Source organism: Cyclobacterium sp. 1_MG-2023 (assembly GCF_030546805.1).
In the GTDB taxonomy this organism is placed as follows: Bacteria; Bacteroidota; Bacteroidia; order Cytophagales; family Cyclobacteriaceae; genus Cyclobacterium.
Genome location: NZ_JAUOPC010000001.1, coordinates 519,045 through 634,387, shown reverse-complemented (window position 1 = coordinate 634,387; position 115,343 = coordinate 519,045). Strand labels below are relative to the sequence as shown.

The window sequence follows — 115,343 nt, the reverse complement described above, 5'->3', positions numbered from 1 at the left end:
CCCACTTAAAATCCCCGAAAATCCAATTAAACTTGCTCGGTTTGGCTTGAATGCCTTGCAACCGGCAACAATGCTTGCCAAAAAATTTAAAGAGACCAAAACCAAGGCCCTATGGGCCGGTATGGCTGCTCATGGGATACAACCCTTGACCAATATCACTACCTCAGCGATTGGAATGGTACTTATGGCTGCAGGTCATCATGCCGGATGGCCCATGCTTAAGGGCGGCTCACAATCTCTTGCCAATGCTTTGGCCGACTATTTTGAGTCCTTAGGTGGTAAAATTGAAAAGGGGAAAATGATTACTGATTTTGGGCAAATCCCCAATGCCAAAATGGTAATGTTTGACCTAAGCCCCAAAAACCTGTTGAAAATAGCCGGAGGGAAATTTTCAAGTCTATACCGCTGGCAGCTGAATCGTTATCGGTACGGGATGGGCGTATTTAAAATGGACTTTGCCCTATCTCAGCCCATACCCTGGAAGTCAAAAGCGCTAAGTGACGCAGGTACGGTTCATCTGGGAGGGACAATTGAAGATATTTCAAATTCAGAAAGATTGACTTGGGGAGGGAAGTATACAGATAACCCATACGTACTTTTAGCCCAACAAAGCCTATTTGATACAACACGCTCTCCGGAGGGATTTCATACCGGATGGGCTTATTGCCATGTACCATCAGGTTCTGAAGTTGATATGTCAGCGGTGATTGAGAATCAAATTGAGAAATATGCACCGGGCTTTAAGGAAACCATTATAGGCAAGCATACTTTCAACACCAAAGAGATAGAAGATTATAATCCCAATTATATTGGAGGAGACATCAATGCGGGTGTTCAGGATTGGTCTCAGTTGTTTACCAGACCGGCCGTAAGGATATCTCCATACAGAACTTCAAGCAAAAACATTTACATTTGCTCTGCCTCAACCCCTCCCGGAGGAGGAGTGCATGGAATGGGAGGTTATTATGCGGCCAAAAGAGCCATTAAAGATTTATTTTAAGTATTATTGAGCCTTTAAATTTTTTGTTAGGATAAATTATGTACGAATTTATAAAGAAATATAAAATTACATTGGCGTTTTACCTAATGGTAATTTTGCTTTTTGTATCAATGGCTTTTGCTAAATTGGTACGTGAACCCTACCCAAGTCTCAATATGCCTGCTTTTTCCGGAAGTGCGATAAAGGGTGGAACTTTGTCAGTGAGTCACTTTGAAATTATCTATTTGAATGAGGATGAAGAAGTATGGAAAGGAGATTTAATAGAGGTTTTTAACCCGGATAATTTAATCAGATTTAAAGCCAATATGAAATTTATTTTTTTCAACCAGGCAAGCGTAAATCTTGATCAACAAAAAAAAGAGAAAGGAAGAATAATATCTAAAATTCCTGGCGGATATGCCATCCGAAAAGTTATAAAAAAATGGACGACCAATGATGTGGTTGGAGGAGCAGATAAAGTAATACCCAAACTTATGTTTGAAAAAAAGCCATTTCAATCCGATAAGTTAACAGGATTTATTATTAAGGAATACAAGGATTTCTACGACATGGTAGAAGGTTTTCAAAAGAGAGAATTAGTAAGACAAAAAGAATTTAAATTTGATAATGATACTATCAATTAACGAGAAAATTACCAATTGGCTTAATAATACCTGGGCTCCCAATTTTTTTCAATTGGGTTTATCCCGAATAATATTTTGCTTGGGTTACCTTATTTTTGGCTTGCCTGAATTCAAAGAGATAGCAAATTTTGAATTGGTGTTTTTTGATCCTCCTGTAGGATTATCTTTAATTCTTGGCCCCATAATTTCCAGTGATTTTTGGTGGGCCTTTGATTTGATTGTAAGGATTAGCTTCGTCTGCCTATTTGTTGGTTTTCGAACGAAATGGGTGTCGATTCTTTTCAGTTTTCTATTACTTTTTGGTTTTTCTTACCTCTACAGTTACGGAAAGATCAATCATAATATTTTCACTGTAATTTTCCCCTTGTTTATGGCTTTTACCAATTGGGGAGGAGCTCTGTCCATCGATTCCTTGAGGAAAAGCAGTACCAATATAAAACCCAAAGGATGGCCCTTGGCCTTCTTTTCATTTTTATTGGGTTGGGGCTATTTTACTGCAGGTTGGCCCAAATTGATAGGAGGGTGGTTAGACCCTTCGTATTCAACAACAGCAGGTTATATTTTGAGAAGATTTCACTCCGTTGAGGACCCTTGGTACTTAAATGAATTGTTTGTTCAAATAAACAATTTGTTTATTTATAAAATGTTGGATTACAGTACCTTGGTTTTTGAACTCGGTTTTATAATTACAATTTTCTGGTCGGTTGTATTTTTAAGGTCTATTGGTGTTGCGGCTTTATTTCATTTGGGAGTCTTATTGACTTTAAACATCGCTTTTACGACGCATGTTTTAGTCTTTATGCCTTATATCATGTATTATTATTTCAATAATAGCTCTGAGCTTTCAGAAAAATATCAACAAATATTTATCAAAAACAAAAACGTTTTTCTTGTCATTTTTGCAATTTTTTCCGTGTTTATCGTAATTGATTATTACCCTTTACCATTTGAAATACATTCCCATATAGTTTTATTTACAATATGTATTTTATCTATCCTTATGTTATTACCTAAGCCTTTTCATAGGTATTTCATTAGGAAAAAAGAAATAAGATAAATTTAGTAGTTAGTATTTAACATGGTATTATTCTATCGTGATCCATTGATAAAGGGGATGAGGGTTTTGAAGAGTTTTAGCCATTAAGTATTATTTAGCAGATAGTTAATTTAATATTTACGGAGTTAGTTAGAACCGCTAAAAATAAGGTGATGTAGCCTACCTTTTTGGATGGAGTATGTGTCACGGTGGTATGATTCAAAACGGAACAGCCTGCAAGCAAGGTATAGGTTTTATGTTCTTGACAAGCCATTTCCTGCTTCCATTGCACTTAGACAAAAAATTCAATAAATACAGTACTGATATCTGACACAATGGCCATTGATTCAATTTTACCTTACTGGTATTACTTGGCTAAAGACTGTTGGCTTTCATTTCCTGCAATTCATTTGCTTACCTAAACAATATTAAAACTTTATAATGCTTCGTTGGGAATAATTTAAACACGGATTGTTAAAAAGCACCTAATTGGAGGTCAATTGTAAACCGACCAAGCCCTCTTAATGAATTTTCAAGCGATCAAACAGTTGTCTTTTATAGGTGATGCCAATTGGTAATTTTTCTTCCTCTATCTCCACAAAATCTTTGTCAATATTTTTTATTTTATCGATGGCTACTATATAAGATTTGTGGATGCGAATAAAACTTTCCTCAGGTAATAATTTTTCAAATTCAGTTGTGGAAATGGATCCCAAACATACCTTCTGGTTTTTGTGGATTTTCACATAGTTTCCAAAGCTTTGGATATAGTTTAACTTTTGTAATTTTATGTCTTTAAATTCCCCGTCTACTTTTACTGTAATGGATTGTGGCCAATTTTTTTCTAGAATAGGTACTGGGCTTTCCAAAGCAAAAAAACGTTCGGTAGCTTTTAAAAATCTAGGTAAATCAATTGGTTTTAAAAGGTAATCCAGAACTCCATACTCGTAACTTTCCAATGCAAATTCTGAATAGGCTGTAGTGAGGATGGTTTGGGGAGGGGAGGAAAGAATTTTTAACATATCAATGCCTGAAATCTCGGGCATATTAATATCCAAAAACATTAAATCAATACTGTTTTCACGGATATAATTCATCGCTTCAATTGCATTGAAGGCTTGAAAAACCAGATTTAACCTGGGGTTTTGATTGATATAATTTATTAATACGTAGTGGGCAGCAGGTTCATCGTCGACAATGATACATGTTTTAATTCCCTTCATTTTTACCCATTTTTAGCTGTATTTTTAGATCAACATTATAGGTTTTTGGGTCATTGGTAATGTTCAACGAGTAATCCTCTCCATAAGTTAACTTAAGCCTAGCTATGGTGTTCTTTAATCCAATATTGGTAGAAACAACCTTTGATTCTTTTGGAACGGAATTCACTACAATTAGGTGCAATAAACCATTTTTTACCGAGATATTAATGTGTACATAGCATTTTTCGATGGCACAAGTTCCATGTTTGAAGGCATTTTCAATAAACGTGATCAAAAGCATGGGTGAAATTTTATAAGTGCTCTCCTTATCAATTTCGGAAAAATAAGAAATGTCACAGCGGTTTGCTACCCTTTCCTTTTCCAGCTGTACATAGCTATTGATGAAATCAAGTTCATTTTCTAAACATACAAACTCCTTGTGGGTGCTTTCCGTCTGGTAACGCATCAACTGTGAAACTTTCATGATTAAATCTGAAGTTCTTTGCGGAAATTGAAGGCTTATACCATAGAGGGTGTTGAAGGTGTTGAATAAGAAGTGTGGGTTCAACTGGGTGCGCAAGGAGTTAACCTGCATCTGGTTGTAAAGGATGATCTTATCTGTTTGCTGCTTGTAAATTCTATAAAACTTAAAAACAATTATAGGACTTAATATGCACACCAATGTTCCCGATACACTGGCAAATTGAAAGGAAAAACTTCTTTGATGGGAATTTTGATACAACTGGCATTGACTAAACATGCTCAAGGTCATAAGCTTGTTTAGTAAAACCGAGAAAATAAATATCCCAATGATTGTTAGGAGGATATAAATGATTGGTTTGTGTTTTTTAAAAAGAATGGGCAGGAAAATAAAACGATTAAATTGGGCGTGAACATACAGAATAACATAAAACAATACGCCCAACATGATGGAGCCCAAAGAGCTGATAAACATCCAATCATTTTTGAGAGTATAGATGGTAAATGAAAAAGCAACGACAGCAAACTCTTGCCACCACTTATTGTCCATGAGATCATTGATGATTTTATTCATAGGCTTGGGTTTAACGGGGCACAAAGAACAAAAAAAATAAACTCACTTTTTTGATTAAATGACGAATTGAATTAGTCATTTATGATTTTACTACAGCACTTTAACAGCGGATCATATATGGAATAGGTATAGTTTTGATACAGAATTTCATATTTGAATTTTATGTGTATTAAAAAATTTACCTCATTAATTCTATTCAGCCTTGGTGCTATTGGTTGTTTTGCCCAAGATCTTTCTTTGGTAGATGCCATTGATATAGGCATACAGAATTATGGCGCAATTAAATCAAAAGGGAAGATTGTTAGTGCTTCAGAAGAGTCTTTGAAACAAGCCAAACTAGATTACCTACCTGATGTCAATATTTCAGCACAGCATAGTTTTGGTACAATCAATGGACAGTACGGATCTTTTTACGGGATGATCGGTAATGCAGCATCATCGGGCCCCACTTTACCGGAGCAAAACTGGAATGCAGCATTTGGAGCTCAGTACTTGAGTAATGTTAATTGGGATTTTTTCACCTTCGGAAAAGTAAAGCAAAAGATCAATCTTGAAAAAATTAATGTTGGGCTTCAAGTACATGATCTAGAACAAGAGAAATTTGAATTAAAAATTAAAATTGCTTCTGCCTATTTAAACCTTTTGGCGAGTCAACGGATGTTGATTTCGCAGCAGAAAAACCTTGAGCGTGCGGAAGTATTTCTAAAAACGGCTATTGTACGGGTGAAAAATGGATTGCAGGCAGGGGTAGACTCTACAATGGCAACGGCAGAAGTATCCAAGGCCAAAATAGCTATAAACCAAGCAAGGATTCAGGTGAAGGAATTTAACAATCGGCTTATTGATTTAATGGGAGTGAGCTCCTTGGATTTTATCGCGGACACCTTATTTGTAAGCAAAATTCCAAAGCAACTATTAATCAATATAGCAGGTAAAGAAGCCTTGCACCCATCGTTAAAGTTTTTGCAAACCAAGGTAGATTTCAATCAACAGCAGGTGAAGTTATCGAAGCGGTTTTATTATCCTAGCATGAACGTTTTTGGTGTTTTTCAATCCCGTGCTTCAGGTTTTTATTCCAATTATTCCCTTGACCAAGATGCTTTTACAAGAAACTATTGGGATGGTATTAAGCCCTACAGAAGTAATTATTTAATTGGAGCAAGCATTTCCTGGAATTTGACGAGCCCATTTAGAATAAAGAAACAAGTAAAAGCACAAGAGTTAATTGTTGAAAGCGTGAAGGAGGAATACAAGCAACTGGATAGAGAAATACAATCACAATTAAAACTGGCTAATGAGCAAATTCAAATTGCCATGGAAAATTATGCTGAAGCTCCTATTCAAGTGAAAGCAGCAGCTCAAGCTTATAGGCAAAAAATGACCTTGTACCAAAATGGATTGACCACTTTGACAGATTTGACGCAGGCTTTGTACTTACTAAATCGTGCCGAAATCGATCGCGATATTGTCAATACTAGTGTATGGCAATCTTACTTGGTTAAAGTTGCCGCAATTGGTGATTTCGAATTATTTATAAACGAATTTTAATTAAATCACATGAATTTAATACGTTTTGCTCTCCGCAAACCCATTTCAATTTTGGTACTGGTAGCCGGGGTGTTTTTCTTTGGTATTGGTGCAGTAAAGGATATCAAGATTGATATTTTACCTAAAATGAATTTACCGGTAATTTATATTGCCCATCCTTTTGGAGGGTATACTCCGGACCAAATGGAATCTTATTTTGCCAAGGGCTATATTAATATTTTATCTTTTGCCAATGGAGTAAAATCTATTGAAACGAAAAATATTCAAGGCCTGATGATCATGAAGTTGACCTATTATGAAAACACGAATATGGCACAAGCAGCGGCTGAGCTTACAGCCCTTGCCAATAGGATTCAGGTAATATTCCCTCCAGGGACTCAGCCCCCTTTTATTATACGGTTTGATGCATCATCATTGCCTGTAGGCCAATTGGTTTTGGGAAGTAAGATTAGGTCTAATAATGAACTGCAAGATTTTGCCAATTATTATGTGAGGGCAAATTTCACCTCCATTCCTGGACTTCTTTCCCCGGCTCCTTTTGGTGGCAGTCCCAGAACCATTGAGGTAAATGTCAATCCTGACCTTTTAAGGTCTCACAATATGACACCGGATCAAATTGTAGAGGCCATTCGATTGAACAACCAAACCGCTCCATCAGGAAATGTGAGGATTGGAAACTTAAATTATATAACACCTACCAATACCAGTATTAAGGATATTAAAGACTTTGAAAAGATTCCCTTGTTCAAAGGTTCTGTCCAAAACCTGACCTTAGGGGATGTTGCCACCGTCAAAGATGGCGCAGATGTTACAAGTGGTTATGTTTTGGTCAATGGAAAAAGGTCTGTGTATATCAATATTGCGAAAGCAGCTGATGCTTCCACATGGGAGGTAGTAAATAAATTAAAAGCAGAATTGCCCAAGATTCAGAGCACTTTACCGGAAGACATTACATTGTCTTATGAATTTGACCAATCAGTTTACGTGATTAATTCAGTAAAAAGTTTAGTGACAGAAGGGGTCATTGGTGCTGTGCTTACCGGTTTGATGGTGCTTTTATTTTTAGGTGATAAAAGGGCAGCATTTATAGTGATCATGACCATACCTATTTCGATTATAGCCGGGGTGTTGTTTTTAAAATTATTTGGTCAGACCATTAATTTGATGACTTTAAGTGGGCTAGCCTTGGCCATAGGAATTCTGGTGGATGAAAGTACAGTGACCATTGAGAATATTCATCAACACCTAGATATGGGTAAACCTAAAGCCCTTGCCATTTGGGATGCTTGTAAAGAAATTGCATTGCCCAAATTGCTTATTCTTTTAAGTATTCTGGCCGTTTTCGCCCCGGCCTTTACGATGGCAGGAATACCAGGAGCCTTATTTCTACCTTTGGCAATGGCCATAGGATTTTCTATGATTGTTTCCTTTTTACTGTCTCAGACTTTTGTGCCTGTGTTGGCCAACTGGTTAATGAAAGAGCATCCCAAAGTCGCTCATTCTGCAGGTTTTTCAGAGGATGAGGCAATATTTAACGCCACCGGATTAAGCCCTGAGTCTGAAAGAAATGTTATCGATCAGAAAAAAGAAATGGTTGCTCGGGAAGATTTAAACAGAGATGGGAAAATAAGTTTTTTTGAACGTTTTCGCATTCGGTTTATGCATTTTCTAGATGGCCTGTTTCCTTATAAGAAAGTTACTACTTTGATATATCTTTTAGGAATTTCCTTGCTTGCCGGAGTATTGCTAATTACCATAGGTAAAGATGTTTTTCCAAAAGTAAACTCAAGCCAATTTCAACTTAGAATGCGCGCCCCAGATGGCACACGTATCGAGAGAACAGAAGAAATGGCTATTCTTTTATTGGATGAACTGAATGAAATGGTTGGTAAAGAACATATTGGGATCTCTTCAGTTTATGTAGGACAGCACCCATCCCAATTTTCAATCAACCCAATTTACCTTTTTACTGCCGGATCCCATGAAGCTGTTTTTCAAGTTAGTTTAAAAGACTATGAGGTTGATATGGATGATTTCAAAGATGACTTACGGGCGAGAGCACAATCCATTCTTCCTGAAGTAAAGTTGTCTTTCGAACCCATAGAGCTGACAGATAAAGTTTTAAGTCAAGGATCTCCAACACCTATAGAGGTGAGAGTTGCCGGAAAAGACAAGAAACGTAATGAAGTCTATGCCAAAAAGCTGATTGAAAGGCTTGAAAAAATTCCATATTTGAGGGATATACAAATTGGTCAGCCCATTCATTATCCTGCCATGGACATTGAAATCGATCGTACCAGAGCAGCGGAATTGGGCGTGGATATGGATGATGTTTCTCGCTCACTGATAGCATCCACTTCTTCATCCAGGTATACGGAAAAAAACAGTTGGATTGATGAAAAGTCCGGTATTTCTGTTTCTGTGCAAGTGCAGGTACCTTTAAACCAAATGAAAAGCAAGTCGGATATTGGAGAAATTCCGCTATCAAAAAATTCATTGCGTCCGGTTTTAAGTGATGTAGCAACGATCACTCCCACGACTGTTCACGGAGAAAATGACAATGTTGGAGCCATGCCTTATATTACGGTAACTGCTAATATCCATCAAACAGATTTAGGGACAGCATCCAATGATGTTTCTGCTGCAATTGGTTCCATTGGGGAATTGCCCAGAGGCTTATTTATGGAAACGATAGGTATGAGTAAAGTTTTGACAGAAACTCTGAGTAGCCTGCAGGTAGGTTTGTTTGTAGCTATTGTCTTAATATTCTTAATGCTTGCCGCAAATTTTCAGTCTTTTAGAATTTCCTTTGTGGTTTTGACTACTGTTCCTGCAGTAGTATTAGGAGCTTTACTATTGTTGACCCTTACGGGATCAACACTTAATCTTCAATCCTATATGGGGATAATTATGTCAGTAGGTGTTTCTATTGCCAATGCTATTCTTTTGGTTACCAATGCAGAACAGCTTAGGCTTGTCAATGGGAATGCCTTGGATTCAGCCAAAGAAGCTGCTGCTTTAAGGCTTCGTCCTATCATTATGACGAGTGTGGCAATGATTGCAGGGATGCTGCCTATGGCCATAGGACATGGTGAAGGAGGAGATCAGGTCTCACCTTTGGGTAGGGCAGTCATCGGAGGACTACTGTTTTCAACCTTTACGGTTTTACTTATCCTACCTTTAATATTTGCTTGGGCACAAGAAAAAGCAAGTACAAACTCCGTATCCCTAGACCCAGAAGACCAAGAGAGCATACATTATATACCGGTATTAAAAACAAAAGATGAAAACTAAAACAACTCAATCACTTATTTCGCTTTTTGTAGCCTTGCTTATTACTGGCAGCTGTACTTCAAACAAGGCTGAGGTTTTTGTTGAGGAATCACCTAGCGTAGAAACCTTTTCTCTGGGAAAGGGGAAGTTAACAACTGCCTTACGATTGCCGGCAGAATTAAGCGGTTTTCAACAGGTAGATATTTATGCTAAAGTAAGCAGTTATGTTAAAGATTTAAAAGTAGACATTGGGACGAAGGTAATCAAAGGATCCTCTCTAGTGGTACTTGAGGCTCCTGAGATCAACTCCCAATTGGCGGCTGCTGAATCTAAATTAAAAGCCATGGAAGCCATTTATAAGACTAGTGAAAGTACTTATAACCGTCTTTTTGAAACCAGCAAAGTAGAAGGGACTGTCTCTACCAATGACCTAGAAATGGCAAAGGGAAAAAAAGAGTCAGATTTCGCTCAATATCAAGCTGCAGTGGCTGCCCATAAGGAAGTAAAGGTTATGCAGAGCTACTTGCACATCGTTGCTCCTTTTGATGGAGTGGTGGCTTCGAGGAATGTTAATCTAGGTGCTTATGTAGGCCCTGCCGGGAAAGGATCAGACATGCCTTTGCTTACGATACAACAACAAGACAAATTGCGGTTAGCGGTGGCTATTCCGGAACTATTTACCGGGTATTTAAAGAAAGGGGATGAAGTGAGTTTTAATGTCAAGTCACTACCGGACACTTTTCAAGGTACAGTAGCAAGAATGTCAGGAGCATTGGATCTTAAACTGCGTTCAGAGCGAGTAGAAATGGATATTGACAATTTGGATGGGAAATTACTTCCGGGTATGGTAGCTGAAGTGAACCTATCCTTGAATGCCAGAGACAGTACCTTTGTTGTTCCCGGATCTGCTTTAATGGATTCTGCTGAAGGTCAATTTGTAATAAAAGTTGAAAAAAATCAAAAAGCTTTGCGTGTCCCGGTAAATTTAGGAAGAGAATCAGATGGTTTCTTTGAAGTTTTTGGAGATTTAAAAATGAACGACAAGCTGATATTGGAAGCAAGTGAAGAGATAAAGGATGGAGACTTTATCAATGAATAAGAATTATTGACCAACTATATTAATTACCTGTGAAAGGACATAGCTATAAAAAGTTATGTCCTTTTTTGTTAGGGGTAATATGTGGTAACTAAGTATAACTCGGATTATGAAGTAGGATTCTTGATGAGGGTAAGGGTTGAGACCGTAAGAATATCAGGTTGTTTGGATATTTTAGTATCGCCCTCCTGTATTAGGAGGTTTATTGCTAAAATACCTGAAATCAGTTGTTTTAATTTAAACCGGTAATTGAAAGGTTGAAGTAGGTAAATTTAAATGTTTTTATTGACTACAAGTTCATAGAAAAAATCTCTGTAATTACCTCCAATGGTTATGTGTAGGTCTTTATCAATTAATTTCACTTTGTTTCTGCTTATGACCTCTATTTGATTCACTGAAACAATATAGGATTTATGAATTCTTATAAAGCCTTTAGAAAAAAGGCTCATCTCATAATGCTTAATTGAATTGAGGGTAAGTATTGGCTGCTCTTTACCTATGAGATATATTTTCACATAATCTTTGTACCCTTGCAAGTAGGCAATGTCTTTAAGTTCCACTTTTATGGTGAAATGCTCTACTTTAACAAAAATAAACTTAGATGAATCATCATTTTGAGCTTCCTGAAAACTTGGTTGGGGGCTAAGGTTTGGTTGAACTTCAGGAATATTAATTACCTTACTCACTGCCTGAAAAAAACGACTGAAACTAATTGGTTTTAATAAATAATCAATGGCGTTGATTTCAAACCCTTTTACCGCATATTCACTATAAGCAGTAGTGAATATTACCTTGGGTTTGTTGGATAGGCTTTCATAAAATTTAATGCCGTTGATATCAGGCATATTGATGTCCAAAAACATTAACTTGATGTCATCATGGACGATACAATCCAATGCCTTTAAAGGTGAGTCAAATCTACCTTTTAGCTCCAACATCGGCATCCTAGAGATATAATCCTCCAAAATATCCAATGCCAATACCTCATCGTCAATGATTATACAATTGATTTTCATTTCTTTATTTTTAGAAAAGACTTGAAAGTACTGTTTTCATAAATCTGCTTAAAGCTATGCTTACCGGGGTACAACAATTCCAATCTTTTCTTTAAATTCTCTAGACCTACACCGGTTTTGTTGGTGTTGATATTTTCATCATCCCTTTTACCCACACTATTGATAACGGAAAGCAATATTTCATCGTTGTTTTCGGTAAATGAAATTAAGATAAAGGATGGGGTAACGTAACTGATACCATGCTTGAATGCATTTTCAATCAATGTAATGAATAGCAGTGGTTCTACGGCATAATCTTCATTCAATAAGGAAAAGTAACATTTAATTTGCGGGGCATTACTATCCGAAAATTTAAGTTTTTCAAGGTTAATGTAATTTTTAATAAAATCTATTTCTTGGTGAATGGGTACTTTTTCTTTTCCGGACTCATACAATACATACCTCAGCATGTTTGACAGTAGCATGATGGAAGGAGTGGTGTTTTCGGATTTCTTACTGGCCAGTGAATAAATATTATTTAGCGCATTGAATAGGAAATGTGGGTTAAATTGATTCTTTAAAAAACTGAGCTCCTTGATGATTTTTTGCCGTTCTAATTCATCATATCTTTTGTGCTCCTGTTCAAACTTGGCAATCAGTTCAATGGCCGTTCCCAAAGCCATAATCAAAACAAACCTAAAAATGGAAGGAATCAAATTAAACATTTGATTTCTTCTTGCCTCAAACCTAGGAGGCGGTCGGTCACCTTGTATAGAGATAAAATCCAAAAAGGTATATTGGAAAGTTAAGTACAAGGCTAAAAAAAGGAGGATAAATAGCGTGTATTTCAAATATTTTCTTTCAAAAATTAATTTTGGGATCAACCAAAAAATATTTATTAAATAGAAAATAACAATGCTGCTATTTGGAATGTTAAGGTGAAAGTTTGGCCTGATAACTTCGCTTTTATTGGAAATAATAAAAAATACTGGGAATAATATTATTCCCAGTATTAAGACATGAACCAATGTCTTTAGAATTACTTTTTTTTCAATTTGAAGCATTTATATGGCTTTGATCAATTTAATCCTCTTCATCATAATAAACAAAAGGCTGAAACTCATAGATATCATCAAACCTAAGACTAGAACTTCTACCTAATAAAACATAAGCCCTACTATTGACAGAGAAAGCAGAAGCACCGGCTCTATAGACAGCTTCAATCGGTGTTTTTTCTTCCCAGGTGTCGTCGCTAGGATGATACTCCCAAGTACTACCCATTACAGAACCAATAGATCCGGCTACAATATAACCATAAGAATCAATAGAAAATGCACTGGCTTCACTTCTTACGATCGCATAGTCATCACTATAGTCCAGGTCATTTTTTCTTGTCCATTCTAAAGTGTTGCCATCCAAAGCCCAGAAATCATATTCATAAGATCCGTTATTAATTCCTGTTCCTATATAAGCGATATCATCGATTACAAAAACAGATGCGCCTTGGCGTTTGGCACCTCCCATAGAAATTATTTGCGTCCAAGAATCAGTAACAGGGTCATATTGCCAAAAGTCTTTCTGTTCGCTTCCATCATATCCGGTCCCTATATAACCTTTGTCAACAAGTGAAAATCCAATGGCATTGTATCTGGCAGTTCCTCCAAAAGATGCCACTTCTTTCCAAGTGTCCGATTCCGGGTCGTATTCCCAAAAATCATTGAGCTTATTTGTGCCGTCATAGCCGGTACCTACATAGCCTTTTCCATCAATAGAAAAAGCTACGGCATTGCTACGTGCTTCTCCTGGGAAATCTGCTTTCTTGATCCAATAATCTCCTGTTGCATTGTATTCCCAGAAATCATTTAAATATTCATCTCCGGTATAACCTCCCATAACAAAGGCTCTGGTATCAATTGAGAAAGAGGCAGCATTGGAGCGGTTGCTACCTTCAAAATAGGATCTCTGGACCCAATTACCCTCCGAAGTTGATTCATCATCGCTGATACAACCTCCTAGGAAAAAAACTCCAACAATAGCTCCTATTAACAAACGTGTTTTATTCATAATAATTTAATTTAAAGGAAGAAATACAATATCTAGTTTTATTTTTTGTGTTGTAGAATGGGAAGAAAAAGCCAAATAATTCGTGGTAAATGAAGTGCTCTGTGGGATGGTTATCCATAGCGCATTTCCATTGTCGTAATTTGTACTTAATTGGCTGTCAATAAAGTCCTTTACAGGAATTTCAAAGTAGGTGTTTTCGTGAAATTGATCATCAAAAGCAGTCATGCCTACAGTACCTAAAGAACCAATGATATCGTTGTCTTTATCCACGACATATACACTGATTGAAAAGGATGGCGTATTGAAATAATTATTATAAGTTCCCGGCTTCACAGGTAAGTGAAGTATGGCCGAAGAAATAAAGAAACTCTCGGAAATCTCTTTAAGACTTTGGGTTTCCGGGAACTCGATTCTGATTCCTGAATCATAAAGTGGATCCACCATTAAAGTCCCTGAAGTTGCTTCGGAACTTATATTTGTATAGGCTTCAAAACCTTGAAAAATCCCATAGGATTTATCTATTGTCAGGTTTGTAAATTGCTCTGTGCCACTTTGCACTGTAATTTTAAAGAAGGAATTGGTTTGAGAAATGTCCGTTGAGGATTTATAATAAAAACCGATATAGGACGTCTCAGCAAATGTTAGTAAAGGTCCCGTACCTACTGACTCAATTCTAAAACCTTTAAAATATTCTTCCAAATCATCGTTTGAAAAAAAGATAGAACTACTGGATTTTGATTGTTCAAAAAGCTCAAGTCCAAATTGGTATGGTAATTTGATTGTAAGGGAGTCCTTGTGGGGTAAAGCTTGAATTGCTTTGCTAACCAATGGAGTAGACTCGTAGCCAAATGTTTGAAAATTATAGATATCTCCATCATCATCAGGTTCCGGGCTTTCTAATAATTCATAAATATTGAGATCAAAAACAGGGATAGTGTCATAGTGAAAGCTTTCGTAGAAAAGTACAAGTACTACGGAATCCATTTGTGCCTCATCGTTCATCTGTATACTGCTTTCAGCACCAAATTGTACATAAGGTACGGCATCAATCTTTCCCCTAATGGTGTCTTCATAAGAGCCCAATAAAAAACTACTTCTATCATTGGTTACTAAACTGTCTTTAAAATAACTATATAATAGAATGTCTGTGCTTTCGATCAAACTGACATCCAGCTGATCATCGTCCTTAATAACCTCAGGTTGGACAAGGATGTCATTTTCAAAACACCCTGTCATTAGTAAAGCCAAAGCAGACATGCAGAAGTATTTGATTGATCTGAAGATTGATTGCATAGAGTTAATTTTTGCCTCAAACCAAATCAATCTTCCTTGATTAATAAGATAAAATAGACATAAGTGTCAATCTTCTCGACGAAAGGCCTTTTGTAATCTATGATCCTTCAAAAAGCGGTGATAGGGTAGATTTTCCTTGTTGGGCGGTAAAAAGGATAATTTCGTCTATACAAATTGCCTCTAGGGCTATTATAGAAGCATGTTTCATTTTGTAGTCCTAGCTTTCCGAAAAAATCAAAATGACTTTTCCTATTCGATCGCTGTGTTTATGTCTTATGTCCCTACTGCTAACAGGAAATTTGTTGGCACAAAGGGGAGATGGTTCCTTATATTCGTCCTATGGAATAGGCTTAATTAATAATGACAATGTAGGACATGCTGCAAGGCTTGGGGGAACCGGAGTGGCAGTGCAATCTCCTTATTTCCTAAACCTTGTTAACCCCGCTTCAAACGTTGGGATATTCGGTGGGTATAATTTTATGGTTGATGCAGATGTGAAATATCAGATGATGAACATCGCAACTTCTGATGAAAATATTGATGTGAATAGGACGAATCTGTCTCATGTTGCTTTTTGGTTGCGGCTTTCAAAAAAATCTACTATTAATTTTGGTATTACACCTCTTAGTAGTGTTGACAACAGTTTTATGGAAACCACCTATTTTGTGGGCTCTGATGATCCATATTCTAAATTAACTAAAAATTATGGCGACATAAGTAAAGTATATATTAATTACGCTTATGCTTTACATCCTCGGCTTTCTTTGGGTATAAGGCCATATTATGCTTTCGGTATAATTAATAATAATAATTCCTACGCACTAGAAGGTGATGGAGATGGATCAATAGATGATTTTCAGTTGAACATAAAAAATAGCTATAGTGGTGCAGGGGTGGATTTGGGTTTACAATATGTAGCTTATCAAAATAAAGACAAAAAACTATTGATGGGCTTGGTCTATCAGGCTCCTGCATATATGGTGGAAACCATCTCTGAAGAAATTCAACTTTCGGGTTCAGATACCTTATTGTTTGAATCTTCAGGGGATAAGGAAAAAATAGATTTTTATCAGACAATTAAAGCAGGATTATCCTATCAGAATAAAAGTTGGATTTTTGCAGCAGATTATAACTACAAACTATTTCCTGATTCTTGGGAAGATTATGTAGCTGCGCATCAAGTTAACCTAGGGATAGAATATGTACCGATTTCTAGTGGCTATCGATCTCCTCAAAAATTGAGTTACGCTGTAGGTGCGTATTATGATACCGGAAACTATCAATTTCAAAATCAAGCGGTAAATCGTTGGGGACTTACGGCCGGTATTGGGATTCCCATCCAAGGTTTCACAAGGTTGAATTTATCATACCAGTATGAAAAGCAAGGAAGTACTTCTCTTCTTTCCAGAGAGACAACCCATGGTATTGTCTTGAATATTAACCTAGCGGATGTATGGTTTCAAAAGGTTGGGTATAAATAAAATATTGATTTAATAAAAAGTCCTAAAATTCTAATTGATAAAAAATGAAAATTGCCATAATACTCCTTTATACCATCCTACTCTCTTCCTTTACCTTTTATGATTATAATCAAACAACATTGAATTTAAGTAATTTGAATTTAGATCTTGGAGGAGATGTGCGGGTCCAGGTTTTTAAAAAACAACCCATAAATTTAATGATGGAATTGGAGCCTATTGAAAAATTTCAGGTCCCACTTATCGACGCCGCACATATTAAACTTCCTGCCTTGGAACCTGGAGAATACATGATTTCTGTTTTTCATGATAACAATAAGAATGGAAAGATGGATTATAACCTTTTGGGTAAGCCTAAGGAAGGATATGGATTTTCGGGAGAATTTTACTGTGGAAATAAAAATTCCAAACCGGAGTCCTATTATGTTTTTCTTAATTCAGGGAATCAACAACTCTCCATTAACCTCTGTTATTAAGCCATCTTTCATCGAAATAGGCAATTTTAAAACCAATTCCACCAATCTCCGCTCACCCCATCACAGATCACTAAATCACCCACTCACCCCATCACAGATCACCAATCACCCACTCACCCCATCACTCTTCACCATATCCTACCTGAAGACCCTATTTTTTACCTTAAAACCAATTTTTTAAAGTAAAAGGTTTTGTATATGCCCCTAATTATTGAAAACCCTTCTATCTTTACAGAAAAGGCAATTTGCCTTAAGCTTAGGTACAATTAAGGGAATATACCAACAACCATTTCAAAACCACTTAGAAAAACCACCATGAATAATAGGCATAAGCTATGGAGTACATCACTTGTACTGGCAGGAATATCTTTATTAGGAATTATTTTGATGCTTGTAATGGCCAACAAAGAATTGGCCGGTTTACTTGTGTTGTCTTTCTTTGCTTTCCTGCTTATTGGGATGCAAGGATTTTCACGTTTAAAAGGCTTTTCATTTACCGTCTGGGTAATTGCTGCTGTGGCCATAAGCATGATTTATCCAGGTTATATTACTGAAGTAGGAGAGTACGATACAGAGGGGTTTATTGTTCCTTTAATACAACTTATCATGTTTGGTATGGGGACTACCATGGGCATAAGGGATTTTCAAGGGGTTCTGAAAATGCCTAAAGGGGTGATCGTTGGATTGGTTTCTCAGTTTACCATTATGCCTATATTAGCCATTAGTTTGGCTCTTCTTATGGGCTTTCCACCTGAAATAGCCGCAGGAATTGTTCTAATAGGTTCATCACCGAGTGGTGTGTCTTCCAATATTATTACTTTTCTGGCCAAGGGGAATCTTGCCTTATCCATTACCTTAACGGCTTTTACAACCATTTTAGCTCCTTTTTTAACGCCATTGTTAATGAAACTTTTGGCAGGTCAGTTTATCCCTATTGACTCTTTCCAGATGATGGTTAGTATTATCAAAATGATATTTGTTCCGATTGTGGCCGGAATGGTTTTCAACAAGATATTTAAGGACAAGGCTGGTTGGATGCATACCGCCATGCCTTTTGTGGCCATGGCTGCCAATGTAATTATTATTGCTGTGATTGTAGCAGCAGGTCGAGATAGCCTTTTGGAAATTGGTCTACTTTTATTGCTTGCTGCTATTATTCATAATGCTTGTGGTTATGTTTTGGGGTATTGGGGTTGCAGGTTATTCAAGATGAATAAGGTTGACAGCAGAACGATTGCCATTGAAGTAGGGATGCAAAATGGAGGGATGGCTGCAGGAATAGCTTCTGAATTAGGCAAAGCAGCTACTTTAGGGCTTTTCCCTGCAATTTTTGGCACATGGATGGATATATCCGGTTCCTTCCTTGCCAATTGGTGGCGGACAGCACCTACCGATGAAGATGATGCTTCTAAACTTTCTGTAGACCCGCAGCCAGTAAAAGAAATTGAAAAATAAAGTTTGATTTATTAATGGCTGTAAAGGGAAAAATTTTAGGGGAAAATGGCTTAAATGTTTATTGACTGTGGTATTAATCTAAAGGAGTAAATTCACTTTTATTTCATACCGAGAAGGGTTTTAACATTGAGCTTGAAGGCAAGATAGCCAGGTCAAAGTGCTGAGCCTAGTCAATTGGTCTTCTGCGAGTAGGTGGAAGTTTTGTCTTGGCTTTGCCTTAAAAAATAATCCACTCCATTGGTGAAAAATTTATGCCATGAAGCAATTGAACTATTCTACGAAGAGGTAAAAGAACTTCTAACCGGTCACAAGGTGCACTAAAAAGCTGCTAAATGTAAATGCCCTCTCGGCAGCGCCAAGAGGGCATTTATCCATATCTTCAACTGTCAGAAGTTATCATAGTTGTTGATTTCTAATTTATCTCCATCAAGAAGACCAATTAGTAATCTCCCATGCCAAACATTCCTTTACGTGCTCTTTTGAAGGTAAACCAAGTAGGGTTAACAGCGGTTGAACCGGGACTGTCTACTTGTATCAATTTTGAAGCAAATGGTTTATAAGCAGCATGTGGTGCAATGTTACCTTTGGCTACAATAATTTTTTGCCTTTCTACATATACTCCATTTGAAATTAATTGATGCGCACTGTTTGGGCTAGAGGCCAATGTGGTCAACAATACCAAGTTAGGTTCATCCAAAGTGGATCCTTCCAACTGAATTACAGCAGTATGTCCCATGTTCCAGTATCTTCCACCACCATGTCGTACTTCAGTTTCCAAATATCGCCCAACATTGAGAGAACGAACATGGCCTTTGATTCTTACAGGCTTGCCATGCATATCATCAGTTTTACCGCCAACTTCAAAATCAAAATCATTGCCAATACCTGCTTTTTCGGCCACAGCATATGCCTCAGGGTCAGCTATTACCATCACCCAACCTTGAGCTCCTTGTTTGATTAATTCTTCCAATAAAAATGAACTGTCACCGGTGGATCCACCTCCAATATTGTCTCCCATATCTATCAAGACAACAGGTCGTCCATCATGCTCCATGGCCATTTTCACAGCCTCTGCAGGTTGAGGGCTTTTGAGTACAGTTTCATGGCGCGTATCCCACAATTTATCAGAAAGTCTTTGGGCTTCCTTTTGTGCGAGCTCAGCATCATTGTCTGTGACAACAATGACTGATGGACCCATCCAAGGTACATCAGCGTACTGGTAGCCTCCGGCAACGCTCACAGAAAGGATTTTATCATTTTTCTCTAATTCTTTGCTCTCAGTAGTGACAGGAAGCAAGGGGTTAGAAAAAGTACTTTGATAAACGATATTGTATACCATTGGGGCCTTTACGATGGCTTGGGTAGGTTTAACTCCTTCCTTTACCATTTCAGCCATGATTTTTGCCGCTTGTAAGCCACGGTCAAAAGTGTCCAAATGAGGGTTTTCTTTGAAGGTGATTAAAACATCTGAGTACTCAATCATTTCCGGTGTGACATTGGCATGAAAATCATGCGTAACTATGATCGGCATTTTTGGTCCAAATGCTTCTCTAACCCTTTTGACTATTTCTTCATCTCCACTAGGGTAGCTTTCAACAACCATTGCACCATGAAGATTAAGCAAAATGCCGTCTAATTTAGGGCCGGCTTTCAGCTGCTTAATTATCTCAGCCACCATCGTATTGAATGCATTGTCCGTAACTGGCCCCATAGGTCTTGCTCGGGTGACTACGGTTGGGTAAAGTTCTAAACCAAAACGTTTTGAACCTTCTATATAGCCTGAACTTATGGTTTGTGAATTTGCAAATGAGAAGAACTTTTTAGCCAGTTCTTCTTGAGATTCCCCCTTTTTGAAATCAAATAAATCAAGCGTCGTTAATTGACTGCTAAATGAGTTTGATTCGTGGGCAATTCCGGCTACACCTATTATTGGTTTTTTTTGTGCGAAAGCACTTATAAAAGTCAATAAAACTAGAGGGATTACTATTGAGATTTTAAGGATAATGGATTTTTTCATGGTATTTGTTTTTAGCATTTATGCCTAGGTTGTTAAGTTATAAATGGTGGTTTTTTAAAGTAAATCCGCCAATTATACCGTTTATTTTATTATTATTCAAAAAATATCAGGTATATGTTTTTATTTAGGTAGGCAGAACACTTTATATTACAAATTTAATAATGACTGGTTTTTCTAAGCTTAATTCTTCATTAATGTATTCCGACGTGAGACCCAATAAAGGTCTATTCATTTTTTTAAATTATACAGTTTTCCTCTCTTCTTTTAATGGATCAAGATTAGAATTTGAAGTGGTGTTATTTTATTCGACTTTGTTTAAAGTTGGAAATAATAGCTTCAATTCCTCAGAAATTAACCGTGTAAAAAGAAAAAAATATTGCCTATCTGCCCCAATAGGAACTTTATAAATTATAAACCTGATTTTGCATAGGTGTGGGTGATTTTTTTCCGGATTAGCGAGTTTTTATTTTTAGATTGTTTTCTTTCAATAGTTGTTTAGTCTGTTGATTATCAAATTAATATATGATAGTTACCCTTAATCCTTTCAATATATTATCCACAGCGAAGATAAAATATTATATGATAATTTTTTGGTAACGTACACTAAAAATTAATCATGTTTTGACTAAATATTACCAAGCATTTTACGATTAGAATTGAATTTTCTTGAAATAAATCTATGAAATTTTGAGGTAAAATGATTTTTTCATGGCCCTTAACAGAAAGTAATAGCCCATTACTTAATCTCTTGGCGCATGCAGGAGAGTTAACATTTTATTTTAAATCCACTAAAACTATTTAAATGATGATTAAAATATACAGTACATTTTTGTTTCTCCTGCTTTGGATAAATGGCTCTTGGGCGCAAGGGCTAGCTAAGCAGGGAAGCAGTTCTGTTCATGGTGAAAACATTGAAAACACCAAAAAGCTAAATTCGAGTGAAGACCAAACAGGTTTTCCTCTAGAGAAAATTAAATTTAATAATAATCAAACAGCTTCAAATTCAAGGAATACCGTCGAGACCAATACTTTTACACCAATAGCGGTAACGGTAAGCGGGAAAGTTACTGACCTGAATGGTGAGTCTCTTCCTGGTGTTAATGTTTTGTTAAAAGGTTCAAATACAGGTTCAGTAACCAATTTGGATGGAGAGTATAGCCTAAGTGTTCCAAATGAATCTTCAGTAATTGTTTTTTCTTTTATCGGATTTGAAACCCAAGAAATAACGGTGGGGGGAAGAACTGTAATTGATGTGGTGATGGAAGAAATAGGAGGTGACCTTTCCGAAGTGGTGGTTACAGCCATGGGGATTAAAAGAGAGGCCAAATCCCTGACGTATTCTGCTCAGGTTGTTGATGGTTCAAGTTTGGATGAAGCTAGAGAAACCAATGTTATCAATTCCCTTCAAGGCAAAGTAGCCGGGGTAACCATTACGCGTAGTGCTACCGGTCCTGGAGGTAATTCTAAAGTGCTACTTAGAGGAAACCGATCCATTACCGGTAATAATCAACCTTTATATGTTATTGATGGTGTTCCGTTGAATAACAGTACCAGAGAATCCGGAGGAGGTAGTTTTGGTGGTAGAGATGGTGGTGGGGGAATCGGAATGATTAACCCCGACAATATCGAAAGTATGACTGTGTTGAAAGGTGCTTCAGCAGCAGCCGTATATGGAAGTGCCGGACAAAATGGTGCGATCATCATTACTACGAAAAGTGGTAAAGAGGGAAAGATTACCGTAGATTATAATGGAGGGATTACAATGGACCAGGCATTTGCTCTTCCAAAAAGACAATATGAATATGGTCAGGGAGATGGAGGCGTTTACTCTCCCAGCTCAGAGCATAGCTTTGGTCCTAAAGCAGAGGGACAAGAGGTTACCTTATGGAATGGTGATACTGTTCCATTAACTGGGCAACCTGACAACCTAAACAACTTTTTCAGAACGGGTACAACCCTTATGAACTCTATAAGTGCAAGTGGTGGAAGTGAAAAAATGCTTACTTATTTTTCCTATGGCAATGCGAATGCTCAGGGTGTCTTGAGAAATCATGACCTTACAAGGCATAATTTTGACCTGAAAATAGACAACAAAATTTCTTCCAAGCTTTCTTTTACCACCAAGCTGACCTATATACAGGAGGAAGTGAATAACAAGCCCTATACAGGAGAACGTGGCTACCCTGTTTCTTCCATTTATCGGTCTCCAACCTCCATACCACTTAGCGCGATGCAGGAATATGCCTATATCGATGAAACTGGTATTGAAAGACAAAATTACTGGAAACCAGGATCCTCCATTCTATCCAACCCTTATTGGAATTTAAATAGAGATTTGTTTTATGAACAAAAAGATAGATTGATCGGATTGTTTCAGGTAAGGTATGAGTTTGATGACTGGATTAATCTTCAAGTTCGTGGTAGTTTGGACAAGACCATGGAGAAGACAGAGCGGAAAGTATATAATGATACTTACACTACCTATGGTTTAGGTTCTATATATGATGTAGGAGATTATACCAGACAAAATTCCAACATTGACGCCTTATTGACAATCAACAGAAGTTTATCAAGTAAATTGGATCTATCTGTAATCTTAGGAGGAGCGATACAACAAGGAAGTACATCTTCTATGTTTATAGAATCTAATGGACTTTACAAGCAGAATTATTTTTTTCTAAGCAATGCAAAAGCACCATTAACTTCCAATTCGTTATATAAAAGCCCTCAAGTACAGTCTTTATTTGGTACCGCTACACTTGCATATAATGACTACCTATTCTTAGAAGCAACAGGACGAAATGACTGGTCTTCAGCACTTCCTAAAGATAACCAATCCTATTTTTATCCTTCAGTGGGTTTAACAGGTATTATTTCAGATATGGTTTCTATGCCAAACTGGGTGACTTATGGTAAAGTACGTGCTTCTCTAGCCTATTCAGGATCGGGTGGCGCAGCATATCGAGATCGGAATTATTATTCAGTTGGAAGGGGAGGTTTGATAGGAACGCCAACTGTACGTTCTTTGCCTACTTATAAACCTGAAATGACTTCAGCCTTTGAATTAGGAGCCGAATGGAGGTTTTTCGAGGCAAGGTTAGGTTTTGACTTTACCTATTATTATACAGATACTAAAAATCAATTGATTACCATAGCTACCCCTGCAGCATCTCTGTTTAGTAGTCAATATATCAATGCAGGTTTGATCAATAATAATGGTGTTGAGATAGCTATGGATATTGTTCCTGTAGAGACCAAGGATTTTGTATGGGATGCCATGTTTAATTTTTCGAAAAACAACAATAAAATCATTCGCTTAACGGATGAAATTACTTCAGCAGTACTTACAGATGACAGACAGGTATTGGTGCTGGCCCAAGTAGGCGGCAGTTATGGTGACATGTATGCGGTGGGTTGGCAAAGAGATGATTTAGGAAGACCTCTGGTAAATGATGAAGGAAGCCCTATGCTTACCGGTGGAAAATCAGTAGATGTAGGAAATTTTAATCCAAATTACAACCTGGGATTCAACAATAAATTCAATTATAATAACCTTTCTTTAGGTATATTATTGGACTATAGAAATGGAGGAACTGTAATTGGAGGAACCCAAGCATTATTGGATGCTGATGGGCATTCTGAAGCTTCTTTATGGGGGCGTGAAGATGGGGTAATATTGGATGCTTATACTGTTGACGGAGAAAAAAATACTCAGAGTATTACTTCCCAAAGCTATTTTGGGAGCATTGGGGAAAGATATCCCGCAGGTGAATTCTATGCCTATTCAGCGAGTAACCTTCGATTAAGAGAAGTAGTCTTGGGTTATAGTTTTTCTGATGCTTTGGTTAGTAAAACCAAATTTATACAAAAAGCTAAAATATCCTTTACCGGTAGGAATCTATTGTTTTTATACAAAGATGCCCCTTTTGACCCTGAGTTGCTCTTAGGAACAGGAAATGCAGGAGGTACTGAATACAATTCTTTGCCGACAACAAGAAGCATGGGGGTGAATTTAAAGTTGACATTTTAACCATCAACAACTATGAAAACTTCCATTAAAAAACACAAAAAAATGAACTGTAAAACCTTCATTTCAACAAAATTTATAGTTGGATTCTTAGTGATTTCCAGCGTATTGGGTGCTTGTACAGAAAATTTTGAAGAACGCAATACTAGTCCCACAGGTCTTGAGACCCTAAGTCCGGAGGACGTAAAATCATTGTTCCCAAATGCCTTGTATAGAGGATGGAACCAAGGTAGTTATCAGACTGGTCAAAATTTGACAGCAGATACCTATGCACAGTTTTTTGCAGGAACACAGCCTGCCTTTGCTTCGCATAGATATGTTATCAATCAATCATGGATGAGGAGTTTTTGGACAGGAACTTATGTGTCCACATTGCCCTCCTTGTTTACCATTGTCAATGAGACAAATGGTGGAGACCTTCCGACATTGAATGCAATCGCACGAATATGGTGGGTATTTATTATGAACAGGATAACAGATTATTTTGGTCCAATACCTTATTCTGAGATAGGTTCTGATGGATTGGAAATTGCGTATGATTCTCAAAAGGATATTTATTACGATTTCTTTAAGGAATTAGAAGAGGCGACAACAGACCTCAAAAATAATTTGGACATCGTTTCTTATCAGGAAAAGGATCTTATTTATCAAGGTGACAATGAAAAATGGTTGAAATTTGGAAATACTTTGCGTTTGCGCCTTGCATTAAGAATTTCAAAAGTTGAACCGGAGAAAGCCAAAGCGGAAGCGGAAGCTGCCTTGGCAGGTGGTGTAATGGAAGATTATACAGATGATGCCTTCATGGCTCCAACCTCGGCGAATTTTAATGGACTGAACCGCATTACCGGATGGAACGAATTTAGGATGAGTGCGAATATGGAGAGTCTATTAATTGGATACAATGATCCTAGGCTTTCTATCTATTTTGAACCGGCCAAAGCAGATGGTGCATGGAGAGGGGCAAGAAGCGGGATGATCCCTGCCGAACAAACACTTGGGTATAATACTTACGATTATACCTCAAACGTTAGCCCGATATTTCACCCTCAAAATCAAAGTACAAATCCAATGACGGTAATGTATTCTGCAGAAGCCTATTTTCTCCGATCAGAAGGTGCACTCAATGGCTGGAATATGGGTGGATCTGCCGAAGAATTTTATAATAAAGGCATTGAAATGTCATTGCGTACTTGGGGAATAATGGATGATGCTGTTATCAGTGATTATATTAATGGAACGAGCCTACCTATAGCACCGGCTCCTGAAAATGGATGGGATACACCTCCGTTGACAAATATACCTGTGAAATTCTCTACAGATCCTGAAAAGCAAAGAGAACAAATCGGTACCCAAAAGTGGTTGGCATTGTTTCCAAATGGAATGGAAGCTTGGGCAGAAATGAGAAGATCAGGCTATCCTAAAATGTATCCACTTATTCATTCTGACAATGATGATATCGAAGCGGATGAAATGATCCGAAGAATTGTATTTCTGGACTTGGAGAGAACTTCTAATGGTAATGCTGTGGATGCGGCAGTATCTTTATTAGGACCTGGTGGAGACAAAGTAAGTACACGTCTTTGGTGGGATGTAGCTCCTTAAATACCGTAGAAATAATAAAACTTCAAAAAGATGGTTGCTTTGTAGCCATCTTTTTGAAGTTTTACATATATTCAACCATCAATAGCGTATTTGAAAACTAATTTCTCGATTGTAATTCAACTGAAAATGTAACAATATTCGCTGGATATATTTGTTTTCTTACCAATCAACTCAGTAATTGGGGAGTTGGCCTGAGGCCATTTACCAACATCGCACAAACATTTTAAATTTATGAAAGCAATAGTTTTAACTTTATCGTTTCTGTTAACCTTACCGTTCTTAATGAATCATATCAATGAGGTAGGCTTGAAGGAAACAAACCATAATTCAAAACTAATAAAGGAAGAAGCCCAATATATAGTAAAGAAGCTTAAAAAGCGCTCAAACCCAATAGATGCAAATTGGGACAAAGCACAATGGAAGGGCATAGAAGCCGTGACCCTTGATTACCATATGGGTAAAGATCCAAAGTTTCTACCTAAAGTACAGGCCAAATTAATGTACGACGATAAAAATATCTATGGTATATTTAAGGTAGAGGACCGTTATGTTCGTTCTGTTGTTCAGGAATACAATGGCAACGTTTCAGGCGATTCCTGTGTGGAATTCTTTTTTGCTCCCGATTCGGATGTTCCTTTAAGTTATTTCAACTTGGAAATCAATGCAGGAGGGACCCCTTTGATTTTTTATGTGGCCAAACCTTGGGATAATTTTACAAAATTAGGAAAAGAGGATATTGACCAAATTGAGATTGCACATTCATTACCTGAAGTTGTGGATCCTGAAATTACTGAACCTACTACTTGGACTATAGAATATAGAATTCCAATTTCCATGCTGGAGAAGCATTCTAAAGTTACTCATCCTAAAAGGGGGACCATTTGGAAAGCAAACTTTTACAAAACAGGTAGCCGGACAAGCAACCCTAACTTCCTAACATGGTCATTTGTTGACAATCCAAAACCAAATTTTCACTTGCCACAATTCTTTGGAACTTTAAAATTCCAATAAATCAAGGCTTATCTGATCCTTAATACCTACTTTAAAATATTCAAACAGCACACCATTCTGGCACTTAGAATTAAATCAGTAATTTAACCACAACCACAACATGAAACGTCGCGAACTTCTTAGATACTTAGCCATAACACCTCTACTTCCAGGACAACTCTTGTCCATGACCCCGGAAAAAGAGGAAAGTTCTTCTTTCAAAGCTAATCATCCCCAAAAGTTGAATAAGCCAAAAAGAATAGCTGCCATACTTACCGAATACAGACCAAATTCTCATGCAGATGTGATTGTTGGTAAGTACCTTGAGGGGTACAATCAAGATGAAATGGATCCGTATCCTCGTTCAAAGATCGTGTCCATTTTTACCGAGCAGGTTCCGGACAATGACATGAGCCGTGCTATGGCAAAAAAACATGGTGTGCCCATATTTGGTACAGTAGCCGATGCACTTACCCTTGGCGGTGACGAATTAGCTGTTGATGCAGTTTTGCTTATTGGGGAGCATGGTGTGTATCCTTATAATGAGAAGGGGCAAAAACTTTATCCTCGTTTTGAGATGTTTTTGAAAATTACTGATGTCTTTAGAGAAACCAAAACTTCAGTACCTGTCTTCAATGACAAACATCTTTCTTACAGTTGGAGACAGGCCAAACGTATGGTGGATATTTCTAAAGAACTTGACTTTCCTATGTTAGCTGGTTCATCAGTACCGGTAGCTTGGCGGATTCCCGCAGTTGATACACCGTATGGAGAAGCACAAAAATATGCGGTAGGGATTTCTTATAGTGGTTTGGATATCTATGGTTTTCATTTGTTAGATTCCCTTCAGGCAGTGGTAGAGCGTAGAAAAGGCGGGGAAACAGGGGTTAAAGCTGTTCAATGTCTAGAAGGAGATGATTGTTGGGCGTTTTTGGAAAAGAACAAATGGGCGAGTAAGTTGTTTAACGAAGCCATTGCACATAGCCTCACCAAAGTAGAAGGTGACATGAAAGAATTGGTGAAATCTCCAGCGGTATTTGTGGTAGACTACAATGACGGGCTTAAAGTTGCTGCTTTCCTTTTGACAGGTTTGGTTCAGGACTTTACTATAGCAGTTGAATTGGAAGATTCACCAAAGCCATTTTCTACATTGATGCGTTTGCAAGGCAAGCCACATCATCATTTTGGATGTCTTGTGAAAAATATAGAGATTTTGTTTGAAACAGGGGAGCCCCCTTATCCGGTTGAGCGCACCATGCTTAGTAGTGGTATTTTGGACTTTTCTTTGGAGTCGAGAATGCTAGGCCATAAAAAACTAAAAACACCAGCGCTTGCAAAGGTAAAATACACGACTCCGGATGTGTCCCATTTCTGTGCAACAGGTTGGGATGAAAATGGTAAAAGGTTAGATTAAGCAATGTTTTAAGCCAACAGAAAAAGTGTTGGTAAATGGATTGTTTTTGTTTACGTTATTGCTTTAATTTTAAAATCCACGGGTTAGCGCTCGTGGATTTTTTGTTTTATAAGTTACCCACTTTGTAAAACAAAAATAACAACAGGATTTTAATAGTATTGTTGATTTTTTCTTACGACAATGATGACAATAACCCAAGCTAAGTTAACTAGCCTAGTTTACTTTTACACCTGCCTTTCAAGAAAAGTGATTTTCTTACAATTCCTGCGAATATTTTTTTCTAATTCGGTAAGTTTTTTTATTTATCCAATAAGTATGGCTTTGATTTTTATGAATTTCAATGGCTTTTTTCATTGCTGGAAAATATTGAAAATCAATATTTTAAAATTTTTATTCTGAGTTTATGCTCCCCATGTTTTGCTACCTACTTTGTTAGAATTCAGTAATATTGAATAAGGCCTCATTAGTTTGATGACTCACTCTCGATTGAAGCATTTTAAATTTTTTTTGAAAAAAATGACCCAAATCGGTCAGGAAAGATAGAGGCTTACGACTAATCAGGCGAAATCAAAATCAATAACCATGAAAAAATACAAATGGCTTAAGCCTTTACTTATTGTTCTTGCGGTATCAGCAGTCATTGGTGTGGGGATAGTAACCTATCTTCTAAACATGCCACATAGAGATGTTCAATCCTCCCAAACAGATTTTGGTATTTCTTCAAAGGAATTGGTTGATGAGTTTCTTTCTAATGGAGAAAAGGCGTATGACAAATACCTTGATGAATCCGGAGAGTCTAAAATCTTGGAGGTAGAGGGAGAAGTGTCAATAATCAGTAAGGATTTTAATGATCAGACGGTCGTTTTACTTAAGGCCCAGGATGAAGTTGCTGGGGTTAGTTGTACTTTTCTATCTAGTGAAGAGGATATAAGTCAATTAATAATGGTAGGTCAAAAAATTAAAGTAAAGGGTGTCATACGTTCTGGAGCCAACTATGACTCCGACCTGGAAATGTATGAAAATGTCATCATGGAAAAATGTGACTTGGTCACCAATATATAATAAATCAACACAAAATTAACCAAATCAAAATTAACACATTATGAAAATTAGATCAATAGTTTTAGCCCTGCCATTTGTTATGCTAATCACAGCTGCATTTGTTTCTCCTGTAGCAAAGCTTGTTAGCCAAAAAACGCATATCAGCTTTTTTTCTTCTACACCTGTTGAAGACATCACAGCTGATAATTACAAAGCCACCAGTACGCTTGATACTTCCACTGGAGACATTGTGTTCTCGGTGCCCATGCAGAGTTTTGAATTTGAAAAAGCATTAATGCAGAAGCATTACAATAGTAAAAACTTTTTAAACACCAAGTCTTTCCCTAAATCTAAGTTTGTTGGGAAAATCACAAATCTTGACGAGGTGGATTTTACAAAAGATGGCAGCTATGAGGCTTTTGTTAAAGGGACTATGACGATTAAAGGAGAGTCTAAAGATGTCCAAGAAAAAGGAATAATCACTGTAAGTGGAGGGAAAGTTTCTGCAGAAAGCACCTTTGAACTCACGCTCGCTGATTATGGAATTACTTTTGAAAAAGGGAAACCTGCTTCTAATATTGCAAAGACCATTGAAATCACTTTTATAGGTGAATACAGTAAGTAAATTAGATTGATGATTGATTGTTTAAGTGCAGGGTGCAATGGTGTGCCTTGCACTTTTTTTATCATTGATGGATTTGAAAAATTAGAGGTAAGAGCAATCTAAATGGCTTGTTTATTTTAGTCCGCTTCATTTTATTATGTTGGTTTTATTCGTTTATAAAAAAAATGTTTTCATGGGATGGTATTTTACTCTGATTAAAGCTTTTTAAAGGGTAGAAATGATTTAAACAGTGAAATATGAAGGTCCGTAGCTTGCTTCTTTTTTTAAATCATAATAAATCATCGAAGGAGTAAATCTGGAGTTATGAATTTGGGTAATGCTAACCGTTTGCATTCCATTGGGCCTTTGCATTAAAATATCGAAGGTTTTGTCATCACCATGCTGTTTGTTATGAAATCCCATCATGTCAAAATCAGGTTGGCCGGAATTGCTTATTAGCCATTGATAAAACCATTTTTCCCTAACTATTCTTTGTTCCGGTGTATATAGGGTAGGAGATGACCATATTTTCGGTTTGTCTATGTCCAGTTTGTTTAAGAAAGTGGAGTCCCCATTCCATTTTAGTTCATAAAACAATCGACCCTTTAATATCAAAAACGTAAAAGGTTCCACTTGATTCAAATCGAATTTATCAATGAATACGTCAAAGTCATCATATTCAAAAAATTTAATTACCATTTTCCCTCTGCTTATCACCTGTGTTGGTTTTTTTTGGTGCTTTTCAAAAGCTCCATTTAATAAACAAACAACGGTTTCATTATTGGATCCGGCGATCCAAGTTCCACCAGAACGTACATCCTTGGGGTAAGTGATTTTATTATCCGAATGCGAGTAAGTCTGTGGAGGAAGGGTCTCTCTATTAATCAATTCATCCCTGCTCGAAGTCAGTAAATAGCCATCTGCCAGAGGAATATAGGATACGGTACACATTTGTTGAATACGGTTTTACTTATTGCTAATTCTTTGATAAAAATTAGACGGTCTTATATATTGTTCCTGACAAACTGTATTGACTTTTTTTAAAATGTGGAGGTTTTCCTCTAATTAATAGATTAATTGAGGCTATGACTTTGTCTTGAATTGGGAAATAAAGAATAGCTTCCTGATAATAGCGGAAATAGTATTATAAAAGCTCTTTTTCGGCGTATTTCTTAAGTCTTCGAAGGTTGATTTGATTTAAATATCTAAACATAAACGATAGCACAGGTAGTAAAAAAATGTTTGTTGCCCAATACTTTGATTTGAAAAAATGATTTCCAATGCCTATTCGTGTCGTTTCATCATCTATTTTTTCCAAATGGTAAAGGACCAAGAAATCTAGTTGAGGATGCTTCATTCTAGCCCTTTCAAAAAAGTTGATTCCTAGGTCGCTTGTCGTAACATCTTCAATGGAAACTTCAATCTGATTGGAACCTATTAAACATTCGTGTACAGAAAGTATTCGATTGATTTTATGATCCCTTAAGGTGATGTTGGTTAGGCTTTTCATCCATTTAATTCTATGTTGTGGTTCTGCCAACATTAGGAGAAGCTCATTTGGATCAGCATTAATGTCCACCATTTTTCCGGGCTTTATTGTAGGGAATTCTATAGAATTCCTAGCTGGAGGCGCTACTATATTTTCTTTAAAAGTTTGCAATGGACGGTAATAGAAAACTGTAGGCTCCAAGCTTTCAAATTTTTCATCACAAGAGTTTAGTGTCGCAATTTGTTGATCGTTGGGATTGGATGCTTTTATAAAATTTTCACTGAATAAAATGTATTCAGAACGGTCGATGCTATTTTTTAAAAATCTGTGGGCTACAATTATATCTTCTCCCAAAAGTTTATGATGGCCCCCTACATTATACTGAGTAATTGTTCCAGCGTGTAATATGAATTTTAGGGATAAGTTTTCGGTGGAGCTACAGGCCCCACATTGACAAATTCTGTCTCTGCCATAGTACTTTAGGTGCTGGTGAAATTTCTTGAAAATTGAGATGCATAATAAGGTGAGTTTTTCAAAATCCGGATTTGAATCTGAATTGTAGAAAAGTAATGCATCACCTTCAATTTCTGAAAGAGAGAATTCTTTCCCTGTTTCTTTTATGATAAGTTCTAATAATTCAGTTATAATGTGTTGACTATGACTGATTTCAGTTTTTTTAATAAATTGTGTGAAACCGCTTATATCTGGAATGAAAATAACCCCTTTGTTTGAATCCGTAATGGGTGAAATAACATGCATAGGGTTGGTACTTTATTTTCTTTACAAATAAGTTGATACAAAACGCCAATATATCAACAGTATTGTTTAATTTTTTTAACTATAACTATCGAAATTCTCCTGCAAACTTACTCACTTTAGGGATATAGATCGATTCAATTTTACGTAATTTATACGATTATTGTGAAAACTGAAAAGATGTATTATTGCCAAAGTTTTAATTTGAACAGCATTGCTGATAAAACATCAAAAACCATGTGTTTTACTGTCTTTTTAAACCTAGGTTAAAATGCCAAACCAACAGTTAGGCCTACTCTTAAATCTTTCTCGAAATTCTCATTGAGCTCGTGAGGGCTATTTTCAGGATTGGTTGATTCCCTAGTCCAAAGTGCAAGGCCATAACCTAGGAAAGCAGATAGGGCTAATCGCTTATAGTTGTACCTGTATCCGGTATTTAATCCTGCAAACAGCGCTTTGTATTGGTGTTGCATGTCAATACCGGTTCTTGTTTTTTCTTCACCCCATCTATATTTGGAGTATATTCCAACAAAAAGACCATCAGCAGGCTGGTTATTGGCAAAAATATAGTACCTGTATTCCAAGGCAATTGAGTTTACCTGTTGGTCCTTCTTATCGGATAATTGGTTTAGCTTGTGTTCTAGGCCTAACCAAATTCCGTTTTTCAGGAAGCTATATTCATAACTTGCTACAAGGTTCTCGGAAGGCACTCCCAATACATTGATTCCAATTCTGTTTTTATAAGAAGGTTCTTCTTGGGCCAAAGCTGTAAGATTGTAAAATTGAAGCACAAAAAGCAAAATAAGCGGGATCGAAGAATAATATTTCATTAGAGAATTGGTTTAAATGGAAGTCTTATTTTATCGATTAAAATTCCAATCTTGTTAAAGCCTATCTATTAATTTTAATTGGCAAGTTGATTAGTTAATTTCATGTTATACATTGGGATTAAGGATTGAATTTTTCTATTATACTTGTATTTGCTAATTCATTAAATCCCATGACAGAAACCTCCGTTATGTTGGGTTTCCAAAATGTACCTCCATCTATTGATAGATAAATATGGCGAATTTTCATCACACGCTCATTTATCTTAGCAAAGACCATATAGTTTCCTAAACTGTCTTTTTTTAGCAAAAATTTTTTCTTTTCATAAGAGACAAATTTGAAGGTCAATTCCTCTTCTTCATGTGAGAGTACATCAATACCATAACCAAATTTTTTCTTGATCCAGTTTATGGGGACCAGTTCACCTGTTTTTTCATTATCCAGCCACTTTATTTGAATTGGATCTTCCTTTTTAATTTGTCCTTTTTCGTCCAAATGAAGAAAGTATACAATTTGATCTTTATTTAAACTACGTTCTATTGTAAACAGAATTTGCTGAGATTGAGCTGAAAAGTTAATAATAAGTAGTAAACCGAAAATCAATAATGTGCGAAAATACTGCTTCATCAAATTTCAAATTGGACGGTACCTATTAGTAGTCTCAGTTCAATACCTTTCCTGACAAAATTATTGAAGAAACTATGTGAATTTTTTAGTGAATTAGGTAGTTTACCTACAATTGCAATAGTTAAGGAGGATTATTTTTTTAGTGGGAACTACCATATTCATTGACTATAATTAAAGTTTCAGTGAATTAGGGTAATAGCTAGTATCTAATAAGATTTTGTTGAATTAATGAACTTTAAGAACTCATGAGAGATTTATATTTGTACATAGAGTTATTGAATGTTTTAGGTTTAACCGCTAATGTTTATTTTAGCAATTTGTGAAAAAATAATAAGCCCAAATGAAGGATTTAAGTCAGGAAATTAGGAGAAACAGTACCCATGAAGCTTTAGGGAAAGACAATAATAAATTAAATGCCATGCTTCACTGTAAATGCCCGGTTTGTAAAGAAGGGAAAATGTTTAAAACTTCGGCCCTTAACATAAGTAAATTCAATGAGCTGAACAAAAACTGTAAAGAATGTGGCTTTACTTTTATGCCTGAACCAGGTTTTTATCAGATTTCAATGTTTTTTACCTATATGGTAGGAGTAGCCATTTTTGTGGTTTTTGGAATTCTTACTTATTTGGTATTTAATGATCCACCACTTTGGGTGTATTATGTCACCATATTTGTTCCTACCATTTTAAGCACTCCTTGGAATTTAAGGTACTCAAAGGTTGTTATGCTTTATTACTTTGGCGATATAGGAGAAGGTTAATAAAAACTTACGCTTAACAAGCTTGGATATTATTCTTTTTCAAAAGTGAAGAAGTTGTATTCGTTTTTCCAGTTGATGGTTTCTCCGGGTTCCAATTCAAGTCTAATATAGGGTTCAGCGCAGTAAGTTCTTGGGTTGGCCCAATAAACTATTTTCTCCAAGGCTTTGTCGCCTGTAACTTTTACGCCGGCGCCGGTTTTGGTGTTCATTACGGAGAATTGATAATCCTCCGGTGAATCCCTGAAACCCATCAAGCCATTGGTATACACACTTTCTCCCTTTTTGAAATACCTGCTAAAGCTTATGCTTCTATCAGATACTATTCCTAAAGAGTCAAAGTTAACCACCCTTTTGTTACCACCGTTGTCTAGGTAAAGGTCATAAGGAAAGGTAGTTTCAATATTGGGGCCGGTAAGTTCTTGATCAATTACAAAGAAATTATGGTTGTAGACACTTGTTTTGATTGATTTTTTGCCCGTGTTTTTCAAGGTATGCTTCAAAACAAGAATTGGCATATCTTTTACTAACTCCACGATTTTGGTATACAAATAGGCATAGCCATCTGCATCCTTTAGTTCATGACTAAATTCCACCCGGTTTTTAAAGGTCTTTACTTTCCATTCCCCGCCGTTTATCAAATCGTAGGTATGAGAGAAACGGTATTTTTCTTCCTTAATTTTTTCTAATGCCCCTATGCCAATCTTAACAAACAGGCCGCCTTCTTTCGCTTCCTCATATCCTAGTGGGGAAAAATCTTCAACCGGCCCCATAATGGCATCATTTATCATTGGATCGTATTCATCATACCACTGCCCAAAATATTGATGCCCTTGATACTCGAGGCTTGAAATTACTCCTGACCAATCAAACCTAGAAGCACGGTAATAACCATTTTCATGGTCCGGAAGGTAGAGATTTGCAGTAATAATGTCATTGCTAATCACTGCCTGAGGTGGATTTGTTAATCTATTATAGCTAGCAGTAATAATTAAAGTGCTAATCAGAAAGGCAATTAAAAATGATCTACGCATGGAGTTTTTGATCGGGTAGGAAATTAGATGTTTTACCGGAAATATACGATGTCTTTTTTATTCTGCAGTATAAAAACAAGTGAAATTCATTGAGGTGTTTGGAGATAGGTGCTCTGTGATTTGGTGAGCGGGTGATGGGGTGATGTGGTGATCAGTGATGTGGTGAAGGGGAGGTATGTTATTTTTGATTTTAGATATTATATAATGGTAATTATTTTTGATTTTCATCCTGATGGGCAGGAGTAGATATATGAATATTGTATGTTTCAATGATGCATATTTTTTGGATTATATTTACAAAATTAAATTTTATTTATTACTTTGAAAAGGAATGAAAAATTTACCAATAGGTTTTTATTCATAATAATTATACCAACTAACTTGCTAAATTGAAATATACCAAAGGTTTTCGATAAAATACTGTTAAAAATTGTATTAAGGAAAATTCTATTTGTAATTGTTTGATAGTAAACAATTATTCTTCCTTTTAAAGTGGTGTTTTTATTTAGTTCATGAGCAATAATAGTGAAAATAATGTTCCAATCAGAAGTAACTTGTAATATTTCTATGGAAAAAAAACATTCCGGTATTTCCAAAAGGAATATTTATAAATACCTGTATTATTATGGTCTATAATGCAAATCTACATGTTAAGAACCAATTCATACGGTACCGATGGGTTGTTACATGATTAAACATCTATTGGTAATACTATACGATATAATATCATATAGGAATTGGAGTATTAATCGAAAGATAAATTAGTATTTAATGAATAAATTGAGGTTTTATGAAAAATGGATTTGATGTTTTTTTATCTCGGAAAACAGAAGACTTTCACCTATCTGATGAAATTTATCAATTTTTAACTGCTAAAGGGTTTGATGTTTTTGATTCTTCCTATTCTTTAGAACGTATAGGAGAAACAGAGTATGGGAAGGTAATTGATCAAACAATTCCTGTATCAAAAAACTTTATTTTAGTATTTAGTTCCATAAAAAATATTAATTCAGGTTGGGTTCAGCATGAATGGCAATTATTCTTAAACAACAAAAAAGAAAATGATAAGGTAGGAAATATAATTTTGGTGGTTACAGATGATGTTAAAATAGAAGAAATTCCTCCAGTGCTTAGAGTATACGAAGTTATTAAATTTTCCAATTTCAAAAATAGAATTCTCCATTATTTAATAAAAAACAAAAATGAAACCAATATCAAAACCATTGACGAAGAGTTTATTGGAAGGGAAAATAAAATTGATGAACTAAAGAAAATACTTATTAATGAGAAGAATCGATTAGTAACAATTATAGGTACAGGGGGATTTGGAAAAACGAGGCTTGCTTTAGAAATAGGTAAAGAGTTGAATCATAAATATTCAGGTGGTGTATGGTTTGTGAATTTGGTAGATGCAGAAACGGAAACTGGTGTAGCTAAATCAATTTATGATGCATTCAATCAAGAAATGACTAGTTCACAAGTATCCGCAAGAGAGGCAATACTTTTATTATTGGAGAAAAGAGAAAACGTCTTGCTTATCCTTGATAATTTTGAACAAATAGTAGACGAATGTTCTGAGACCATAGACTTTATGTTGTCAAATTTGTCAACCGTACAAATTTTGGTTACCTCAACCAGAGATTTGAAATTATCTTATGCAAATTTAGTTGAAATTGAACCACTTGATACTATTGATACTACTATAGTAGACCTATCGGAACTTAAAAATAATGAAAGTATCCAACTCTTTTTAAATAGATCCTTAAAGAAAAATAGAGAATTTGATAAAAATATTGAGGATCTAATAGTAATTAATAAAATATGTAATGAGCTCCAAGGAATACCATTAGGAATAGAATTAGCAGCAAGTAGAACAGATTTACTGAATATAGAAGAGATTTATGAAGGGATTAAAAGCAATAATTATCAGAATTTAGAAGATTACTCACATGATAGACAAAAGAAGCATCACAGCCTATATTCTGTTGTCAATTGGAGCTATAATTTGCTATCTGAAAATGAAAAGGATTTGTTTATCCAACTTGCCATATTTAAAACCAGTTTTACTGCGGAATTGGCAAAGAAAATTGTTATAATAGAAAATACAACTTATAGTCTAAATTTCACTAAAACTCTTGATACTTTAGTTAAAAGTAGTCTTTTAAAAGCCAATGTTAATAGTAAACCTACTAGGTTTAGTTATCCCATAACCGTATATAATTTTGGGAATAAGGTGCTATATGAATCTAAAAATGCGGTCTATATTTCAGATCTTATTGAACGGTATGGGGATACCTATATTTCATTTTTGATTATTGAAAATCAAAAGTCAAAAAATATATTAACGAGCAAGTCATTAAAAAGAATGCATGCTGAACTTGAAAATATTTTTAGCATTCAAGAACTATTAATTAAAAATAAATCCTTTAAAAAAGCTGCGGAAATAATTTCGTTTTTTGCTGATGTATTGTCCATAAAGGGACCTGAGCTTATAAGAATTGATAAACTTAAATATTCTTATGACAATATAATTGAAAAAAACAATGATTATAGTTGTCGCTTGGCTATTGAGTTGTCTAAGGCTTACCAAAGTAGGGGCCAATATGACGAGGGGGATAGATTTGGCGAAATATCTGTTTCAATAGCACGGATAATTGACGATAAAAGTTTATTGGCCCATGCTCTCTTACAGCTGGGCAAGATGAAGAGTTTGAGGGGTTATAAATACCTAGCTTTAGTTTATATTGAAGAATCATTTTCTTTGTATAAGGATTTAGATGATTCTAAATATATAGCGATTACACTAATAATTATTGGAAGCATTAAAGAAAGACTTGGTTTCTTTGATGAGTCTTTAGAAAGGTTTAAGCTTGCAGAAGAGATTGCAGATGATAATGCTGATACGATCCAAAAGGAAGACATATTTTACAGGAAAAGTTTGGCCTATTGGCATCATGGCAAAGCAAAAGAAGGGCTTGAATTAATGTCTATAGCGCAAGATTTAGCTGAGGAGATAGGGGATGAATTTATGAAACCCGGACATTTAACCACTAAGGGCTTAATTTTATCCGACTTGGGACAATATGACGAAGCTATAGAATCTTTTAAAATTGCAGGTGAAATACACAATAAAAGAGGAACTGTACACTGGGATGCTGTAAATAATGGAGGTTGGGGGAGAACGCTTATGATGATGAAAAATGGAAAGGAGAATATTGTTGAATCCATTCAATTTTTAGAAAAAGCTGAAAAAGTATCTAGGAAAATCTTCTACCCGGAAAATATTGCTTTTCATTCAGGAGACCTCGGAAGGGCCTACTTATTAAATGGAAATATAGAAAAGGCTTTTGCAAAAACAAATGATGCCATTTCTATCGAGCGTGCAATAGGTTCGACCAATGAACACCGACATTTTTGTAATTTGATTGTTATGGCCCAAATCGCTAAAGAGCTATCTAAGGATGACCTACTTTGGGAATCCATTGTTATTGCCCAAAGGTTAACGATTAAATTGGGAATTAACGAAACCTATGAAATTGAGAAGGTTAGAAAGGATTTTGTTTCTTTAATTTTTCTTATTAAGCACTGGGAATCAAAATTCAATACCAAAGCCGAGGTGTTGGACGATCATAGAATAGGTGTGGTTGTTAAGCCTCCTATTTTAATTTCTAAAATAAAATTAAGTTCCCAAACTTGTATTAACTTATTGAATAAAATTCAGTTTTCTTTACGTGAAATGATGTTTGAATACCCATGGGCCTCTATTGAAAACTTTACTGCTGGTAAAGGTCAAACTTCCATTAAACTTTTCAGTTATGGGAGTATTCATAATATGTTTTCAGATATTCCTTCTGATAATGCTAAGTCCATTTATCCATATAAAACAGCCATTGGTTTTGGAATAAGAAGGCTACTAAATTATAATATTCCGGATGAGATATTATATCGACCTATATACCAACCCTTGACTGGTCCTAATGCCAGAGGACTATTCAATGTCAAATTTACAGGTTCTATATCAGATACAGTTAACGGTATTTTGTTTGATATTGATATTTCCGATATCGCCAAATTAAGGAAACGAGAAGTTGGGTATGATTTGATACCGATAATTTGTTTGGATTGGAATGATCATGAAAAAGACCCTGTTTTGGCTTATACTTTAACTTGTCCGGAAAGAATGTATAAAGGAAAAAGCTTAACAGGTTCTGAATTGTCCCCTCATCCAAAATATTATAGAATTTGCAGAGATGGAGCTGCCAAAATTTCTAATGAATTTCTTGATTATTTTCTGGAAAGCTCCTACTTGTCAGATAATAAAACTTTAGTAAAAAATTGGGAGATTTTATAATTCGGCTTCCGAGTCTTGAGGTCTATAAATTAGTTTTATTAATGTTTAAGGACTCAAAAAAAAGTAGTGTTAGGCCTAATTTTTTTATAAATGAGAGGTGTAGGTGGAAAAAAATAAAATATAAATCATTAAATTAATTATAGGAAAGATTTTAGCAAGGATTATAGGTTTTATTCATTCTATAATCAAATAGCTGAAGGCATTGCCCTGTGGATTTAATACTAATAGTTATACGAATTCAATGAAAACTTATTGTCATAACAAATGAATCAAATATCGTCTAGGGAATTCAAACATTTGTTGAAAAGTAAAACTGTTATCGGCCATTCCGGCCATCAAGACCTTTTGATTAAGGACTATAATACGATCCAAGAAAAAGTCCGGAGCAAATTGGAAGAAATTGTAAATGGAAATCCGAAAAAATTTGTTCTTATTACCGGTTTTGCAGAGCGTGCGGATGAGGTGGTTGCCAAAGAAGCCGCCATTTTGGGGATTTTAGTAGTCTTACTGCTTATTGACGAAGATATTTTTCCCACTTTTGGGCAGGGTGATTTAGATCGAGCAAAGGGGTTAAAGAGTAAAGGAGGTTATTATACCTTTAAATTAATGCCCTCCAAATCGCTCGAAGATCAAACCCCTTACGAAATTCTTGAAGAAATATTGGTTAAACACGCCACTCATTTAATGACTTTATGGGATGGGATAGACACCGGTAAGCCAGGAGGTACCTGGCAGGTAGTAGCTAATTTTAGAAATAAACCATCCCCCAGAGGTTATTTTTGGAGAAGAAAAGTGCAATACACCCTTCATCATTTATATACTCCCCGTGAAAAGAATACGATCCCATCTGCCCAATCGTATTTAAACCAGCCCATTTTACCTAGAAGCAAATATGGTTGGGAAACAATTGTAATTACCACCCATTCTAAAAATATTGTCCTAAATAAAATTAGATCCATTTTCAGGTTTATTAAAAATGTAATTCCTGTGTCAACAGGTATATTCTTGCGGTTTTTACTTCCTTTAATATTGGTGAGTTGTGTACTTGTCTTGGGAGTTATAGGACATTACGGGCTTAAAGAAAAAACGTGGTCTGAGCTTTTAAATAGTGTATTTTTTTCGGCAAATTTGATCACCTTAGATGGATCTGTCTTCGATAATCCTTATAACTGGCAAGTTGAAGTTGCTAGGATATTGGGTGGGGGTTTTACAGTTGTTGTTTTTTTTATTGCCCTATATTTTGCCTCAGGGAAAGAGGTTTTTTACCGGTTTTTGTTTTTCAAGTATAGAGCCTGGAACCGGTTTAAAGGGATGATTTCAAACTTCCTTTCATGGGTTTCTTTCAGGAGATTACGTCCCACATGGACTAATAATTTTGCCGCTGTAATAGGTCTCAATGAAATGGCATATGATATTTTAAAAGACCTAAGAAACCCTTCAACGAAAGATAAAAAAGGAGTTAAAGTTGTGGTTTTAAATCCGGACCCTACATCAACCCTTGTGGAGCTAGCCAGAAATGAGGGGGCATGGATAATTAATGGTATACCTACAAGTTCTACATCTCTAAAGAAAACCTATTTTCAAAATGCATCACAAGTATTTGTAGTGACTAATTCCGAGGAAGAAAACGTTCGGTGCGTAATGGAAATGGACCAAATGATTTCAAGTGTCAAAAAACATAAAAATGAGGATTGGTTTGTCCATATTCAAGATAGAAAGCTTAAGCAATTACTGCAACAGTCTATTAGTGGACGTACCAACTATGCACTCACGGTATTCAGTCATGCTGACAATACTGCTCGCCGCATGATGGCAGGGTTTCCTGAGTTAAGAGGAACTCCTCTTAGTTGCTCCATAATCATCGTTGGGTTTGGTTCACTTGGGAGGTCCCTTGTTTTAAAATCAATACAACAATTGGTCTTTTCAAAATTCCCCTTGCCCAGAATCTTGGTTTTTTATCCGGAATCAGATGCCAAGGCTGTTGAGTATTTTAAAAAAGAATATCCATACCTGTTTAATGAAAGCGAAAAAGAAACGGATACAATTTTTAATAGCGTTACAGACTGGACATTTTATGGAAAACAGGATGAGTGTAAGACAAGCGACCGGATACTTTTTTATCCTTTACCATTGATTCCCCAACAAATTACCCATCCCCAAGGCCCTTTGATTCAAAACTTAAATCACTATAAGAAGTTAAAGTTTTTCGCATGCCTTCATTCTGGCTTGGAAAGTGCTTCCATTTTAACCTCGGTATTACCCGGCTTGGAACGAATAAAACTCGAAAACCCAACTTATGATTTACAGGCCTATTGCTTTTATAATTTTCCGGATGCGCAAGAAGAGGTTTATTTAGAACAAAAACTTAATGCGCAGGCCCCGCATATGCCTGTAAAATGCTTTGGTAATTATCTACATGAATTTTCCTGTAAGGCAATCCAAAATAAGGAAGCAGACCATTTGGCCAAACAAATAGCCTTATGGTACTACCTCCTATATGATTTTGGGAAACGATCTGTAAGGACCTCTCTTGAGGTAGAAAAATGGTTTGCAAAATTGATATCAAAAATAAGCGCATTGAAAAGAGGGTATGCTTCCAATAAGGAAGCACTTCCATATGACGATGAATTAAAACTCAAAATTGAGGGATTAAAAGATCTGTGGTTTCAAGCTTTAACTGACAGTTTTGTTTTGGAGGGAATGGGGAATATGATGCGTTACTGTTGGAAAAGCCTGTCTGAAACAGATCGGGAGGGGAACAGACAGGCAGCTGATCACCTTTGGATAAAGGTAACAGCATACGATAAGAAGTGGGTACTATCGGATCAAGTTCCGGAAAAGGAAAATTTTGAAAATTTTTGGACCAAAGGGGAGGTTGAAGTGCTGGGAGTGGTGGAACACCGTAGGTGGAACACCATGAAAATTCTGCATGGCTGGAGACCAATTGTAGGAACAGATTGGAAAACTTACAAGGAGACCTACAAAGCACAGAAGCTTCATAACCTATTGCTTAGCTTTAAGGATTTACCTGAAAATGAACAAATGAAAGATTTTCACCAGATAGAGGGGATTCCTTATTTTATTGCATTGATGAATTTAAATCAGTATGGAAAACAAATCACAATGAAGTAGCCAGTATTTAGGACTAAGGTGTAAGATTTGGATAAAAAGGAGTTTAGGTAAAGTAGATTTATCCGGTATAGGTAGAATAAAGCAAAAAATAGTGGTTTTAGCTTGATAGGATGGAGCTAGTATATGATGCACCTACTTTAATCGATCCACCAACCCTTCCACCGATACAAACTCTAATAACCCTTCCTTAACCCGTTCCGAATCATTTCTTATATGATATTTGATTATGGATTCGATTTTTCCTAATAACTTTTCAGCAGCTTCATTAAGAAGGGATATCCTTAGTTGGCCATCTTGTTGGTTGGGGTCTTGATGTATTCGTTTCCGGAGACTGAGTAACCGTGGAGAACGCTTTAATGGGTAAATGGTACGGGGAATATCGATTACAGTACCATTAATATGATCAAACCAAATTCCACCGTCTTTATCGGAAAGGATAGGGGCTAACTTTTCGAATTCCAATTCAAAACCGGCAGCTTTAAGCTTCTCCTTCATCGTGCTTACATCTTCTTCATAAGTGTTAAAGACGCTTATGGGCCTAACTACAATAAGCCTTTTTATCTTATCAGGGTAATGGGAGATAAAACCACCATCTTTTAGAATTCTCCTTACAAAATTCATATAATACCCGGTAGCCAATCCGACTGCAGCTGAAATGTCTACAACGGGCAAGCCCTCGTAAAAGCGAGAAATAATATTTTCTGTAAAGGAATAAGGAGAATTGTCCGAGAGAAAGTTTTCTAGAGGTTGATGCAGGCTTTTAATAAGTTCTTCCTTCTCAAAAGCTTTGACTACATAGCAACGAATACCTTTTAAATAAAAAGGGATTTCTATTTCATCTTGAACTAAAATCAAGTAAGGTAAACCCAGGGAATGCACAAGTCCAAGCTCATAAAACACATTGGGGGATGGGTTTGTCTCTCCTTCTCGAGGAGTAATATTAAATACGACCAGATCTGCCGTGTCAAGTTTGGAAAAAACATCACGTTCTATGCTGGCCCCCCTCCATTCTTCCGGAAAGGTAATGGATACATTATCCTCCGGCACTCCATATTTATCTAAATATCCCCTGCAATTTTTATCTTGGAGAATTTCTTTTAAAGCATTTCGGATCTGAATACTGCTGTCGTTTTCCTCACCCCTCATTGGACCTAAAATGACAATCTCCAGCCTTTGGTCAGCAAAATAAGCGGTTTTAAACATATTGTCTATTTTTAATGATTCTTCCTATAGGGTATCAATTAATCATTCTTTTTTTTCTTCTTATACTTTTTATCAAATTATATATTATTTTTTATAGAGAAAAGTTTCTACTATTATTTAATTAACATTCTTTCATATAGAAGTTATTTAGTACCTGTATAGACCCTTTATCTTACTGTTATTGAGTGATGGGGTGATGGAGTGAGCGGGTGATGTGGTGATCAGTAATGTGGTGAAGGGGATGGGGCAGAACATTTGGATTCAATAACCTTTGGCTTCGAAGGACTTAGTTGGCATTGTGAGGCTTCGGTAAATTCAAGGACCTTTACCTTTTAGAAGTACATGATTTGCTATGTGATAATTGAAATTTATACGCTCAAATCCACCACCAATTAACCATTCCCGCATTAATAATTATCCATTTCCACATTAACGATTAATAATTAACCTTTCTCACATTAATAATTAACTAATCTATATATTACGGTAATCAAGCAAAATGCACCTGTTTTTCGCATCTTATTGCTATTATTGTAAACAAATCACTAATAGTAATCACCATGAAAAACACTTTCCTGTTAAATACATTTTTATACTTTGGACTTTTCCTATTAATTTTTAGTTGTAAACCGGAAAATGAGGAGGAACCAATACCACCCAATATCATTTTGGTGATGACAGATGATCAAGGGTATGGAGACATTTCGGCCCATGGAAGCCCTGATGTATCTACACCAAATATGGACAAGTTGAAAACTCAGAGTATCAGTTTGGAAGATTTTCAAGTTAGTCCCACCTGTGCACCTACCAGATCTGCTCTTATGAGTGGACGACATCCTTTTAAGAATGGAATTACTCACACCATTTTGGAAAGAGAAAGAATGGCACTGGGTTTAACTACTTTGCCTCAGGTGTTAAAAAGGGGAGGTTATACGAGTGGAATTTTCGGTAAATGGCATTTGGGAGATGAACAGGAGTATCAACCCGACAGTCGTGGATTTGATGAGGTGTTTATTCATGGAGCCGGCGGGATTGGCCAGGCTTATGCAGGATCCTGTGCCGATGTACCAGATAATGGTTATTTTGATCCGGTTGTCAAACATAACGGTACTTTTGTAAAGACAGCGGGTTTTTGCACGGATGTATTCTTTACTCAAGCCTTGTCTTGGATCCAGCAAAAATCTTCTGCCAAGGAACCATTTTTTGCCTATATCACCACAAATGCGCCACATGGGCCTTTTATTGCTCCTGAAAAATACAAGAAAAAATTCATTGATCAAGGCTATCCGGAAGATGCCCAGGGTTTTTATGGAATGATTGAAAACGTAGATGATAATTTAGGGGTATTGATGGATAAGTTGGATGCTTGGGGTATTGCTGAAAATACTATTTTGATATTTATGACAGACAATGGCAAGACTTATGGCGGTTACAATACAGTACATGGAGAGACTTATAATGCTGGAATGAGAGGTTTTAAAGGAAGCGTCTATGAAGGGGGAACAAGGGTGCCTTTTTTTATAAGATGGCCAAATGTATTTAGGCAAGGTAATGAAGTAGATGTGATGCTTAACCACTACGATCTATTGCCTACTTTTGCAGAGATTGCCAATATTGACATCTCTGATATCCCTGACTTGGATGGCAAAAGCTTTTATTCCAATTTAATAAATGACAGTATACCATCTGAAGATAGGTTTCGATTTTTTCATGGAGGTAGATGGCCCTTAAATCCCAACAATATTTCCGGCCAAGATGGAACTGACAGGTGGGTAGGGACTGAAGAAACATCCAATCCGGATAATTCAAAATACAAAAAATTTGCAGTAAGAAACAAACGGTATCGATTTGTAAACAACAATGAACTGTATGACCTATCACAAGACCCGGGAGAAAAAAATAATATAGCCGAGGAGCAGCCTGAACTGATAGCAGAGATGAGAGCTGCCTATGAGGCTTGGTGGTCTGATGTCAGACCGCTGATGGTAAATGAAAATGCCCCATTGGCCAAAGAAAAGCCTTTTTGGGTAGAATATCAGAAGCAAGTGGAAACAACTGGGATTAAAGATTGGGTAAAACCTGATATGGAATGAATTACCATGCAAAAACCTTAAAGCTACAATGGGAGAATTTCCTTCTGTTGTAGCTTATTTACTTAAGTAAGGAATTCTGAGAATAAAATTTTATCTTTATAGGTAGCTTGGAAGTTTTTTATATAGCTACCAAAAATTAATTTTCTTTGACTACTTTTTTATCAAACATTAAACAACTTTTAACCATACAATGAAAATCGGAAAGCAATTCAACCAATTAAGTAAAGAGGAATACCTTCTCTATATTGACAACTACTCAGCTTATTCAGACTTTAATACTTTGGGCTTGTACCGTTCAATTTGTGAAAATGAAGGACTTGAATTAAATGAGCGAATAGAAGTTCGAGATTATGCCAATAGGGTTTTTGAAAAGACTTTTAATTTTTATCAATTAAAAGACCCTAAAACTTATTTTGATCTAATTACGCTAGGGGTAGAACTAACAGTAGCTGATGAAAGACAAATTTGGTCTGATATTCGTTTCAATCAAGAAAAAATACTAACAGATAAAAAAATTAAGCATAGAAATTTTGGAGCTTATTCTAAACACGATTGTGGCTACGACCACTGCCCTTATAACGGTTTGATGATCAAGCAGGGATCAAGTTTATCGGAAGCAAGTATGCATTTTAAATCTGATAAAAATAAAGCTTCGGCTAAAAAGAAATCCCAACGGAATAAGAAACTAAGAAAAAATAAGCATCAAATTTTTAGAGATGAATTCGAAGGATAAGGGGAGGTATTTATAATTGGCCAATTTTTTTTAGTGTTGGGTTCAATACTGATCAATTTCCCCTCGTTTATTGAAAATCTCGCTTGCACATTTACTATGGGCAGTAAAATGGTATTTCCAATAGGTATCATAGAAAAGGGTGTACCTTTGTTTCTTGGAATGAAACAAGCAAAAATGCTACCTATTCCTCTCAAGTATCAAGCGCATTAATGGAAACCAAGAAAGACAATGGTCAGCTAGGCAAAGATCAGATTGATCAATGCATTGCAATTTTAGAAATATTAAATAATGATACGGACCAGATATTCAATATTCCTTTGGATCGTAGAATTGAATTAATTACCCAAGCAGGCCGACTCTCAAGACCTCAAAAAGAGGAGCTGATTAAGCGAAAGAAAAACGCAAAGAAAAAGGTCAAGAAAGAAAGGGCATTCCATGACAAGCTTGCACGTAATCAAACAGGTATCCGTAGTGCCAGAGAATCCCTAGTCTTTGAAGCTCCAAAAATGGTAGCAAACAAAGCAGAAGAAAAAAGGAGCAATAGCACTTCAGTCGCTCCTCGAGAATGTTATGTTTGTAAGGAGGTATTTACCTCCCTTCACCATTTCTATGATACCATGTGCACCGCCTGTGGGGATTTTAATTATGCCAAGCGTTTTCAAACCGCAGATCTCACCGGTCAGGTGGCCTTGGTGACAGGAGCGAGGCTTAAAATTGGTTATCATATATGCCTGATGATGTTGCGTGCCGGTGCCACCGTCATTGCCACGACAAGATTTCCGATAGATGCTGCTACTCGTTTTTCCAAGGAGGATGATTTTTTAATATGGGAATCGCGTCTTAAAATTCACGGGTTGGATTTGAGGCATATTCCAAGTGTAGAACTATTCTGTAATTTCATTATCTCTCAATATTCTAGCCTGGATGTATTGGTCAATAATGCAGCTCAGACAGTGAGACGTCCCGCGGGATTTTATAAACATTTATTGAAAAAAGAAGAATTGGATAATATCCATTTGCCTGCATTAGTAAAAAATATGCTTTCAGATCATAGGGCATGCTTAAAGGAGTTGAACGCTTTTAATAACAATGAAGAAGCGAATAGAAATTTACCGGTTGCTTGGAAAGGAGATCAATTGGGTATTGGCTTAAGCGCTTCGGCTAAATTATCTCAGATCCCTTATACAATAGATCATGCCTTGGAGCCTGATGCTGTTTTTCCTACCGGGAAGATGGATGCTGACCTTCAACAAGTTGACTTAAGGAAAACAAACAGTTGGCGATTAAAACTTGGAGAGATCCCTACCAATGAAATGTTGGAGGTTCAACTTGTCAATTCCATTGCCCCCTTTGTGCTCAATAACCGCTTGATTCATTTGATGAAAAAAGAAAATACCGGTCAAAAACACATCATCAACGTTTCTGCCATGGAAGGTAAATTCCATAAATATCACAAAGAGTCTCGTCATCCGCATACCAATATGGCCAAAGCGGCACTGAATATGATGACCCTAACTTCTGCAGCAGAATTTGCCAAGTTTGGTATCTATACCAATGCCGTAGATACCGGATGGGTTACTGATGAGGATCCGATTGAATTGGCAAGGAAAAAGGAAGAAATTCATGATTTCCAGCCCCCACTGGACATTGTAGATGGCGCAGCCCGGGTTTTAGATCCCTTATTCGATGGAATCAATGTGGGTAAACACTGGTGTGGCAAATTTTTAAAAGATTATCGACCAACTAGCTGGTAATAAATTGAACAAACGTACTAGATTTTTTACATAAGTTGTTTTTTAATAAATATTGGAAGAGAATTATTTTTTATGAAATCCGGCAAGGAAGTCCCTACTGAAAAATAGCTGTTAGGGTTGGTTTATTCCGGATGGTGTACTAGTGTGTCTATTGAATGGTTTGAGTTTAAGAGTCTATAAATCGGTTTATTCATGTTAAATTTTTTGTTCGATTGATGAACTTTGTATTTCAATGGTCGGGGTATCAAAGAATTAGCTTATCGAAACCAATTTGAATTCCAAGAGATTAAGTCTTGGTATTTGACTTTTTTGATGTATTCAATGTTACTCGAGCATCAAATAAAAATAGGTCTAATCATCCCATTAAAGTGAATAAAATACTTTTAAAAATATAATACTCGTATTTAATGGCTACCATATACCAAACCATTATATCGGATTTCTGTCATTATATTTTATTTGAAGGGTGTTTTTTAATTTTGTTAATCTGCCATTCATGTAAAATTAATATTGTAAATAGTATTAATAAATAGGCTAATCAGACAAAAACATTTTAAATATCCGGAAACTAATTTTACACCTTATAAGTGATGCATTTATAAAGAGGGACTAAGACCCCCAAAATTCTATTTTATTTAATAAATTCAAATACTTCATTAGGGTTTCGTAAGTCTTTATTAGATACCATTTATCATAATAAAAATATAAGTTGCTTGCTATTGAGGTAAGTAATTAATAATTTTCATAACTTAATGAATTGAAGTATTAAATATGTTAAATTATGATTAATGAAATTTGTCGTACTAAAACCCTAAAAGATGAATAGACCACTACATGAGACTTTGAACGCAAAAGTTGGGATCTTAATCCTCGCTTTTTCCTTTCATTTGATGTCTTCGGCCTATGGCATAGGAAAAATGCTGGCGCCGGACATGAAGAATGAAACTTCTAAGAAGGTTGAAAATAATCGCTTTTCAACTAATGCAAATGTTTTTGCGGACATTACCGTTAGCGGTACCGTTACGGATGTTACTGGAGAATCCATTCCGGGTGTTACCGTGTTTGTTCCGGGGACAACCACCGGGACAGCAACTGATTTGATGGGGAAATACACCATTACTGTACCGGAGGGATCAACTTTATCTTTTTCCTATATTGGGTACGTTACCCAAAATATTGAAGTAGGAAATATAACGGTATTGGATGTTGTTCTGGAAGAGGATGTGACTTCCATGGATGAGGTCTTGGTCATAGGGTATGGAACGGCAAAGAAGAGTGATTTGACAGGGTCTGTTGCTCGAATTAATATGGAAGATAAATCCAATCAAGCCAACGTAAACTTATTTCAGGCATTAATTGGAGCTTCAGCCGGTGTTAATCTTGAAGGAAGAGGCGGTGCTTCCAGTGAACCGGATATTTCCATTAGAGGTAAGACCTCCCTTTCTGCTTCTGATGGTCCGTTGATCGTTTTAGATGGAGTAATTTACAATGGAAGTATTTCTAACATTAACGTAAATGATGTTGAATCGATAGATATACTCAAGGATGCCAGTGCTGCTGCCGTATATGGTTCAAGGTCTGCAAATGGTGTTTTACTGATCACTACAAAAAAAGGAAAGACTGAAAAACCTATCATTTCTTTTGGGATGTACACTGGTTTTCAGGACATGACAAACAACCCTATGCGGGTAATGAATGCTGATGAATTTGCGAATCGTTTGGTAGACTGGGATCACCAAAGCAAAGTTTATGCCTGGTACAAAACCAACCCTAGCAGTGCAGAAGGTAGACCTCAAAGGCCTGATTTAAGCAACCCGGAAATAGTAGGATCCTATCTAAAAACCTATGAAGAGCAACAAAACTACCTGGCAGGAAATGAAATAAACTGGGTGGACCAAGTCTTGCAAAAGGCCCCCATGCAAAATTACATCCTGAGCCTTCAAGGGATGACGGATCGCTCTACTTATTACGTCTCAGGTTCCTTTACCGATGTGGAAGGTATACAGATCAATGACAAGTTCAAAAGGATTACTCTGCGTAGTAATGTAGAAAGTGAAATTACCGATTGGTTGACTTTTGGATTAAATGCAAGTTACAGTACTAGGGATAATTCAGGGATTCCAACCAGCCTTGGGAATGCAAGGGTAGCGAGTCCTTTGGTAAACAATTACATTGGGGAACCCAATTATGATATTTACTTGGGAGGCGAGTTGTTTCAACCCTATCCGCTAGTCTACCAATACATTGACAATTCAGATATAACCAATGAGTTATTTGCTGTTGGAAGGCTAAAGGTTTCTGTTCCATGGATAGAAGGTCTTAATTATGAATTCAATTATTCCCATGTTTATTCCAATAGAAACAACAATACTTTCCATTCCAGTTCAACCCCTTCCGGAGTTAATAACAGGGGATTAGCGATTAAAAACCCTTCGGAATCGAGAGATTGGAACCTTAATAATATTATCAACTATTCCAGAACCTTTGGAGATCATCAAGTCAATGGAACATTCCTGTTCAGTAGGGAAGGTAGGACAGGCAATGCCTCAACGCTCTCTGCTTCAGGTTTTGAAAATGAAATTCTTGGGTATAATAATATTGGTTTGGCAGAAGTTGTCACAGGTAGCTCTTCAGCTTACGAAGAAAATAGCCTTTCCTATATGGCCCGTGTCAATTATAGTTTTCTATCCAAATACATGTTTACTGGTACTGTCCGACGAGATGGGTTTTCAGGATTTGGTGCAGGAAATAAATGGGCAACTTTCCCTTCAGCCTCTTTGGCTTGGGTGCTTTCAGATGAGTCTTTTCTCAAAGATTCTGATGTATACCTTAAGTTGAGGACATCTTATGGGAAAAATGGTAATCAGGGAATTGGTAGGTATTCAAGTTTGTCCAGAATGGGAACACGTTATTATGTTTATGGACAATCTACTGCTATTGGACTCTACCCAAGTAATCTTGGAAATGTTAACTTGGCTTGGGAAACCACTACCTCTTACAATCTAGGCTTAGACTTTGGCTTTTGGCAAAATAGAATTACCGGTACAGTCAATGCTTATACAGCAAATACTACAGATGTGTTGGTTTTAAGACAACTCCCAAGAGCATCAGGTTATGCCAATATCTGGACAAATATTGGTGGCTTGAAAAACAAAGGAATTGAATTTGATTTGAGGTCGATTAATATGGATGGGCCACTTAGGTGGGAAACCAATTTCACCTTTGCACTCAATAGAGATGAAATCACCAAATTGTATGGGGGAGAAGACGATAATGATATTGGTAATGGTTGGTTTGTAGGTGAATCTCTCAGTGCGATTTATGATTATGAAATGGCAGGAGGAGTCTGGACTGAGGAAGAGTTCTTTAGTGGCAATACCCTGGATGGATGGTACCCTGGCCAGTTTAGGTATGTGGATCAAAATGGCGATGGAGAAATAGAGCCTACGAATGATAGGAAGGTTGTTGGTTATGAATCTCCAAGCTATAGGTTTAGCCTTAACAATAGTTTTACTTATAATAATTTTACCCTTTCCATATTTATCAATTCAATTCAAGGGGGTAAAAATTATTATCAAGCTAACAACGCTGACATCATAAATCCCCTCTTTTATTTTCCTGATAGAAGAAACAATTCAGCGGTAAACCCCTATTGGACCCCGGAAAACCCCACCACCAATACAACAGGTATTTACAATGTGCCGCTACGTCAAAGTGGAATTTATCAAAGCAGAAGTTTTGTAAGGTTACAGGATATCTCACTTGGCTACACCTTCAACAAAAGCTTTTTGGATAAATTAAAACTACAATCTGCTCAGATTTATGTTTCAAGTAAAAATCCATATGTATGGACACAATGGCAAGGTTGGGATCCGGAAACAGGTGTTAGTGATACGCCACTTATGAGGAATTTCATTCTAGGTTTGAACCTAAGCTTATAAGCGTTCAACTTATTTAATTAAGTAAAACCTGATAAATATAAAAACGATGAACATAAATATAAAAATTCTTGCAGTAAAATCTTTGCTGATGGCTGCAGTTGCGCTGTTTATATTTCCGTCTTGTAATGATGATATTCTGGACGAAAAACCACTGGATTTTCTTTCACCGGACAATGCATACTTAACTGAAGCAGGTGCCTTGCAAGGTATAACTGCTATTCACGACCGTGTTCGGGTTGCCTATTATTCATTTGGTGAATTTGGGGTGATGAATTGGGCTACACATGGCTCAGATATTGGTTACAATGGTGAAACCCCCGGCCCTGGAGGTTCTTATTTGAACTCCTATACTGACATGACTCCTGTTTGGAGAAATGTGATTGCAACATGGAATGTTGGTTTTGAAATTATCCAATGGGCAAATGTTTTGATTGATAGGGTGGAAAGCGCCGATCCTGAAGTGTTTGCAGAGGGTGAAGCCGGTAAAAACAAGTACATTGCAGAAGCCCGCTTTTTTAGGGGCTTTGCCTACAGATACTTGGTTTCCACTTATGGAGATATTCCACTTTTGACAGAGCCTATCAATTCTGCTAAAGCGGATTTTATTAGAAACCCGGTAGCAGACATTCATAACTTGATGGTTGAAGATTTTCAATATGCCGCCAATAATTTACCTAAACCGGGTGAAGAAGATGCTCCTGGAAGAATTACCCAAGGACCTGCTTGGCATTATCTGGCAGAAACCTACCTTGAACAGGATGATTTTGAAAATGCCGTAGAAGCAGCTTCAAATGTTATTGAAGATTATGATTACGATTTGATGTTAAGCCGTTTTGGAACAAAGCTTGGCAACGATGTATGGGGCTCCGGAGATGTGTTTTTTGACCTTTTTGGTTTTGGAAATCATAATCTTCCGGAAAATAAGGAAGCCATGTGGGTCATTCAAGTGGAGCCTTTTATAATCGGCGGAGGACAAATAGCAAGTGCCTATATTTTTGGACCACGTTATTTTGATATCGGGCTTACACCTGATGGAAAAAAAGGTTTTCAAGGTGAACTGTATAATGGCTTGTATACGGGGTATTCCGATAGTCTTGGTCGGCCAACTGCAAATGGGAGAGGAACCAGTCTGGTTTATTATGGAGTATGGCAGGACAATTGGGACATTGATATCAGGAATGCTGAACATAATTTAAAACGCAATTTTTATTATGATAATCCTGAGTCAGCTTTCGACAAACAAAAAATCGACTTCAGCCTTTATGATCCACCAAGACCTGACCCAATAGCGGATTCTACTAAAATTATTTTCCCTATCCATACTAAATTTACTGATCCTTTAAATTATTTCTTGCAGCCTAACCGCTCAGGAGGAGGGATTACGCACAAAGATTGGTATGCATTGCGTTTTGCTGAAACCTTGCTAATTCGAGCCGAGGCAAATTTAGAGTTGGGCAATAATGCCTTGGCAGCAGCAGATGTGAACAGAATAAGAGAACGTGCCAATGCAACTCCTGTCTCTGCATCCGATATTGATATGGATTTCTTGTTGGATGAACGTGTAAGAGAATTGTACGGAGAAGAATGGAGGCTATTAATATTGAGACGTACCGGTAAACTTTTAGAAAGGGTTCGTAAATACAACGATAATCCTCTTGTTCCTGGAGCAGCTATTGAGGAACATAATTTCCGTTGGCCGATACCTCAAGAACAAATTGATCTTAATGTGGATGCTGATTTTCCTCAAAACACAGGATATTAAGCAAGAATGAATATATTATTTGATTAGAAAAGGTGAAATGACCATTAATTCATACTTTAATTTTAAAGGAGAAACCTCTAGGTTTCTCCTTTTTTCCATGTAATTTTTACAGGATCTAGCTTGGGTAGTGAAATATTATTTGAAACAATGAATTATTAATTCTTAAAAATATGAAAGATATTAATTTGAATTTTGCAGTCTTACTTGTTGTCTTTTCCCTTATTTTCCATCAAATAACGATAGTGGAAGGAAAAGACAATGCTGAAAGCAGGGAAGAGTTCCAAGAAAGACAAGAAGAAGGGTTGCTTTTATCCACTTTTGATATAGATGTTACGCCACCGGTTGGAAGTCCATTGGCCTATGATGTTTCTATAAACAAATGGGATCTAGGTTTAAGGGCTAAAGGAATAGTGTTACAAGGAGCTGGATTACCTATAGTATTATGTTCCATAGATTGGCTTGCCATTGGTAATGAAGGCATGGATGAATTTAGAAGAGCATTGGCGGCAGCTGTTGGGTCTACTCCGGAGCGGATTTCAGTGAATGTTTTGCATCAGCACGATGCCCCAAGGTTTGATGCAGGAGCAGAGCAAATTCTTTTGGAAGCGGGGATAGATCCAGCATTAATTAACCCTACCTACTATGATGGTACATTTCCTCGTGAAGCGCTTCGACGTTTAACAGTGGCTGTTAAAAGCGCTTTATCGGCTCCACAACCTGTAACACATTTAGGTATTGGTAAAGCAATTGTTGATAGAGTAGCTTCAAATAGAAATATTTATGGGCATGATGGTAAAGTACGTGTTACGAGAATGTCTACTACTAAAGATCCTGATATACGTGCCGAACCTGAAGGGCTGATTGACCCTGAACTATCGCTTATTAGTTTTTGGAATGAAAACAATCCGGTCGCAATTTTAAGTTATTATGCTACCCACCCACAGAGTTATTACCGTACAGGTATTCCTAATCCTGATTTTGTTGGCGTAGCCAGATTTTTTCGTCAATTGGCTGTTCCTGATGCGCTACATGTACATTTTAATGGGGCAGGAGGAAATATTGCTGCAGGTAAATACAATGATGGATCCCATGAAAACAGACTTGTTTTTGCGCAACGTTTGGCAAATGGAATGGAAAAAGCTTGGGAGACTACAAAAAAAGAACCTATAACTGCTGCCAATATTTCGTGGTCAGTAGAAAAGGTGGCTTTGCCTCCGGCACTCTACTTGTTTAAAATACAAGAGGAGTTAAAATTAAGCAATGAGCTATTAAAGAAAAATAGTGGAATCGCCCGAAAAATGGCATGGTTGCGTAGGACACAGGCGGGTAAAACCATTGATATCAGTTGCCTAAGTCTTAATGATGCAAGAATTTTACATATGCCCGGAGAACTTTTTGTAGAATACCAACTTGCAGCCAAAGCAGCCCGCCCGGATTTATTTGTAACCATGGCCGCTTATGGAGATCTTGGTATGGGGTATATTGGAACCACATTGGCTTATGAAAAAGGAGGGTATGAGGTCAGTGAGCGGGCATCGAATGTTGCTCCTGAGGTAGAAGGGGTATTGATGAAGGCCATAAATGATTTATTAAAAGAATAATACGAAGCTCCTCTCTACTTCTCAATTTGAAGTTTATTAATGAACCTCTTTTAAGGATGGTATAGCAGCCTCTTTTGAGTAATAATTGCCAATGGTATTTTGCTTCTGGGGAACAGGCAATTTTAACCTTGGCAATTTTTTTTAGAATATTTTGCAGGTGGACTAAGGGTATTCCACTACTTGGTTGTCTTCTTATTATTAACCGGGAATAATCTTATAAAACTTTACTTTCTAAAATGAAAAAGATTCTCATTTATACTTGTTGTTTTCTCCTATTGGTGGGTATGGTAAAAGCGCAGGAGGTAATTAGGCCTGTAGACAAGCTCCTTAGTTTAAGGGTAGGGTATCAGGACAATTATTTAAAGGATAATATTTTATCCCCCTTACACTATCGAGGAGCAGGATTGCAATATGGCCTTTCTTATCGAAGAATAGGTGAAAATATTTTTGGGATATCAGTAGGCTATGGTGCAGGGGAGGTGAGGTCCAATGAGACAAGTGGATTCATCAACACCTTTTTAGACATAAATATTGGCGTGCAATACTTATTTCGAATTAAAAACGATAAAGAATCTTTAGACTTTTATATGGGAGGAGCTTATGAAACCAATGCTTTTTTTATTGATTGGAATGATTTGGATGCATTTAGTTATACTTCCTCCCAAGGTTTGGTAATCAAGGGATTGGTTGCAAAAAGGATTAATGACAAGCATAGCATTCAAACTTCTATTGGTGTACCAATTGTCCAATTTTTAGGTAGACCTCCCTACAATGGGATCGATGAGTTTATAATAGAGAACCAAGATAATCCGGTAAAAATTATGCTTCAAGGAGAGCCTGCCTCTTTTGGTCAATATTTAGGCTTGGATTGGGGTTTGGCTTATGCCTTCCAAATTTTACCGGGGTTGGCATGGAACTTAGACTATTCAATTTCCTTCCAAAAAGTAAACAATTTACACTCATACAAGCGGATGGCAATGACACCTGCAACCGGAATAACCTTAAAATTTTAAACCAATGAAAGGCTTTCTACAAGTTCAAATTAAGAAAATAAAAAAAACCTTGTCTATTGATTATCCTATTCCCATGAACCGACAAAACTTTTGCATAATATTGATTTCCATTTTTTTATTCAGCTGTGAAGAGGCAATCTTAGGTGAAGAGGCACCCAATACACCTTCGCAAAACTTTGAAATCTTATGGAATGATTTTGACCGGCATTACAGTCTCTTTGAAGTGAGAGGGATCAATTGGAAGCAGCTGTATCAGATTTATCGACCACAAGTTACTGATGATCTTTCCAATGAGGGACTATGGGAAGTGATGACGGAAATGGTAGAACACTTAGACGACAGCCACACGACGCTCTACAATGGAAATATTAGGTATAAATCCGGCTATGCGCTCAATGAGCAGTCTACAGCTGAATTTAGCGCTGAATTATTGCTCTCAAAGTATATAGCTACCAAAACCGAGGTGGGGTCAGAAGATGAACTCTTGTTTGGGCAAGTAAAAGACAAAAATATAGGCTACATTTATTTGGGTACTATGGATGGTGATAATCCTTCGGTAATGGATGAAATAATTAGAAACTTTGAAAATACTAAAGCCATTATTTTGGACATAAGGCAAAATAGTGGGGGAGATGACAGGTATTCAGCAAGAATTGCTCAAGCCTTTTCTGATGGAGTTCATGAAATATACAGTGTACAGACCAGAAATGGAAAAGGATATAATGATTTTGATGAGAAGAATATATACCACACTCAATTTGATGGTGACAATTCATATACCAAGCCTGTTATTGTACTTACGGACAGAAAAACCATCAGTGCAGGTGAAGTTTTCCTGCTACATATGAAAGCTTTTGATCATGTCATTCAAATGGGAGATACCACAGCCGGTGACTTTTCTACGGTAAGTAATATGCGATTTCTTCCCAATGGATGGAAGTATGTTTATTCCATTCAGCAATTTTTATTGCCTAATGGAGAAAGCTTGGATGGCATAGGTCATGAGCCTGATGTTTTTGTTAAAAATACAGAAGCATCGATAAACGCACAGACAGATTTGGTATTAGAAGAAGCATTGCGCTATCTGTCCAATGAACATGGCTTGGAATAATTCCAAAGACTTGATATCAAACAAGTTTACTAATCCTAATAATAGTATTCCTATTGATGTTTTTTTGTAGCTTAAAGTGAATTTAGAAAATAGGGCCCACTTAACAATGACATTATTATGGAAGATAGAATTTTGACACTTCATCCGGATGGCAAGAAAGGGGTCAATATTTTGGTGTCTAAATACACCTTAATAAAAACCTTTGTCCTTAAAACGTTGGAAGAAAGGAAAGAAATCACCTACAAGGAATTAAATGAACTAGCCAAGGCCTCTTTAGAGGATAGTTTGGATGGGTCAGTACCTTGGTATCTTGTTTCAGTAAAATTAGACCTCGAGGCAAGGGGTATTATTGAGCGTATTCCCGGGACCAGCCCACATGTTTTGAGGTTGTGTAAATGATGAATACTAGAACCCAGCAGCTGTATCCATCCCTCGAGAATCAGCCCCTGCTTCTAAAGTGCCATTATCACGGATCAAAATGGCATCTACTTTTCCGATTGAACCTCTTTCTTTAAGGATGTGGCCTTTTTTCCTCAAATCTTCAAATAAACGCTTGTTTGAAAAGCTATTTTCATAGCTGATCAAATCAGGTTTCCATTGGCTATGAAACCTGGGTTCGTCAACCGCCTGTTGCATTCCCATATCAAATTCGACCACGTTGATAATGGTCTGAAAAACAGATGTTGGAATTGTGGATCCACCTGGCGTACCTACAACCATAAATAACTCACCATCTTTCTCTAAAATAGTGGGACTCATAGAGCTAAGCATCCTTTTCTCAGGTTCGATTTTATTGGCTTCACCTCCCAGCACACCAAACATGTTTGGAAATCCCGGTTTTATAGAAAAATCATCCATTTCATTGTTGAGGATAAAGCCTGCACCTGCTACCAATACTTTGGATCCCATGTTTCCATTTAAGGTTGTAGTACTTGAAACGGCATTTCCATCGGGGTCAATAATAGAAAAATGAGTGGTTTCTTCACTTTCTTGATCGATTTCTCCCTCTTTAATTTCTGATGATGGTGTAGCCTTATTAGGATTAAAACTTTTAAAACGTTCCAATAAATAGTCTTTGGTGATTAATTGATTGATGGGCACTGGATAAAAGTCTGAATCAGCCATGTAAGCTGCTCGATCAGCAAATATTCTTCGCGCCATTTCTGTTTTTAGATGCAGGTAATCCACAAATTTATCTTTGCTATTGGAAACCTTGTAATCCTCTATTGTACCTAACATCTGAAGCAATATTATTCCTCCTCCGCTTGGTGGACCCATGGTTATAATGCCATAGTTTTTATAAGTGCCTCTCAATGGTGTTCTCCATTTGCTGCTGTAATGTTTTAAATCTTGGTGATTGATGATTCCTCCCCCTCTAGTCATCTCTTCTACTAAAAGATCGGCCACTTTTCCTGAATAAAAACCATCTCTTCCTTTGTCTCGGATATAGGTGAGGGTTCTCGCTAGATCTTTTTGGATTAAGAAATCCCCTTTTTTAAAGGATTTGGAGGTAAAATGAGTGGGGTCTACTGTAGAGTGTTTTTTTAGTTTGCTTGCATATGCTGAAAAAAAATCGGCCTCTTTTTCGGTTAATTCAAAACCATTCTCAGCAAGTTTAATGGCTGGGTTTATCAATTGCTCCCAAGGAAGTGAACCAAATTTTTCATAAGCCCTGACCATTCCATCTACTGCTCCGGGTACGCCCGAAGCCAAATGGCCATTTTGACTTTTCTCTGGTAAAGCATTTCCTTCTGCATCAAGGTACATGTCTTTGTCAGCATTTATTGGAGCCTTTTCTCTATAATCTAAAGAATGAACGGTTCCATCATTTTCTCTGATAACCATAAAGCCCCCACCACCAATATTTCCTGCCTGTGGGTATACTACGGCAAGGGCCATATGTACTGCTATGGCTGCATCCACTGCATTTCCTCCTTTAAGAAGAATAGTTTTGCCTACCTCTGAAGCCAATGGGTGTGCACTGACAACCATGGCCTTATTACCCAATAATCCGGTTTGGTGTTTTTGTGGTTTACATGAAAACCCAATTGCCAGTAAAAGTGAAAATATAATTATCTGATTTCGTAAAGGAAAAGATAGCTTTGTCATTAATACCTATTAATCTGTCGATTGAAATGATTATTGAAAAATAAACTAACTTGGGATAATATAATATTAATGTGGAGTACTTTTTAGGAAGAAATGTAGATCTTGTTCCAGTTCATCCAAAGACTTTAAAAAATCCGGATAAATTTCAGGAAAATTATTGGTTATTTCTTTTTCTAGTGCATTAATATTTTTATTTACCAGATTGGCTCCTAATAAACTAAATACTGGCTTAGACCTGTGAAATTTCTTTTTGATTACATTAAACTGCCCTGTCTCGTAAAGTGGCAGTAAGGTCTTTAAATCTTGTACATTCAGTTCCAAAACCAACTCTATGATTTCATGGATAAGTTCAATATCCTCATCAAAATAATGATAGATCATATCGGGTTTGATCTGTTTGTACATAAAACTATTTTATTGAAAGTGGTGGTAGAAAATTAAGCAATAAATAACTTAGGTAGATTATTTGAGTGCAAAAATAGTGCTGTAAAGATACATTTTTACATTTTACTGGAAAATTTTTACAAAATCTCAAATATTAAAATTGAAACCTTTTCAAATTTAAAAGTAATATCCATTTAGTTAACGTCATTAATTGCCTAAAAAGTATATGATTGTATGGAACTATTTATTCAAATACTTGATTAGTTTTGCATACAAAAATTCAGAGTAAGGATGAATAGAAACAAATTGATTTTTCTCATTTTTGGGATCGTTTTTTTGGCTATAATGCTGTGGATTGGATATGATATGTCCACCAAAACCACATTTCCCGGTTCAAAACCTAATTTGAAAGAAAGGATTGAAAAAGAATAGCCCTTCCATGTTTTATGGATTTCCCTAATAAATAATAAAGTTAGCTAATGCATCAACAAAAAACGGATCAATTAATAAATGCCTTGGAAGAGATTGAAATTCGCTGCGAAACGGATATCAATATTCCGTTTAAAAGAAATTTGATTGAAGGAAAGGGAGAAAAATTACTTTTAGATGGATACAATGATTTAAAAGGAACCGGGGATTTTCCTTTACTGAATCAATTGAAGCTTGACTTTAAAGTAGGGAAGTTTTTATTTCTTTTTGATGATGCTTATCATTTCAACAGATACCGGCTAAAAACTTTAAAAACTGATGTTTACGATACATTTAGTTTTTCTTGGCATGGTAGCTATTTGCGGATGTGTAGAACTTTTGAAAGGGATTGTCTTTTGTCAGGAGCTCAGGAGAGGGTTTGGAATGGCCCACCAATTGCCTCAAGATGCTTTGGGAAATCAGAAATTCCGCCGGATCTTTCCGGAAACGGGGCAGCAGGGTGGAAGCTGAATGCCTACAATGATCTACAATATGACTTGATCAGCAGGTTGCTAGGTTACAAACTAATAAGGATACCTGCTTACGAAAACCTTATGTTAGGAGGTAAGTTGCAACGCATTGATAAGTTATTGTTACGGCCAAGCAAAGAAACCTTAAAATTAGTAGGTACTTGGCTTGTTAGAAAAATGGATTAGTTGAACAAGCCAAAAATTTCACGATCTATTTTACCCACAATGGTAGAAAAATCTTCCGGATTATGAACAAAATCCATATCGTTCACATCTATAACCAAGAGTTTTCCTAGTTGATAGCCCGATATCCATTCTTCATAGAGGTTATTTAAATTTTTTAAGTAGGCAATTTGAATGCTTCGTTCATATTCTCTGCCTCTTTTTTCAATTTGGTCTACCAATTTGGGAATGTCTGCTTTCAAAAAAATCAATAAATCCGGAGGATTGATATAATCTACCATGGACTTATAAAGCATCTTATAGTTTTCATAATCCCTTTTATTGATCAAATTTGACTCATAAAGGTTGGTTGCAAAAATATGGGAATCTTCATAGATCGTTCTATCTTGAATGGTGGAATTTGCACTTTCCTGAATTCTTTTAACTTGATTGAACCTGCTATGCAGGAAATAAACCTGTAAATGAAAAGCCCATTTTGGCATGTCTCCATAAAAGTCCGACAAGTAAGGGTTTTCCTCTACTGATTCAAATTCTATTTGCCAACCATAATGTGCGGCAAGTTTTGAAGCCAAAGTGGTTTTTCCACTTCCAATATTTCCTGAAATTGCGATATGCATATTTTTATACCTGTTTTAACAGTTTTGAATTTAAACGGTGTTCACTACCAAACATAAAATTAATTCAAAATTGATTTTTCTGGTTGTTTTTTAGAGAATCTAGTCAATATTTAAGTAATTGATTATGGTTCAACGAGAACTATATCCAAAGGGTTAATTATGCTTGATAAATTTTCGATTAACTGAAGCTTTTACATACAATTTTTATTCCTGATTTTGAGAAGGTAAAAAGAGTAAAGGTTTAAACCCGAAATATGCAATAGACAATCTATTACGTGCTGAAATCGCTTCAAAATCAGCCACTTCGTTGCTGTTTTCAATTTCACCATAGCGGTGCTATGCTAAAATATCAAAACAGCCTGATTTTCTTGCGATTGCAACACTCATCACGAATCCTATTACATAACCCGGGTTAAACTATTGGCACTCATTATTAAAGCAGGTTTTTTCTTCCGAAATTTCTTAAAATCCCCTCTATTTTTTTTCTAAAGGCATTTTTTTCACTAATTAATTTTGATCAATTACAGGTTATTTCAAATTAATTTTTAATTTTAGGAGGTCCTTTTTTAAAAAAAAATCAAACTTAACACATCGGCTTGGTTTTTTCCAATCATGGAACAGTTTGAACATGGCCCATTTTCTCATCCAAAAGTAAAATATATATGAATCAAGAATCCAAAGGAAATGAACAACAATTAAAGAAAACATTAGGCCCTTTTATGTTATGGGGTTTGGGTGTTGGATACGTTATATCAGGGAATTATTTTGGATGGAATTTAGGGCTTGCTGAAGGTGGGACATTAGGCGCCGGTATCGCCATATTTTTTATAATAATAATGTATGTTACTTTCACTTTTAGTTACACAGAAATGGCCTGTGCAATACCTAAAGCAGGAGGGGCTTTTTCTTATGCTGAGCGTGGTTTGGGAAAACATTTGGGTTTTTTGGCGGGGATGTCCCAGAATATCGAATTTATTTTTGCACCACCTGCAATTGCTTCTGCCATAGGTGCCTATTTTGGGATATTTTTTCCTGAATTGGACGCCTTGTTAATAGGAGTCGTTGCCTATTTGATTTTTACAGGATTGAATATAGTAGGTCTGCAAGTGGCAGCTACCTTTGAATTATTCATTACTATAATAGCCGTTTTAGGCTTGTTGTTTTTTGCTGGTGTTACTTTGCCCGCTTTTAAAGTTGAAAATTTGCAAATCAATGCCTTGCCCAATGGTTACATGGGAGTGGTTGCAGCCATTCCATTTGCTATCTGGTTTTTTCTGGCCATAGAAGGGGTTGCCAACGTGGCCGAGGAGACGATTAATCCACAAAAAAATATATTAAAAGGCTTTGGCTTTGCCTTATTGACTCTTGTCATTTTATGTGTGCTTACATTTATGGCGGCCGTTGGTGTTGGAGGCTGGGAAGCCATTGTTTATCCAGATAGTTCCGGAGTTGCTTCTGATTCACCCCTGCCATTGGCCATGGGATTGGTCACGGGCGACAACCAGTTTTATTATCACCTGTTGGCCTTTATAGCGCTCTTTGGATTGGTGGCGTCCTTTAATGGGATCATTCTTGCGGCAGGACGTACCACCTTTGAATTTGGTCGAGTGGGCTATGCCCCTAAGGCCATTGGAGCGGTAAATAAAAAATTTAAAACCCCAGTCAATGCCCTTATTTTTAATATGCTGATCGGGATAATTGCTTTATTCACGGGTAAAACCGGGGAAATAATCACGATTGCTGTGTTTGGTGCATTATGTTTGTACATATTGTCTATGCTTGCTTTTCTTAAGCTAAGAAAAAATGAACCGGAACTGGAAAGGCCATTTAAAGTGCCTTACTATCCTTTGTTCCCTATGGTTGCCCTGATCATCGCAAGCCTTTCACTGATTGCCATGATTATTTATAACTTCACTTTGGCCTTGATTTTTTTCGCCATGCTATTGGGGGCTTATTTATTCTTTATATTATTCCTTAACAAGACAAAAACTTCATGAAATTAAGTAAAGAAGAAGTCAAATCAAGTTTAAAAAACAGTTCATTTAATAAAGTAAAATTAGCTATTGTGGACATTGATGGAGTCCTCCGTGGGAAAGTTGTTTCTCTGGACAAATTCTTTTCCATATTGGATGGAGGATTGGGCTTTTGTGCGGTAGTCTTTGGCTGGGACATGCAAGACAAATCCTATGACAACGTTTCTGTTACCGGCTGGCATACCGGTTATCCCGATTTTCAAGCAAATATTGATTCTTCTACCTACAGAAAAATACCATGGGAGAATGACCTTCCTTTCTTTTTGGCTGATTTCAGTAATGACAATCAAAATGGAGCCTTAGTTTGTCCAAGAACCTTATTGAAAAATGTGCAAAAGGAAGCAATAGATGCCGGTTTTGTTCCACAATTTTCTCAGGAATTTGAATGGTTTAACTTTGAAAGTACGCCAGATGGTTATGAAAGTAAAAATTGCGCAGATACCAAACCCATGACCCCGGGAATGTTTGGCTACTCTATTTTAAGGTCATCCTTGAAAAGTGATTTCTTCAATGACTTGTTTGACCTGTGTCATAAGTTTGACATTCCATTGGAAGGCCTGCACACAGAAACTGGTCCGGGTGTATATGAAGCCGCCATACAATACAGTGATGTTTTATTGGCAGCTGATCGTGCAGTACTATTCAAAAGCAGTGTTAAAGAAATTGCCTATAGACACGGTGTCATGGCTACCTTTATGGCCAAGTGGTCTGAGGAATTGCCTGGGAATGGTGGACATGTACACCAAAGTATTTGGGACAAGGACTTGAAGAATAACTTGTTCTATGATGCCAATGCAGAATGGAACATGAGTAGTACCATGCGTCATTACGTGGCAGGCCAACTTAAATGTTTACCCTATATTTTGCCAATGTTTGCCCCCACCATCAATAGTTACAAGAGGTTGGTAGAAGGAGCCTGGGCACCTACCACTTTGACATGGGCAAAGGACAATAGAACCACTGCTTTAAGAATACTTTCCGGAGGAGCTAAATCTACTCGGCTAGAAACCAGGGTTATAGGGTCCGATGTGAACCCTTATCTGGCCATGGCTGCTTGCCTGGCTTCGGGCTTATATGGTATTCAGAACAAACTGGCTTTGGACAAACCGGCCACCGTAGGGAATGGTTATGAAGATTATTCCAATGGTTCTATTCCTTCCTCACTAAAAGAAGCCACTGAGGCCATGAAAAATTCAAGCATTGCCAAGTCATTGTTTGGAGAGGCCTTTGTCGATCATTTTTGCAAAACGCGCGAATGGGAATGTCGCGAATTTGCCTCCAATGTTACAGATTGGGAAAGGAAACGTTATTTTGAAATTATTTAATCTTGACTTCAATACATTTAATCACTAAAGTTTTCATTTATTATAATGGATATTCTTCAAAAATATAATTTTAGTTTTCCTACGACCATAAGATTTGGTGTAGGTGTTATCAGTGAATTGGCTGATTATTTAAAGCAAAATCAATTGTCTCGGCCACTATTGGTAACTGACCCAATTGTCAGAGAGCTAGATTTCTTTAAAAAAATAGAAGCTCAATTGAGTCAATCAGGTTTGTCTGTTGAGGTTTTTTCTGATGTTCACAAAAACCCTGTCAAGTCAGATGTTCTTAAGGGTAAGGCTTCGTATCAGTCCACTGATAGAGATGTAATTGTAGGCATTGGTGGTGGAGTGGCTTTGGATGTGGCCAGGGCTATTGCCTTAAGCATTAATCACCATAGAGATCTATTCGATTATGATGATTTAATTGGTGGAGATAAATACGTGACCGAGCCAATTCCACATTTTGTTACCGTACCTACCACTTCCGGTACTGGGAGTGAAGTAGGAAGAAGTGCCATTATATCTGAAGATGAAAGCAAGAAGAAAAGAATACTATTTGCACCTACCCTTATGGCAAAAATAGTATTTGCAGATCCTGAATTAACCATGGACTTGCCTTCTTTCGTTACAGCAGCCACAGGGATGGATGCGCTTACCCATAATATTGAAGCCTATCTCTCTAAAAATTGGAATCCTATGTGTAGTGGGATAGCCTTGGAAGGCATTAAGCTGATAGGTGAATCCATAGAAACAGCTACCTTGAAACCCGATTTGGTTTCTAGGAGCAAGATGTTAATGGCATCCATGATGGGAGCCATAGCTTTTCAGAAAGGCTTGGGAATCGTTCACAGTTTGGCCCACCCATTATCCAGCTTGCTAGACACACATCATGGCTTGGCAAATGCCATTAACTTACCCTATGGACTTGAATTTAACTATGAAGGATTTGAGGATAGGTATGAGCAAATGGGACTTATGGTAGGGTTAAAACAAGGAGAGAGTAAGAAATTTATCCAATATATTAATGACTTAAACAAAACCCTGGGCTTGCCTTCAAGACTTTCGGCTATTGGAGTAAAAGAAGATCATATTGACACATTGGCGTCGCTGGCCATTGCAGATTTCTGTCATCCAAACAATCCAAAACCTGTCACTGAAGCTGACTTTAAATCTATTTATAAAGGTGCCCTATAGAATATGCTGAAAATTGGAATAAGTGCATGCTTCATGTATAAGGAGCCTTCTCGGATTGTTTTTGGGCCTAAAGATTTGGCCTATGTGGAATGTGATATGTTCAGTTATGTTTCTCAAAAAGGTATTCTTCCGGTATTGCTGCCAGACCTACCCATGAGTCAATTAGAGGATATCTTGGCAGAACTAGATGGGTTTGTTTTCCAAGGTGGAACAGATTTGGCTCCGGAAACTTATAATGAGAAGCCTATAGTACTCGGCAAATGGCTGGGTGATGCCTATCGGGATGCCTATGAAATGAGGATAATGGAATACGCTGTTAAGCATCATAAGCCGGTCTTGGCAATTTGTAGAGGCTTTCAGTTGATGAATGTATATTTTGGAGGTAACTTATACCAAGATATTACTACGCAGAAACCGGAGGCCATGCAGCACAGAGATGCAGAGAAATATGATGCATTGGTTCATGAGATTGTTTTTGAAGCAGGTAAAACCTTGGACTTAGTCTATGATGGTATTGATAAGGCAGTTGTAAATTCTGTTCATCATCAAGGCGTAAAAACCGTAGGAGATGGTTTGGAGGTCTTGGCCGTTAGCAAAAATGATGGAATAATAGAGGCCCTGCAAAACAAAGAAGGAAATGTGTTAGGGGTGCAATGGCACCCTGAGTTTTCGTTGGGTAAAGGTGCTCCCTTGTTGGACCCCTTAAAACTGTATGAATATTTTATAGAAAAAGTTAAAAATCAATAAGAATGGAAATAATCAACCCAGCTACCGAAGGTGTTATAAAACATTTAAAAGAAGATACTGCCGCTGAAGTTAGCAGTAAAATTGCTGCGTTAAAAGAAGGGCAAATTAAGTGGGCAGGTGTGCCTTTGGAAGAGAGAGTTGCCATAATTAAAAAATATGGTGACCTAGTGATGGGCAATTTGGAGGAATTGGCACTTATATTAACTTCAGAAACAGGTAAACCCATTCAGCAAGCTAAAAACGAAATCACAGGAGCGCAAAATCGAATCGCACATATCCAAAAGGATGCATTGAAATACCTCAAGAAGGAAGTCATCACTGAAGAAGGAGATACGCGAGAAGAAATCTCCTTTGAGCCTCTGGGGGTAATTGCAAATATTTCTGCTTGGAATTTCCCTTATAATGTTGGTTACAACGTGTTTTTATATGCCTTGCTGGCAGGCAATGCAGTGGCCTATAAGCCATCAGAATATGCTGCACTCACAGGACTCAAGTTTAGAGAACTGCTTTGGGAAGCCGGCATTCCTAAGGATGCTTTTGAATGTTTTATTGGTGGAGCCGAAGTAGGGGAATTATTGCTGGAGGCAGACCTAGATGGCTACTTTTTTACAGGTTCTTATAAAACCGGAAAGTACATTGCCCAAAAAGTGGCTTCGAAACTTGTTCCTGTTCAGTTGGAACTGGGAGGAAAAGACCCTTTGTATGTAATGAATGATGTGGCGGATGTAAAACAAGCAGCCATCAATGCAGCAGAGGGAGCATTTTATAATAATGGGCAAAGTTGCTGTGCGGTGGAAAGAATATATGTTCATGAAGACATTTATGATGCATTTGTAGATGCATTCGTAAGTGAGGTTTCTTCTTATAAAATTGGGGATCCTATGGCAGAGGAAACCTTTATAGGCGCACTCACCCGAAAAGATCAAATGAATTTTATCCTTTCGCAGATAGCCGATGCCAAAGAAAAAGGGGCCAAGCTACTCATTGGAGGGAAGCAATGGGGAGAAAAAGGGTATTTCCTAGAACCGGCGGTACTGACTGACGTCAATCACAATATGGGTCTTATGAAAGAGGAGTCTTTTGGACCTGTTATAGGAATTCAAAAAGTAAAAAATGATGAAGAGGCTTTAAATTTGATGAAAGACACTTCCTTTGGTCTTACAGCAGCAGTATTCTCAGGAGATGAATCACGGGCCAAACAGTTGTTGGAAGGTATGCCTGCAGGAACAGTCTATGTCAATTGTTGTGATAGGGTAAGCCCAAATCTCCCTTGGACAGGAAGAAAGAATTCCGGTTTGGGAGTGACTTTATCTTATATGGGCATTAGGGCATTTACCCAGCCCAAAGCGTATCAATTGAGAGGTTAGCACCCTCTCTCTATAGGTCTAACAACTTGTAGATTAAGTATAAATGTTTTTGATTTTCAATCAGGTGCGGCCTTTATTAATATTTTGGCCTAGTAGAGAATTAACCATTTGGCAATATTCTTTCTCTACGGTTTGCACCGTAAAACTTTAATTTTACGCTTGAGCCAGAAAATATTGTAGACTAAGGCTTATGGATTATCCCGTAGTTTAACTATCAGGATTAAGATTTTATTAATGTGTTTTATATCGTATTTTAATTATGAATGAGAACAGAAGAGATTTTCTGAAAAAAGCAGCACTTTTTTCCGGAGGCATGGGGCTATGGGGAGTTTTACCTGCTTCCATAGAAAAAGCCATGGCCATTAACCCGGATCCGGGAACTACATATCTTGATGCAGAACATGTAGTCTTATTGATGCAAGAAAATCGCTCCTTTGACCATTGTTTTGGTAAGTTAAAAGGAGTTAGAGGATACAATGACCCAAGAACCATTTCTTTGCCTAACAAAGACAAAGTTTGGATACAACGAGACAATCAAGGAAATGCTTTTACCCCTTTTAGGTTTAATATAAATGAGACCAAAGCGACCTGGATGAGTGATATTCCTCATTCTTGGGAGAATCAAGTAGATGCCCGAAATAACGGAAAGTATGACGGTTGGATTGAAGCCAAGAGACCCGGAAGGAAAGAATTCAAACATGTACCGATGACAATGGGCTTTTATGAAAGGCAGGATATTCCTTTTTATTATGCTTTTGCAGATGCATTTACGGTTTGTGATCAGCACTTTTGTGGGGCGCTTACCGGCACCACTACCAATAGGAATTTTCATTGGGCAGGAAAAACAGTAGGTAAGGTTGGGGAAAAGCCTCTGGTAAGAAACGGAGAGCATACTTATGGAAAAGAAGTAGATTGGAAAACCTTTCCTGATCGCTTGCAAGACAATGGTATTTCTTGGAAAGTTTATCAAAATGAAGTGAGTTTACCTACCATGCTGAATGGAGAAGACAGGTCTTGGCTGGCAAACTTTACTGACAATAACTTAGAATGGTACAAACAGTTTGAGGTTCGCTTTACTCCGGGACATTATGAGTTTTTAAAAAACAAACAAGATAGCCTTCCGGCTGAAATTTCAAAGTTAGAAGCTTCCCTTCAGGATGCAGTGGAAACGGATAAAGCCGGTATTAAAAAAGAAATCGCTTCGAAAAAAGAGGCCATTGCTTTCGTCAAAGAGTCCATCGAGAAATTTGGGCCTAAGGCTTTTGAAAAGCTAACACCTCGGGAAAAGGAAATGCATCAGCGCGCATTTACAACGAATATTGCAGATCCTGATTACCACAAAACGGAGGTCTTAGAGTATGAGGAAGAAGGAGAAAAAAGAGCGACGAAAATACCTAAAGGTGACATTTTTCACGAATTTAGAAAGGATGTTAATTCCGGAAACCTCCCCACAGTTTCGTATTTAGTCGCACCAAAAAACTTCTCCGATCACCCTAGTGCTCCTTGGTATGGGGCTTGGTATGTTTCAGAAGCTTTAGAGATTCTAACTAAAAATCCTGAAGTTTGGAAAAAAACCGTTTTTATCCTGAATTATGATGAAAATGACGGGTACTTTGATCATGTACCACCATTTGTTCCACCAAAACCTAATGACCCAACTGCTGGTAAAGTTTCTAATGGATTAGACGCCAGAACAGAATTTGTATTCAAAGAGCAAGAGGAAAATTATCCTGGCATGGATCCAGAAGATGTGCGTGAAAGTCCTGTTGGATTGGGGTATAGGGTGCCCTTAATTGTGGCTTCACCTTGGAGTAGAGGTGGTTGGGTCAACTCTGAAGTTTGTGATATTTCTTCCACCATTATGTTTATGGAGAAGTTTTTATCCCATAAAACGGGTAAAAAAATAGTAGAAGACAACATTAGCTCCTGGAGAAGAGCAATAAGTGGAGACCTTACCTCAGTTTTCAGACCTTACAATGGAGAAAAAATTGACCTTCCTAATTTCCTAACCATGGAAGGGCATGTGAAGAAAATTCTTAATGCAAGTTATAAAGACATTCCTGACAATTTCAAAATTTTAACAGACAGTGAAATAAGTCAGGTCAATAACAGCCATTTGCAGTCGCCTTTATTGCCAAAGCAAGAGCCTGGAACCAAACCATCCAATGCATTAGCTTACGAATTGTATGTGGATGGGGAGTTTGACCGCTCCCGAAAATCTATTTTGCTAAACTTAGAAGCTTCGAAAAAGAAATTTGGAGACAAAGCGCTAGGAGCGCCGTTTTTAGTCTATGCACCCGGTTCGTATAGAAATCCTAAAACCAATGCTTTTGAGCCTGCAGTGAATTGGTCATTTGCAGTTAAACCAGGGGATATTTTGGATTATGAATGGCCTTTGGATGCTTTTGAGGGAGGGATGTATCATTTGCAGGTATATGGCCCAAATGGTTTCTTCAGAGAGTTTAAGGGTAATAAAAATGATCCCAAATTGTCATTGGCATCTTCGTATACGGCAGATGGTGGCGAAAGTAAAACCGGAGTTTACTTAATAGATATTGAAAACATTTCTAATGAAGTATTATCAGTAAAGGTGACTGATAATGCCTACAAACATGGTGAAAAATCCATAGACCTCAAGCCGAGAGAGAAAAAGCCTGTACGTATACCCACAGTAAAAAGCCAAGGTTGGTACGATTTTACCATGGTTGCAAAAGGAAATGAAGCCTTTAGCCGACGGTATTGTGGACGTATAGAATTAGGAAAAGACAGTATCTCAGATCCACTGATGGGAGGAGAGTTGTCCATTGACCTAAGCTAGATTTTCCCCTATTAAATTGATTCCTGAGGCTTAATTTCAATTTTACCAGTACAATAAAAAGGACCTTTTCACCAATTTGAAAAGGTTCTTTTTATTCGTTCACTATTTGAAGAAATATTTATTCTTCTACAACTGTTACTTTTCCGGCCTCATAAACTACTTGTTTGTAATCAGCACTATTGTACCCATGGTTGGTTACCAGTATCGTTAAGTCAAATTCGCCAACTTCTTTATAGGTATAGGAAGTGTACCAACCTGTTTCTCCCAAGGCGGTTTTAAAACCTCTTGCTTTTACGAGTCCATAATCTGAGTAATAATCGCTAACAATTAGAACGGGATTACCGAACATATCCAAAGAATCTGTTTCCGTATTTACTTTCTTTACGATTCTACGTTCTCCCCCCGGCCAAACTGTAGCAATGTCCGCATCAGTATTCACCACAAACCGGAAGGCTTTGTTCACCGTAGGTTGAGTGATTAAAGAATCATTTCCTTCTATGTCCACCATATACATTTCTACGCTTTGAACGGTAGGATTGGGTACTATGTCTTCCTGTAAACAGGAGAAGAGAACCAAAGGGGCAAGCATGCCCATGAGGATTAAATTATATGTCTTTTTCATTTTCTTAATTTTTATTAGTAGCCTGGGTTTTGATTAAGTGAAGCATCCTTTTGAATCTCAGTAACCGGGATAGGTAGCAAAAGCTGGTATTCTTCAATAGGTTCTGTAGTAAATATTCTGGCATCAAAACCTACCACATTCATTAAAGCCCAGGAGATTTTTTCTACGGCTTTACCTGTTCTCACCAAATCAAAAAATCGATGGCCTTCAAAAGCCAATTCAACCCTTCTTTCATGTAAGATTTGATCGATATCGAGTTGGTCCACAGTCAAACCTTTCAAGCCGGCTCTTTCTCTTACCCTATTAAAGTAGGGCAAGGCTTCACTTGCTTTATTATTCGCTACCAAGGCTTCCCCATACATCAACAATGCATCTGCATATCTCGTGACCATGTAATTATAATCGGTACCTGTGATGTTGTATTGCGCTAGAGTGCTTGTTTCCGGAGTAAACTTTTTAGGCCAAGGCTGTAATTCGGGGCTTCCCCCTTCCAGTTTGCCTGAATCTAAGGTAGTATTGTACCTTGTCCAATCAGGCTCATCAATCCAGTCATTGTCTTCCACAAATTCTTGCATAAAGTTGAACATAACAATTGGCCCACCACCTGAAGCTATTCCATACAGGTAACCATTTTCGTTGGTCATCCATTTAAAGAGAAAATTAGGTTGACCTAAAGTCGCATTATAATTGATCTCAAAAATGGATTCATCGTTGAACTTGTTGTCTGGTTTATGAATGGCATCAAAATCATTTAATAAGGAGTAATTACCGGCCTCTTTGTCTACGATCAGTCTTTTCAATACTTCTTCTGCTTTTGTAGGATTATTCATCGTTAAATAAACCTTTCCCAAAATTGTCATAGCAGCTCCTTTGGTAGCCCTGGCTTCTTCTCCTTGCAAACCAACGTCACCCTTTTTCAAGCAATCTGCAATGGCTGCTTCCAAGTCCGGTATAATCACAGAAGAATAAATCTCGTCTATTGAAGTCCTACCTATACCTATGGCTTGGTTTGGGTCATCTAATCTCTCCACTACCTTTGGAACATCTCCATATAGTCTAACAAGGTTAAAATATGCCAAGGCTCTAAGGAATTTAGCTTCAGCTTGATAAACTTTTACTAATTCTTCCTCTTCAGCATTCAAAGGGGTATAATTGTCGATTATGTCAATAATGTTATTTGAGTTGACAATAACTTTATAATGATCTCTCCAAAAATTAGGACGAGAATTCCCTGTATTCTTTTTCATTAAGTAGTCATTACTTTGCCATAACACATCTTTGCCATCATCAGAAGAGATTTCCAAATATTGGGGTACCTGATATCGGGAATAAATATTCTGAAAAGGGGAATAGCAAGCAGCCAATCCGGCTTTTATTTCTGAGGGGTTATTATAAAATGCGCCTGTCGAAAGTGCATCCTCCGGTTGTCTGTCTAGGAAATCTTCCGAGCAAGAAAAGAGGAGGGTAATTATTAATAATAGATTTATTGTTTTTTTCATGATCTAGAGTCTTTTACAATGCCAAATTGATTCCTAAACTGATGGTCCTTGCCAAAGGATATGCTCCTCTGTCTATGCCTTGAGACAAAGCAGAATTTCCTTGGAAGTTTACCTCAGGGTTATAACCCGGGTATTTTGTAAAGAAGAAAGCATTCTGTACACTCATATAAACGCGTAAGTTGTTTATGTTTGCTCGATTTGCAATTTCTTTCGGTAAGGTATAACCCAAAACTACATTTTGAATATTTACATAAGTTCCCTTGAAAACCAAGCTACCGGAGACACTGGAACCATCCGCACTTTTTCTGGTAGGAGTAGCATAGGCTCCGTCAGTTCTGTAAGGCGTCCAGTAATTATTAAAATACTCGGTTGTCATACTCCTTCTTCCGCCTCCTCTTCCAAGCATACTTTCAAATTCAACCATGGACAGGTCACCTCCTTGGACGCCATTGACATGAACGGAAAAGTCAAAATTTTTGTAGCCAAAGTTATTGGTCATTCCCCAAACAAATGAAGGGTTGTTTTGGCCGATTACGGTTTGGTCATTGCTATCTAGGATGCCATCACCATTAACGTCTGCCGCTTTTGGTGTGCCGGGATTGGATCTTTTGCTCCATAAGGCCTGCTGTGGGTTGAAAATTGGTGATGTTTTTACATCTTCCCAATCATCAAATGCGCCTAAGTTTGAATAGCCCCAAATTCCTGCCAAAGGTCTGTTCTCCGCAGTATAACCATTATTATTGATGATTGGTCGTTTGTCTTTACCTATATCCAGTACTCGATTCCTGTAGTAAGAGAGGTTGGCAGAAGTACTCCATGTAAAGACGCCATCAATATTTCTGGTAGAAATAGCATATTCATAACCTCGATTCCTCATGGAACCTGCATTGGCCATAAAGGAGCTAAAACCGGTAACCACAGGCAATGGGAGATTAAATAGCATGTTTTCAGTTAGTCTATGGAAATAGTCTACACTCAACATCACTCTGCTGTCGAAGAGCTCTACATCAGTACCCAAACTGAAATCTGTCGTTTCTTCCCATCCTAAGGTAGAGTTGGCTACTTTCCCATCTACATATGAGGGTGCGAGCGTTGACCCGGAACCAAAGACGTAGGCCCCTGAATTCAAGGTGCTAAGCGCGAGATAATTACTTATGCCGGCATTTCCAATTACTCCCCATCCTCCTCTGATTTTAAGGTCATTCACTACAGCTCTAAAAGGTTCAAAGAAATTTTCATCAGATGCTCTCCAAGCTACAGACATGGAAGGAAAAATACCCCAACGGTTGTCTTTACCGAATTTTGATGAGCCATCTCTTCTGATACTACCGGTAAAATAATATTTACTGTCATAATTATAGATTACACGTGCAAAACTACCGATCATGGATTCACTAGAACGATTAGTTCGAGCATCATTTTGTGCATTTACAATGGTCGTCCCTTGGTTCAATGTAGGAATCAAATCAGTGGGATAATCGTATTTGTTGATATAAGTACTTCTATAACTGGCCTCATCTACAGAATACCCCACCATTGTATTTAAAGAGTGGGCATTAAAACTTTTGGTATAAGTCAGGAAGTTTTGAGAATTCCAGTTAAAGCTTGAGGTGACCTGATTAATCCCCCTTGATCTTGAAAAGGGCTGTGAGACCGTAGGCATGGAGTTTGGAAGGAAATAGTTTCTTTCCCAAAATCTAAATTGGGTATGGAATTCTGAACGGAATGTTAACCCTTCCATTAAATTGATTTCCGTGTACAAAGTGGCCAGATTCTTTACAGTTCTCCGCTTGTCTTCAATTTGGAAGTTGGCCAAAGGATTGACTGCAAAATCTAAGTTCCAAAACCATGGGTTCTCATAGGTGGCTTCTGTTCCATAATAGTGAGGGACACCATTTTCATCCGTTGGTGCCCAGATAGGAGGCAATCCTAAAGCATTATAAAACGGGTTTCTTGTGTTACCTCCTTCAGTATTGGCTAGTACTTCTGTGTTTTCCAGGGAAGGTGCCAACATCAAACCTAATTTTAGGTAATTATTAACTTTCATGTCCACATTGGCTCTGAAAGAAAAACGATCATAACCTGAGGACTTGACAATACCCTCTTGGTTAAAATAACCGCCTGAAATTCTATAAGTGATATCCTCTGTTCCGCCGGATGCAGAAAGTTGAATATCATTTGTTTTACCCATTTGACTTATTACATCCTGCCAATCTGTATTATGAGGACTATTTTTTGTGGTATCAGTAACCGTAATCCAGCGGTAAAACATTTGGTACGGGTCCTGCATTCCTGCCGAATATTGTGAGTAATTTGTCCAATTGCTGATTCTCGTTTCATCAGAATCTGTCCATTGCCAAAGCGGAGCCTCCGGGTCATTGGTACCGAAATTTGGATCTTCGATTACATAGGCAGCAGCCCTCGATTCATCCATCATTTGCAAAAATTGGTCTCTATTCAATACTTCTACCTTATTTAGCATGGATTGAATACCTGACGTTGCATTGATAGAAATACTAGGTTTACCTGATTTACCCTTTTTTGTCGTGACCAAGATGACCCCATTGGCAGCCTGTGTACCATAGATGGCACTTGATGAGGCATCTTTCAATACCTCTATGGATTCAATATCAGCCGGATTGATAGAATTTAAAGGGTTTTCAGTTTTATTGTATCCATCCTTAATTGGGAAACCGTCAATTACAATCAGTGGACTGTTGCTCGCATTAATTGAACTTACTCCTCTGATCACAATGTTCGATCCTCCTCCAGGTGCTGAATTATTGTTAGAAATTCTTACTCCGGGCATTTTTCCCTGCAAGGATTGAACAAAATTAGAGGAGGGTCGGTCCTTAAGATCTTCTGCGGATGCAGAGGAAATGGCAGTTGAAATATCTTTTCTTTCCTGTGTACCATAACCAATTACCACTACTTCTTCAAGTGCTGAGATGTTTTCCTTTAGCGTAACATTCAGTATTGTACGGCTTCCTATAGCGATAGTCTGTTTCTCAAATCCGATAAATGAGAAAACCAAAGTGGCGTTTTCTGGTACAGACATTGAATAGCTCCCATCAATATCTGTAACAGTGCCTACAGATGTTCCCGGTATAGATACTGTCACTCCAGGCAATGGTTCGCCATCAATATCTGTTACGACTCCTTTTATGGTAATATCGGCTAAAAGGAATTTGTTCAATGATTTGTGTTCCCTAACAATAGTGGTAGATGAACTGAAATCTGGCTTTGCCAATGTCGGGTTAATTGACATGGCACTACTGGTGAAAGTAGCCAGTAGAATACCTGTGAATAAATTTCTACGTCCAATTCGCCGTAGAAGTATACTTTTTTTCATAACATTTGGGTTTAAAGTTAAATTAGATAATAAAATAATTATATAGTACTCATCATACTCTGAATTAAGTGGTTTCTAACTCGTACTTCCTAAAGCCTTTTATTTATATTCATAGATTAAAATTTAGAATTTAAACGTTGGTAACGTTCACATTTAAAGTGAATTATTATAGGGTAGGAAATTGTATTAGTGTTTAAATACAATGATTGATTAGAAAATTAATAATATTATAATCTGTAATTATAAAAAAATAATTTAAAATAAAAAAGATGTAATGAATTTGACGATGGTGAAAAGTTGAAATGATTATATTTTTTAGAGATATTACTTTGTTGATATTATAAAAAATCTTTAATTATAAAGTATTAGCATAAATAAATACTATTAATTGTTAAATATTTTTAATTATTTACTAATATTTTACTAAAATGATAAAATTCCATAAAATGAATTTTTATAATATTTTTTTTCAAAATTTAATCTAGACGGTTAAGCTTTAATCCAAATTTGATGTGTGGGACTTTCGGCATGATATTTGGAAAATCTTTAATGGATTCAATTAGGGGACATAAATCTTAAGCGTTTTATGGAGTAATATCGGGAATAGTAAGGTAGGCATCTCTTGTAAAAAGGTGGAGGAAGTTTGAGTTTAGACTTGGGAGTCAATTTTTTGGATGTCTTAGGCTCGATTCGATTTAAATTTCAGCAAACAAACCTTTTTAGCTTCACTAAGTTACCCTAAGTGCTAGTGTTTATATATTCAAATTAAAAAGTCAAATGCGGAAAAAAACGATAATCAGTATTGGGATAATTGTTAGTTTATTGCTCATTTTAAGGTTGTTTCTACCAAGTATTGTGCTTCATTTCGTCAATAAAGAGCTGAAAGATATGGACGAATATACTGGCAAAGTGGAGGATATAGATATTGCTTTAATCAGGGGCGCTTATGTAATTGATGGAATTGAGATTTTAAAAAGAGACACAGGCCAAACTGCCGCTGTAGATACAGTACCCTTTTTCTCATGTCCAAATGTTGACCTATCCATTCATTGGAAGGCTTTATTTGAAGGGAAAATAGTAGGTGAGCTTTTGGTGAATCAACCCAAGTTAAACTTTGTACATACCCCAAGTGTTGAGCCGGAAGTCAAGCAAGATACTTCCGACTTGAGAGATTTGATCCGAGATTTAATGCCTTTGGATATCAACCGGTTTGAGATCAAACAAGCCGAGATTCACTATATAGACAATTTGTCTACTCCGGAAGTGGATGTGTTTATAACAGATTTAAATATACTTGCAACTCATTTGACCAATGATCCAGTTGAAGGAGATTCTTTACCATCCACTCTCAATGCAAATGGTAGTGCCTATGGTGGTGAATTCAATTTAGATGTGAATTTAAATGCGCTAGCCGAAAAGCCTACCTTTGATATGAATGCTGAAATTGAAAAAGTGGATATGGTTGGATTGAATGAATTTTTAAGGGCCTATGGGAATTTTGATGTAAAAAAAGGAGAGTTTAATGTATTCACAGAATTCGCCGCTAAGGATGGTAACTTTAAGGGATATGTAAAACCATTAATTAAAGATTTAGATGTGGTACAATGGAACAAAGAAGAGGGGAATATGCTTCAGGTTTTATGGGAAACCCTTGTTGCAGGAGCTGCAGAATTGTTCGAAAACCAAAAAGAGGACCAATTAGGTTCGAAAATCACCATTGAAAACACCTTTGAAAATCCGAACATTCATTCCGGTCAAGCTATTCTGATAATATTAAGGAATGCCTTTGTCCAAGCCTTAAGGCCTTCGATCGAGCAATCCATAAATTTAAATAATATTGAGGAAGAGGATGCTAAGACGGGTTTTTTTGAAGAGATTTTTAAGGGAGACAGTGAAAATTAAGAGTTGATTTACCTTTAATTGGCATCAGAAATACAATTTTATTTCTTTATTTTTTACTTTTCACTTTTAAAAATACAAGAAAACGGCATGAGCCAAATGAATGGATGGCAATAACAAGTATTTTATAAGACAGCAAGGCATATAAATTTTTTAACACTAAAAATAAATAGGCACTGGGGAAATAATGATCTCAGTGAATTAAATGATTATACTTTTCAAGTATTAAATAATATTTTTAGCTAATTTTAAAAGTCAATCGACATAATTTTCATTGATATTACCTGTTCTGGGTAGGAGATTGAAGGTGATTTGGTAAATCTGGGGTTAGATAAATTTTGAGAAAATATGATGAAATTTTTGAGTTGTGATTGGGGGACAAGTTCTTTCAGATTACGGATTGTCAATTTAACTGATGCAAGCATAGAAGGTGAGTATGTGAATGAAGCGGGAATACAAGCTACCTACCATAAGTTCGTAGAATCCGGAAATGAGGAGCATAGAGTTAAATTTTATTTCGACCAATTAAAGAAGGAAATTAAGCAAATGAGCATTAACCTCCATGTTAATTTAGATGGAATGTTGATCGTTTGCTCGGGTATGGCCTCTTCTAGTATAGGGATTATGGAACTGCCTTATGCGGATTTGCCTATAGATGTAAAAGGGAATTCGGTAGGATTGGAATACTTTCCTATTTCCGATGATTTTGACCATTCCTTGCTATTGGTGTCAGGCCTTAGGAGTTCGGACAATGTCATGAGGGGAGAGGAGACTCAACTGATAGGTGTGGTGAGGCAGTTGGAAAATTTCTCAGGTGAGGGTGTTTTTATTTTACCGGGGACCCATTCCAAGCACATAAAAGTAAAAGGATATAAGGTCAGCAACTTCAAAACCTACATGACCGGAGAGGTGTTTCAATTAATGGCTTATCAAAGTATTCTATCAAAAAGTGTGAAAATGGACGCTAGGCCAAACGAAAAGTTCCAAGAAATTTTTAAAGTTGGGGTTGAGGAGGGCGCTTCAAGTGCTTTATTATCGGTGCTTTTCAAGGTGAGAACGAACGAATTATTTGGTCGTTATACCAAAGAAGAAAACTTTCATTATTTAAGCGGTTTGTTGATTGGGAATGAACTGAGTAATTTGGTGGAAGAAAAGGATTCCAGAATTTATCTCTGTTCCGAAGGTAAATTGCATTTAAATTATGCAATAGGAATGGAAATATTGGGTCTCCATGCTGAGGTTTTACCCAAAGAGTGGGTCCGTAAATCAGTCATTCATGGTCAAATTCAAATTTTGAATCAAAATATTAACAATGAAAAAAACATTTTCCTGGGAAGCTTTTGATAAAGCTCCCATAGTAGCCATTTTCAGAAATTTAGAGAGTGATGATTTGCTTCAGGTTGCTCACTGTTTTAAAGTTTCAGGCCTTTCCACCATGGAAATCACTTTGAATTCTAAAAATGCCACCGAGGATATCGCTCGCTTGGTCAATGAATACGGCGATGAACTAAATATAGGAGCTGGAACCGTTTGTGACATCAATGACTTGCATGCTGCTTTAGGTGCAGGGGCTCAGTTTATCGTTACTCCAATATTAGATCAAGAGGTAATTCAATATTGCGTGGCCAATCAAGTTCCGGTATTCCCGGGAGCTTTCACCCCCACAGAGGTTTATAAAGCATGGAAATTAGGAGCCAATATGGTCAAGGTGTTTCCTTCGTCGGCCATGGGACCGGGTTATATCAAGGATTTATTAGGCCCTTTGGATACTATTAAATTGTTGCCTACCGGTGGTGTCAGCAAGGACAATATATCAGCCTATTTTAAAGCAGGTGCATCTGGTGTTGGTGTTGGTAGTGCTGTGGTTCCAAAATCTTTCTTACAGAACAAAGATTGGGAAGGTCTTAAAAAACACCTAAGTCAATTTTTAAAAGCCTATCAGGATACTGATTAGTATGCCGAATTAATTCTACTATTTCGGCTATTTTATATTTCCCCTATTATATTTTATTTAATAAACCCATGGATCAAACGCTTTATCTATTTATAATTACCTCTTTGTCTATATTGTTGTTGTTGGTATTAGTGATGAAATTAAAGGTGCATGCCTTTATTTCTTTATTATTGGCCAGTTGTTTTGTAGGCTTGGCATCAGGTATGCCTTTTATGGAACTTATAGGTAGTCTTCAAAAAGGCATGGGTGATATTTTAGGTTTTATTACCATTGTTGTTGGTCTTGGTGCAATTTTAGGTAAATTGTTAGAGGTCTCCGGGGGTGCACAAACCATGGCTCATTTTTTAATTAAAGGTTTTGGGGAAAAGAGAACTTCTTGGGCATTAATGCTAACAGGTTTTATTGTTTCTATACCGGTATTTTTGGATGTAGGCTTTATTATCTTAATTCCATTGGTTTATGCCTTAGCCAATAAATCAGGAAATTCATTGTTACATTATGCTATTCCTTTATTAGCAGGAATGGCCGTTACACATGCCTTTATTCCTCCTACTCCCGGACCGGTAGCAGTTGCGGAAATATTAAATGCTCCTTTAGGCTGGATGATAATTTTTGGGGTGATTGTGGGATTGCCTTGTGCGATATTGGCAGGGCCTATTTTTGGTCAGTATATTTCTAAGAAAATATTTGTGCCTGTTCCTTCACATATAGAATTTAAGGATGAAGCTACAAGTAATGCTTCTAAAAGCGACTTTTATTTAATAGCATTTATTATTATTCTGCCCTTAATATTAATTTTAATTGCTACCACTTCCAATTTATTGGTGGAGACGGGCCATATTAATGGAGATAATTATTTGTTAGAAATAGCCCAATTTTTAGGGCATCCTTTTATTGCGTTGACCATAGCTACCCTGGTGGCCCTTTATTTCCTAGGGTATAGAAAAGGGTACAAGGCCAAACAATTGCTTGAATTTTCAGACAGGGCCCTAGCTCCTGCAGGACTTATTATTGTGATAACAGGTGCTGGTGGGATGTTTAAAGAAATCCTTGTGCAAAGTGGTGCCGGAGAAGCACTTGCTGAAGTTTTTATAGCCTATAATGTAGCCCCTATAGTGATGGCTTATCTAATCGCGGTTATTATTCGTATCATTCAAGGTTCGGCCACTGTGGCCATGGTGACCGCTGCAGGAATGATCTCTCCAATAATTATAGATATGAACATGTCTGATCCTCATAAAGCTTTAATAGGTATTGCTATAGCAGCAGGAGCTTGTATCTTATCTCATGTAAATGATTCGGGGTTCTGGTTGGTTAAGAAATATTTGGATATAAGTGAGAAAGAAACTTTACAAACTTGGACTACTCTCGAGACTATAATATCTATTACAGGTTTTATTATAGTACTTTCTATTTCTATTATTTTTATGTAAAAGATTAAAAACTAATAAGTTGAGTTTGTTAACTTAATTTTTACATATATATATTTATGTATATATAACCCATAAATATGTCTGTTATGAAAAAACCTTACAGTGTTTTAACCTTTATTATTCTGCTGCTTATACTACCAATGGGCTTAGTATATTCTCAGAATGATATTCCCGATAATAAGGGAAAAGAATTTTGGTTAATGTTTAACCGGAATAATGATAATTCTGGAGTTAATTTAGACCTATTTATATCAGGCGATGTACCAACTACTGGTAAGGTCAATTTACCCAATAATGTTGTAATAGATTTTTCAGTCACACCTGGAGAAATTACCAAAGTTGATTTACCCACAAGTTTATTGGCTAATCAAGATGATGAGATTAGTGACAAGGGGGTGCATATTATAGCTGAAAATGAAATTACTGTTTACGGCCTAAACCAAAGGTCTGCTTCTACGGATGCCTTTTTGGGACTACCTGTTGATATTTTGGGCAATGAATATATTATTATGTCCTATACTTCTTGGAGTTCAACAGTTACGTTAGCTTCCGTTCTCGGAGTAGTAGCAACTGAGGACAATACTACGGTGACAATAATTCCAGCCAATGGGACCAGATTAAGAGCCGAAGGAGTGCCCTATGAAATCACCTTGCAGAAAGGACAAACTTATCAGCTGGCGGCTGCAATCAGTGGAAAAGATCTCACAGGTACTATCGTAAGATCTGATGCTCCCATTTCTGTTTTTAGTGGACACACCTGTAGTAATGTACCTTTTGGGACTACTTATTGTGACCACTTAATTGAGCAAATCCCCCCAGTCTCTTCTTTAGGGCAAAGTTTTGTTACTACACCATTGTCAACTAGAAGGTCTGGTGATATTTTTAGAATTTTAGCGACTAAAGATGGAACAAATGTATCAGTGGTAGGAACTCAGGGATTTACTCAGGATTTTACACTAGCCAAAGGGGAGTTTAAGGAGTTGAGTATTCCTAGTAATGTTTTTACAAATATTGAATCCAATCAGGCAATTTTGGTTGCCCAATATTCAAAAGGTCAAACATCAGATGGAGTGATTTCTGATCCATTTATGATGCTGATACCTCCATTTGAGCAGTTTCAAAATCAATATACAGTAAGTACACCTTCTGTCGGTTTTAATAAGCATTTTATTAATCTGGCTGTTCCTATTTCTCAAAAGGATAAGATCGACGTGGATGGTAGTTTTTTAGACCCATCTATTTTCACTAATATCCCGGGATCTACCTATGCTGGTGCACAGGTAGAAGTTTCTCAAGGAACACATAATATTTCTGGAAACTTGGCTTTTGGCGCTTTTATGTATGGTTTTGGTAGTTATGATTCCTATGGATACCCGGGGGGGCAAGCCTTAGCCAGTGTAGAACAAGTACGGAATATTAATTTAGATCTGGAACAGGAAATCCAGCAAGGAACCACCTATTGCTTCAATTCTACTGTGACAGACGATGAAGGAATTCCTATTTTCGGTGTTAGGGTTGATTTTGAAGTGGAAGGAGTCAATGAAAAAATAGGCTTTGGGGTAACAAATAAGGAAGGAATCGCCAATTTCTGTTTTGATGCCACCAATGAGGGAACCGATAAAATTATCGCCTCAGTTGGAAGTAATTTTGTGGAAGCTACGGTTACAACAACTATTCCTAGACCGGATCAGGTGCTACTTTCCTCTTTGCCTGAATCGGTGACCTTGGGTGAAGAGATATGCCTTAACAGTCAGGTATTGGATCAATTTGGCAATCCTATGGAGGATGAAGAGCTATTTATCGAATATATGGGCAATATAATCCATAGCGGTGAATCTGATGAGAATGGAATGGTTGAATATTGCTTCACACCGGAAGAAGGTGGAGACCTTTTATTTACCAGTTATTATGACGGTGGCGATAAAACCGAAACTACCGTAATGATAGAGATTCCTGCCTCTGTTCCTACAACCATAAGTATAGATGGCGGATCAAATGAGGTAAATTTAGGACAACAGGTATGTGTGACGGCCACTGTTAAAGATCAGTTTGGAAATGTAATGGAAGGGGTAGAAGTCCAACTGGAAATCAATGGAGAAGCTGCCGGTTCGGAGATAACAGATGAAAATGGCATTGCTGAATTCTGTAAAACTTCTGAAGTTGAAGATGGTGAGTTGCTTGTTTTTACAGTTAACTATATCGGAGGAGGTAGTCCGGCTTCAACCAATATAAAAGTAATCAATTCCGGTGGTGGAAGTGGAAGCGGAGACGGAGGTACTGACCTTGTAGCCAGTGCCATTTCAATAACCAATATATCTGCTGAGGTCAATTTGGGTGAGGAAGCCTGTGTGGAATCCCTAGTGTTGGATCAAAATGGTGACCCACTTATAAATAAAGAAGTAACAATTGAAATCAATGGAGAAGTTGTTGCCACCTTAATGAGTGATGAAAATGGAATAGTTGCCTATTGTATTGTTACCGACAGCATGGGTGATTTAAGTTTTGCTGTAAATTATGCAGGTGGAACTCCTGCCACAGGTACGGTTAAGGTCATTCAAGTGGTGTTGGTTGCTACATCCATTTCAGTTAATCCATCGGAGGGTGAAGTGGTTCTCAATGAGGAGACATGTTTAGAAGTAGAGGTCTTGGATCAGTTCGAAGACCCTGTTGGACTCATAGAGGTATTCGTTACTAAAAATGGAGAGCCTGCCGGGTCTTTAATGACAAATGAGGACGGAGTATTGAATTATTGCTTCAATCCGGATATGGAAGGGGAGTTTGAATTCGGCTTCTATTATGCAGTCGAGAATACCGTTACCGCAATGATAACTGTCACTGATAACGCTCCAGTCCCTACCATTATTTCGTTTGAAGAAAACGAAGTGGAAATAGTGCTTGGTGAAGAGGTATGTTTGGCAGCCACTATATTGGATCAATTTGGAATGCCATTAGCAGGTGTAGAAGTTTCTTTTGATGTAAATGGTGTATTCTACGGGAAAGGCATCACTGATGAAAATGGTAGGGTAGAACGCTGTGGTACTCCGGATGAGTTAGGTGATTTGATGGTCACTGCCAATTATGATGGAGGAGAAGAAGCGGAGGCAACTGTTAAGGTTGTTGATGAAAATGGGGAATTGGCCATTGAAGGCTTTTGGTTGGTAGATGCAAATACTTTTTCATTAATCAGAGAATTGAAAGATGGAGAAAGAATTCCATATTCTACTTTAAAAGGTAATAGATACAACGTTGCTGCGATTACCAATAAAGGTAAAGTTGGTGCTGTAAAATTTGTTTATCAATACTTTTTTAGGTGCTCCACTTGTTCTCCATATGGATATTCAAGAACGGAATTTCATGAACCGTATACGGCTTTTAAAGAAGGTGTAGGCAGATTTGCAGGTAAAGCATTATATCCTGGCATTTATGAGTTTAGTGCTACACCTTATGAAATTAATAGATATCAAGGAGATGGAGGTTTGGAGTCTACATTAAAGTTTGAAGTTTATTTTGATAATATTATTGAAGGTTTCACCTTAGTTAATGCTACTGATGATACAGATATCATAGAAATTAAGGATGGAGATATTATTGATCTATCCACTTTTAAAGGGAAGAAGTTTAATATACGAGCAAATACTCCACTAAATCAAGTACAGGGTGGAGTGGGTATGGAGATTAGTGGTCCTATTAACTTATCCAAATTTGAGAAAATTGAACCATACGCGCTTTTTATGGATACTAATGGTGATTATGCTGGAATAGATCTTCCTGAGGGTACTTATTCTTTGGCTGCTTCTGCATTCCCTTTCAATTCAAGCACTCAAAGAGGTTTTGGTGGAGATACCTTATCAGTCAATTTTGAGGTGATTCATAATAGCAAAATTGATAAATTCACGCTGGTAAATGCAGATACTGACGAAGATATTATGGAGCTTATGGAAGGTAGTTATATTGATTTGAATCAATACAAAGATGTCAAGTTGAATATAAGGGCTGATGGCAAAGGGGATAATATCGCAGCCATGACTTTCCAATTGTCCGGAGCTAAGAATTACAACTGGACGGAGAGAAAAGCACCATACGCCATTTTTGGAGATTTACCTGCCAATGATTATTCAGGCAAGTACTTCAATGAAGGTAAATATAAATTGATGGTCTCTCCTTATAATGCTGACAATACTATGGGTGAAAGTTTAACTGTCAATTTTATGGCCGGCTTTGATGGGGGAGGAAATTTGAGGATAGTCAATGAATCCATTGATCAGTTAGAGAGTAATTCCTTAGAAGGGGAAACCGCCAATGGCAGTTTAATGGAAGACCTAAAAGTCTATCCTCAACCTTCTCAAAATATAGTGAATTTCCTCTATCCCTCTTCTTTGAGTGAAGATGTTACAGTTATGATCTATAAAGGCAACGGACAATTGATCCATGGAGCCAAGCTAGGCAATACCCCTAGCTTTAACTTTGGAGGCTTTGGTTCAGGCCTGTACCTGATTCATGTGTCCAACGGTGACAGGATAATTTCCAAGAAAGTATTTATCTATTAATTTAAATTTTGATCAATTTAAAGCTCCGGACTTTGGTTCGGAGCTTTTTTTATTTTTCGGTAAAATGAAATTGATTCTCGAAAAAGGCATTAGATAATCGCCTAGGTGCTGAAATCAGTTCAAAATCAGCCGCCTCTTTGCTGTTTTGTACTTTAACATAAGGGTGCTATCCTACTTCCAAACTGATTTATTGGCTAGCTATTACCACAATTATTACGAACCCTATTATTTATGCCTGATTAAATTTGAACATTTTTATCAATTTATTAAAGGGCCGGTTCCCTTCACTTGAAGGAAGTTTTTAACGGATTAATTACAAAATTCAAAGAAAAAACAGCTATTTAGGAAAGGAAAATTTGGGTTTCAATAAAGAGGAAGTCATGGAGTTAATAGATAGCATAATCACCTGCTTGAATTATAATTTTAAAATAAATAGCTAGTATTTTTTTTATAGAAAGAAAGAAATTTCCTACCGGTGTTAAAATTATCCAATGTGTTGAATTAAGCAGTTATATTAAAAAATAACTTAAGCTTACAGGATGATTTGTTGTGATATTTAATTTATACAAGTTAATTTGTGCGTTAAATATTCAAAAAATTGCCTTTTATGAAAAATATCTACTTTGTTTTATGCTTAATTTTTACACTGGCTGCTTTTCCTTTTCATACATCTCAGGCTCAGGTTGAAGTTCCGGACAGTAAGGGTAAGGAATTTTGGTTGATGTTCAACCGTAATAATGACAACGTTGATGTTAAATTAGAACTTTACATTACCGGTGAAAAAGAAACCTCAGGGTATGTGAAATTACCGGATAACAGTATAATAAATTTTCAAGTTTTACCCAATAAAACTACTTCCGTTAAAATCCCGGATACATTCATCGCTTCAGAGCAAGATGGGGTTGAAAAAAAAGGGATTAATATAATAGTAGAAGAAGAAGTGGCGGTTTTTGGACTCAATCAAAAGTCCTCCTCAACAGATGCTTTTCTAGGCCTTCCTGTTGATGTACTGGGAGAAGAATACATAGTGATGGCGAATAACTCCTATGCACCAAATAGCTCCTCTTCTCCTGTTTTTGGGGTAGTTGCGACCATGGACAATACGGAAATAACCATTCTACCGACCACTACTACACAGAATAGACAATCCGGCATACCTTACCAGGTTCTTTTGCAAAAAGGAGAATCCTATCAGTTGACAGCAGATGCTTATTTTTCGGATCTTACAGGAACCTCTGTTACTTCTAATAATCCCGTAGCAGTGTTTAGTGGTCATACTTGTGGAAATGTGCCTCTTTTCACAAATGGTTGTGATCAAATGATTGAACAGGTTCTCCCGGTATCTACTTTGGGGAAAACATTCATCACAGTACCCTTAGCCACTAGGGAAGAAGGAGATGTTTTTAGAGTTTTAGCAACAAAAGATGGTACCCTTGTTAAAGTTGTAGGGAATAATGGGTTTTCTGAGGAGTTTTCTCTGGGCAAAGGAGCTTATGAGATCTTAAATATTCCAAGTAATGTTTACACTAAAATTGAGTCCAATTATTCAGTTATGGTGGCCCAACTATCAAAAGGTCAGACCTCGGATGATGTCTCCTCAGATCCTTTTTTGATGCTTGTTCCTCCGGTAGAACAATACCAACACGAGTATTGGGTAAGTACTCCCCAAACAGGATTTGAAAACCATTTTATTAATTTGGCGGTTCCAATTTCCCAAAAAGGGAAAGTTCGCATAGATGGGAGCCTAATAGGTTCTTCTATTTTTGTAGATATACCGAATAGCAATTTCGCCGGGGCCCAGATTCAAGTAACAGAGGGAAGTCATCATATTGTCGCTGACCTACCTATTGCCGTTTTTATATATGGTTTTGATAGTTACAATGCTTATGGTAATCTGGGAGGCCAGGGCATGGGGGATATTGCTGAAATTCAAAATCTACAACTAATAATGAATGAAGAAGAGCAGCAAGGCGCTACCTATTGTGTAAAAGCCTTAGTGACAGACGAAGAGGAGAGCCCACTATTCGGTGTAAAAGTAGATTTTGAAGTTCAAGGGCCCAATAAACAAAATGGTTTCAGTATTACCAATGAAGAAGGGTTCGCACATTTTTGCATTGAGGCAAGTACCAAAGGTACGGATGAATTGATTGCAAGTATAGGATCTTCAATTGTAGATACAGTTACTGTTGATAGCAATAAGCCGGTCCCTTCATCGATTACTTTTCTCGATTATGTTGTAAATGGACTAGTAGGTGAGGAGATATGTTTGAATGCGACTGTACTGGATCAGTTTGGAATTCCAATTGCAAATGAAGAGGTATCTTTTGATGTCAATGGAACTTTTTATAATAAGATCATATCGGATGAAAATGGTGAAATTACTTTTTGCCAATTGCCGAACCAAGAAGGTGACTTAGAAGTCAATGCTTATATTGATGAAAACAAAGCTACTGAGGCTACTATTTCGGTAGTCTCTGTTCTTGAAAACCTAACAATTGAAAAGTTTTTATTAGTAGATGCAAGTACGAATTCAATTATAGGAGAAATCCGGGAGAATGATAAAATCGCCTATGCTACCATCAAGGATAAGAAACTGTCGATTATAGTTATTACTAATCCTGAAAAAGTAAGTAGTGTAAAATTGGAGTTGGAGTCATTAACCCAATGTAGTAGTTGCACTAAATCTTTTCATGAGATTACAGAAAATGTAGAACCTTTCGCACTCTTTGGTGATATTAAAGGCAACTACCTTGGTTATAATTTTTTTCCGGGCAATTATAAGTTAACAGCCACCCCTTTTGAATTTAGAGGACAAACGGGAAATCAGGGAGTAAGGTCTACCATTAGCTTTGAAATCTTTTATGAAGCTAGTATAGATAGTTTCACACTTGTAAATGCAACGGATAACGATGATATTATTAAAATAACAGACGGTGCCACAATTGATTTGTCAACTTATAAAGGTAAAAAATTCAATATTAGAGCAAATGTGCCAAACAAGCAAACCCAAGGTGGTGTAGGCATGTCCATAGACGGTCCTGTCACACATTCTCAATTTGAAAAAGTTGAGCCTTTGGCGCTTTTTACGGATGTTGGGGGAGATTATACCGAAAAAGATTTGCCTGAAGGAGCATATACCTTATCCGCAATTGCTTACCCATTCCAATCAAGCAGCACCAGAGGAATAGGAGGGAAAGTGTATACTGTAGAATTTAAGGTAATTCACAACAGCAAAGTGGATAAGCTGATTTTAGTAAATGCTGATACGGATGTCGATATTATGCCATTAGTCGAAGGAAGTAATATTGACCTAAATCTATATAAAGATGTAAAGTTGAATATTAGAGCTGAGGGAAAAGGGGTGCAGTTAGCTGCCATGGCCTTCCAATTATCAGGAGAAAAGAATTATAATTGGACCGAAAGAAAGGCCCCGTATGCCATTTTTGGTGATTCACCAGGTTTGGACTATAATGGGAAATACCTCAAAGAAGGTACGTACAATTTAAAGGTGACTCCTTATAATAGTAACAATGCAAAAGGAGAGCCTCTCACGGTTAACTTTAGTGTTGGCTATAGTGATGGAAACAATTTGAGAGTTAGCAATGGATCCCTTAATCAAGAAGAGGAGATAATTGTTGAAAGTGATGCTCAGGATGGGGTTGAGGTGGAAGAGCTTATGGTTTACCCCCAGCCATCCAAAAATTATGTTCATATCATCTATCCCTCTCATATCAGCGAAGATGCTATGGTTATGATATACAAAGGCAATGGGCAATTGATCCATGGTTCTAAAAAGGGAAACACTTCAGGCTTTAATTTTGAGCATTTTGGGTCGGGTTTGTATTTGATTCATGTCAATAATGGAAAAAGAGTAATTTCTAAAAAGGTATTTATCCATTAAAGATATATCCCGGTTACTATTTATTGTAAGCTCCGAACAACTGTTCGGAGCTTTTTTTATGGCTACCAATTCAACTGCCATTGTTTAAAATGTGTTGTTTCCTTTTCCTTTTTTTAAAATTAAACCTTAGCCAGTGCATTTCATTTGGGTCTACACCGTTACATTTTGTGCTCTATTCATGAGCTCAATGAAAAGATTGACTATATGAGAATGAAAAAAATGAATGGATTTTTAAGCTGTAATACTTTTATCAGGGTGTGTAATGCATCTTTATCGATAGGTTAAAAATGAATTGTTTTTTGTATACTAAAAAAGTATATAAATATTATATTAATTGTAAAATGCTATTATTAATAATTATTATATTCATTATAATAGATCGTATTATTAAGGGTTGATATCGTGTAATATATTTATTATAATTTTTTTTTATTTTTTTTTCATCACCTCTTTTTACAATTACCTGCAAAATTAAGACTTCCAAAAGCAATATCTCAATTACCTGTTGAAAATGTTCAATTAGAAGCCGTTTTTCACAATGATTGTGATCATCTAAGTATTTGTTTTTAAGTATAATATATCGTTAATTATTTAAAAGAGATTCATATTTAGAATTTCATTTTGATATATATGAAAATCAAAAAACAAGATTCTTTTAATCGAAATACCATTTTGAGAATTCATAAATCAAAAAAAGTAGGATAAAATAAACATAGCCTTGAACTTCAAGGCGGATCCTAAATAACGAAGTAATATAAACTTTAAAATAAATTACCATGAAAGCTTCATTTTTTACTCTTATTATTTTGATTTCGTTAGCAATGTCATTAAGTCAGGGATATGCTGCAAATTATTATATTTCTCAGGAAAAGGGAGATGATAATCGAACTTCTAAAGAAGCACAGAACCCAAACACTCCATGGAGATCAATTGATAAAATTAATTCTATATTCAATTATTTAAATCCTGGTGATGCTGTTCTATTTAATAGAGGAGAAGTTTATTATGGTATGCTACATATTAAATCTTCCGGGTCTACAACTTCTCCCATAAAAATTGGAGCTTACGGCTCTGGTTCCAAACCAGTCATTACTTCATTGAAAACTGTAAGTGGTTGGAAGTCCATAGGAAATGGGATTTATGAGAGCACCAAGACTATAGCTACCAATTCTGTTGAGGTGGTTTTAATTAATGGGGAAATTTATGAGTTGGGAAGGTATCCAAATAGTGATGTAGCTAATGAAGGTTATTTAAAAATTGAAAGTGTTAAAGGAAATTACTTGCTTTCCAGCAGTGAGTTAAGCGGTTCACCGAGTTGGAATGGTGGTGAGGTTGTCATTAAGAAAAACCAATGGGTTATTGATACACATGAAATTACCTCACACAGTGGGGGGCAGGTTAAGTTTAACGCTAGCAATAGTGCATATCCTGTTGAGGTAGACTTTGGTTTTTTTATCCAAAATCATATCAAAACCCTTGATACTTTTGGAGAATGGTATTTTAATCCATCCACTAGGAAAATTAACATCTACTTTGGAAATCAAAACCCTTCCTCAATGGAGGTAGAAGTGAGTACACTGGATAACTTATTGATAAAAGACTATAGGGATACGAATATTATTGTTGAGAATTTAAATTTTAAAGGTGTAAATGGTGATGCTATTAGATTAGAAGGAGGAAAAAATATTAAAATCCTTGATTCTGAAATCAATTTTGTTGGTGAAAATGGTATTCTTGCTTTAAGTGTGGTCGAATTACAAGTTGAAAGGAATAAATTCAATAACACTTATAATAATGGGATGTATCTTAGGTATGGAAATGACAATGCAATCATCAAAGACAATGAAATAAGGAAGACTGCATTAATTGCTGGAAGGACACAAAATCAGGATGCTGCAGGAATAGGGATTTTCGCTTATGGGGAGAAAGTATTGGTTCAAAACAATAAGGTAATCAATTCTGGGTTTAATGGAATCCAATTTAGCGGAAACTACTCAATTGTAAAAAATAATTATGTAGATACTTTTTGCCAAATTAAAGGTGATGGAGGTGGAATATATACTTTTGGAGGTGTTAAATACCAAGGGTATAAAGGAAGAAAAATTGAAGGTAATATTGTAGTGAACAGTATTGGTAGTAGGGGGGGGATCCCTGATAAAGGTGTAAACTATAGGCCATTGGCAGAAGGTATATTTTTAGATGACCATTCCAATAATATAGAGATTATAGGGAATACAGTTGGCAATACCGAGAACAATGGTTTGAAAATGTCAAATGTTAATAATATACTTGTTGAAAACAATACTTTTTTTAACTCACATACATCCATTACTTTAGGCAATAATGTAATTGGAGATGATACCAGAGGAGTTACAATAAACAATAACCAACTTTTTGCCAAAACTGCAGATCAAAATTCCTATAATATCAACACGCACAAAGATGATCTTGAAATTATGGCTGAATTTGACAAAAACTATTTTTTCAGACCTTTGGGTGATGAGTTCAGTATATATAATGAATATACTAAAAATGGAAAATCCATAGCGGCCATCGACAACTTAAAACAATGGAATGAGAAATTTGGGAAAGACAATAATTCTGTAAGTAATTCAATAGATCTGGCCACTTATACCATTGATAAAAAAATTGGATCTAGTCTTTATTCTAACTCTTCATTTGAAAAGAATACGAATGGTATTTCTTGCAGCAATTGTTCTCAGAAATGGGATGCTAATAGTGAAATGAATGGCGGAAGCATTAAAGTTACCAATTCAGGTAATGGTTCTTTAAAGTTAAACCTAGGGAAATTAAAAAAGGAAAAAACTTACCTGTTAAAGTTTAAAGCTTTAGCCAATAAGGAAGCAAACATCCAAACTTATTTAAGGTATACCGGTACCCCTTGGGAGAAATTATCAGGAATGACCACTTTCCAGATTAAGAAAGAATTGGATACCTATGAAGTATTGGTGTCTCCATTTATGGATGCTGAGGAGGTATCTCTTTTGATTTCTACTTCTGAAGATAATTTCACTTACTGGATGGATGATCTGGAATTTGTGGAAGTTGAAGCATCTTTTATCGACCCTGATGAGGAAATCATTTTTGAAATTAACCCTTCTCATAACAGTAAGACTATTGCTTTATCAGGCGAGTACGTAAATGCCAAACTTGAAAAATTCTCAGGTAAAGTAACTATTCCTGCTTATGGTTCTGTAGTGCTAATCCGTGTTTCCAAAGATGCTGTACTCGAAAAAGTTGAGGAGATTGAAAAAAACACAGAAGAAGCTGAGGCTTCCTATTATCACTTTGGCAATGATGGTCCAATCACTTATAAAGGAGAGGTTTTTGAAAAGCTAAGCACGGATTATTTTCTTACTTCAGGTTCCAATGTTTCCAATAATGAGAATGGGAGTGAGGAGACCTTATTTCAATCTGCAAGGTTTGACAATGAACTCTCCTTTGAGATCCCTGTAGCAAATGGAAGTTACACTGTAGTGACGTATTATAATGAATTATATTTCGGTGAAAACGGAAGGTCTCAAAAAGCAGGACAAAGGGTATTCGACATATTGATGGAAGGCGAATTGGTAAAAGACAACTTAGACCTTTATTTAGAAAATAAGAATAAAGAAACTACCCTCACTTTTAATGAGATTAAGGTAAACGATGGATATTTAAATCTTGATCTTAAAGCTTCAGCTAACAATGCCTTAATTTCTGCAATTGCCATTATTCCGGAAAATAAAGAGATTTTAAAACCAAGCATAAACCTGTCTATTAAAGAAGGTACTTCCCAACTAACTGAAGGAGATAAACTTACTTTGGTTAGTGAAATAACGAACCTAGATGAGGATATTGAAAAAGTCGATTTCTATTGCGGTTTAAAATTGGTCGGAACATCTGTTGAAAAACCTTTCCAAGCTGTTATTGACGAAATTCCTTCAGGAGAAAATTATGTTTGGGCTACTGTGACAGACAAAAAAGGAAATGTTAACACCTCTGAAGAACTAGAATTTATTGCCGAAGAAAAGGTGGTTGTTGTTGAAGAAAGTAAGCCTGTTGAAAACGATCTTGATGATGCCCTGAAAGGATTGTTTTATCACATAGGTTTTGATGGTGATATTGAATACGATGGCCAAGATTTTATTAATTTAAACCGAGACTTTTTATTGAGTACAGGAACAAATGTTTCCGTAAATAAGGCCGGTAGTGATAAAGAATTGTTTCAATCTGCTAGATTCAATGATGAATTATTATTCAAAATCCCCGTAGAAAATGGTACCTATACTATAGTTACTTATCATAATGAATTGTATTTTGGGGAAAATGGAAGGACTGAAAAAGCCGGTCAACGTGTATTTGATATTACCATTGAAGGTAAAGTTGTAAAAGATAACCTTGACCTTTATTTGGAAAATAAAAATCAAGAAACTGAACTTACTTTTGAATCTATTGAGATATCTGATGGTTATTTAAATCTTGATCTTAAGGCTTCGTACAATAATGCATTGATTTCTGCAATAGCTATTATTCCTGATTCAGCCTCTCCTCAGGACTTGGGAGGTTTTGCTATGCACCTTAATACAAATGGACAAAATGAAGTTGTTTACCAAGAAAATAGTTTTGTCTCCGGTGTTAAATACATCAGTTCTTCAAATAGCAAAACTTCAAGCAACACAAGTGCGAGTAGTGAAAAAATCTTCCAATCTGAAAGGTATGCCAAGCAAATAAATTTTGATATCCCTGTAGAGAACGGAACTTATACCATAAAAACCTATCACAATGAGTTGTACTTTGGTAAAGGAGGAGCTAATGCTAGAGAAGGAAGAAGGGTGTATGACATCTTCTTAGAAGACGAAATAGTAGCTGATAACTTTGACATCTTCAAATACAATAACAACAACCAAACTATTCTTACCTATGAAGGGATTGAAGTAAAAGATGGTGTTTTAAACCTTGATTTAATAGCAAGCGTAAACAATGCTTCTATTTCCGGCATTTCTATTATTGAAGAGACTAATAGTTCCACCCAAACTGCCGGTTCTGATCACCTGTTTTTCTTAAATACCGGAAGTGATTCAGATGCAACCCTGGGTGGCATCACTTATCTGGCAGAATCAAAAACGGATCAATTTTATAATGATGGTACCGGTCGATATAACAACACCAAAGCAGATGTTGAAAGCCTATTTCAAACAGAAAGAAGCGGAAAAAATTTGGTTTACACTATTCCTGTTCCCAATGGAACCTATACTGTATTTACCATGCATCATGAGGTATGGTTTGGATATGGAGGAGGTACTGCCAAAGCCGGTAAAAGAGTTTACGATATCTCTTTGCAGGGTGAAGTATTGAAAAATGATTTTGATTTATTTGTTGAAAATAATAATGCTCCAACCCTGTTGTCTTTCGATAATATTGAAGTTACCAATGGCCAGTTGACTTTAGAATTGAATGCCACTGTAAACAATGCAAGTATCTCAGGTATAGCCATTGTAGGAAACGCTGCTAAAGGTGGTGAAGTGGCTGCAAACCTTAGAACTACCACAAGAGGTTATAAAGAAATGAATGATAGAGGCTATAAAGAAATGGACGTTTATACTGAAACTGTAGCTCAGGAAGAGGTTAGAATTTTCCCAAATCCAGCCAAAGGAAGAGCTACTTTAGAACTCAATGCTGAAATTGGATTGGGAAGAGTGATTATCCACAATATGAATGGTCAATTGGTTAGCCATTTTGATTTAGCCAGTATTAAAACTGCCGAAAATCAGTTTAATATCCCTCTAGATAACCTTTCTCAAGGTGTTTACCTTGTAAGTATTAGCAACGAGCAAACAATTATCAATAAACAACGACTTATCGTTAATCCTTAATTTTCTGTATAGTTTTCAATCAAAAAATGTCCCGATTTAATACGGGACATTTTTTTTGCTTGTTTGAGTTTAAATTTGGTTATCGGTTTACCTAAAGTATTTGCTATACTGATTAATAGGGAATGAATAAAAATTAAATTTGGCATGGTATAAATCAAAATTAATTCGCTTTTTTAAACTACATATTTTAAGTTTGTTTCTTATGAAAGTTTATAGAACCAAAAAAGGTATTGTAATAGAAGAAAGCAATCATTTTTATACTTTGCCCGATGAAAATTGGGACCTGTTTATCAATGACGACAATCTATATAATAAGGTCCAAAACATCATCCAATCATCTGAGATTTCACCGGATGGTCATCATTGGATCAAAGATGGTTTATTGGCGCCTGTTGGTAGCCAGGAAGTATGGGCCAGTGGAGTGACCTATTTTAAAAGTAAATTAGGCAGGCAAGAAGAATCCAAAGACAGTGGAGGAGGGACCTTTTACGAAAAAGTTTACAATGCTGCTCGGCCGGAATTGTTTATGAAAGCTACAGGCCCCAATGTAAGAGGGCATTTGCAAAAAGTACGCATCAGAAAAGATTCTACTTGGGATGTGCCTGAACCGGAATTAACCTTACTAGTAAGTTCTTCCGGAAAGATCTTGGGCTATACCATCGGAAATGACATGAGCTCTAGGAGTATAGAAGGGGAGAACCCATTGTATCTCCCACAGGCCAAGGTATACAAAGGAAGTGCTGCTATAGGCCCATGTATACTGGTCACTGACCAACCTTTACCCAGAGATTCAGAGATTAAATTAGAAGTTATCAGAGATAGTAATTTAATTTTTAGTGATACCATCACCATAGATCAAATCAAAAGAGAACTTAAGGAGCTGGTTACTTATTTATATGCAGAGTACGATTTTCAATCAGGTTCATTTTTAATGACAGGAACAGGAATTGTACCTGGAAGTGACTTTACTTTGGTCTCTAAAGATGTTGTTAAAATCCAGATAAGTGGAATTGGTACCCTAATAAATCCCGTAGAATAAAAAAGCAAGGAAATGAAGGTTTGATTTGCGACTCAATTGCTAAAGCTTTGCTAGTGGGCTAGTTAATCTTATGTGACAACTAAATCACTTTTGAAATCAAAATTTTAAAGCAATTCTAAGCCTTCAAGTCAATTATTTTACCTAATTTTGAATCCCATAAGAATATAAACAAAATTTCATATAACCATTCTTATGGCTGCGTCTACAAAACATATATTTATTACCGGAGGAGTTACTTCCTCACTTGGAAAAGGAATTATAGCTGCCTCATTGGCCAAGCTTCTTCAATCAAGAGGAATTTCTGTTACCATCCAAAAATTCGATCCCTACCTAAACATTGATCCAGGAACTTTGAACCCCTATGAACATGGTGAATGCTATGTTACTGAGGATGGCGCAGAAACTGATTTGGATTTGGGTCACTACGAAAGATTCTTAAATTCAACCACCTCACAGGGAAACAATGTAACCACGGGGAGGATATATAACAATGTCATCACCAAAGAGAGGAACGGTGAATTTTTAGGTAAAACCGTGCAGGTGATCCCTCATATCACAGATGAGATAAAAAACAACTTTTACAAACTTGGGAATGATGGTAAATATGATGTAATCATTACTGAAATCGGTGGTTGTGTAGGCGATATTGAGTCCCTCCCTTTTGTGGAAGCAGTTAGACAAGCAAGGTGGGACCTAGGCCCCAATAACTTTTTGGTAATCCATCTTACACTAATTCCTTTTCTTTCTGCTGCAAAGGAGTTGAAGACAAAGCCAACCCAGCATTCGGTTAAGCAATTATTGGAAGCAGGAGTACAACCTGATATCCTTGTTTGTAGAACAGAACACCATTTACCTGTTGATGTCAAAAAGAAAATTGCCCAATTCTGCAATGTTCAATTGAATTGTGTAATTGAAGCAATGGATGCTGACTCTATTTACGACGTTCCTTTATTGATGAAAAAAGAACGGCTTGATGAGCGGGTGATGACCAAATTAAAAATTTCGTCCAAGACCAATACTGAATTGGAACAATGGAAAGAATTTTTGGGTAAACTCAAAAACCCTACCATGGAGGTAGATATAGCCCTTATTGGGAAATATGTTTCACTTCCGGATGCCTATAAATCAATAATTGAATCTTTTATTCATGCAGGTACTTCATTAGAATGTAAAGTAAACTTACATTTGGTGTCTTCGGAGGAGTTAAATGAAGTAAATATTGGTAAAAAGCTAGAGCTGATGGATGGTGTTTTGGTTGCACCTGGTTTTGGAGTGAGGGGACTTGCAGGAAAACTTATTGCCACCAAGTATGCAAGAGAAAATTTAATCCCTTTCTTTGGAATCTGCCTAGGGATGCAAGTTGCTGTTATTGAGTTTGCAAAAAATGTCTTGGGCAAAGCTGATGCTTCTTCTAGTGAATTAGAACCTGATTGTAAAGATCCTGTTATTTTTCTTATGGAAGAGCAAAAAGGTGTCAAGCAAATGGGGGGAACCATGCGACTGGGGGCATATCCTTGTGAGATGAAGAAAGGATCTTTAGCTTATAAAGCTTATGGAAAACCAAAAATTACAGAAAGGCATAGACACAGGTATGAGTTCAATAACAATTACCTCAAGGAATTTGAGAAACATGGAATGATAGCTTCCGGAAAAAACCCTGACAAAGGCTTGGTTGAAATTATTGAATTGAAAGATCATCCTTGGTTTGTGGGAACCCAATTTCATCCGGAATACAAAAGTACTGTTTTGAATCCCCACCCATTGTTTGTGCGGTTTATTAAGGCAGTCAGTGAAAATAAAAGGAATAAATCTTAAAATAATTATTAAGTGACAGGTTTTAACCTGTATCAAACAACCGATTGAATTATGGATAAAAATCAAGCGACAGGACTAATTCTTTTCGCAGCGGTAATTTTGGTTTATTCGCTCTTCTTTGCGAGCGATCCACAACCAGTTATCGAACCCCAAACAAGCAATGGAAGTACGCAAGTACAATCTAGTGCAGCCAATGATGAGCAAGGCTCAGAGGGCATTGAAAGTGTAAATATTGATAGTCTACAAAATATTGCAGCCAAGCAGAAATACGGTGACTTTTCAGGCCTTGTCAATGGACAGGAAAGTGAAACAATATTAGAGAATGATGATGTTAAAATCACATTATCTAATAAGGGTGGTGAAATTCAAAAAGTCGAAGTCAAAGGATTCAAAACCTATGACCAGAAACCACTCATTATTTTTGATAGTGAAACCGGTGCGATAGATTATAGAATTAAGGCTTCAAAAGGTGAATTAAGCTTAAATGATCTTTTCTTTGACGTAAATGAAGCTAGTGAAGTTGTAGACGAGGAGCCAGTAAACACAGTAACTTTTACCGCCAATGCAGGTTCAGGAAAAATAGTAAGAAAATACCAATTGCCATCATCTGGTTATCAGCTTTCCCATAAAATCGAAGGTGAAGGGTTGAATAACCTGATTAATGATGATGTTTTGACCATCAACTGGCAGAGCGAACTCAAAAGGCTGGAAGAAGATATGGGAGAATCCAGAAGGAAAACCTATATGAATTTCTATACTGCTGATGAAACTTATGATTATTTATCTACTGGTGAAGGAGAGGATTCAGAACAAGTAGGCGAACCGATAAAATGGGTGGCTTTTAAACAGCGATTTTTCACATCGGGTATTATAGCCAAAGAGCAGTTTAACAGCGGTAACCTTGCCCAAGAAACTCCGATTGATTCATCTTATGTAAAAAACATGTCGGCCACCTTACAACTCCCCATCAATGGAGAAGTAAGTTATTATTTTGGCCCTAATAATTATAAGGTACTCAAAAATGTGACGCCCGAGTTTGATAAAAATGTAGACATGGGCTATATTTTTGTTAGCTGGGTAAACAAATACATCATTGTAAACTTGTTTCATTGGCTTGAGAATTTCTTCAACAACTATGGTGTAATTATCATATTGATCGTATTTATTATTAAGTTATTCTTATTGCCGTTGACTTATAAGTCATATATTGGAATGGCTAAGATGCGGGTGATTAAGCCTGAAATCGATGAGTTAAAAGAAAAATACGGAGAAGATCAAACCAAAATGCAACAAGAGCAGATGAAGCTCTTTAGCCAACTCGGGGTTAGTCCTATTTCTGGTTGTTTGCCTATGGTGCTTCAAATGCCCTTCTTATTGGCGATGTTCTTTTTCTTTCCAAACTCTATTGAATTAAGACAGGAGTCGTTTTTATGGGCGCATGACCTTTCTACCTACGACTCAATAGTCAACTTACCCTTTACCATACCATTTTATGGTTCACATGTAAGTTTATTTACCTTACTGATGACTGTTTCTCAAATTGCCTATACGCATTTCAACAATCAGTTGACTACTGCTCAAGGGCCAATGAAGAATATTGGTTATGTAATGCCTGTAGTATTTATGTTTGTTTTAAACTCTTTCCCTGCAGCACTTAGTTTCTATTATTTTGTATCCAATATGGTTACTTTTGGTCAGCAATATTTGATCAAACAGTTTGTGGATGATGATAAAATCAGAGCCAAGGTGGAAGAAAGCAAGCTTAAAAATGCAAATAAGAAAAAATCCAAGTTTCAGATGAAAATAGAGCAGGCAATGAAAGCCGCAGAAAATAATAAAACTGAAACCAAAAAGAGAAAAGGAAAAAAATAAATAGGATTTACTTAAATCTAAAACAAGAAAGGCATGGTGTATTCCATGCCTTTCTTGTTTTACTTATGGTTAGATTTTAAGACAGTGATCTACGGTGCTTTTATCTTTGGTTTACTGATGGTAGAAGTCTACAATTAATCTGATTAATATACTGCTTGAATTATTAGAGCTTGAATTTTAGACAAAAAGCTTTTGCCCTTGTAGATGTTTTCAAATAGATTTCTTGTGTGATTTTTCACTTAAATTGAGTTATAAGAGAATCACTCTAAGCCTTAGCAATTTCACCGTCTATGTAATTCTTTAGTAGATGATGTAATCCTTTAATAATTAAATGATTAAATGTGTTTTTGTAGCGATTCTTTCCCTTTTCCTTTATTTTTAAATTCCGGATCCATTAAGCTTGCTGGTCATAGTTCGGATTAAAATGATATATTTGTAATCGCATGAAAAATCGAAATTCAAAATAATCTATGATTGAACTGAAGTATTTTGGTCATTCGACTTTCTTGGTGGAAATAGGAGGGAAATCACTGATATTTGATCCCTTTATTTCACCCAATCCCCTTGCTTCCGACATTGAAATTGATAAGATCAAAACGGATTATGTTTTGGTTAGTCATGGACATGAAGATCATGTTTTCGATGTGGAAAAAATCGTTTCAAACAATGAGGCCACATTGGTTTCAAATTTTGAAATCGTAACATGGTATCAGAACAAAGGAGTTAAAAATGTTTGGGGAATGAATCATGGTGGATCCAAGGCATTTGATTTTGGAAATATCAAATATGTGAATGCCATACATAGCAGCGCTCTTCCAGATGGTTCTTATGGTGGCAATCCTGGTGGTTTTGTTATTGAATCGGAGCAGGGTACCTTTTATTTCGCAGGAGATACCGCCTTAAGTTATGACATGAAATTAATTGGAGAATCCTTTGACATTGATTTTGCAATTTTACCAATTGGGGATAACTTTACCATGGGTATAACCGATGCATTAAAAGCTGCTGAATTTGTTGGGACTGATAAAATTATTGGCATGCACTATGATACATTTGAACCAATTACAATAGATAGAATTAAAGTAAAAAGAGAGGCAGAAAAGAGTGGGAAAGAATTGATTTTGCTAAACATAGGAGAAAGTATTTCGCTATAAAAGACAATGGGAAAAGTAATCGCAATAGCCAACCAAAAAGGAGGCGTAGGAAAAACCACTACTGCCATGAATCTTGCAGCCAGTTTGGCTGTGTTAGAATACAGGACTTTGGTGATCGATGCAGATCCCCAGGCCAATACCACGTCTGGGCTAGGCTTTGATCCTAAGGAAATAGAAACAAGCATTTATGAATGTATGGTCAATGAAAGTGATATCAATGAAATCATTATATCTACTGAAATCGATCATTTGGATTTGGTGCCTTCACATATAGACCTGGTAGGAGCGGAAGTTGAGATGGTAAACCTGGAGGACAGGGAGGAGAAGATGAGAAGTGTGATTCAGGAAGTGAGAGATCGATATGATTTCATTATCATCGATTGTTCACCCTCACTAGGGCTAATTACAATCAATGCATTGACTGCTGCAAATTCTGTAGTAATTCCTGTACAATGTGAATACTTTGCATTGGAGGGTTTGGGTAAATTATTGAATACAATTAAAATTATTCAAACCAGGTTAAATCAAGAACTTGAGATTGAAGGTATACTTTTAACAATGTATGACGTTAGACTAAGACTATCCAACCAAGTTGTGGAAGAGGTACGCATGCATTTTAAAGACATGACTTTCGACACCATCATTCCTAGGAATGTAAAATTGAGTGAGTCACCTAGCTTTGGTATGCCGGTGGTGGCTTTTGATGCCACAGGAAAAGGAGCTGTTGCTTACTTAAATTTGGCCAATGAAATTGCCGTTAAAAATGGTATGGCGAAAGAAAATTGAATAAATAATAACAATGGCTGTTAATAAATCAAATATTAAAAAAAGAGGTGCCTTGGGTAAAGGCTTGGGTGCCTTGCTGAAAGATTCTCCCGGAAAGGAGAAAAGTGGTGACAATAGTGAAAAACAAAATCCTGTAGCAGGAATTTTTGAAGTGCCTTTGGAAGAGGTTCAGGTAAACCCTTACCAACCGAGAACTTATTTTGATAAGACTGCCCTTGAAGAGCTGTCTGAGTCTATAAAAGTACAGGGGATTATTCAGCCCATTACGGTGAGAAGATTAGCAGATAATGAATATCAACTAATTTCCGGGGAAAGGAGATTTCAAGCATCTAAACTTGCCGGTCTCAAACAAATACCCGCATACGTTCGAACTGCCAATGACCAGCAAATGCTGGAAATGGCCCTTATTGAAAACATTCAAAGGGAAAACCTTAATGCTTTGGAAATTGCGCATTCATACCAGAGACTATTGGCAGAATGTGAACTCAAGCAAGAACAACTTGGGGATAGGGTAGGAAAGAACCGGACTACCGTAAACAATTACCTTCGTTTATTGAAATTGCCACCGGATATTCAAGCCGGTATCAGGGATCAAAAAATCAGTATGGGTCATGCCAGGGCATTGATTAATATTGAGGATGTAGACAAACAACTTGCCATCTTTAAAAAGACGGTGGAAGAAGAGTTGAGTGTAAGAAAAGTGGAAGCCTTGGTCAAAGAATTGAATGATGGATCCCCTAAAAAAGCAGATAAGGAGAAAGAAGCTTTAGATCCGGTCAAGAAATATGAGATCAATAAGCTTCAACAGAAATTGGCTTCTCATTTTGGTACCAAGGTTTCTTTAAAGTCCGATAAAAAAGATAAGGGTGAAATAAAGATTCCTTTTCACTCTACCAGTGACCTTAACAGAATCTTGGAAATTCTAGAATTGATCTAAGTGAAATGCCGATTTTTCATTATGGCAAATAAATTTAATCCTAAAACAAAGCTTTGGCATATTGTTTTAGGATTTTTGTGTCTTTTTCTGGTTCATTCTGTAAATGCTCAAGAAATAGATAACAATGACTCCCTGACTGACTCTATAGGCTTTGAAGCACCTAAAAATGTTAAAGATCCTAAAAAAGCAATCTATTTATCTTTAATTTTCCCTGGAGCAGGGCAGGTTTATAATGAAAAAGTCTGGAAATTACCTTTACTTTACAGCGGTGTTTCTACGGCGATTTATTTTTTGAACTTTAACAATAGGAGGTACAAAGAGTTTATTGCTGCACTGGAAATAGTAAGGGAGGGTACAGAAACCAACCCTTTTCCCAATTTAAATGAAGATGGAATTATAAGAAACGTCAATTACTGGAGGAGAAATAGAGATGCCATGTACATGGTTTTTGGAGCAATATATGCTTTGGGGGCTGTAGATGCTTTTGTAGATGCCCATCTCTCGGGATTCGATGTTAGTGATGACCTTACCTTCAAACTTGAACCCAGTATGGAGCCTATGTTGGCAAATAATAATGCCATTGGGCTTTCATTAAAAATAAAATTTTAATATGAATATTCTGATATTAGGCTACGGAAAAATGGGAAAAATTATCTCCCAAATGGCTGAGGAAAGAGGCCATCGTATTGTTGCCAAAATTAATATTGAAAATGTTGCAGACCTAGATCATTTGAATACAGATGAAATAGATGTTGCCATTGAATTTAGCCAACCAAGTTCTGCAGTTGGAAACATTACCTGGTGCATGCAACACCATGTGCCTGTGGTGGTGGGAACTACAGGGTGGATGGATGAAAAAGAGGCAATGACTGAGCTATGTACGCAAAAGAATGGTGCCCTCTTCTATGCCTCTAACTTCAGCATTGGCGTAAACATCTTTTTTAAGGTCAATGCCTTCCTTGCCAAATTGATGAATGAGCAGACGGCATATCAAGCAGACCTTGAAGAAATTCATCATACAGAAAAGAAAGATGCGCCAAGCGGTACTGCAATAACTTTGGCTGAGGGATTGATCAATAATAACAAAAGATATTCCAAGTGGGAATTAAAAGAAGGCGAAGGCCAAACTGAAGAAGGGGTACTGCCCATTACTTCTAAAAGAATTGACCCTGCACCGGGCACACATATTGTATCCTACACTTCTGACATTGATGACATAACCATCAACCATACTGCACACAATAGAAAAGGCTTCGCTTTAGGGGCTGTATTGGTAGCAGAATGGCTACCCGGTAAAAAGGGTGTTTTATCAATGAATGATTTTTTGGATTTTTAATTTATAAAAAATGAGTCAAGAAAAAAACAGAAAATCAGCTTCCAGAGAATGGATTGATGCATTGCTTTTTGCCGTTATTGCAGCAAGTTTAATCAGATGGTTGCTACTGGAACCTTTTACTATCCCCACAGCCTCTATGGAAAAATCTCTGTTGGTGGGGGATTTTCTATTTGTAAGTAAAATGCATTATGGTACCAGGGTGCCAAAAACCATTCTTCAAGTTCCGCTAACCCACCAAAAAATTTGGGGTACAGAGTTGAAATCTTATTCTGAAGCCATTCAATTGCCTTATTATAGGCTACCCGGCTTTACTTCCATCAAAAGAAATGATGTGGTGGTGTTTAACTTTCCGGAGGAATTTCAATACCCCGTGGATTTGAAGACCAACTATATCAAACGGGCTGTGGCTATTCCGGGAGATGTCTTGGAAATAAAGGAAGCGCAATTGTATGTCAATGGAAAGGCAAGTGAAAACCCGGAAGAAATGCAGTTTTCATACGATGTCATTGTCAATAGACCCTTGAATGCGGAGTTTTTTGACAGGTATGGCATCAACCCTGATAGCTATTATCCATTTTCTGATAATTCAGGCTATTTTGTCTTTGCTACCGATGCAATGATCAAGGAGCTTGAACAATCTCCGGCTATATCTGCCATCCAAAAAAGGGTGAGTAAACCGGGGCAAGGGGATGCCAATATTTTCCCTGATGGCGCCTACTTTAAATGGAATAAGGATAATTTTGGTCCTTTAGAAGTACCGGCAAAAGGGCAAACCATCACCCTTGATGAAGAGAATGTTAGAAAATACTCTTTTACCATTGAAAAGTTTGAAGGGCATGAAAATGTCACTGTAGATGACAATAAATTGTTTATCGATGGGGTGGAACAACAGACCTATACCTTTAATCAAAATTATTATTTCATGATGGGGGATAACAGACACGATTCCCTTGATTCAAGATTTTGGGGATTTGTGCCTGAAGATCACGTAGTAGGGAAAGCTTGGTTCCTCTGGTTGTCTTTAGAAAAACACAAAACCATGTTTAACAAAATAAGATGGAACAGATTCTTCAAATCCATCAATTAAAAAGATTTCTCAGTTAAGCAATTCAAAAATGCATATTGAAATTGAATTGCTAGCTTAAAAGTGACAAATCCCCAGACTATGTAAATGGTCTGGGGATTTGTGTTTAATATTTTTTAAACCCGGATTATGCAATAGGGTTTCCTGAGCTTTCTCAGGGAGTATGGCAATTGTTAAAAAATCAGGCTTTTAGGTGGGTAGGATGGTATCTCTATGTTGAAAGTGAAAACATATATAAAATTCTTGCTTTGAAACGATTATAGTATAGAAAGCCTTTGCCTACTCTGAGTTAAACATAAATCTTCAAAAGTATTGGTTACCATTGAATAGGGGGTAACCCATTTTCTGCCAAGTAAGTATTGGTTTGGCTAAAATGTTTACAGCCCAAAAAGCCCCTATGAGCAGATAATGGACTTGGATGCGGAGATTGTAATTTGAGGTGTTTATCTGCCGGTATTACTACTGCCTTCTTTTGGGCATAAGCCCCCCAGAGTAAAAACACAAGGTTAGATTTATGCGCAGCTAGCTTTTCAATCACCGCAGTAGTAAAGGTTTCCCAGCCTTTTTTCTGATGGCTCCCCGCCTTGTGTGCTTCCACTGTAAGGGTTGCATTAAGCAACAAGACGCCTTGTTTGGCCCATCTTTCCAGATTTCCATTGGAAGGGAAAGGTAGATTGAGATCGCTTTTGAGTTCTTTAAAAATGTTCAATAGGGAAGGAGGGAAAGGTATGCCTTCTTTAACAGAAAAGGCCAAACCATGTGCCTGTCCGGGACCGTGATAAGGATCTTGTCCTAGAATTACTACTTTGACATTTTCTACGGGACATAAGTCAAAAGCTTTAAAGATGGAATCACCTTTTGGATAGATCGTTTTGGTCTCATATTCTGTTTTAACAAAATTCACCAATGATTCAAAGTAAGGCTTTGAAAACTCATCCCCCATTAATTGTTTCCAACTATTTTCTATTTTGACGTTCATAAATAGGTTTTCTATTGGTATATTTGACTTTAGGATTCAAATTTCGGATAAGTTTTGTATTAAAAAAACTAAATGGCTACTGCAATAACAGAAGGGATAAAAATAAGTGTGGCAGCAAGCTACCAGAAAGAGTTTTCGAACCCTAATATGCATCATTTTGTATTCACCTATAAGGTGACCATCCAAAATTGCAATCCTTTTACCGTTCAATTGCTTCGAAGAAGGTGGGAAATTCATGATGCGGCGGAAAGTCTTAAGCTTGTGGAAGGAGAAGGTGTGGTTGGTCAGCAGCCTGTATTGGAGCCCGGAAATTCACATACCTATTTGTCCGGATGCACAATCAAATCAGGAATGGGAAAAATGAAAGGTAATTTTTATGTGGAAAAATTAAACGATGGTAAAATGCTAACTGTAACCATTCCGGAATTCCAACTTATCGCTAATTTTTTCAACAATTGATCTTTCAATAATGCTTTTCCATATTCGGGAGTATTTTCTATATTTTTTGCACAAAGAAGATCAACACAGCTTACATTCACCCTATTATTTTAATTTGTATAAAGATTTAAAATCTTACCTTAAAGAAAATAAAAGCGGTAACCCCCAAATTGAAAAGGTGAGAAAGAAATTTCTTTCCTCTAGTCAAGAAATTCTGCGAACAGATTATGGTGCAGGATCTAGGTGGAGTAGGGGTCAAAAGCAAAAAGTGGCTACAATTGCAAAACATGTTAGTACCCCACTGAAATTTTCACTTATATATCAATTTCTTTGTAAACTTAGTCCTGCGAATACTGTCCTAGAACTAGGTACATCTTTGGGGATCAACACTGCTTACCTGGCAACAGTTAGCAAAGGGATACTGTATAGCTATGAAGGGGACCCAATACTGGCGGGCTTGGCGAGAGAGCACCTGTCCAAAGAATCCCATATAAACTTTGTGACAGGTAATCTAAATGAGACCCTTAAAATATCCCTTTCGGTTTTGAAAAGTATAGATTTTGTATTGATGGATGCCAACCATAGGTATGAACCGACGTTGGATTACTTTAAACAAATAGTACCGAAATTACATTCGGAAAGCATTCTGGTAATTGCAGACATCCACTGGTCAAAACAAATGAAAAAAGCTTGGCAAGAAATTAAAAATCACCCATCTGTAACCGGTAGTATTGACTTTTTTGAATGTGGTGTTTTATTTTTTGGTAAACACGGGTTAAGAAATGACTATATCCTAGAAATCTAAATCAGCTTAGACAAACCTTGCCTTGCTTTTCACGTGCAGTTGCTACCCCGTTTCAGTATTTTTCATATTTGAATGAGTTTGACGGTTTTAAATGGAAGTTGATCTAATGACCGGATAAGAGCTGGAGACTTCAACCATGGTGAAACTATAACACATAAGGCCTGAGGAAAATGAAATACAAGCCTTACTTGTCATTCAAAGGGGTTGCAAACAATTTAAAAACATTATAATTTGGTCATATTAGCTAGATTCCTTGATATCCTATGTAAATTGCTTGTTATTCGAAAGGCTTTCTAATGGATAAAGTTGATCAATATGGAGAATGTTTTAAGGCAGAAAGTGAAAAAAATATTGGTCTGATAATTGATAGGCTTAGTAAGATATATATGGACGTAAATAAATGTCGCGCTAAAAATGAAATATGCAATTGTAAAGTGTTTTTATTTGTATGAGTGAAGGAGAGAGAAATAATAAAAGCAGTATAAATGTTGACAAAGGAAAAAATATTCTAATTATCGTTTTGGTAATTTTAGTAATTCTTAGTGGGTGGAGACTTTTAAATGATCACCGTGAAAAATCTAGGATTAATGAAGAGGTAACTCATTTGACTGAAGAAAATAATCAGTTGAATACCAGACTTGATTCAATTACCAGAGAATTGGATGTTAGAATTAACGAAATCAACAGCCTTAATGGGGATGTAGAAGCTTTGGTCAAAGTCAAAGAGCAGTTGGAAAAGGAGCGAAAGCTTGATAAAAACAGGTCCGCCAATGATATTGCCAGATTGAATGCACAAATAGACAGTTATTTAACCTTATTGGAAGAAAAGGATGCTGATATTGTTCGATTGAAAGCACAAAATGTTCAGCTTTTTTCTGAAAATAAAGAGTTGAAATCGGATAAGTTTGAGATTGAGGAAGAAATGGCCAAAATCAACAAGAAGACCGATGATCTTGAAAAGAAAGTGAATCTTGCTTCTCAATTGAAAGCAGAAAACATTGTAGTGGCTGCGGTAAATTCCAGAGGTAGAGAAAGGGAAGGAGAATTTAGGAACAAACAACTTTCAAGATTGAAGGTGTCCTTTAATATATCTGACAATAAAGTAGCTGAAGCAGGTATGAGAGATGTTTTCATCCAGGTTTTGTCTCCCAATGGGCAAGTGATATTTGACATTGCCAAGGGCTCAGGTACCTTTGAATTAAATGGTAAAGAGCATTTTTATACGTTGAAGCAAGATTTCGTTTTTAATAATACCCAGCAGCAATTGACCTACTTTTATGAAAAAGGATCCGATTATGTCAAGGGAAATTACGTGGTCAAAATTTTTTCCGATGGTTGGGAAATAGGTGAAAGTAGTTTTGAAGTAAAATAAAAGTGTATTTTTTTGATTATTTGGTCATTTAGCTTAATTTTGCAAACTGTTTTAAATTATTAAACAAAAGTTAAAAAGAATGTTCCAAAAAAATTATGAAACGGTATTCATCCTTACTCCCGTTTTGTCTGAAGTTCAGATGAAGGATACCGTAGACAAGTATGTAGGCTTGTTAAAGGAATTGGGAGCAGAGGTAGTAAATGTTGAGAACTGGGGCCTAAAAAAATTGGCTTACCCTATTCAAAAGAAAACTACCGGGTTTTATGTATTGGTTGAGTACAAAGCTGATCCATCTGCAATTAAGAAGTATGAAGTAAATTTCAGAAGAGATGAGACCGTATTAAGGTTTCTAACGACTGTTATGGACAAACATGGTTTGAAATACGCAGAAAGAAGAAGAAAAGGTGAATTCAATAAAAAATCTGAAGCTAAGGAGGAGCCAGCAAAATGACATTAAAAAACGAACCAATCAACAGAGAGCAAAACAGAAAAAAATACTGTAGGTTTAGAAAATTAGGTATCAAGTATATCGATTATAAAGATCCTAACTTCTTGCTTAAATTTGTAAACGAACAAGGTAAAATTCTTCCTAGAAGATTGACAGGTAACTCTGCAAAATTTCAGAGAAAGGTTGCTCAGGCCATTAAAAAAGCCAGACATTTGGCATTATTGCCTTACGTAGCAGACGGCTTGAAATAGTTTGTCTGTAATCCTTCACCTAATAAAATATTTTAACAATGGAAGTTATCTTAAAAACAGATATAAAAGGACTAGGGTATAAAAATGACTTGGTAGATGTTAAACCAGGTTACGGAAGAAATTACCTAATTCCTCAGGGCTTTGCTTTACTTGCGACCTCTTCAAACAAGAAGATTTTGCAAGAGAATATTAAGCAAGCAGCTCATAAAGCAGAAAAAATTAAAACTGAAGCTGAAGCTGTAGCAGCTAAATTAGAAAGCATCACACTAGAAATTAAAGCGAAAATAGGCGATTCCGGAAAGATTTTTGGAAAAGTTACTACTTTGCAACTTTCTGATGCTTTGGCTGAAAAGAGCATTGATATTGATCGTAAAAAAATCTCTATCAATCAGCCGGTTACTACTTCAGGTGATTATGAAGCTGAAATTGACCTTCACAGAGAAGTTAAAACCAATGTGAAGTTTGTAGTTGTAGCTGAATAGTTATTTACATACAATATTGAATTAAAAAAGCCAGGTTTATCCTGGCTTTTTTAGTTTACAATGGCTTTCTCCAAATCTGCTATTAATTTTTTGGAAACAGATCGGCTGCTCTTACTTTTAGCCTCCTTCAAAAGTTCCAATGCAAGCATTGATTTCATTTTTAGACCATCAGGATTGTGGTCAAACCGATAACTACCCAAACACCATTTTAACTCAGCAGCTAAATTTTCATTGATTTTTAATTTGCTAAGTTTTTCGATGGTGTGTTCTACAGATTTTTCTAAAAGTGCTGAATCCATTTTCTTAATTTGTTAAAGGTTATAGTAAATCATTCAACAATATTATCAATTATTATTAAATATTGAAATTTTACTCAAAAAAATTTCTAATCTGTATTTATTATAGGATATGATTATTGATAATATAAATATTCATTCCTTTTCAACTTAGGTTTCCATTCCCTCATAAATTCATTAATTTGATATTTAATTCGGGCCTTAAGCTTAGGCCATTTTATTAAATTTATTCAATCAATGAAAAGTTTTAGAACTACTTTCAGCTTTAAGCCGTGTGATAAAGGAATTCAGCATTCATCAAAAATAATTACCATAGGATCTTGCTTTTCAGAAGTAATAGGAGCAAGATTACTTGATAGTAAATTCAATGTCTTAGTGAACCCCTATGGGACAACATTTAACCCCGCGTCCATATTTAATCTTTTAATAACGTCATTTACGGGTAAGCCTTTAGCTCCGGACTTGTATTTAAATAGACATGACCATTTTTTTCATTACCAGCTTCATTCCTCCTTCAGTGCTACTTCAATTGAAGCACTTGAAAAGAAAATAGAGGATACCCGTTTTAAGGTAAATGAACAATTAGAATCTGCTACTCATTTATTCATAACTTTAGGAACAGCCTTTGTATATCGCTTACTGGAAAATGGCAGTATAGTAGCTAATTGCCATAAACAACCCCAAAAGTATTTTTCCAAAAGCCTTTTGGGATTGAGTGAAATGATGGAAGGCTTTAATGCTTTTTATCAAAACATATTGCTAATCAACCCTGGCATTCAAGTGGTTTTAACAGTGAGTCCTGTGCGCCATATCAAAGATGGAATAAGTCAAAATCAGCTGAGCAAAAGCTTGCTAAATGTACTTTGCCATCAATTGGTAGCTACCTATCCTGAGGTTTACTATTTTCCGGCCTATGAAATAATGATGGATGACCTCAGGGACTATCGCTTTTACAAAGACGATATGATTCATCCCAGTTTAATGGCTGAGGAGTACATTTGGGAGCAATTTCAAACGGCTTTTTTTGATGAGGATACCAAAGACCTTGTTCAACATGTTGATCAAATACAACGTAACCTTAACCATAGACCATTCAATCCTCAATCACAGGCTCATTACAAATTTCTTCTAAAACTACAAGAATTGATTTCTTTGATGCCTGAAAACCTTGATTTTTCCCTTGAGAAACAATCCATTGAGGAACAACTGAGGTTGTTTTAAAAGATTTTAATACCGGAGTTATGAAAGCGAATCAACTGATAAATAGCAAAAGTATATACCTACAGCAGCATGCCCATAATCCGGTAGAATGGCATATTTGGTCTAAGGATGCCCTAAATAAGTCAAAGCTTGAGAACAAACCTATACTGGTAAGTATTGGGTATTCAGCTTGTCATTGGTGCCATGTTATGGAGAAGGAAAGCTTTGAAGACCTGGAAGTAGCCAAGCTGATGAATTCCCATTTTATATGCATTAAAATTGATAGGGAAGAACGACCTGATTTGGATAATATTTATATGGAAGCGGTACAGGTAATGGGATTGCAGGGTGGCTGGCCACTTAATGTGTTTTTGCTTCCAAATCAGAAACCTTTCTATGGAGGGACCTATTTTTCAAAAGATCAATGGATAAAAGTGCTTGCAGGAGTTGCTCGGGCATTTTCTCAAGAATACGAGGAGTTAGTAAAAAGTGCAGATGCATATAAGCAAAGTATTGACCGGTCTGTGATAGATAAATATGGTTTAAAAAATGGAAACACAGCTTTTTTACCGGAAAATGTTAGGAAGATGGCTAGGCAACTGATAGAGGGAATTGACCCTGTATGGGGAGGGATGAAAAGAGTGCCGAAATTTCCAATGCCTGTAATATGGAGTTTTTTATTGGACATGGCCATTTTAGATGATCAAAAAGAATTGGGTGAACAGGTTTGTTTTACCTTAGAAAAAATGGGGATGGGAGGTATTTATGATCACCTGGGAGGAGGTTTTTGCAGGTATAGTGTAGATGGCAAGTGGTTTGTTCCTCATTTTGAGAAAATGCTATATGACAATGGTCAGTTGCTAAGTCTCTATAGTAAAGCTTATCAATACAGTTCAAATGCCATTTTTAAAGAAAAGATTACTGAAACAATAAGCTGGCTGCTTAATGAAATGTGTAGCCCTGAAATGGGTTTTTACGCTTCTATGGATGCAGACAGTGAGGGAGAAGAAGGGAAATTTTATACTTGGACATACCTAGAATTGGAAGAACGCCTAGGTGGTGATTTGGATTGGTTTTGCCAATTGTATGGAATTAAAAAGCAAGGGAATTGGGAGCCCAATGTAAACCTACTTTTTCAGACCCTACCCTATAAAGAAGTAGCTGAGAATTTTGGATTTACTCTTGATGCTCTTCAATCCAAACTGACCGAAGTAAAACAAAGACTATTAACAAAAAGAGGGCTTAGGATTAGGCCGGGATTGGATGATAAAATCATCAGTGGTTGGAATGGTTGGGTAATCGATGGGCTATGTCATGCCTATTTGGCAATAGGTGACGAAGAAATTAGAATCACTGCTTTAGCGAGTGGGAATTTTATTTGGAACCACATGGTCATTGAAAATGTACTGTATAGAAATTATAAAGACAATGAAGCCTACACTCCTGCATTTTTGGAGGACTATGGAGCAGTTATCCAATGCTTTATTTCCCTTTATAAAATTTCTTTTGATCCACTTTGGGTAAACAGGGCGGAATTGCTAACTCAAAAGGTCATGGAAAGTTTTTACGATGAGGAAGATGGGATGTTTTATTTTAATGACCCCAAAACTGAAAAGTTGATCGCCAAAAAGAAGGAGATTTTTGACAATGTTATCCCTTCTTCCAACTCAGTAATGGCAAGAAATCTTCATCAGTTGGGTCTATATTTATACAAGGATACTTATCTTGCGCAAGCAAAAAGCATGTTGCAGTTGGTTAGTGAAATGTTGATGAAAGAA

79 protein-coding genes (2 of these 79 cut by a window edge) are annotated in these 115,343 nt (G+C 36.7%); 58 read left to right on the top strand and 21 right to left on the bottom strand.

The window, feature by feature from the left end; translation table 11 throughout:
* The 3 genes in view from Q4534_RS02340 to Q4534_RS02330 are tightly spaced (at most 38 nt apart) and all read left to right on the top strand, a layout consistent with a single transcriptional unit that may run on beyond the window.
* On the top strand, positions 1–1,000 hold the 3' portion of the coding sequence (locus tag Q4534_RS02340) for an NAD(P)/FAD-dependent oxidoreductase (protein ID WP_303611560.1). Its footprint begins 419 nt before the window's first position; only the last 1,000 of its 1,419 coding nucleotides appear in the window; its start codon lies off the left edge, out of view; its stop codon occupies positions 998–1,000.
* A gap of 38 nt (positions 1,001–1,038) precedes the next feature.
* Entirely contained in the window at positions 1,039–1,623 is a 585-nt protein-coding gene (locus Q4534_RS02335) for a hypothetical protein (RefSeq protein WP_303611559.1), read from the top strand.
* On the top strand, positions 1,607–2,680 hold the full coding sequence (locus tag Q4534_RS02330; RefSeq protein WP_303611558.1) for a restriction endonuclease subunit S: 1,074 nt from the start codon (positions 1,607–1,609) through the stop codon (positions 2,678–2,680). The genes Q4534_RS02335 and Q4534_RS02330 overlap by 17 nt, the downstream gene beginning before the upstream one ends.
* A 500-nt stretch (positions 2,681–3,180) precedes the next feature.
* Here Q4534_RS02330 and Q4534_RS02325 read toward each other — a convergent pair whose 3' ends face one another.
* Positions 3,181–3,882: a LytTR family DNA-binding domain-containing protein gene (locus Q4534_RS02325; protein ID WP_303611557.1), complete on the bottom strand. Its 702-nt coding sequence runs from the start codon at positions 3,880–3,882 to the stop codon at positions 3,181–3,183.
* Positions 3,869–4,915, bottom strand: a complete 1,047-nt coding sequence (locus Q4534_RS02320) for a sensor histidine kinase (RefSeq protein WP_303611556.1) — start codon at positions 4,913–4,915, stop codon at positions 3,869–3,871. Before Q4534_RS02320 ends, Q4534_RS02325 begins: the two co-directional genes overlap by 14 nt.
* A gap of 162 nt (positions 4,916–5,077) precedes the next feature.
* Between Q4534_RS02320 and Q4534_RS02315 the strand changes: the two genes are divergently transcribed.
* The 3 genes from Q4534_RS02315 to Q4534_RS02305 are packed head-to-tail and all read left to right on the top strand — an operon-like array spanning position 5,078 to position 10,835.
* Positions 5,078–6,463, top strand: a complete 1,386-nt coding sequence (locus Q4534_RS02315) for a TolC family protein (protein WP_303611555.1) — start codon at positions 5,078–5,080, stop codon at positions 6,461–6,463.
* Positions 6,464–6,472: 9 nt separating this feature from the next.
* Positions 6,473–9,757: an efflux RND transporter permease subunit gene (locus Q4534_RS02310; RefSeq protein ID WP_303611554.1), complete on the top strand. Its 3,285-nt coding sequence runs from the start codon at positions 6,473–6,475 to the stop codon at positions 9,755–9,757.
* Positions 9,747–10,835 carry an efflux RND transporter periplasmic adaptor subunit gene (locus Q4534_RS02305; protein WP_303611553.1) on the top strand — a complete coding sequence of 363 codons (1,089 nt, stop codon included), beginning with the start codon at positions 9,747–9,749 and terminating at the stop codon, positions 10,833–10,835. The genes Q4534_RS02310 and Q4534_RS02305 overlap by 11 nt, the downstream gene beginning before the upstream one ends.
* Before the next feature lie 269 nt (positions 10,836–11,104).
* Here the strand turns inward: Q4534_RS02305 and Q4534_RS02300 are convergent, their stop codons facing one another.
* The 4 genes from Q4534_RS02300 to Q4534_RS02285 all read right to left on the bottom strand — a co-directional run bounded on the left by Q4534_RS02300 (position 11,105) and on the right by Q4534_RS02285 (position 15,184).
* Positions 11,105–11,848, bottom strand: coding sequence for a LytTR family DNA-binding domain-containing protein (locus Q4534_RS02300; protein WP_303611552.1), 744 nt, complete (start codon positions 11,846–11,848; stop codon positions 11,105–11,107).
* A complete protein-coding gene (locus Q4534_RS02295; protein ID WP_303611551.1) occupies positions 11,845–12,552 on the bottom strand; it encodes a sensor histidine kinase in 708 nt (235 codons plus the stop codon). The genes Q4534_RS02300 and Q4534_RS02295 overlap by 4 nt, the downstream gene beginning before the upstream one ends.
* A 358-nt stretch (positions 12,553–12,910) precedes the next feature.
* Positions 12,911–13,891 carry a kelch repeat-containing protein gene (locus tag Q4534_RS02290; RefSeq protein WP_303611550.1) on the bottom strand — a complete coding sequence of 327 codons (981 nt, stop codon included), beginning with the start codon at positions 13,889–13,891 and terminating at the stop codon, positions 12,911–12,913.
* A 6-nt stretch (positions 13,892–13,897) separates the two neighbouring features.
* On the bottom strand, positions 13,898–15,184 hold the full coding sequence (locus tag Q4534_RS02285) for a DUF4270 family protein (protein WP_303611549.1): 1,287 nt from the start codon (positions 15,182–15,184) through the stop codon (positions 13,898–13,900).
* A 275-nt stretch (positions 15,185–15,459) separates the two neighbouring features.
* On the opposite strand from Q4534_RS02285, the gene Q4534_RS02280 reads away from it, so the two are divergent.
* The 3 genes from Q4534_RS02280 (at position 15,460) to Q4534_RS02270 (ending at position 18,593) form a co-directional block, all read left to right on the top strand.
* The gene (locus tag Q4534_RS02280; RefSeq protein ID WP_303611548.1) at positions 15,460–16,665 is read left to right on the top strand and encodes a hypothetical protein; all 1,206 of its coding nucleotides are present in this window, start codon (positions 15,460–15,462) and stop codon (positions 16,663–16,665) included.
* Positions 16,666–16,709: 44 nt separating this feature from the next.
* Entirely contained in the window at positions 16,710–17,138 is a 429-nt protein-coding gene (locus tag Q4534_RS02275) for a DUF2141 domain-containing protein (RefSeq protein WP_303611547.1), read from the top strand.
* A 315-nt stretch (positions 17,139–17,453) separates the two neighbouring features.
* Positions 17,454–18,593 carry a bile acid:sodium symporter family protein gene (locus tag Q4534_RS02270; RefSeq protein WP_303611546.1) on the top strand — a complete coding sequence of 380 codons (1,140 nt, stop codon included), beginning with the start codon at positions 17,454–17,456 and terminating at the stop codon, positions 18,591–18,593.
* Between the two features lie 439 nt (positions 18,594–19,032).
* On the opposite strand, the gene Q4534_RS02265 is transcribed toward Q4534_RS02270, so the two are convergent.
* Positions 19,033–20,610, bottom strand: coding sequence for a M81 family metallopeptidase (locus tag Q4534_RS02265; protein ID WP_303611545.1), 1,578 nt, complete (start codon positions 20,608–20,610; stop codon positions 19,033–19,035).
* A gap of 802 nt (positions 20,611–21,412) precedes the next feature.
* Here Q4534_RS02265 and Q4534_RS02260 point away from each other — a divergent pair.
* The 6 genes from Q4534_RS02260 (at position 21,413) to Q4534_RS02235 (ending at position 30,309) form a co-directional block, all read left to right on the top strand.
* Positions 21,413–24,640: a SusC/RagA family TonB-linked outer membrane protein gene (locus Q4534_RS02260; RefSeq protein WP_303611544.1), complete on the top strand. Its 3,228-nt coding sequence runs from the start codon at positions 21,413–21,415 to the stop codon at positions 24,638–24,640.
* Positions 24,641–24,682: 42 nt separating this feature from the next.
* Positions 24,683–26,239 carry a SusD/RagB family nutrient-binding outer membrane lipoprotein gene (locus Q4534_RS02255; protein ID WP_303611543.1) on the top strand — a complete coding sequence of 519 codons (1,557 nt, stop codon included), beginning with the start codon at positions 24,683–24,685 and terminating at the stop codon, positions 26,237–26,239.
* Between the two features lie 282 nt (positions 26,240–26,521).
* The gene (locus tag Q4534_RS02250; protein WP_303611542.1) at positions 26,522–27,250 is read left to right on the top strand and encodes a carbohydrate-binding family 9-like protein; all 729 of its coding nucleotides are present in this window, start codon (positions 26,522–26,524) and stop codon (positions 27,248–27,250) included.
* A 100-nt stretch (positions 27,251–27,350) separates the two neighbouring features.
* Positions 27,351–28,643, top strand: coding sequence for a hypothetical protein (locus tag Q4534_RS02245; protein ID WP_303611541.1), 1,293 nt, complete (start codon positions 27,351–27,353; stop codon positions 28,641–28,643).
* 582 nt (positions 28,644–29,225) lie between these two features.
* Entirely contained in the window at positions 29,226–29,705 is a 480-nt protein-coding gene (locus Q4534_RS02240) for an OB-fold protein (RefSeq protein ID WP_303611540.1), read from the top strand.
* Positions 29,706–29,745: 40 nt separating this feature from the next.
* Complete coding sequence (locus Q4534_RS02235) at positions 29,746–30,309, top strand: YceI family protein (RefSeq protein WP_303611539.1); 564 nt, start codon at positions 29,746–29,748, stop codon at positions 30,307–30,309.
* A gap of 222 nt (positions 30,310–30,531) precedes the next feature.
* On the opposite strand, the gene Q4534_RS02230 is transcribed toward Q4534_RS02235, so the two are convergent.
* The 4 genes from Q4534_RS02230 to Q4534_RS02215 form a co-directional block, all read right to left on the bottom strand.
* Entirely contained in the window at positions 30,532–31,239 is a 708-nt protein-coding gene (locus Q4534_RS02230; RefSeq protein WP_303611538.1) for an NRDE family protein, read from the bottom strand.
* 193 nt (positions 31,240–31,432) lie between these two features.
* Positions 31,433–32,536, bottom strand: coding sequence for a DUF2652 domain-containing protein (locus tag Q4534_RS02225; RefSeq protein ID WP_303611537.1), 1,104 nt, complete (start codon positions 32,534–32,536; stop codon positions 31,433–31,435).
* 263 nt (positions 32,537–32,799) lie between these two features.
* A complete protein-coding gene (locus tag Q4534_RS02220) occupies positions 32,800–33,363 on the bottom strand; it encodes a hypothetical protein (protein WP_303611536.1) in 564 nt (187 codons plus the stop codon).
* A 118-nt stretch (positions 33,364–33,481) separates the two neighbouring features.
* On the bottom strand, positions 33,482–33,988 hold the full coding sequence (locus tag Q4534_RS02215) for a DUF4833 domain-containing protein (RefSeq protein WP_303611535.1): 507 nt from the start codon (positions 33,986–33,988) through the stop codon (positions 33,482–33,484).
* Between the two features lie 340 nt (positions 33,989–34,328).
* Here Q4534_RS02215 and Q4534_RS02210 point away from each other — a divergent pair, with 340 nt between their 5' ends.
* Positions 34,329–34,748, top strand: a complete 420-nt coding sequence (locus Q4534_RS02210; RefSeq protein ID WP_303611534.1) for a DUF983 domain-containing protein — start codon at positions 34,329–34,331, stop codon at positions 34,746–34,748.
* 29 nt (positions 34,749–34,777) lie between these two features.
* On the opposite strand, the gene Q4534_RS02205 is transcribed toward Q4534_RS02210, so the two are convergent.
* Positions 34,778–35,779 (bottom strand): hypothetical protein, encoded by a 1,002-nt coding sequence (locus Q4534_RS02205; RefSeq protein WP_303611533.1) that lies wholly within the window; start codon positions 35,777–35,779, stop codon positions 34,778–34,780.
* Positions 35,780–36,569: 790 nt separating this feature from the next.
* On the opposite strand from Q4534_RS02205, the gene Q4534_RS02200 reads away from it, so the two are divergent.
* Together Q4534_RS02200 and Q4534_RS02195 are read left to right on the top strand one after the other, a co-directional pair.
* Positions 36,570–40,130 (top strand): NB-ARC domain-containing protein, encoded by a 3,561-nt coding sequence (locus tag Q4534_RS02200; protein ID WP_303611532.1) that lies wholly within the window; start codon positions 36,570–36,572, stop codon positions 40,128–40,130.
* A gap of 264 nt (positions 40,131–40,394) precedes the next feature.
* Positions 40,395–43,262, top strand: a complete 2,868-nt coding sequence (locus Q4534_RS02195; protein WP_303611531.1) for an NAD-binding protein — start codon at positions 40,395–40,397, stop codon at positions 43,260–43,262.
* A gap of 132 nt (positions 43,263–43,394) precedes the next feature.
* On the opposite strand, the gene Q4534_RS02190 is transcribed toward Q4534_RS02195, so the two are convergent.
* A complete protein-coding gene (locus tag Q4534_RS02190; protein ID WP_303611530.1) occupies positions 43,395–44,465 on the bottom strand; it encodes an STING domain-containing protein in 1,071 nt (356 codons plus the stop codon).
* Between the two features lie 560 nt (positions 44,466–45,025).
* On the opposite strand from Q4534_RS02190, the gene Q4534_RS02185 reads away from it, so the two are divergent.
* The 9 genes from Q4534_RS02185 (at position 45,026) to Q4534_RS02145 (ending at position 58,872) form a co-directional block, all read left to right on the top strand.
* Positions 45,026–46,558, top strand: coding sequence for an arylsulfatase (locus Q4534_RS02185; RefSeq protein ID WP_303611529.1), 1,533 nt, complete (start codon positions 45,026–45,028; stop codon positions 46,556–46,558).
* 190 nt (positions 46,559–46,748) lie between these two features.
* Positions 46,749–47,291, top strand: coding sequence for a hypothetical protein (locus Q4534_RS02180; RefSeq protein ID WP_303611528.1), 543 nt, complete (start codon positions 46,749–46,751; stop codon positions 47,289–47,291).
* Positions 47,292–47,500: 209 nt separating this feature from the next.
* Positions 47,501–49,045, top strand: a complete 1,545-nt coding sequence (locus Q4534_RS02175) for an SDR family NAD(P)-dependent oxidoreductase (RefSeq protein WP_303611527.1) — start codon at positions 47,501–47,503, stop codon at positions 49,043–49,045.
* An 818-nt stretch (positions 49,046–49,863) separates the two neighbouring features.
* The gene (locus tag Q4534_RS02170; RefSeq protein ID WP_303611526.1) at positions 49,864–52,986 is read left to right on the top strand and encodes a TonB-dependent receptor; all 3,123 of its coding nucleotides are present in this window, start codon (positions 49,864–49,866) and stop codon (positions 52,984–52,986) included.
* A 46-nt stretch (positions 52,987–53,032) separates the two neighbouring features.
* Positions 53,033–54,748 carry a RagB/SusD family nutrient uptake outer membrane protein gene (locus tag Q4534_RS02165; protein WP_303611525.1) on the top strand — a complete coding sequence of 572 codons (1,716 nt, stop codon included), beginning with the start codon at positions 53,033–53,035 and terminating at the stop codon, positions 54,746–54,748.
* 170 nt (positions 54,749–54,918) lie between these two features.
* Entirely contained in the window at positions 54,919–56,349 is a 1,431-nt protein-coding gene (locus Q4534_RS02160; protein WP_303611524.1) for a hypothetical protein, read from the top strand.
* Between the two features lie 236 nt (positions 56,350–56,585).
* Positions 56,586–57,362 (top strand): hypothetical protein, encoded by a 777-nt coding sequence (locus Q4534_RS02155; RefSeq protein ID WP_303611523.1) that lies wholly within the window; start codon positions 56,586–56,588, stop codon positions 57,360–57,362.
* Between the two features lie 4 nt (positions 57,363–57,366).
* Positions 57,367–58,473, top strand: a complete 1,107-nt coding sequence (locus Q4534_RS02150) for a S41 family peptidase (protein WP_303611522.1) — start codon at positions 57,367–57,369, stop codon at positions 58,471–58,473.
* Positions 58,474–58,590: 117 nt separating this feature from the next.
* Entirely contained in the window at positions 58,591–58,872 is a 282-nt protein-coding gene (locus Q4534_RS02145) for a DUF6958 family protein (protein WP_303611521.1), read from the top strand.
* A 6-nt stretch (positions 58,873–58,878) separates the two neighbouring features.
* Here the strand turns inward: Q4534_RS02145 and ggt are convergent, their stop codons facing one another.
* Complete coding sequence (gene ggt, locus Q4534_RS02140; protein WP_303611520.1) at positions 58,879–60,582, bottom strand: gamma-glutamyltransferase; 1,704 nt, start codon at positions 60,580–60,582, stop codon at positions 58,879–58,881.
* A 66-nt stretch (positions 60,583–60,648) separates the two neighbouring features.
* Positions 60,649–60,987, bottom strand: a complete 339-nt coding sequence (locus tag Q4534_RS02135; RefSeq protein ID WP_303611519.1) for a hypothetical protein — start codon at positions 60,985–60,987, stop codon at positions 60,649–60,651.
* A 458-nt stretch (positions 60,988–61,445) separates the two neighbouring features.
* Here Q4534_RS02135 and Q4534_RS02130 point away from each other — a divergent pair, with 458 nt between their 5' ends.
* Positions 61,446–62,090: a hypothetical protein gene (locus Q4534_RS02130; protein WP_303611518.1), complete on the top strand. Its 645-nt coding sequence runs from the start codon at positions 61,446–61,448 to the stop codon at positions 62,088–62,090.
* Here the strand turns inward: Q4534_RS02130 and Q4534_RS02125 are convergent.
* Positions 62,087–62,704: a deoxynucleoside kinase gene (locus Q4534_RS02125; protein ID WP_303611517.1), complete on the bottom strand. Its 618-nt coding sequence runs from the start codon at positions 62,702–62,704 to the stop codon at positions 62,087–62,089. The genes Q4534_RS02130 and Q4534_RS02125 overlap by 4 nt on opposite strands.
* Before the next feature lie 662 nt (positions 62,705–63,366).
* On the opposite strand from Q4534_RS02125, the gene eat reads away from it, so the two are divergent.
* From eat to Q4534_RS02095, 6 genes are all read left to right on the top strand, one after another.
* Entirely contained in the window at positions 63,367–64,701 is a 1,335-nt protein-coding gene (eat, locus tag Q4534_RS02120; protein ID WP_303611516.1) for an ethanolamine permease, read from the top strand.
* On the top strand, positions 64,698–66,062 hold the full coding sequence (locus Q4534_RS02115; protein WP_303611515.1) for a glutamine synthetase family protein: 1,365 nt from the start codon (positions 64,698–64,700) through the stop codon (positions 66,060–66,062). Before eat ends, Q4534_RS02115 begins: the two co-directional genes overlap by 4 nt.
* A 45-nt stretch (positions 66,063–66,107) precedes the next feature.
* Positions 66,108–67,256, top strand: a complete 1,149-nt coding sequence (locus Q4534_RS02110) for an iron-containing alcohol dehydrogenase (protein ID WP_303611514.1) — start codon at positions 66,108–66,110, stop codon at positions 67,254–67,256.
* Positions 67,257–67,259: 3 nt separating this feature from the next.
* Positions 67,260–68,003, top strand: coding sequence for a gamma-glutamyl-gamma-aminobutyrate hydrolase family protein (locus Q4534_RS02105; RefSeq protein ID WP_303611513.1), 744 nt, complete (start codon positions 67,260–67,262; stop codon positions 68,001–68,003).
* A gap of 2 nt (positions 68,004–68,005) precedes the next feature.
* Complete coding sequence (locus tag Q4534_RS02100; protein WP_303611512.1) at positions 68,006–69,370, top strand: aldehyde dehydrogenase family protein; 1,365 nt, start codon at positions 68,006–68,008, stop codon at positions 69,368–69,370.
* Between the two features lie 259 nt (positions 69,371–69,629).
* A complete protein-coding gene (locus tag Q4534_RS02095) occupies positions 69,630–72,188 on the top strand; it encodes a phosphocholine-specific phospholipase C (RefSeq protein ID WP_303611511.1) in 2,559 nt (852 codons plus the stop codon).
* A gap of 118 nt (positions 72,189–72,306) precedes the next feature.
* Here Q4534_RS02095 and Q4534_RS02090 read toward each other — a convergent pair whose 3' ends face one another.
* The 3 genes from Q4534_RS02090 to Q4534_RS02080 are packed head-to-tail and all read right to left on the bottom strand — an operon-like array spanning position 72,307 to position 77,661.
* Entirely contained in the window at positions 72,307–72,810 is a 504-nt protein-coding gene (locus tag Q4534_RS02090; protein ID WP_303611510.1) for a hypothetical protein, read from the bottom strand.
* 14 nt (positions 72,811–72,824) lie between these two features.
* A complete protein-coding gene (locus tag Q4534_RS02085) occupies positions 72,825–74,309 on the bottom strand; it encodes a RagB/SusD family nutrient uptake outer membrane protein (RefSeq protein ID WP_303611509.1) in 1,485 nt (494 codons plus the stop codon).
* A gap of 13 nt (positions 74,310–74,322) precedes the next feature.
* On the bottom strand, positions 74,323–77,661 hold the full coding sequence (locus Q4534_RS02080) for a TonB-dependent receptor (RefSeq protein ID WP_303611508.1): 3,339 nt from the start codon (positions 77,659–77,661) through the stop codon (positions 74,323–74,325).
* Between the two features lie 777 nt (positions 77,662–78,438).
* Between Q4534_RS02080 and Q4534_RS02075 the strand changes: the two genes are divergently transcribed.
* From Q4534_RS02075 to lepB, 16 genes are all read left to right on the top strand, one after another.
* Positions 78,439–79,563 (top strand): DUF748 domain-containing protein, encoded by a 1,125-nt coding sequence (locus Q4534_RS02075; protein ID WP_303611507.1) that lies wholly within the window; start codon positions 78,439–78,441, stop codon positions 79,561–79,563.
* 345 nt (positions 79,564–79,908) lie between these two features.
* Positions 79,909–80,904, top strand: a complete 996-nt coding sequence (locus Q4534_RS02070) for a 2-dehydro-3-deoxygalactonokinase (RefSeq protein WP_303611506.1) — start codon at positions 79,909–79,911, stop codon at positions 80,902–80,904.
* A complete protein-coding gene (locus Q4534_RS02065) occupies positions 80,873–81,514 on the top strand; it encodes a bifunctional 4-hydroxy-2-oxoglutarate aldolase/2-dehydro-3-deoxy-phosphogluconate aldolase (protein WP_303611505.1) in 642 nt (213 codons plus the stop codon). Before Q4534_RS02070 ends, Q4534_RS02065 begins: the two co-directional genes overlap by 32 nt.
* Positions 81,515–81,582: 68 nt before the next feature.
* Positions 81,583–82,947, top strand: coding sequence for a gluconate:H+ symporter (locus Q4534_RS02060; RefSeq protein ID WP_303611504.1), 1,365 nt, complete (start codon positions 81,583–81,585; stop codon positions 82,945–82,947).
* 86 nt (positions 82,948–83,033) lie between these two features.
* Entirely contained in the window at positions 83,034–87,494 is a 4,461-nt protein-coding gene (locus Q4534_RS02055) for a T9SS type A sorting domain-containing protein (RefSeq protein WP_303611503.1), read from the top strand.
* A 607-nt stretch (positions 87,495–88,101) separates the two neighbouring features.
* Positions 88,102–91,395 (top strand): T9SS type A sorting domain-containing protein, encoded by a 3,294-nt coding sequence (locus Q4534_RS02050; RefSeq protein WP_303611502.1) that lies wholly within the window; start codon positions 88,102–88,104, stop codon positions 91,393–91,395.
* A 776-nt stretch (positions 91,396–92,171) separates the two neighbouring features.
* Positions 92,172–97,271 (top strand): malectin domain-containing carbohydrate-binding protein, encoded by a 5,100-nt coding sequence (locus tag Q4534_RS02045; RefSeq protein WP_303611501.1) that lies wholly within the window; start codon positions 92,172–92,174, stop codon positions 97,269–97,271.
* Between the two features lie 202 nt (positions 97,272–97,473).
* The gene (locus Q4534_RS02040; protein WP_303611500.1) at positions 97,474–98,310 is read left to right on the top strand and encodes a fumarylacetoacetate hydrolase family protein; all 837 of its coding nucleotides are present in this window, start codon (positions 97,474–97,476) and stop codon (positions 98,308–98,310) included.
* 192 nt (positions 98,311–98,502) lie between these two features.
* Positions 98,503–100,125: a CTP synthase gene (locus tag Q4534_RS02035; protein ID WP_303611499.1), complete on the top strand. Its 1,623-nt coding sequence runs from the start codon at positions 98,503–98,505 to the stop codon at positions 100,123–100,125.
* Positions 100,126–100,176: 51 nt separating this feature from the next.
* Positions 100,177–101,997 carry a membrane protein insertase YidC gene (gene yidC / locus Q4534_RS02030; RefSeq protein ID WP_303611498.1) on the top strand — a complete coding sequence of 607 codons (1,821 nt, stop codon included), beginning with the start codon at positions 100,177–100,179 and terminating at the stop codon, positions 101,995–101,997.
* A 470-nt stretch (positions 101,998–102,467) separates the two neighbouring features.
* Positions 102,468–103,151: a metal-dependent hydrolase gene (locus tag Q4534_RS02025; RefSeq protein WP_303611497.1), complete on the top strand. Its 684-nt coding sequence runs from the start codon at positions 102,468–102,470 to the stop codon at positions 103,149–103,151.
* Between the two features lie 6 nt (positions 103,152–103,157).
* Positions 103,158–103,937: a ParA family protein gene (locus Q4534_RS02020; protein ID WP_303611496.1), complete on the top strand. Its 780-nt coding sequence runs from the start codon at positions 103,158–103,160 to the stop codon at positions 103,935–103,937.
* A gap of 13 nt (positions 103,938–103,950) precedes the next feature.
* On the top strand, positions 103,951–104,874 hold the full coding sequence (locus tag Q4534_RS02015) for a ParB/RepB/Spo0J family partition protein (protein WP_303611495.1): 924 nt from the start codon (positions 103,951–103,953) through the stop codon (positions 104,872–104,874).
* Between the two features lie 21 nt (positions 104,875–104,895).
* Entirely contained in the window at positions 104,896–105,483 is a 588-nt protein-coding gene (locus tag Q4534_RS02010; RefSeq protein WP_303611494.1) for a DUF5683 domain-containing protein, read from the top strand.
* Between the two features lies 1 nt (position 105,484).
* Positions 105,485–106,210: a 4-hydroxy-tetrahydrodipicolinate reductase gene (gene dapB, locus Q4534_RS02005; protein WP_303611493.1), complete on the top strand. Its 726-nt coding sequence runs from the start codon at positions 105,485–105,487 to the stop codon at positions 106,208–106,210.
* 10 nt (positions 106,211–106,220) lie between these two features.
* Positions 106,221–107,297 carry a signal peptidase I gene (gene lepB / locus Q4534_RS02000; protein ID WP_303611492.1) on the top strand — a complete coding sequence of 359 codons (1,077 nt, stop codon included), beginning with the start codon at positions 106,221–106,223 and terminating at the stop codon, positions 107,295–107,297.
* Positions 107,298–107,610: 313 nt separating this feature from the next.
* Here lepB and ung read toward each other — a convergent pair whose 3' ends face one another.
* Positions 107,611–108,273, bottom strand: a complete 663-nt coding sequence (gene ung, locus Q4534_RS01995) for a uracil-DNA glycosylase (protein ID WP_303611491.1) — start codon at positions 108,271–108,273, stop codon at positions 107,611–107,613.
* 72 nt (positions 108,274–108,345) lie between these two features.
* On the opposite strand from ung, the gene apaG reads away from it, so the two are divergent.
* The 6 genes from apaG (at position 108,346) to rplI (ending at position 112,069) form a co-directional block, all read left to right on the top strand.
* Positions 108,346–108,732: a Co2+/Mg2+ efflux protein ApaG gene (gene apaG, locus Q4534_RS01990; protein ID WP_303611490.1), complete on the top strand. Its 387-nt coding sequence runs from the start codon at positions 108,346–108,348 to the stop codon at positions 108,730–108,732.
* A gap of 157 nt (positions 108,733–108,889) precedes the next feature.
* The gene (locus Q4534_RS01985) at positions 108,890–109,516 is read left to right on the top strand and encodes an O-methyltransferase (protein ID WP_303611489.1); all 627 of its coding nucleotides are present in this window, start codon (positions 108,890–108,892) and stop codon (positions 109,514–109,516) included.
* 448 nt (positions 109,517–109,964) lie between these two features.
* Positions 109,965–110,888, top strand: coding sequence for a hypothetical protein (locus Q4534_RS01980; protein WP_303611488.1), 924 nt, complete (start codon positions 109,965–109,967; stop codon positions 110,886–110,888).
* A gap of 79 nt (positions 110,889–110,967) precedes the next feature.
* Positions 110,968–111,339 (top strand): 30S ribosomal protein S6, encoded by a 372-nt coding sequence (rpsF, locus tag Q4534_RS01975; protein ID WP_014022377.1) that lies wholly within the window; start codon positions 110,968–110,970, stop codon positions 111,337–111,339.
* On the top strand, positions 111,336–111,587 hold the full coding sequence (gene rpsR / locus Q4534_RS01970) for a 30S ribosomal protein S18 (protein ID WP_014022376.1): 252 nt from the start codon (positions 111,336–111,338) through the stop codon (positions 111,585–111,587). Before rpsF ends, rpsR begins: the two co-directional genes overlap by 4 nt.
* Before the next feature lie 38 nt (positions 111,588–111,625).
* Entirely contained in the window at positions 111,626–112,069 is a 444-nt protein-coding gene (rplI, locus tag Q4534_RS01965; RefSeq protein ID WP_303611487.1) for a 50S ribosomal protein L9, read from the top strand.
* 50 nt (positions 112,070–112,119) lie between these two features.
* Here rplI and Q4534_RS01960 read toward each other — a convergent pair whose 3' ends face one another.
* Positions 112,120–112,368, bottom strand: a complete 249-nt coding sequence (locus Q4534_RS01960) for a hypothetical protein (protein WP_303611486.1) — start codon at positions 112,366–112,368, stop codon at positions 112,120–112,122.
* A 234-nt stretch (positions 112,369–112,602) separates the two neighbouring features.
* On the opposite strand from Q4534_RS01960, the gene Q4534_RS01955 reads away from it, so the two are divergent.
* Both Q4534_RS01955 and Q4534_RS01950 read left to right on the top strand, forming a co-directional pair.
* Positions 112,603–113,586 carry a GSCFA domain-containing protein gene (locus Q4534_RS01955; RefSeq protein ID WP_303611485.1) on the top strand — a complete coding sequence of 328 codons (984 nt, stop codon included), beginning with the start codon at positions 112,603–112,605 and terminating at the stop codon, positions 113,584–113,586.
* A gap of 20 nt (positions 113,587–113,606) precedes the next feature.
* Positions 113,607–115,343 carry the 5' portion of a thioredoxin domain-containing protein gene (locus Q4534_RS01950; protein WP_303611484.1) on the top strand. 297 nt of this gene lie beyond the right edge of the window, so only the first 1,737 of its 2,034 coding nucleotides appear in the window; it begins with the start codon at positions 113,607–113,609; its stop codon lies beyond the right edge, outside the window.

What these genes read in the sequence shown, in the direction of transcription:
- Q4534_RS02045 (WP_303611501.1), top strand. Translation starts at nt 92,172, where the DNA reads ATGAAAGCTTCATTTTTTACTCTTATTATTTTGATTTCGTTAGCAATG.
- Q4534_RS02050 (WP_303611502.1), top strand. Translation starts at nt 88,102, where the DNA reads ATGAAAAATATCTACTTTGTTTTATGCTTAATTTTTACACTGGCTGCT.
- dapB (WP_303611493.1), top strand. Translation starts at nt 105,485, where the DNA reads ATGAATATTCTGATATTAGGCTACGGAAAAATGGGAAAAATTATCTCC.
- Q4534_RS02105 (WP_303611513.1), top strand. Translation starts at nt 67,260, where the DNA reads ATGCTGAAAATTGGAATAAGTGCATGCTTCATGTATAAGGAGCCTTCT.
- Q4534_RS02215 (WP_303611535.1), bottom strand. Translation starts at nt 33,988, where the DNA reads ATGAAGCAGTATTTTCGCACATTATTGATTTTCGGTTTACTACTTATT.
- Q4534_RS02065 (WP_303611505.1), top strand. Translation starts at nt 80,873, where the DNA reads ATGAAAAAAACATTTTCCTGGGAAGCTTTTGATAAAGCTCCCATAGTA.
- Q4534_RS02085 (WP_303611509.1), bottom strand. Translation starts at nt 74,309, where the DNA reads ATGAAAAAAACAATAAATCTATTATTAATAATTACCCTCCTCTTTTCT.
- rplI (WP_303611487.1), top strand. Translation starts at nt 111,626, where the DNA reads ATGGAAGTTATCTTAAAAACAGATATAAAAGGACTAGGGTATAAAAAT.
- Q4534_RS02160 (WP_303611524.1), top strand. Translation starts at nt 54,919, where the DNA reads ATGAAAGATATTAATTTGAATTTTGCAGTCTTACTTGTTGTCTTTTCC.
- Q4534_RS02280 (WP_303611548.1), top strand. Translation starts at nt 15,460, where the DNA reads ATGTCCCTACTGCTAACAGGAAATTTGTTGGCACAAAGGGGAGATGGT.
- Q4534_RS02305 (WP_303611553.1), top strand. Translation starts at nt 9,747, where the DNA reads ATGAAAACTAAAACAACTCAATCACTTATTTCGCTTTTTGTAGCCTTG.
- Q4534_RS02165 (WP_303611525.1), top strand. Translation starts at nt 53,033, where the DNA reads ATGAACATAAATATAAAAATTCTTGCAGTAAAATCTTTGCTGATGGCT.
- Q4534_RS02075 (WP_303611507.1), top strand. Translation starts at nt 78,439, where the DNA reads ATGCGGAAAAAAACGATAATCAGTATTGGGATAATTGTTAGTTTATTG.
- Q4534_RS02095 (WP_303611511.1), top strand. Translation starts at nt 69,630, where the DNA reads ATGAATGAGAACAGAAGAGATTTTCTGAAAAAAGCAGCACTTTTTTCC.
- Q4534_RS02130 (WP_303611518.1), top strand. Translation starts at nt 61,446, where the DNA reads ATGCATCAACAAAAAACGGATCAATTAATAAATGCCTTGGAAGAGATT.
- ung (WP_303611491.1), bottom strand. Translation starts at nt 108,273, where the DNA reads ATGAACGTCAAAATAGAAAATAGTTGGAAACAATTAATGGGGGATGAG.
- Q4534_RS02020 (WP_303611496.1), top strand. Translation starts at nt 103,158, where the DNA reads ATGGGAAAAGTAATCGCAATAGCCAACCAAAAAGGAGGCGTAGGAAAA.
- Q4534_RS02035 (WP_303611499.1), top strand. Translation starts at nt 98,503, where the DNA reads ATGGCTGCGTCTACAAAACATATATTTATTACCGGAGGAGTTACTTCC.
- Q4534_RS02070 (WP_303611506.1), top strand. Translation starts at nt 79,909, where the DNA reads ATGATGAAATTTTTGAGTTGTGATTGGGGGACAAGTTCTTTCAGATTA.
- Q4534_RS01955 (WP_303611485.1), top strand. Translation starts at nt 112,603, where the DNA reads ATGAAAAGTTTTAGAACTACTTTCAGCTTTAAGCCGTGTGATAAAGGA.
- yidC (WP_303611498.1), top strand. Translation starts at nt 100,177, where the DNA reads ATGGATAAAAATCAAGCGACAGGACTAATTCTTTTCGCAGCGGTAATT.
- lepB (WP_303611492.1), top strand. Translation starts at nt 106,221, where the DNA reads ATGAGTCAAGAAAAAAACAGAAAATCAGCTTCCAGAGAATGGATTGAT.
- Q4534_RS02190 (WP_303611530.1), bottom strand. Translation starts at nt 44,465, where the DNA reads ATGTTTAAAACCGCTTATTTTGCTGACCAAAGGCTGGAGATTGTCATT.
- Q4534_RS02175 (WP_303611527.1), top strand. Translation starts at nt 47,501, where the DNA reads ATGGAAACCAAGAAAGACAATGGTCAGCTAGGCAAAGATCAGATTGAT.
- Q4534_RS02210 (WP_303611534.1), top strand. Translation starts at nt 34,329, where the DNA reads ATGAAGGATTTAAGTCAGGAAATTAGGAGAAACAGTACCCATGAAGCT.
- Q4534_RS02015 (WP_303611495.1), top strand. Translation starts at nt 103,951, where the DNA reads ATGGCTGTTAATAAATCAAATATTAAAAAAAGAGGTGCCTTGGGTAAA.
- Q4534_RS02335 (WP_303611559.1), top strand. Translation starts at nt 1,039, where the DNA reads ATGTACGAATTTATAAAGAAATATAAAATTACATTGGCGTTTTACCTA.
- Q4534_RS02205 (WP_303611533.1), bottom strand. Translation starts at nt 35,779, where the DNA reads ATGCGTAGATCATTTTTAATTGCCTTTCTGATTAGCACTTTAATTATT.
- Q4534_RS02010 (WP_303611494.1), top strand. Translation starts at nt 104,896, where the DNA reads ATGGCAAATAAATTTAATCCTAAAACAAAGCTTTGGCATATTGTTTTA.
- Q4534_RS02285 (WP_303611549.1), bottom strand. Translation starts at nt 15,184, where the DNA reads ATGCAATCAATCTTCAGATCAATCAAATACTTCTGCATGTCTGCTTTG.
- Q4534_RS02040 (WP_303611500.1), top strand. Translation starts at nt 97,474, where the DNA reads ATGAAAGTTTATAGAACCAAAAAAGGTATTGTAATAGAAGAAAGCAAT.
- Q4534_RS02170 (WP_303611526.1), top strand. Translation starts at nt 49,864, where the DNA reads ATGAATAGACCACTACATGAGACTTTGAACGCAAAAGTTGGGATCTTA.
- Q4534_RS02225 (WP_303611537.1), bottom strand. Translation starts at nt 32,536, where the DNA reads ATGCATGTTATTTCACCCATTACGGATTCAAACAAAGGGGTTATTTTC.
- Q4534_RS02220 (WP_303611536.1), bottom strand. Translation starts at nt 33,363, where the DNA reads ATGAAATATTATTCTTCGATCCCGCTTATTTTGCTTTTTGTGCTTCAA.
- Q4534_RS02260 (WP_303611544.1), top strand. Translation starts at nt 21,413, where the DNA reads ATGATGATTAAAATATACAGTACATTTTTGTTTCTCCTGCTTTGGATA.
- Q4534_RS02195 (WP_303611531.1), top strand. Translation starts at nt 40,395, where the DNA reads ATGAATCAAATATCGTCTAGGGAATTCAAACATTTGTTGAAAAGTAAA.
- Q4534_RS02290 (WP_303611550.1), bottom strand. Translation starts at nt 13,891, where the DNA reads ATGAATAAAACACGTTTGTTAATAGGAGCTATTGTTGGAGTTTTTTTC.
- Q4534_RS02250 (WP_303611542.1), top strand. Translation starts at nt 26,522, where the DNA reads ATGAATCATATCAATGAGGTAGGCTTGAAGGAAACAAACCATAATTCA.
- Q4534_RS02320 (WP_303611556.1), bottom strand. Translation starts at nt 4,915, where the DNA reads ATGAATAAAATCATCAATGATCTCATGGACAATAAGTGGTGGCAAGAG.
- Q4534_RS02200 (WP_303611532.1), top strand. Translation starts at nt 36,570, where the DNA reads ATGAAAAATGGATTTGATGTTTTTTTATCTCGGAAAACAGAAGACTTT.
- rpsF (WP_014022377.1), top strand. Translation starts at nt 110,968, where the DNA reads ATGTTCCAAAAAAATTATGAAACGGTATTCATCCTTACTCCCGTTTTG.
- Q4534_RS02100 (WP_303611512.1), top strand. Translation starts at nt 68,006, where the DNA reads ATGGAAATAATCAACCCAGCTACCGAAGGTGTTATAAAACATTTAAAA.
- Q4534_RS02155 (WP_303611523.1), top strand. Translation starts at nt 56,586, where the DNA reads ATGAAAAAGATTCTCATTTATACTTGTTGTTTTCTCCTATTGGTGGGT.
- Q4534_RS02090 (WP_303611510.1), bottom strand. Translation starts at nt 72,810, where the DNA reads ATGAAAAAGACATATAATTTAATCCTCATGGGCATGCTTGCCCCTTTG.
- Q4534_RS02135 (WP_303611519.1), bottom strand. Translation starts at nt 60,987, where the DNA reads ATGTACAAACAGATCAAACCCGATATGATCTATCATTATTTTGATGAG.
- Q4534_RS02255 (WP_303611543.1), top strand. Translation starts at nt 24,683, where the DNA reads ATGAACTGTAAAACCTTCATTTCAACAAAATTTATAGTTGGATTCTTA.
- Q4534_RS02055 (WP_303611503.1), top strand. Translation starts at nt 83,034, where the DNA reads ATGAAAAAACCTTACAGTGTTTTAACCTTTATTATTCTGCTGCTTATA.
- Q4534_RS02300 (WP_303611552.1), bottom strand. Translation starts at nt 11,848, where the DNA reads ATGAAAATCAATTGTATAATCATTGACGATGAGGTATTGGCATTGGAT.
- Q4534_RS02185 (WP_303611529.1), top strand. Translation starts at nt 45,026, where the DNA reads ATGAAAAACACTTTCCTGTTAAATACATTTTTATACTTTGGACTTTTC.
- Q4534_RS02025 (WP_303611497.1), top strand. Translation starts at nt 102,468, where the DNA reads ATGATTGAACTGAAGTATTTTGGTCATTCGACTTTCTTGGTGGAAATA.
- apaG (WP_303611490.1), top strand. Translation starts at nt 108,346, where the DNA reads ATGGCTACTGCAATAACAGAAGGGATAAAAATAAGTGTGGCAGCAAGC.
- Q4534_RS01960 (WP_303611486.1), bottom strand. Translation starts at nt 112,368, where the DNA reads ATGGATTCAGCACTTTTAGAAAAATCTGTAGAACACACCATCGAAAAA.
- Q4534_RS02310 (WP_303611554.1), top strand. Translation starts at nt 6,473, where the DNA reads ATGAATTTAATACGTTTTGCTCTCCGCAAACCCATTTCAATTTTGGTA.
- Q4534_RS02295 (WP_303611551.1), bottom strand. Translation starts at nt 12,552, where the DNA reads ATGTTTAATTTGATTCCTTCCATTTTTAGGTTTGTTTTGATTATGGCT.
- Q4534_RS02125 (WP_303611517.1), bottom strand. Translation starts at nt 62,704, where the DNA reads ATGCATATCGCAATTTCAGGAAATATTGGAAGTGGAAAAACCACTTTG.
- Q4534_RS02315 (WP_303611555.1), top strand. Translation starts at nt 5,078, where the DNA reads ATGTGTATTAAAAAATTTACCTCATTAATTCTATTCAGCCTTGGTGCT.
- Q4534_RS02330 (WP_303611558.1), top strand. Translation starts at nt 1,607, where the DNA reads ATGATACTATCAATTAACGAGAAAATTACCAATTGGCTTAATAATACC.
- Q4534_RS02060 (WP_303611504.1), top strand. Translation starts at nt 81,583, where the DNA reads ATGGATCAAACGCTTTATCTATTTATAATTACCTCTTTGTCTATATTG.
- Q4534_RS02275 (WP_303611547.1), top strand. Translation starts at nt 16,710, where the DNA reads ATGAAAATTGCCATAATACTCCTTTATACCATCCTACTCTCTTCCTTT.
- Q4534_RS02115 (WP_303611515.1), top strand. Translation starts at nt 64,698, where the DNA reads ATGAAATTAAGTAAAGAAGAAGTCAAATCAAGTTTAAAAAACAGTTCA.
- Q4534_RS02180 (WP_303611528.1), top strand. Translation starts at nt 46,749, where the DNA reads ATGAAAATCGGAAAGCAATTCAACCAATTAAGTAAAGAGGAATACCTT.
- eat (WP_303611516.1), top strand. Translation starts at nt 63,367, where the DNA reads ATGAATCAAGAATCCAAAGGAAATGAACAACAATTAAAGAAAACATTA.
- Q4534_RS02235 (WP_303611539.1), top strand. Translation starts at nt 29,746, where the DNA reads ATGAAAATTAGATCAATAGTTTTAGCCCTGCCATTTGTTATGCTAATC.
- Q4534_RS02110 (WP_303611514.1), top strand. Translation starts at nt 66,108, where the DNA reads ATGGATATTCTTCAAAAATATAATTTTAGTTTTCCTACGACCATAAGA.
- Q4534_RS02325 (WP_303611557.1), bottom strand. Translation starts at nt 3,882, where the DNA reads ATGAAGGGAATTAAAACATGTATCATTGTCGACGATGAACCTGCTGCC.
- rpsR (WP_014022376.1), top strand. Translation starts at nt 111,336, where the DNA reads ATGACATTAAAAAACGAACCAATCAACAGAGAGCAAAACAGAAAAAAA.
- Q4534_RS02230 (WP_303611538.1), bottom strand. Translation starts at nt 31,239, where the DNA reads ATGTGTACCGTATCCTATATTCCTCTGGCAGATGGCTATTTACTGACT.
- Q4534_RS02265 (WP_303611545.1), bottom strand. Translation starts at nt 20,610, where the DNA reads ATGAAAAAATCCATTATCCTTAAAATCTCAATAGTAATCCCTCTAGTT.
- Q4534_RS02240 (WP_303611540.1), top strand. Translation starts at nt 29,226, where the DNA reads ATGAAAAAATACAAATGGCTTAAGCCTTTACTTATTGTTCTTGCGGTA.
- Q4534_RS02150 (WP_303611522.1), top strand. Translation starts at nt 57,367, where the DNA reads ATGAAAGGCTTTCTACAAGTTCAAATTAAGAAAATAAAAAAAACCTTG.
- Q4534_RS01980 (WP_303611488.1), top strand. Translation starts at nt 109,965, where the DNA reads ATGAGTGAAGGAGAGAGAAATAATAAAAGCAGTATAAATGTTGACAAA.
- ggt (WP_303611520.1), bottom strand. Translation starts at nt 60,582, where the DNA reads ATGACAAAGCTATCTTTTCCTTTACGAAATCAGATAATTATATTTTCA.
- Q4534_RS02270 (WP_303611546.1), top strand. Translation starts at nt 17,454, where the DNA reads ATGAATAATAGGCATAAGCTATGGAGTACATCACTTGTACTGGCAGGA.
- Q4534_RS02245 (WP_303611541.1), top strand. Translation starts at nt 27,351, where the DNA reads ATGAAACGTCGCGAACTTCTTAGATACTTAGCCATAACACCTCTACTT.
- Q4534_RS02080 (WP_303611508.1), bottom strand. Translation starts at nt 77,661, where the DNA reads ATGAAAAAAAGTATACTTCTACGGCGAATTGGACGTAGAAATTTATTC.
- Q4534_RS02145 (WP_303611521.1), top strand. Translation starts at nt 58,591, where the DNA reads ATGGAAGATAGAATTTTGACACTTCATCCGGATGGCAAGAAAGGGGTC.